The 115,343-nt window shown below is 41.2% G+C and carries 96 protein-coding genes and 1 pseudogene (2 of these 97 running past the window's edge); 38 read left to right on the forward strand and 59 right to left on the reverse strand.

Features of this window, described 5'->3' with window-relative positions; all coding sequences use genetic code 11:
* Both AACW45_RS37500 and AACW45_RS37505 read left to right on the forward strand, forming a co-directional pair.
* Window positions 1-420, forward strand: the 3' portion of a protein-coding gene (locus AACW45_RS37500) for an SRPBCC family protein (RefSeq protein ID WP_190630872.1). Its footprint begins 135 nt before the window's first position; only the last 420 of its 555 coding nucleotides appear in the window; its start codon lies beyond the left edge, outside the window; the stop codon is at window positions 418-420.
* Window positions 421-428: 8 nt separating this feature from the next.
* Window positions 429-1,004: a DUF924 family protein gene (locus tag AACW45_RS37505; RefSeq protein WP_190630875.1), complete on the forward strand. Its 576-nt coding sequence runs from the start codon at window positions 429-431 to the stop codon at window positions 1,002-1,004.
* Window positions 1,005-1,158: 154 nt separating this feature from the next.
* Here AACW45_RS37505 and AACW45_RS37510 read toward each other — a convergent pair whose 3' ends face one another.
* The 3 genes and pseudogenes from AACW45_RS37510 to AACW45_RS37520 all read right to left on the reverse strand — a co-directional run bounded on the left by AACW45_RS37510 (window position 1,159) and on the right by AACW45_RS37520 (window position 3,253).
* A complete protein-coding gene (locus AACW45_RS37510; RefSeq protein ID WP_190542412.1) occupies window positions 1,159-1,395 on the reverse strand; it encodes a Nif11-like leader peptide family natural product precursor in 237 nt (78 codons plus the stop codon).
* A 414-nt stretch (window positions 1,396-1,809) separates the two neighbouring features.
* Window positions 1,810-2,001, reverse strand: a pseudogene (locus AACW45_RS37515) (protein kinase domain-containing protein); the annotation flags it as partial.
* A gap of 37 nt (window positions 2,002-2,038) precedes the next feature.
* Window positions 2,039-3,253: an RNA-guided endonuclease InsQ/TnpB family protein gene (locus AACW45_RS37520; protein WP_190630877.1), complete on the reverse strand. Its 1,215-nt coding sequence runs from the start codon at window positions 3,251-3,253 to the stop codon at window positions 2,039-2,041.
* Window positions 3,254-3,339: 86 nt separating this feature from the next.
* On the opposite strand from AACW45_RS37520, the gene tnpA reads away from it, so the two are divergent.
* Complete coding sequence (gene tnpA / locus AACW45_RS37525; protein ID WP_190630879.1) at window positions 3,340-3,741, forward strand: IS200/IS605 family transposase; 402 nt, start codon at window positions 3,340-3,342, stop codon at window positions 3,739-3,741.
* An 81-nt stretch (window positions 3,742-3,822) separates the two neighbouring features.
* Here tnpA and AACW45_RS37530 read toward each other — a convergent pair whose 3' ends face one another.
* From AACW45_RS37530 to AACW45_RS37545, 4 genes are all read right to left on the reverse strand, one after another.
* Window positions 3,823-4,203, reverse strand: coding sequence for a protein kinase domain-containing protein (locus AACW45_RS37530; RefSeq protein ID WP_242045480.1), 381 nt, complete (start codon window positions 4,201-4,203; stop codon window positions 3,823-3,825).
* A 29-nt stretch (window positions 4,204-4,232) separates the two neighbouring features.
* Window positions 4,233-4,877 carry a hypothetical protein gene (locus tag AACW45_RS37535; protein WP_190630882.1) on the reverse strand — a complete coding sequence of 215 codons (645 nt, stop codon included), beginning with the start codon at window positions 4,875-4,877 and terminating at the stop codon, window positions 4,233-4,235.
* Between the two features lie 111 nt (window positions 4,878-4,988).
* Entirely contained in the window at window positions 4,989-7,607 is a 2,619-nt protein-coding gene (gene clpB / locus AACW45_RS37540; protein ID WP_190630884.1) for an ATP-dependent chaperone ClpB, read from the reverse strand.
* A gap of 111 nt (window positions 7,608-7,718) precedes the next feature.
* Complete coding sequence (locus AACW45_RS37545) at window positions 7,719-7,904, reverse strand: hypothetical protein (RefSeq protein ID WP_190630887.1); 186 nt, start codon at window positions 7,902-7,904, stop codon at window positions 7,719-7,721.
* Between the two features lie 400 nt (window positions 7,905-8,304).
* On the opposite strand from AACW45_RS37545, the gene AACW45_RS37550 reads away from it, so the two are divergent.
* Together AACW45_RS37550 and AACW45_RS37555 are read left to right on the forward strand one after the other, a co-directional pair.
* Window positions 8,305-9,243, forward strand: coding sequence for an N-acetylmuramoyl-L-alanine amidase (locus AACW45_RS37550; RefSeq protein ID WP_190630890.1), 939 nt, complete (start codon window positions 8,305-8,307; stop codon window positions 9,241-9,243).
* A gap of 221 nt (window positions 9,244-9,464) precedes the next feature.
* Window positions 9,465-10,544: a peptidoglycan-binding domain-containing protein gene (locus AACW45_RS37555; protein ID WP_190630894.1), complete on the forward strand. Its 1,080-nt coding sequence runs from the start codon at window positions 9,465-9,467 to the stop codon at window positions 10,542-10,544.
* A gap of 260 nt (window positions 10,545-10,804) precedes the next feature.
* On the opposite strand, the gene AACW45_RS37560 is transcribed toward AACW45_RS37555, so the two are convergent.
* On the reverse strand, window positions 10,805-11,389 hold the full coding sequence (locus AACW45_RS37560) for a hypothetical protein (protein ID WP_190630896.1): 585 nt from the start codon (window positions 11,387-11,389) through the stop codon (window positions 10,805-10,807).
* Between the two features lie 364 nt (window positions 11,390-11,753).
* Between AACW45_RS37560 and AACW45_RS37565 the strand changes: the two genes are divergently transcribed.
* Window positions 11,754-12,395, forward strand: coding sequence for a hypothetical protein (locus tag AACW45_RS37565; protein ID WP_190630898.1), 642 nt, complete (start codon window positions 11,754-11,756; stop codon window positions 12,393-12,395).
* A 102-nt stretch (window positions 12,396-12,497) separates the two neighbouring features.
* The gene (locus AACW45_RS37570; RefSeq protein ID WP_190630900.1) at window positions 12,498-12,923 is read left to right on the forward strand and encodes a hypothetical protein; all 426 of its coding nucleotides are present in this window, start codon (window positions 12,498-12,500) and stop codon (window positions 12,921-12,923) included.
* Here AACW45_RS37570 and AACW45_RS37575 read toward each other — a convergent pair whose 3' ends face one another.
* Window positions 12,924-14,852 carry a S9 family peptidase gene (locus AACW45_RS37575; RefSeq protein WP_190630902.1) on the reverse strand — a complete coding sequence of 643 codons (1,929 nt, stop codon included), beginning with the start codon at window positions 14,850-14,852 and terminating at the stop codon, window positions 12,924-12,926.
* 183 nt (window positions 14,853-15,035) lie between these two features.
* On the opposite strand from AACW45_RS37575, the gene AACW45_RS37580 reads away from it, so the two are divergent.
* A complete protein-coding gene (locus tag AACW45_RS37580) occupies window positions 15,036-15,239 on the forward strand; it encodes a hypothetical protein (RefSeq protein WP_190630905.1) in 204 nt (67 codons plus the stop codon).
* A 121-nt stretch (window positions 15,240-15,360) separates the two neighbouring features.
* Here the strand turns inward: AACW45_RS37580 and AACW45_RS37585 are convergent, their stop codons facing one another.
* The 3 genes from AACW45_RS37585 to AACW45_RS37595 all read right to left on the reverse strand — a co-directional run bounded on the left by AACW45_RS37585 (window position 15,361) and on the right by AACW45_RS37595 (window position 17,848).
* Window positions 15,361-16,041: a hypothetical protein gene (locus AACW45_RS37585; protein WP_096642581.1), complete on the reverse strand. Its 681-nt coding sequence runs from the start codon at window positions 16,039-16,041 to the stop codon at window positions 15,361-15,363.
* Window positions 16,022-16,477 (reverse strand): hypothetical protein, encoded by a 456-nt coding sequence (locus AACW45_RS37590; RefSeq protein ID WP_190630907.1) that lies wholly within the window; start codon window positions 16,475-16,477, stop codon window positions 16,022-16,024. The genes AACW45_RS37585 and AACW45_RS37590 overlap by 20 nt, the downstream gene beginning before the upstream one ends.
* Window positions 16,478-17,542: 1,065 nt before the next feature.
* On the reverse strand, window positions 17,543-17,848 hold the full coding sequence (locus AACW45_RS37595; RefSeq protein WP_190630909.1) for a threonine dehydratase: 306 nt from the start codon (window positions 17,846-17,848) through the stop codon (window positions 17,543-17,545).
* A gap of 177 nt (window positions 17,849-18,025) precedes the next feature.
* Between AACW45_RS37595 and AACW45_RS37600 the strand changes: the two genes are divergently transcribed.
* The gene (locus AACW45_RS37600) at window positions 18,026-18,505 is read left to right on the forward strand and encodes a YidH family protein (RefSeq protein ID WP_190630911.1); all 480 of its coding nucleotides are present in this window, start codon (window positions 18,026-18,028) and stop codon (window positions 18,503-18,505) included.
* 4 nt (window positions 18,506-18,509) lie between these two features.
* Here the strand turns inward: AACW45_RS37600 and hpsU are convergent, their stop codons facing one another.
* The 4 genes from hpsU to AACW45_RS37620 all read right to left on the reverse strand — a co-directional run bounded on the left by hpsU (window position 18,510) and on the right by AACW45_RS37620 (window position 22,192).
* A complete protein-coding gene (gene hpsU, locus AACW45_RS37605; protein ID WP_190630913.1) occupies window positions 18,510-19,082 on the reverse strand; it encodes a hormogonium polysaccharide biosynthesis acetyltransferase HpsU in 573 nt (190 codons plus the stop codon).
* A gap of 55 nt (window positions 19,083-19,137) precedes the next feature.
* A complete protein-coding gene (locus AACW45_RS37610; protein WP_190630916.1) occupies window positions 19,138-20,067 on the reverse strand; it encodes a glycosyltransferase family 2 protein in 930 nt (309 codons plus the stop codon).
* Window positions 20,068-20,126: 59 nt separating this feature from the next.
* The gene (locus AACW45_RS37615) at window positions 20,127-21,125 is read right to left on the reverse strand and encodes a glycosyltransferase (protein ID WP_190630918.1); all 999 of its coding nucleotides are present in this window, start codon (window positions 21,123-21,125) and stop codon (window positions 20,127-20,129) included.
* A gap of 251 nt (window positions 21,126-21,376) precedes the next feature.
* On the reverse strand, window positions 21,377-22,192 hold the full coding sequence (locus AACW45_RS37620; protein ID WP_190630920.1) for a hypothetical protein: 816 nt from the start codon (window positions 22,190-22,192) through the stop codon (window positions 21,377-21,379).
* Window positions 22,193-22,404: 212 nt separating this feature from the next.
* Here AACW45_RS37620 and cobU point away from each other — a divergent pair, with 212 nt between their 5' ends.
* The gene (gene cobU / locus AACW45_RS37625) at window positions 22,405-22,953 is read left to right on the forward strand and encodes a bifunctional adenosylcobinamide kinase/adenosylcobinamide-phosphate guanylyltransferase (protein ID WP_190630922.1); all 549 of its coding nucleotides are present in this window, start codon (window positions 22,405-22,407) and stop codon (window positions 22,951-22,953) included.
* 149 nt (window positions 22,954-23,102) lie between these two features.
* Entirely contained in the window at window positions 23,103-23,537 is a 435-nt protein-coding gene (locus tag AACW45_RS37630) for a hypothetical protein (RefSeq protein WP_190630923.1), read from the forward strand.
* Window positions 23,538-23,624: 87 nt separating this feature from the next.
* Here the strand turns inward: AACW45_RS37630 and AACW45_RS37635 are convergent, their stop codons facing one another.
* The gene (locus AACW45_RS37635; protein ID WP_190630925.1) at window positions 23,625-26,054 is read right to left on the reverse strand and encodes an ATP-dependent helicase; all 2,430 of its coding nucleotides are present in this window, start codon (window positions 26,052-26,054) and stop codon (window positions 23,625-23,627) included.
* Window positions 26,055-26,627: 573 nt separating this feature from the next.
* Here AACW45_RS37635 and AACW45_RS37640 point away from each other — a divergent pair.
* Complete coding sequence (locus tag AACW45_RS37640; protein WP_306414979.1) at window positions 26,628-27,587, forward strand: peptidoglycan-binding protein; 960 nt, start codon at window positions 26,628-26,630, stop codon at window positions 27,585-27,587.
* Between the two features lie 80 nt (window positions 27,588-27,667).
* On the opposite strand, the gene AACW45_RS37645 is transcribed toward AACW45_RS37640, so the two are convergent.
* On the reverse strand, window positions 27,668-28,123 hold the full coding sequence (locus AACW45_RS37645; protein ID WP_190630929.1) for a DUF2141 domain-containing protein: 456 nt from the start codon (window positions 28,121-28,123) through the stop codon (window positions 27,668-27,670).
* A 100-nt stretch (window positions 28,124-28,223) separates the two neighbouring features.
* On the opposite strand from AACW45_RS37645, the gene AACW45_RS37650 reads away from it, so the two are divergent.
* Window positions 28,224-29,132, forward strand: a complete 909-nt coding sequence (locus AACW45_RS37650) for a S66 peptidase family protein (RefSeq protein ID WP_190630931.1) — start codon at window positions 28,224-28,226, stop codon at window positions 29,130-29,132.
* Window positions 29,133-29,331: 199 nt separating this feature from the next.
* Here AACW45_RS37650 and AACW45_RS37655 read toward each other — a convergent pair whose 3' ends face one another.
* The 3 genes from AACW45_RS37655 to tyrS all read right to left on the reverse strand — a co-directional run bounded on the left by AACW45_RS37655 (window position 29,332) and on the right by tyrS (window position 31,963).
* Window positions 29,332-29,940 carry a hypothetical protein gene (locus tag AACW45_RS37655; protein WP_242045479.1) on the reverse strand — a complete coding sequence of 203 codons (609 nt, stop codon included), beginning with the start codon at window positions 29,938-29,940 and terminating at the stop codon, window positions 29,332-29,334.
* 96 nt (window positions 29,941-30,036) lie between these two features.
* Window positions 30,037-30,747, reverse strand: coding sequence for an orotidine-5'-phosphate decarboxylase (gene pyrF / locus AACW45_RS37660; RefSeq protein ID WP_190630933.1), 711 nt, complete (start codon window positions 30,745-30,747; stop codon window positions 30,037-30,039).
* Window positions 30,748-30,766: 19 nt separating this feature from the next.
* Entirely contained in the window at window positions 30,767-31,963 is a 1,197-nt protein-coding gene (gene tyrS, locus AACW45_RS37665) for a tyrosine--tRNA ligase (RefSeq protein ID WP_190631042.1), read from the reverse strand.
* 173 nt (window positions 31,964-32,136) lie between these two features.
* On the opposite strand from tyrS, the gene AACW45_RS37670 reads away from it, so the two are divergent.
* Window positions 32,137-34,068, forward strand: a complete 1,932-nt coding sequence (locus tag AACW45_RS37670) for a transglycosylase domain-containing protein (RefSeq protein ID WP_190630935.1) — start codon at window positions 32,137-32,139, stop codon at window positions 34,066-34,068.
* A 111-nt stretch (window positions 34,069-34,179) separates the two neighbouring features.
* On the opposite strand, the gene AACW45_RS37675 is transcribed toward AACW45_RS37670, so the two are convergent.
* Both AACW45_RS37675 and AACW45_RS37680 read right to left on the reverse strand, forming a co-directional pair.
* Window positions 34,180-34,503, reverse strand: a complete 324-nt coding sequence (locus tag AACW45_RS37675; RefSeq protein WP_096599536.1) for a DUF1825 family protein — start codon at window positions 34,501-34,503, stop codon at window positions 34,180-34,182.
* A 137-nt stretch (window positions 34,504-34,640) separates the two neighbouring features.
* On the reverse strand, window positions 34,641-35,027 hold the full coding sequence (locus AACW45_RS37680) for a hypothetical protein (protein ID WP_190692748.1): 387 nt from the start codon (window positions 35,025-35,027) through the stop codon (window positions 34,641-34,643).
* A 752-nt stretch (window positions 35,028-35,779) separates the two neighbouring features.
* Here AACW45_RS37680 and AACW45_RS37685 point away from each other — a divergent pair.
* Window positions 35,780-36,154 carry an NINE protein gene (locus AACW45_RS37685; RefSeq protein WP_190631044.1) on the forward strand — a complete coding sequence of 125 codons (375 nt, stop codon included), beginning with the start codon at window positions 35,780-35,782 and terminating at the stop codon, window positions 36,152-36,154.
* A gap of 14 nt (window positions 36,155-36,168) precedes the next feature.
* Window positions 36,169-36,702 (forward strand): helix-hairpin-helix domain-containing protein, encoded by a 534-nt coding sequence (locus AACW45_RS37690; protein WP_190630940.1) that lies wholly within the window; start codon window positions 36,169-36,171, stop codon window positions 36,700-36,702.
* A 74-nt stretch (window positions 36,703-36,776) separates the two neighbouring features.
* Here AACW45_RS37690 and AACW45_RS37695 read toward each other — a convergent pair whose 3' ends face one another.
* The 4 genes from AACW45_RS37695 to acs form a co-directional block, all read right to left on the reverse strand.
* Window positions 36,777-38,042: a hypothetical protein gene (locus AACW45_RS37695; RefSeq protein ID WP_190630944.1), complete on the reverse strand. Its 1,266-nt coding sequence runs from the start codon at window positions 38,040-38,042 to the stop codon at window positions 36,777-36,779.
* A 273-nt stretch (window positions 38,043-38,315) separates the two neighbouring features.
* Window positions 38,316-38,918, reverse strand: a complete 603-nt coding sequence (locus AACW45_RS37700; RefSeq protein WP_190630946.1) for a nucleotidyltransferase family protein — start codon at window positions 38,916-38,918, stop codon at window positions 38,316-38,318.
* 323 nt (window positions 38,919-39,241) lie between these two features.
* A complete protein-coding gene (locus AACW45_RS37705; RefSeq protein WP_190630947.1) occupies window positions 39,242-39,952 on the reverse strand; it encodes a tetratricopeptide repeat protein in 711 nt (236 codons plus the stop codon).
* Between the two features lie 213 nt (window positions 39,953-40,165).
* Window positions 40,166-42,136 carry an acetate--CoA ligase gene (gene acs / locus AACW45_RS37710; RefSeq protein ID WP_190630948.1) on the reverse strand — a complete coding sequence of 657 codons (1,971 nt, stop codon included), beginning with the start codon at window positions 42,134-42,136 and terminating at the stop codon, window positions 40,166-40,168.
* Window positions 42,137-43,754: 1,618 nt separating this feature from the next.
* Here acs and AACW45_RS37715 point away from each other — a divergent pair.
* Window positions 43,755-45,065, forward strand: a complete 1,311-nt coding sequence (locus AACW45_RS37715) for an AAA family ATPase (protein ID WP_190630949.1) — start codon at window positions 43,755-43,757, stop codon at window positions 45,063-45,065.
* An 88-nt stretch (window positions 45,066-45,153) separates the two neighbouring features.
* Entirely contained in the window at window positions 45,154-50,484 is a 5,331-nt protein-coding gene (locus AACW45_RS37720; protein WP_190630950.1) for an nSTAND1 domain-containing NTPase, read from the forward strand.
* Between the two features lie 846 nt (window positions 50,485-51,330).
* Here the strand turns inward: AACW45_RS37720 and AACW45_RS37725 are convergent.
* Window positions 51,331-51,630 (reverse strand): type II toxin-antitoxin system RelE/ParE family toxin, encoded by a 300-nt coding sequence (locus AACW45_RS37725; protein ID WP_190630951.1) that lies wholly within the window; start codon window positions 51,628-51,630, stop codon window positions 51,331-51,333.
* On the reverse strand, window positions 51,627-51,896 hold the full coding sequence (locus AACW45_RS37730; protein WP_190630952.1) for a type II toxin-antitoxin system ParD family antitoxin: 270 nt from the start codon (window positions 51,894-51,896) through the stop codon (window positions 51,627-51,629). The genes AACW45_RS37725 and AACW45_RS37730 overlap by 4 nt, the downstream gene beginning before the upstream one ends.
* Before the next feature lie 373 nt (window positions 51,897-52,269).
* On the opposite strand from AACW45_RS37730, the gene AACW45_RS37735 reads away from it, so the two are divergent.
* Window positions 52,270-52,995: a TerC family protein gene (locus tag AACW45_RS37735; RefSeq protein WP_190630953.1), complete on the forward strand. Its 726-nt coding sequence runs from the start codon at window positions 52,270-52,272 to the stop codon at window positions 52,993-52,995.
* A gap of 122 nt (window positions 52,996-53,117) precedes the next feature.
* Here AACW45_RS37735 and ndk read toward each other — a convergent pair whose 3' ends face one another.
* Window positions 53,118-53,567 (reverse strand): nucleoside-diphosphate kinase, encoded by a 450-nt coding sequence (gene ndk / locus AACW45_RS37740; RefSeq protein ID WP_190630955.1) that lies wholly within the window; start codon window positions 53,565-53,567, stop codon window positions 53,118-53,120.
* 230 nt (window positions 53,568-53,797) lie between these two features.
* Between ndk and speA the strand changes: the two genes are divergently transcribed.
* Window positions 53,798-55,816, forward strand: coding sequence for a biosynthetic arginine decarboxylase (gene speA, locus AACW45_RS37745; RefSeq protein ID WP_190630957.1), 2,019 nt, complete (start codon window positions 53,798-53,800; stop codon window positions 55,814-55,816).
* Between the two features lie 65 nt (window positions 55,817-55,881).
* Here the strand turns inward: speA and AACW45_RS37750 are convergent, their stop codons facing one another.
* The 3 genes from AACW45_RS37750 to AACW45_RS38550 all read right to left on the reverse strand — a co-directional run bounded on the left by AACW45_RS37750 (window position 55,882) and on the right by AACW45_RS38550 (window position 58,731).
* Window positions 55,882-57,048: a sugar phosphate nucleotidyltransferase gene (locus tag AACW45_RS37750; protein ID WP_190630959.1), complete on the reverse strand. Its 1,167-nt coding sequence runs from the start codon at window positions 57,046-57,048 to the stop codon at window positions 55,882-55,884.
* Window positions 57,049-57,281: 233 nt separating this feature from the next.
* The gene (locus AACW45_RS37755) at window positions 57,282-58,112 is read right to left on the reverse strand and encodes a segregation/condensation protein A (protein WP_190630967.1); all 831 of its coding nucleotides are present in this window, start codon (window positions 58,110-58,112) and stop codon (window positions 57,282-57,284) included.
* 511 nt (window positions 58,113-58,623) lie between these two features.
* Window positions 58,624-58,731, reverse strand: coding sequence for a transposase (locus AACW45_RS38550; RefSeq protein WP_395968768.1), 108 nt, complete (start codon window positions 58,729-58,731; stop codon window positions 58,624-58,626).
* Window positions 58,732-58,827: 96 nt separating this feature from the next.
* On the opposite strand from AACW45_RS38550, the gene AACW45_RS37760 reads away from it, so the two are divergent.
* A complete protein-coding gene (locus AACW45_RS37760; protein WP_190630973.1) occupies window positions 58,828-60,078 on the forward strand; it encodes an RNA-guided endonuclease InsQ/TnpB family protein in 1,251 nt (416 codons plus the stop codon).
* 124 nt (window positions 60,079-60,202) lie between these two features.
* Here AACW45_RS37760 and AACW45_RS37765 read toward each other — a convergent pair whose 3' ends face one another.
* Window positions 60,203-61,303 carry an AI-2E family transporter gene (locus tag AACW45_RS37765; protein ID WP_190631046.1) on the reverse strand — a complete coding sequence of 367 codons (1,101 nt, stop codon included), beginning with the start codon at window positions 61,301-61,303 and terminating at the stop codon, window positions 60,203-60,205.
* 232 nt (window positions 61,304-61,535) lie between these two features.
* Here AACW45_RS37765 and pdxH point away from each other — a divergent pair, with 232 nt between their 5' ends.
* A complete protein-coding gene (gene pdxH / locus AACW45_RS37770) occupies window positions 61,536-62,180 on the forward strand; it encodes a pyridoxamine 5'-phosphate oxidase (RefSeq protein WP_190630975.1) in 645 nt (214 codons plus the stop codon).
* 626 nt (window positions 62,181-62,806) lie between these two features.
* Here pdxH and petH read toward each other — a convergent pair.
* A complete protein-coding gene (gene petH / locus AACW45_RS37775) occupies window positions 62,807-64,084 on the reverse strand; it encodes a ferredoxin--NADP reductase (RefSeq protein ID WP_190630977.1) in 1,278 nt (425 codons plus the stop codon).
* Window positions 64,085-65,424: 1,340 nt separating this feature from the next.
* Window positions 65,425-65,547 (reverse strand): hypothetical protein, encoded by a 123-nt coding sequence (locus AACW45_RS37780; protein WP_277880273.1) that lies wholly within the window; start codon window positions 65,545-65,547, stop codon window positions 65,425-65,427.
* A gap of 24 nt (window positions 65,548-65,571) precedes the next feature.
* On the opposite strand from AACW45_RS37780, the gene AACW45_RS37785 reads away from it, so the two are divergent.
* The 3 genes from AACW45_RS37785 to AACW45_RS37795 all read left to right on the forward strand — a co-directional run bounded on the left by AACW45_RS37785 (window position 65,572) and on the right by AACW45_RS37795 (window position 70,646).
* A complete protein-coding gene (locus AACW45_RS37785; RefSeq protein WP_096643584.1) occupies window positions 65,572-66,576 on the forward strand; it encodes a phosphoribulokinase in 1,005 nt (334 codons plus the stop codon).
* Between the two features lie 401 nt (window positions 66,577-66,977).
* The gene (gene metK, locus AACW45_RS37790; RefSeq protein WP_190630979.1) at window positions 66,978-68,252 is read left to right on the forward strand and encodes a methionine adenosyltransferase; all 1,275 of its coding nucleotides are present in this window, start codon (window positions 66,978-66,980) and stop codon (window positions 68,250-68,252) included.
* A 669-nt stretch (window positions 68,253-68,921) separates the two neighbouring features.
* Window positions 68,922-70,646, forward strand: coding sequence for a sensor histidine kinase (locus AACW45_RS37795; RefSeq protein WP_190630981.1), 1,725 nt, complete (start codon window positions 68,922-68,924; stop codon window positions 70,644-70,646).
* 128 nt (window positions 70,647-70,774) lie between these two features.
* Here AACW45_RS37795 and AACW45_RS37800 read toward each other — a convergent pair whose 3' ends face one another.
* Together AACW45_RS37800 and AACW45_RS37805 are read right to left on the reverse strand one after the other, a co-directional pair.
* Window positions 70,775-71,080 carry a type II toxin-antitoxin system RelE/ParE family toxin gene (locus AACW45_RS37800; protein WP_190630983.1) on the reverse strand — a complete coding sequence of 102 codons (306 nt, stop codon included), beginning with the start codon at window positions 71,078-71,080 and terminating at the stop codon, window positions 70,775-70,777.
* Window positions 71,077-71,343 carry a ribbon-helix-helix domain-containing protein gene (locus tag AACW45_RS37805; RefSeq protein ID WP_190630985.1) on the reverse strand — a complete coding sequence of 89 codons (267 nt, stop codon included), beginning with the start codon at window positions 71,341-71,343 and terminating at the stop codon, window positions 71,077-71,079. Before AACW45_RS37805 ends, AACW45_RS37800 begins: the two co-directional genes overlap by 4 nt.
* A 154-nt stretch (window positions 71,344-71,497) precedes the next feature.
* Between AACW45_RS37805 and AACW45_RS37810 the strand changes: the two genes are divergently transcribed.
* Entirely contained in the window at window positions 71,498-71,584 is an 87-nt protein-coding gene (locus tag AACW45_RS37810; RefSeq protein WP_242045488.1) for a Uma2 family endonuclease, read from the forward strand.
* Window positions 71,585-71,646: 62 nt separating this feature from the next.
* Entirely contained in the window at window positions 71,647-73,959 is a 2,313-nt protein-coding gene (gene pcrA / locus AACW45_RS37815; protein WP_190630987.1) for a DNA helicase PcrA, read from the forward strand.
* Window positions 73,960-74,315: 356 nt separating this feature from the next.
* On the opposite strand, the gene AACW45_RS37820 is transcribed toward pcrA, so the two are convergent.
* From AACW45_RS37820 to AACW45_RS37840, 5 genes are all read right to left on the reverse strand, one after another.
* Window positions 74,316-74,609 (reverse strand): antibiotic biosynthesis monooxygenase family protein, encoded by a 294-nt coding sequence (locus AACW45_RS37820; RefSeq protein ID WP_190630989.1) that lies wholly within the window; start codon window positions 74,607-74,609, stop codon window positions 74,316-74,318.
* A gap of 120 nt (window positions 74,610-74,729) precedes the next feature.
* Complete coding sequence (locus AACW45_RS37825; protein ID WP_190630991.1) at window positions 74,730-75,413, reverse strand: carbonic anhydrase; 684 nt, start codon at window positions 75,411-75,413, stop codon at window positions 74,730-74,732.
* 170 nt (window positions 75,414-75,583) lie between these two features.
* The gene (locus AACW45_RS37830; protein ID WP_190630993.1) at window positions 75,584-75,877 is read right to left on the reverse strand and encodes a P-II family nitrogen regulator; all 294 of its coding nucleotides are present in this window, start codon (window positions 75,875-75,877) and stop codon (window positions 75,584-75,586) included.
* Between the two features lie 4 nt (window positions 75,878-75,881).
* A complete protein-coding gene (locus AACW45_RS37835) occupies window positions 75,882-76,871 on the reverse strand; it encodes a sodium-dependent bicarbonate transport family permease (RefSeq protein ID WP_190630995.1) in 990 nt (329 codons plus the stop codon).
* Between the two features lie 458 nt (window positions 76,872-77,329).
* Window positions 77,330-78,244 carry a metallophosphoesterase family protein gene (locus AACW45_RS37840; RefSeq protein WP_190630997.1) on the reverse strand — a complete coding sequence of 305 codons (915 nt, stop codon included), beginning with the start codon at window positions 78,242-78,244 and terminating at the stop codon, window positions 77,330-77,332.
* Between the two features lie 130 nt (window positions 78,245-78,374).
* Between AACW45_RS37840 and AACW45_RS37845 the strand changes: the two genes are divergently transcribed.
* Both AACW45_RS37845 and AACW45_RS37850 read left to right on the forward strand, forming a co-directional pair.
* Window positions 78,375-79,262 (forward strand): hypothetical protein, encoded by an 888-nt coding sequence (locus AACW45_RS37845; RefSeq protein ID WP_190630999.1) that lies wholly within the window; start codon window positions 78,375-78,377, stop codon window positions 79,260-79,262.
* A gap of 329 nt (window positions 79,263-79,591) precedes the next feature.
* Window positions 79,592-79,993, forward strand: a complete 402-nt coding sequence (locus AACW45_RS37850; RefSeq protein ID WP_190631001.1) for a DUF4278 domain-containing protein — start codon at window positions 79,592-79,594, stop codon at window positions 79,991-79,993.
* 482 nt (window positions 79,994-80,475) lie between these two features.
* On the opposite strand, the gene AACW45_RS37855 is transcribed toward AACW45_RS37850, so the two are convergent.
* The 3 genes from AACW45_RS37855 to gap all read right to left on the reverse strand — a co-directional run bounded on the left by AACW45_RS37855 (window position 80,476) and on the right by gap (window position 84,791).
* Window positions 80,476-81,483 carry a transaldolase gene (locus tag AACW45_RS37855; RefSeq protein ID WP_190542248.1) on the reverse strand — a complete coding sequence of 336 codons (1,008 nt, stop codon included), beginning with the start codon at window positions 81,481-81,483 and terminating at the stop codon, window positions 80,476-80,478.
* Between the two features lie 460 nt (window positions 81,484-81,943).
* Window positions 81,944-83,374 carry a pyruvate kinase gene (gene pyk / locus AACW45_RS37860; protein ID WP_096643572.1) on the reverse strand — a complete coding sequence of 477 codons (1,431 nt, stop codon included), beginning with the start codon at window positions 83,372-83,374 and terminating at the stop codon, window positions 81,944-81,946.
* 382 nt (window positions 83,375-83,756) lie between these two features.
* Entirely contained in the window at window positions 83,757-84,791 is a 1,035-nt protein-coding gene (gap, locus tag AACW45_RS37865; RefSeq protein ID WP_190631008.1) for a type I glyceraldehyde-3-phosphate dehydrogenase, read from the reverse strand.
* 365 nt (window positions 84,792-85,156) lie between these two features.
* Here gap and atpD point away from each other — a divergent pair, with 365 nt between their 5' ends.
* Entirely contained in the window at window positions 85,157-86,605 is a 1,449-nt protein-coding gene (atpD, locus tag AACW45_RS37870) for a F0F1 ATP synthase subunit beta (protein WP_190542242.1), read from the forward strand.
* Window positions 86,606-86,697: 92 nt separating this feature from the next.
* Window positions 86,698-87,111 (forward strand): ATP synthase F1 subunit epsilon, encoded by a 414-nt coding sequence (gene atpC, locus AACW45_RS37875; protein ID WP_096643569.1) that lies wholly within the window; start codon window positions 86,698-86,700, stop codon window positions 87,109-87,111.
* Window positions 87,112-87,296: 185 nt separating this feature from the next.
* Here the strand turns inward: atpC and AACW45_RS37880 are convergent, their stop codons facing one another.
* The 5 genes from AACW45_RS37880 to AACW45_RS37900 all read right to left on the reverse strand — a co-directional run bounded on the left by AACW45_RS37880 (window position 87,297) and on the right by AACW45_RS37900 (window position 92,568).
* Window positions 87,297-87,401: a type II toxin-antitoxin system RelE family toxin gene (locus AACW45_RS37880; RefSeq protein ID WP_373462014.1), complete on the reverse strand. Its 105-nt coding sequence runs from the start codon at window positions 87,399-87,401 to the stop codon at window positions 87,297-87,299.
* Between the two features lie 99 nt (window positions 87,402-87,500).
* Window positions 87,501-87,887 carry a hypothetical protein gene (locus tag AACW45_RS37885; RefSeq protein WP_190631009.1) on the reverse strand — a complete coding sequence of 129 codons (387 nt, stop codon included), beginning with the start codon at window positions 87,885-87,887 and terminating at the stop codon, window positions 87,501-87,503.
* 41 nt (window positions 87,888-87,928) lie between these two features.
* On the reverse strand, window positions 87,929-88,981 hold the full coding sequence (locus AACW45_RS37890; protein WP_190631010.1) for a hypothetical protein: 1,053 nt from the start codon (window positions 88,979-88,981) through the stop codon (window positions 87,929-87,931).
* Between the two features lie 15 nt (window positions 88,982-88,996).
* Window positions 88,997-90,262: a TRAFAC clade GTPase domain-containing protein gene (locus AACW45_RS37895; protein ID WP_190631011.1), complete on the reverse strand. Its 1,266-nt coding sequence runs from the start codon at window positions 90,260-90,262 to the stop codon at window positions 88,997-88,999.
* A 77-nt stretch (window positions 90,263-90,339) separates the two neighbouring features.
* The gene (locus AACW45_RS37900; RefSeq protein ID WP_190631012.1) at window positions 90,340-92,568 is read right to left on the reverse strand and encodes a dynamin family protein; all 2,229 of its coding nucleotides are present in this window, start codon (window positions 92,566-92,568) and stop codon (window positions 90,340-90,342) included.
* A gap of 376 nt (window positions 92,569-92,944) precedes the next feature.
* Here AACW45_RS37900 and AACW45_RS37905 point away from each other — a divergent pair, with 376 nt between their 5' ends.
* Window positions 92,945-95,038: a flotillin family protein gene (locus tag AACW45_RS37905; RefSeq protein ID WP_190631013.1), complete on the forward strand. Its 2,094-nt coding sequence runs from the start codon at window positions 92,945-92,947 to the stop codon at window positions 95,036-95,038.
* Window positions 95,039-95,256: 218 nt separating this feature from the next.
* A complete protein-coding gene (locus tag AACW45_RS37910; protein ID WP_190631014.1) occupies window positions 95,257-95,727 on the forward strand; it encodes a GNAT family N-acetyltransferase in 471 nt (156 codons plus the stop codon).
* Window positions 95,728-95,815: 88 nt separating this feature from the next.
* On the opposite strand, the gene AACW45_RS37915 is transcribed toward AACW45_RS37910, so the two are convergent.
* Together AACW45_RS37915 and AACW45_RS37920 are read right to left on the reverse strand one after the other, a co-directional pair.
* Entirely contained in the window at window positions 95,816-96,064 is a 249-nt protein-coding gene (locus AACW45_RS37915; protein ID WP_242045478.1) for an addiction module protein, read from the reverse strand.
* A gap of 349 nt (window positions 96,065-96,413) precedes the next feature.
* Window positions 96,414-97,562 carry an alanine--glyoxylate aminotransferase family protein gene (locus AACW45_RS37920; protein WP_190631015.1) on the reverse strand — a complete coding sequence of 383 codons (1,149 nt, stop codon included), beginning with the start codon at window positions 97,560-97,562 and terminating at the stop codon, window positions 96,414-96,416.
* Window positions 97,563-97,981: 419 nt separating this feature from the next.
* On the opposite strand from AACW45_RS37920, the gene AACW45_RS37925 reads away from it, so the two are divergent.
* A complete protein-coding gene (locus AACW45_RS37925; RefSeq protein WP_190631017.1) occupies window positions 97,982-98,137 on the forward strand; it encodes a glycosyl transferase in 156 nt (51 codons plus the stop codon).
* Window positions 98,138-98,491: 354 nt separating this feature from the next.
* A complete protein-coding gene (locus AACW45_RS37930; protein WP_190631018.1) occupies window positions 98,492-99,706 on the forward strand; it encodes a response regulator in 1,215 nt (404 codons plus the stop codon).
* Between the two features lie 63 nt (window positions 99,707-99,769).
* Here AACW45_RS37930 and AACW45_RS37935 read toward each other — a convergent pair whose 3' ends face one another.
* From AACW45_RS37935 to sbcC, 4 genes are all read right to left on the reverse strand, one after another.
* Window positions 99,770-100,540, reverse strand: a complete 771-nt coding sequence (locus AACW45_RS37935) for a class II glutamine amidotransferase (protein WP_190631020.1) — start codon at window positions 100,538-100,540, stop codon at window positions 99,770-99,772.
* A gap of 108 nt (window positions 100,541-100,648) precedes the next feature.
* The gene (locus AACW45_RS37940; RefSeq protein ID WP_190631053.1) at window positions 100,649-102,628 is read right to left on the reverse strand and encodes a putative bifunctional diguanylate cyclase/phosphodiesterase; all 1,980 of its coding nucleotides are present in this window, start codon (window positions 102,626-102,628) and stop codon (window positions 100,649-100,651) included.
* Between the two features lie 885 nt (window positions 102,629-103,513).
* Window positions 103,514-103,651, reverse strand: coding sequence for a hypothetical protein (locus AACW45_RS37945; protein WP_190631021.1), 138 nt, complete (start codon window positions 103,649-103,651; stop codon window positions 103,514-103,516).
* Window positions 103,652-103,814: 163 nt separating this feature from the next.
* The gene (sbcC, locus tag AACW45_RS37950) at window positions 103,815-106,841 is read right to left on the reverse strand and encodes an exonuclease subunit SbcC (RefSeq protein ID WP_190631023.1); all 3,027 of its coding nucleotides are present in this window, start codon (window positions 106,839-106,841) and stop codon (window positions 103,815-103,817) included.
* Between the two features lie 203 nt (window positions 106,842-107,044).
* Here sbcC and AACW45_RS37955 point away from each other — a divergent pair, with 203 nt between their 5' ends.
* Together AACW45_RS37955 and AACW45_RS37960 are read left to right on the forward strand one after the other, a co-directional pair.
* Complete coding sequence (locus AACW45_RS37955) at window positions 107,045-107,224, forward strand: hypothetical protein (RefSeq protein ID WP_190631024.1); 180 nt, start codon at window positions 107,045-107,047, stop codon at window positions 107,222-107,224.
* Window positions 107,225-107,760: 536 nt separating this feature from the next.
* On the forward strand, window positions 107,761-110,997 hold the full coding sequence (locus tag AACW45_RS37960; protein WP_242045477.1) for an EAL domain-containing protein: 3,237 nt from the start codon (window positions 107,761-107,763) through the stop codon (window positions 110,995-110,997).
* A gap of 128 nt (window positions 110,998-111,125) precedes the next feature.
* On the opposite strand, the gene AACW45_RS37965 is transcribed toward AACW45_RS37960, so the two are convergent.
* Both AACW45_RS37965 and AACW45_RS37970 read right to left on the reverse strand, forming a co-directional pair.
* Window positions 111,126-112,880 (reverse strand): N-acetylmuramoyl-L-alanine amidase, encoded by a 1,755-nt coding sequence (locus AACW45_RS37965; protein WP_190631026.1) that lies wholly within the window; start codon window positions 112,878-112,880, stop codon window positions 111,126-111,128.
* 107 nt (window positions 112,881-112,987) lie between these two features.
* Complete coding sequence (locus AACW45_RS37970) at window positions 112,988-114,820, reverse strand: N-acetylmuramoyl-L-alanine amidase (protein WP_190631027.1); 1,833 nt, start codon at window positions 114,818-114,820, stop codon at window positions 112,988-112,990.
* A 194-nt stretch (window positions 114,821-115,014) separates the two neighbouring features.
* Here AACW45_RS37970 and AACW45_RS37975 point away from each other — a divergent pair, with 194 nt between their 5' ends.
* Window positions 115,015-115,343, forward strand: the 5' portion of a protein-coding gene (locus AACW45_RS37975; protein WP_190631028.1) for a CTP synthase. The gene runs 1,294 nt beyond the window's last position; 329 of the gene's 1,623 nt are visible here — the first part of the coding sequence; the start codon lies at window positions 115,015-115,017; its stop codon lies off the right edge, out of view.

Consider the following 115,343-nt stretch of genomic DNA (forward strand, 5'->3'; position numbering starts at 1 on the left):
ACAGCTTGGATGTATGTACCGCTAGTGCGATCGCAAGTTTGGCAGCAATTGACAGACTATCCGCGTTGGGTACATTATTTTCCCGATATTACCAAAAGCGAGGTTGTGTCTAAAGGTGAGGTGAAGCGTCTGTATCAAGCAGCGCAAAAAGCCTTTTTCTTTTTCACAGCTCAAGTAGAAATTTACTTAAATGTTGTGGAAGTATTGGGACAGCAAATTCAATTCCGCATGGAAAAAGGGACTTTTGAGGACTTTAAAGCCAATTTAGAACTGCAAGATTGCGGTAATGGTACTTTGATTGCTTATGATGTGCGAGCTACCCCAAATTTGATGATACCCTCTATTTTGATTCAACAAGCAATGAACTTTGAGTTACCCGCAAATATGCGTAAAATGCGACAAGTTCTTTGCAAGGGTTAATCACAGTAATGTCACAGGTAAAAGCGATTTTGGAATTCTGGTTTGGTCATCCCGATGAGCCAGGTTACGGTAAACTCAGAGATTTTTGGTTTAAAGCAACACCAGATTTCGATTGGGAATTGACAAGTCGCTTTCTTGAAGCTTACCAACAGGCAGCAGCAGGATTATTAGACGATTGGGTAAATTCTCCCGAAAGTTGTCTGGCGTTGATTCTGCTGCTAGATCAATTTCCGCGAAATATGTTTCGCGGCACGCCTCAAGCCTTTAGCACTGATTGGGAAGCGCTTTCAGTCGCACAGCAAGCTGTCGCTAAAGGCTACGATCGCGAATTCCTCCCCGTACAACGCTGGTTTATCTATTTACCCTTTGAACATAGCGAAAATCTGGAGGATCAACGACGCTGTATCAAGCTATTTCAGCAAATCAGTCACGATCGAGAAAGTGCGATCGCTATTAAGTCTGCTTTTAAACATCTAGAAATAATTGAGCGTTTTGGGCGCTTCCCTCATCGCAATCTCATTCTCGGACGCCCTTCCACTCCAGAGGAAATAGAATTTTTACAGCAGCCTGATTCGTCATTTTAGCTGCATCGCCATGCCACATTAATGATGATGAATCATTCTTTCTGTCTGGGATGACTCGAAATCATCACGATTAATGTGGCAAACTAACCAAAAATTATAGCGATATAAATTATAAAATCATCTCTAAGTCAGATATCTCTGCAAAATTGGCAGATTAAGCCAGATTTAGAGAATTGTCTGCACTACTGGACTCGGTTTCAAACCAGATTTGATCGAGTTCATTTTCATTGAAGCTATAGCCATGAGTAGCCGCAAATTTGACAATTTTTGTTTTATCCCAATGGTAACTGCCAAAAAATCCTTGATTACAGCATTTTTTCGCATATTGGTCATAAATTGCTGGCTCTGATGTTAAAAGGTCATAAAAAGCTTTCACTTGTTCTAGGGACATAAAACTTTAGCTCCTGCGATTGTCATTTTTACATCTAATAAAACATACATTGGCACTGAAATTAATTCCGGTTGCTATAAACCAGCATTCAGGAATGTTCGGAAACTTCTGAATTAGGAGATGACAGAGGAGTTGGATTTTGATTAACATCTCTTTGATTCAGTATATTTACTATTAAAATGTGATTTATGATATTTTTGGCTACTGATTCGCGTAATAAATATTGATAATTTTGCCTAATTTTGTAAAGTTAGATGACAAAAATCCAAATAATCGCTAATTATTTGCAACTAATCCACGATTTAGCGTTGTTTGCAGCATCAAGAAATTTGTTACATCGAATTTATGCGGATTCAACTATAATATCCAAGGGTACCTACGACTTTTTTTGAAAATACGTCGCCAGACTGTGTCCTGTTCGCTAGGCATATAGCCAGGAGTGCCAATACTCACAGTCATTCGAGTTTCTCCTTGAGCATTGACTACCTGGGTGCCGATTTGTTTCACCGCCCCAAAGTCAATCAGGACGATTTTACCGTCACCTTGGCGACGAATTAAGTTAGGTGGTTTGATATCGCGGTGAATGACGTTATTTTGATGGACAAAAGTTGACACTCCCCCGACTGACTAAGTATCGCTTCGCTCACTTAGTCGTAAAGTCGGGGGATTCTTCATTCACCGTTAGAATTTGCTCTAGCAGGTTTACACCAACTAGCGTAGTGATTCCAACTCCTGAAGAGTTACTTCGGGTATGCCCTACCCTAGCTTTTGCAAGATTTAAAATATTTTTGGCAGCATTAACATCTCTCTGTAAACTACAGCCACATTCACATTTATGGCTACGAGTTGAGAGAGATTTTTTAACAATTGTTCCGCAATCTGAACATTTTTGAGATGTCATTTTAGGATTGACAGCAACAACTGTACTGTTAAATTTAGCTGCAAAATACTCTAACCAACGACGGAACAGTGACCAAGATGCATCATTAATACTCTTGGCTAAACAATGATTTTTTACCATGCCTTTAACGTTTAAATCTTCATAGGCTACTAAAGCGTTAGCTTTGCATACGTTACGCGCTAATACAAGAGCGTGTTCTTTCCGTTGCCTACTTACTTTTAAATGCTTCCGTGCATATCTGTCTCGCGCTTTCCGACGTTGATTTTTACCTTTTTCCTTTTTGTAAATTTGGCGTTGAGCGTGTTTAATTGCCTTTTCAGCTTTCCTTAAAAATCTTGGGTTTTCCTCATGATTGCCGTTTGAGTCTGAGTAGAAAAACTCTAAACCCACATCTAAGCCGATTTCACCATTGCCGATTCTACCCACAGATTCAACATCTACATCTATGCAAAATTGGCAGTAATAACCATCAGCTTTTTGAACCAACCTAACACGCTTAATTTGCTTAACAGGGTACGTCTGTATATCCCATTTACCAAGTAATTTAACTTCACCTATACCCTTTTTATCAGTAAATGTTATGCGTCTTTTAACTCGGTTTAATGACCATCCAGAGGTTTTATATTCAACCGAACGGTTATCTTTTTGAAACCTGGGATATCCTTTTTTACCTGCTACTTTCTTCTTGCAATTCTGGTAGAACCTATCAATGGCTAGCCATGCTCTTTCTGTAGCAGATTGACAAGCCATTGAATTTAATTCCTCAACAAATTTAAACTCTTTACGTAATGCGGTTGAGTAATTATTTAAAGCAATTTTGTTAACCTTAGCTTCTTTTGGCGCATCCATCCAATAGCGTATAGCTTTATTTCTAATGAATTGAGTTGTACGGATAGCTTCATTAATTGCATTGTATTGATGCTTTTTGCCTTTGATTTTGTACTCTAAGACCAGCATTACTTAATCACCTCCTTAGTTAATTTCTTGACTGTACATATAGTAGCGAGTTAATATTTAAATGTCAATGGCTCAGAGCAAACAACATGACAAAATCTTTAGAACATAGACACAGCAATCATTCTGTGGGCAACGCAGTTGTACACCTAGTATGGATACCTAAGCGTAGACGCAAGGTATTAGTAGGAGACGTAGCCAAACGATTAAGACAGATATTTTTTGATTTAGCTAAAGAGAAAGATTGGGATATTTTAGCCTTAGAGGTCGCACCAGACCATGTGCATTTATTTGTTGAATATCAACCAATTTACGCTATTAATCAAATAGTTAAATTCTTTAAAGGTAGGTCATCTTATCTGCTTAGAAGCGAGTTTCCAGATTTAAAAAAGATGCCTAGTATGTGGACAAATAGCTATTTTTATTCAACTGCCGGAAATGTTAGCGCAGCAGTAATCAAGAAATATATTGAAGACCCACACCACAAATAGAGAATGTCACTTAGAATAAATTCTAAGTTGGCGCTACATCCCCGGTCTAAAGACACGGGGTTTTGCGCCTATCGGAAATTGCTATAAAGGTTGGAGGATATTTTGTAAAAGCGCGATCGCATACGCTTCACTTAACTGTTTTCCTGGTGTGAGTTCTTTACTTAAAGGATGTCCCGCAATAAATTGCTGTACAAGATAGAATTCCTGATTTTCTTCAAAATGCGCTAGTAATTGGGGTATTTGGTCGTGGGTGCCTAACTTGTGTAGCAGTTGCGCTTCTGAGTCGAATAATCTTCTAGCTACTTGTAAAGTCATTGGGTCAGTGGCTAATGGCTTGAGTAGTTTGACGACGCATTGAGTATTGTAGAGTTTGATGTCTTCGGCGATGTAGGTTTGACCAAAGCCACCTGCACCTAATTCCTGGATAATTCTGTAACGTCCGTCTAATAACTGACCCAACATAAACGCCCACACCCAATAACTTCTGTATTTTAACCTTCTACGGACGCAGATGAATGTCGAGTATTTAACAATGCAGCCAGCAAAATTCTCAGCACAATTTCCAATTCTTCAGTGATGCGGTAAAGGTTAATCGCTTGTTCAATGGTTTGTGTCTGTCGGTATAAAATTCCAAATTGCCAAATATTACCTGTTGTCACTGCTCCTAAAATTTCTGTTTGAGTCGAATCAGTCCATTTATCGAGAGCAATCATTTCCGTCGCCAGTTGAGTAAATCCCTTATTAATATCTGCTTGCTTGGCTTCAATGACAATTAAATTATTCTGAGAACGCAGATAATAATCTAAATTACCTTGCAGTTTACTATCAACTTTAATACTGTATTCGATTCTTAACTTGGCGCGGGAATAGTGAATCAAATCAGTAATTATCGGTGCAATGAGGATTTCCCGTCTTGTAGCTTCGTTCTCCAAATCTACATAAGGTAAGACTTCTTCTATCCTCTGCTTAAGTTCATTAATTCGGTCTAACCTACCGGAATATTGCGGTAAATCCAAAAATTTCCGCTCGCATGAATAGCCAAATTCAGCGACTAAATCATCAACTGCAAATCCTAATTCAAAGTAATTGCGAAAACTATAAGCGCGATTTGGATCTAGCAACGGCTGACGGCTCATGTAATCTCATCCCAAGAAGTATCCTGTTCATGCAAACAACGCAAAGACGCTCTTGAGTTTGCGCCTACCCTGCGGGAAGCCGCTCCGCGTCTTTGCGTGAGACTATCCCAATTAACTACTAAAAATCTCCACCGGTAAGCGGCTGAAAGATAGGCGTTCATTTTGCACATCTACAAAGATAGAATCACCATCGTGGAATTCGCCACGCAAGATAGCTTTGGCTATTTGAGTTTCTAATTCCCGTTGAATTGCTCGTTTTAATGGCCGCGCACCGAACACTGGATCATATCCGACTTCGGCTAAAAAGTCAAGAGCAGCATCCGAGAGTCGCAGGGACATTTTGCGATCGCTCAATCTTTGGCGCAATCTATCGGCTTGTAGCATGACAATCTGCCGGAGTTCGCGTTTTTGCAAGCTGTGGAAGATAATAAACTCGTCAATTCGGTTGAGGAATTCTGGGCGGAAGCTATTACGCATCGCTTCTAATACCCGATGGCGCATTTCGTCATAGCGCATGTCATCCCCAGCGACATCGAGAATATATTGAGAACCGATGTTACTGGTCATGATAATAATCGCATTCTTGAAGTCTACCGTATGACCTTGAGCATCGGTGACGCGACCATCATCGAGAATTTGCAGGAAGACGTTAAATACGTCGGGATGTGCTTTCTCAATTTCGTCAAAGAGAATCACAGCATAGGGACGACGACGAATAGCTTCGGTGAGTTGTCCGCCTTCTTCGTAACCTACATATCCGGGAGGCGCACCAATTAAGCGAGAAACTGTGTGCTTCTCCATATACTCAGACATATCAATGCGTACCAAAGCTTCTTCGGTGTCGAACATATATGCTGCTAAAGCTTTGGCTAACTCAGTTTTACCCACACCTGTAGGGCCGAGGAAGATAAAACTAGCAATAGGACGATTAGGATCGGCTAACCCAGCGCGCGATCGCTGAATTGCATCGGCTACAGCTGTCACGGCTTCATTTTGTCCAATTACTCGGTGGTGCAGTTCATCTTCTAAATGCAGCAGTTTTTCTTTTTCCGATTCCACCAATTTACTGATGGGAATTCCTGTCCATTTAGAAATAATTTCCGCAATATCAGCTTCGGTAACTTCTTCCCGCAGCAGGGATTTACCCGTACCTTGGGCGTTGGCTAGTTCACTTTCGGCAATTTCAAGTTTGCGATGTAAATCGGTTAAATTGCCGTATTTTAATTCAGCAGCGCGGTTGAGGTCGTAGTCGCGTTCTGCTTGCTGAATCTCTAAGTTAACCCGTTCAATCTCTTTTTTAATGGACTGGATTTTGTTGATAATATCTTTTTCAGACTGCCATTGGGCGCTGAGGGTTCTTTGTTCTTCTTTCAGGTCAGCAATTTCTTTTTCTAGTCTTTCCAACCGTTCGCGAGAAGCTAAATCGCTTTCTTTTTGCAAAGATAGCTTTTCCATTTCCAGTTGCAGAATCTTGCGGTCGATTTCGTCGAGTTCTTCTGGCTTAGAAGTAATTTCCATTTTCAACCTAGCGGCGGCTTCGTCTACTAAGTCAATGGCTTTATCTGGTAAAAAGCGATCGCTAATATAACGACTCGATAATGTAGATGCAGCAACTAAAGCACTATCGGATATCTTCACCCCGTGGTGGTTTTCATAACGTTCTCGCAACCCCCGCAAAATAGATATGGTATCTTCGACACTGGGCTGATCCACATAAACTTGCTGGAAGCGTCTTTCTAAAGCGGCGTCTTTCTCAATATATTTGCGATATTCATCTAAAGTTGTCGCTCCAATACAGCGCAACTCGCCTCTAGCTAGCATGGGTTTTAATAAATTCCCCGCATCCATTGCGCCTTGAGTTGCACCAGCACCAACTACAGTATGAATTTCATCAATAAATAGAACTATATTGCCGCCAGATTCGGTAACTTCTTTTAATACTGCTTTCAGGCGTTCTTCAAATTCACCCCGGAATTTCGCCCCAGCAATCAAAGCACCCATATCTAAAGCGATTAATTTGCGGTCTTTGAGAGATTGAGGAACATCACCAGCGACGATACGCTGGGCGAGTCCTTCCGCGATCGCAGTTTTACCAACACCTGGTTCGCCAATCAACACGGGGTTATTCTTGGTACGGCGCGAAAGAATTTGAATTGTGCGGCGAATTTCATCATCGCGCCCAATCACCGGATCGAGTTGACCTTTACGTGCTGCTTCTGTGAGATCGCGCCCGTATTTTTCCAGGGATTGGTATTTACCTTCTGGATTTTGGTCGGTCACTGTCTGGCTCCCCCGAATTTGTTTAATAATATTTTTTAGCTTGCTTTCATCTAAACCAAATTCTTGCAATAAACCTTTGCCAAAGCGGTCATCCTTGGCATAAGCCAGCAATAAATGCTCAATAGAAATATATTCGTCCTTAAATTCTTTGCGATAAGCGTCCGCCCGATCTAATAAAGTATCCAAGCTGCGTCCTAAGTAAACAGAAGTGCTGCTACCGGATACCTTGGGCTGACGCTGAATAAATTGTTCGGCGCGATCGCGGATTTTTTGCAAATTCACACCCGCTTTGGTTAAAATCCCGCTTGCTAGACCTTCTTGTTCCAGCAGCGCCTTCATCAGGTGTTCGCTTTCAATCTGTTGTTGCTGATATTGTTTCACAATATCCGGGGTATGGGCGATCGCTTCCCAGGCTTTTTCTGTAAATTGGTTTGGATTAGTGGGTTGCATAGGCTTGTGGAGGAACCACCAAAGACACAGGACTATCAAGATAACTCACACTGACTCAACGGTGAATCCGTTCTCGCCAAGTGTTCGTGACTAAGAAAATCAAATTAATTCTTATAAAATCATTGTAAGAAGAGCATGGTAAATGACTGGATCGGTCTTCACGGCTTTCTCAGTAGTATTACCTCCCTTCACTAGGTTTGGTGACGGTTGACGGTTGACGGTTGACGGTTGACTGCGGTCACTGAGCTTGTCGAAGTGTTGACGGTTGACGGTTGACGGTTGTACGGGCGGGTTCACAAATATCCTCACTGATCAACGATAATTCTCAATAAACCCGCCCCTACTGACTTTTGACGGGGAAGAAATTCGATCGACATACTTGTGTATTTTGTTACATTTTATTTACGCGATCAATTTATTTGCCAGATGTGTTAAGCGAACAAAAGTTTTGTTAAAATCCGGGAATTTATTTTCTTTATGTTGTAGTAAAAAAATATTTTGTGCAGTTTGAGCGATGATTATTTATCTTATGACTTTTGTCAGAGTAACTTTCAGCATACTTATGGTATGCATTTTTTCTAGTCATGTTAGCTTTTAATATGGAAAATTTATTTTTCTTTCTGTAAAAGTATAAAAGAGAGTAATCAAAAGGTGTTAAGAATTTAAACTAATATGAAAATAAGCGGAGGAGATAAAAATGAAATTTGGCATTGATATTGGACATAATTGCCCCCCGGATACTGGAGCAAGAGGCATTAGATTTGAAGATAATTTAACCTTAGATGTGGGCAATAGAGTTATATCTAAGTTACAGGCATTAGGACATCAAGTCATACCATGTAGACCACAGAGAGCTAGCAGAGTCGGTGAATCACTTGCTAGAAGATGTGATATAGCAAATGCCAATAAAGTTGATGTGTTCGTCTCAATTCATTTTAATGCTTTTAATGGGCAAGCCAACGGTACAGAAGTATTTGCAGGGAGCGAAACTAGTCGCAGAATTGCGAAACCAGTATTAGATGAAATTGTCAAATTAGGCTATTTTAATCGAGGAGTAAAGAGTGGTTCCCATCTATACGTCTTGAGACATACAAATATGCCTGCAATTTTAGTAGAGGGTTGCTTTATCGATTCGCAGAAAGATATGAATATTTATAATTCAGAAGATCTAGCGAATGCAATTGTTAAAGGCTTGACTGGTAAATTACCAACTACATCTGTAAACCCCGTACCCGATGAAGAACTGAATGTAGATGTCACAGTTTTGCGGCTACAAAAAGCCTTGAACCAACTAAAAATTACCGATAGAAATGGTAAACCTTTAGTAGAAGATGGGGTAGCAGGAAGTGCTACAAGTTCTGCTGTTACCAAATTTCAAAAAATCATTGATATCGCCGAAACAGGAACTGCTAACAAAGCTACCTGGGATGCCATAAATTTAATTTTGGCACGCAGAATTATTCGCCCAAATCATGCTGGCGGCCCGGTAATTCGCTACATCCAATATCGTTTAGGTGTTGAAGTTGATGGTATTTACGGGCCGCAAACAGAAGCGGTAGTTAAAAACTTTCAAAAGCAAAATGGCTTAGTTGCTGATGGAATTATCGGCCCTGCTTCTTGGCAAAAATTACTTTAAATATTGTGGTGCGATTCAAGCTAATTGATGAAGGCTGTCATTAGTCATTAGTCATTTTTCATTTGGCGAATGCATCAAAATTTAGGCAATCATTATTGAGTAATTCATAGACGGCTTGCAAAAGTACCTGAAGTAACAGATCAAATTCAGCAAAATGCTGACTCTCTGACTAAAAATCAAGCTTTTGCAAGAAGTCTATAATTTTTAAGAGGGAGAAAATTATGGCTTTTAATGTCAGTATTCTCAAATTACCACTCATCAGACTTGGCTCAAAAGGAGATATTGTCCAAGCTTGGCAAAGCTTTTTAAAGAATGCTCAATTTCCGATTGATGTGGTTGATGGTGACTTTGGTAAACAAACCGATCAAGCAACTCGTAGCTATCAGCAAAGAAATAACTTAACTGCTGATGGTATAGTCGGAAATATGACTTATTCTGTAGCCCTAAATCAGGGTTTTATTTTGCAGATTCCTAATCTCTCAGCTAGCACATTACTAAGTTACCTTGGTTTTGGGGAAGCAGAAGTTAAAGATTTACAAGCATCCATTAATAAAACTGGACAATTAAATCCACCTTTAACAGCAGATGGAGATTTTGGTAATAGTAGTAATAAAGGTTTAGCCGAAGCATATAAAAAAAGAGATGTACGTTGGCGTAGTGAAATAGAAGAGGCTTTAAGCAATAATACCAAACAAAAACTCGGACAAGATTTAACACCAGCCTTAGATATTTTAAATGGGTTTGCGAAAAATCAAAGATTTCGTTTGAGTGGCGCACATTGGGTTAATAACTTCCCCACCAGTCGATTAATTGCTGATTTAGCATCACCATTTCGTCAAAGAGTCGAAGCATTTCAAAAAGCACTAATTGATGCAGGATGTCAAGTAATTGTTACTGCTACCCATCGTCCGAAAGAACGCGCTTATTTAATGCATTATGCAGCGCGAATCAATAGACAAGAAATTTCAGCTAAATTTGTCCCCAGTATGGCAGGAGTTAATATTGAATGGGAGCATTATACTAATGCAGGCTCAATACAAGCTGCTAAAGAGATGGTAAATGCTTATGGAATTGGTGGTAATCCTGTTTCTTTAAATTCGCGCCATACTCAAAGACAGGCAATAGATTGGAATGTTACCTGGAATGGCACAATTAGCATTAGAGATGGTAATGGGCGATTGGTAACTGTAGGTAACCCAAATAATGCAGCTCTCAATCGTAATTTATGGACTGTTGGTAGCACCTATGGGGTGTATAAGTTGAGTAACGATCCTCCCCATTGGTCTGTGGATGGTTATTAAATCAGAAAAGAAGCAGAGGGAGCAGAGGGAGCAGAGGGAGCAGAGGGAGCAGAGGAGAAAGAATTGAATTATTTCTTTGCTCTCAAAATTGGATAGTTTGAGGAGAATCATTTGGATATCTCCTCTACAATAATCATGAATATGGGTTATACCAATTCACTAAAATCATGAAAAAGATCCAAATCCAGAAACCTTAGCAAAATATAGATTTCTTAATTTTGAATTTTGAATTTTGAATTTTGAATTGGTATTAACTGTAACTAGCCGCGATTGCGTTCTAGGAGCAGCATCATCATTAAACTTAACAAAACTTGCTCTTGTTCGCGATCGCTTAATTGATCGACTTGTTTAATTGTAAATCTTCTAGAGAGAAACGAGGGGATTTTCTCTAAGCGCATCACCACAGTACCATCAGCGCGGCTAACTAGATAAACTGGGTTAAAGACATAACCAGTGAACAATCCCACAACTGGTATCTCTGCAAATAAAGCATCAGCAACTTTTACCCAAGGGTTTTTTTCTTGGATAGTGAGATTGCTAGTTTCACCATCAAATATGTCATATCGGGCGCGCCAGAGCGATCGCAATCCTCGCCGTTTGACAGCACCAATTTCTCTACCTTCGCTGTCGCTAAAGTTATAACGTGCCGAAAAATCGATAATTCGGTCAGTTTTGATGTAATAAAGCGGGCGTGTTTGTTCTGTATCAGCAAAAATCGTAATTGCTTCCTTTAGCTTAAACAACTTCTGCTTGACATAGAAAACCAAATTACCTTGACTGTCAGCAATCGATATTTGTGGCGCTAACGCCCAAAATTTGAAAGTCAATTCTAATGGGTACTGCATAGTTTGGTAAAAACCTCAAGACGATGCACTTATTTATCCCAATTTTTGGTCAATAGTCATTATTCATTGGGCATTGGGCATTGGGCAATTCAATTTTGGATTTTGGATTTGCGATAGCGCAGCGTAAAGCCTCCGGCATAGCTTCGCTTAGAGCGAGTCCGCGAGCGTCTTTTGGATTGGGTTTGAATCTAAAATCTAAAATCTAAAATCTAAAATTCCTTGTCCTCCTTGTCCTCCTTGTCTCCCTTCCCCAGGATTTACAAAAAAATTTCCCCAAGGGGTGCATAAACTTTTCTCGGTCAACCTATGAGTAAGTGAAGGGATGAAAGCCCAAGACAAACACTGAAACTCAAGGACAATGATTATGAAATTCCGTAACCTAACCGGCTCTTTACTTACCGCTACTGCAATTTTAACTGCTACAGTACCAGCTTTTGCGGGGCCATTTGATGTCCAGCCGGTGGGTATCTTTAAACCTGGCGCAGCTGTTGGTAATGGTACTCCTAACACTTCTACACCTAGCACTCCCAGCAATCCCGTAGGTAACAGTGAAATTCAAGGTTTGGGGGATCATCAATCTTGGGTTGACCCAAAAACTCTCGCTAATGATCCTCGTGCATTATGTAGCGATGTGGGTTTAGGTAGCAATACCCGCAACAGTTCCGCTAAAATTGCGATCGCAACTTCTACTAGCACTCGTTCTAGTTCTTCTCAAAGCCACAATGATGGCGGTGGCGGTGGTGTCAGCTTCTTAGGTATTGGCGTTAGCGGTAGCGGTGCTAGCCAAGGTAGCAGAAATAACAGCGATTCTAAAGATACTCGTAATAACCGCAATGAAGAAAATAGCAGCAGTTCCTCTACAGTAGTTCAAGGTAAAAATTGCGATGCTTTCGTTAACTCTGCGGCTGCTAGAGATATGAACTACCAAGATAACCTTACCCGTCGTTATGAAATTAAAACTGGTCGCAGAGGCGCGCAAGTTAATCAATTGCTAGAAGATAAATAAGTTATTACTAATTAACACTAGTATTTGATTTGAAATTTTAACTGAATTCCACGCCGGGGTTAGCGCCCTGGCAATTACTGTTTTTAATTAACAGGAGATACCATGAATAGCCCACCTAAAGCCAGAATTATTAGCTTGAGTACAATTCTCTTGCTATCAATAACTTCTTTAGCCAGCGCCGAAACTCCGAGAAATCGCGACTCTTCAGTACTACCTTATCTTTTAGATAACCCTAATGACAGTTCTTTAGTAAGAGTGCGTTGTCTTCCTAGTAATAGAGTAGAGAGAACTCGACGCATCATGAGAGATAGCCTTTTACGCCCAAACCAGAGCGATAATCAGACTTTGAGAATTGATATTGAAGGAAATTGTCAGAATTTGAGAATTCGCGTCCATGATGACAATCAATTTTCGGATTTTCCTGACTATAATCCCGATTTAGAAGATTCCTGGCTGACTCGTAAAGGTTCTGGATGGTATTGGTTTCTCCGCCATCCGCAAAATCAACCGCAGCAGGAGAGACAATAATCAAAAGTTTTCAATTCGTAAAGGTTCAACAGTATCAGCCAATTCAAAGCCAAAAATCTGCGAGTAAAAGTAAAGTTCCCCTTCTAAAGAACGCTTGATATTCTCTGCTTGTCGGAACCCATGCTGCTCCCCTGGAAAGGGAAGGTAAGCCACGGGAACGCCTTTAACTCGCAATGCTGTTACCATTGCTTCTGTTTGGTTAGGTGGTACTACTTGGTCTTCCAATCCTTGAAAGAAAATTACTGGCGAGGCTAGACGTTCGGTAAAATTAATTGGCGATCGCTCTTGATAAATCTGTTGTTGTTCGGGATACTTACCAATTAAGCGGTCTAAATATCTCGATTCAAATTTATGGGTATCTCGCGCTAAAGCTTCTAAATCACTCACACCGTAGTGACTTGCACCTGCTTTAAAGGTATCGCGGAAAGTTAAAGCACACAGCGTTGTATAACCACCCGCACTCCCACCAGAAATTGCTAGGCGATTACCGTCTACTACTCCTTTTTCTACCAAATAACGCGCCCCATCAACGCAATCATCAACATCGACAATTCCCCATTGTCCATCTAATCTTTGGCGGTATTCTCTGCCATAACCAGTACTACCACCATAATTGACATCTAAAACTGCAATACCGCGACTTGTCCAGTATTGAATGCGAAAATTCAAACTACTCCCAGCCGCAGCTGTCGGCCCCCCGTGGCTTTTGACAATTAGCGGCGGTTTCTCCCCATCTGGGGCTGTGTAATCTTGATTTTGCGGGGGATAAAATAAGGCGTAGGCTGTCTTACCATCGCTTGTAGGGTAGGCAATAGCTTGGGGTAAGGAAAGATAACCAGCCGCAATTTGCACATCACTAGCACGGCGTAGCACTTCCAGCTTTTGACTCGCCAAATCTAACTGCACAATTGATGTTTGCTCAGTTGGCGAACCACCGAGCAGAAATACCTTACCAGGCGCAGTATGTAGTGAAGAAATATCTGTGTATGGATTTGGCAGTGGTTCTAGTTGCTTAGTTTTGGTATCGAGACTTGCTAAATGCCAAATACCTTCTTGAGTATAAGTGCAAATAATGCGATCGCTTGACTCAAAATCATAGGTGCGCATCCCTAACACCCACAGAGGTTTACCAAACTCTGCTGTCATCTCGGTTAACGCTTCCACAGTCTGATTTTGCCAGCGATAAAGATTCCACCAGCCTGTGCAGTCAGAAATAAAATATAATGTACCGTCTGGTGACCACTGAGGTTGAAATATAGACTCTTCTATACCCCCGGCAATTTTTTCGGCTTTGCCTAAAAATCCATCTGCTTGAACTTCTGCTACCCACAATTCCGTACCATCCCAGGGCATATTTGGATGATTCCAACTTAGCCAAGCCAAGCGCGAACCATCAGGACTCAGGCGCGGTGCGGCGTAAAAATCCTTACCTGCGACTAGTTGCTGCGGCGTACTATCTGCTGTCAACCCAATACTTACCACAGTATTGACAGCTTCTTGTCCAGCAACGCTATGATCCTCGCACACACAAATGATTCTCTGGCGTTGATGGTCAAATATAGCGTCTGCATAGCGTTTTGCTACTTCTGGTGTGATGGCTTGCGGTGCGCTATCAGCAGATTGACAATAAAGGCGCTGGTCGGCAAAGTTAACAAAGTACACTGTGCCATTAACTACCAAAAAAGAAGCACCGCCATATTCATGGACACGGGTACGGACGTTATAGCCAGCCGGGGTTACGTCGCTAATCGCACCATTTTTTAACCGAACAATTACGTTCCTTCCTTTTTCCGATGGTCGTAATTCGCTCCAGTATATATCCTCGCCATCGAGCCAAATTTGTCCTAAACCGATGGTTTGGGAAGTAATTAAATTTGTGGTAATCGGCGATCGCCAAGCTCCATAAGCTGCTATCTCTGGTGTAGTCATGCTTTAGCTGTCTCTTTGTCTAAAAAACATTACCACACCAAACACCACAAAAAACCTTTCCTGAGACACAATCTTCCCCGTGCATCAGCTTATTATTCTGTCACACGGAGAAAATAGCTAAGAACAAAGCAAATTGTAAGGATGGATACGATTTCTTAGTAAAAGTCAAGGTAAATTTGGTCAGTGCAATGGAGTGTCAAGGGTGCATTTACCAAAACTAAACATCCACAATTGTCAGAACAGTTAACTTCCGCACCTAAAACGACCACTCTGCATCTTAATTACGAATTAGTAATTATTTTGTCATCATATCGGGGTTCTCAGAAAGAATTAGGTAGATGTCCTGAAGAGAATGACGATAAATACCCCGATTGCAGCAATTTTTAATCTGAAAATTTAAAACGCGATCGTAAATACTGGTAATTTAACTAAAGAATGCACCCCGAAATAGAAAAATCAATGATACACCTGATGATTTTCTAATTCGTGAAGGAGCCAAATTGTTAATTTAAGCTTGTTCCAACACCCCTGGAGGTATGGGTACTAGTTGAGGACTTGCCAAGCTGATTCCCTGTCTGTACCATATACCATCCACCTCAAAAGCCTCAAACTGCGTGGTAAGAATTGCCCAAGCTCTCTCATTCAATCCCGCAGAATAAGTCCAAGTAAATTGCCTATCATTGTGTAATCTGCGTTCTAGTTCGGCTAAATCCTCAGGTAGCCAAAACTGAGTCATGATCCTTTGAGTGGCAATTTCTGGTGGTGTCTGTAGCATTTCTGCCATTGGCTGGTTAACAATTATTTGCTTGCGAGTATCTTGTCTAACGATGCTCACCGGACGCTCATTTTCCGCAGCCGCAACCATACGGTACAACAATTGTGATGGTACGCGCAATTGGCTGCAAAATACTGCACCCTCATTTTGCAGAATTCCTTCGGCTGTTTCCGACGCTGTAGGCGGTTGTTCGCTAGCCATCCACCCAAAAAATTCAATTGGTTGCTTACAGCCTCGCCACTGAATTTTTACTTTGCCATTAAGTTTACATGCGGTTTCGCTAAAAGCCTCACCGTAACTGCGAGCTATATAAGTGGCATCACGCTTAGTTGGGGCAAAAATAGAGACCCCATCGTAAGACATTTTAAAGTTCCACCCTGGTAAGTTGAGGATTCTAAGAATACTCACACTCATCTTCTTTGACACCTCCAGAATTTCTATATACTTTTACACCCGGATAATCTTGATACACGGAAATTTTAAAAGTTTCTTGCCAAATTTTTTGTCTGTCTTCCTCAGAAATATCTAAAGCCGATGTAATAATTGCAAAGTCTCCTGGTGTTGGTAGCACTTCACCTTTGGCTAAGGCTGGCAAATTTTTTAACCCACAGCACTTAAGTTTTGCTATGTTAGCCCTTACTACATCGGCAATTGTCAGTGGAGCAGCTTTTCCAGATTTGAGAAAATGAGAACCTGTCTTTTTGGCTACCCACTCTTGCGCCATTTCTTCCATCGCGTCGCTTTGGGAAATGCCTAAGCGGGCACAAATGCTTTTAAATTCCAGGGCTAAATCCAGGGGGATGTAGCCACTGATTTGCTTGTAGTCATCAGAGCGTCTTCTATCAGTCATATGCTGAAATCCTCAAATATCATGCTTGTCTTATTTTCTCTCATGAAGTCTGAAATGCAAGACATTTTTTTATGTCATTTTTAAATGACAGCTTGACAAAAAAAAATGACAAGCTTAGTATGGGAAATGGAGCAGTAAACGGCTGAAGACAAAGACACGGTAGATTACGCCAGAAGCTAGCTGCTTTTTTTGTAGTTAGCTTCTCCCCTTTATTCAGAACTTTGAAAGTTTTTTAACCCTCTCTTATTCAGTATATCTGCTTGTAAAAATTTTGCAACACCTTGCCCTGATTCCCTCAGATATTAAGCAATGATTAATATTCTGTATTGATTTTTCTAGAATCAGACAGGGAAAACTTAGCCCAAAATAGCAGCTTCCGCCATTGTCCGCATCAACATGATACAACAGGCAAGGGTTGTCATTAGTCATTGGTCATTGGTAAGGGTTTCAAGTGTATTTACCTTTGGTAACATACACTTTAATCACTCTCGGTAGATAAAAATCCATAAAAGTATGGGGTATCACAAAGAACATTGATTTTAAGTAAGTCAGTGTAATATAAGCAAACTATAGGAATCCGGTTTGAATTTTGAATAAAATTAGGTACTTGTAGTGGCGCGACAAGGCTAAAATAGTGCATTAATAAAACTCTTGTGGGATGGGCGTCTCGCCCGTCCTGGGCGGACAAGATGTCCACCCCACAAGAAAATTATATTGCAACATTTTAGTCTAGACACGCCAGTAGGGTGCGTTATGACTTCAGGCTAACGCACCAAACCCCTGAAAAACGGTGCGTTACGCTTCGCGGTAACACAACGCCAGTTGCTATAACGGAGGGAACCTCCGCAACGCACTGGCTCCCCTACGTGTTTTTCAGAAATCAAATATGATTCCTATATGTGAAGTAAAGTAAATAAGGCTCAAACTCTTTTTCCCCCTACCCTAGCCCAACAATAATTATTTACATCGACCTACTTAATTAATAGGTGCAGAGGTGTTTATTCTGGGAATTAACTTGAGAAAATCACCAAACTGATACCATATTTGGCGCGGTTAATCTGCGCCTTAATTTTTTTTAATATCGCGAGCCATGTTGAGGTAATAGTCCATTTTGGCATTAGCGCGGCGCTTGCTGGCAGGGGTTGGAGTTGGGGTATCTTGTTTAGGTTCAGTTAACTGTGGAGTTTCGCTTCGCTTAATGGTTTGTGCTTGATCTGATTCTAAAAAATAACCAGATTCACTAAATCCAAACAGTCTGGCAAAAAAACCAAAGAAGCTTTGAAAAAAATTACCTACACTGCGGAAAATCACAGAAAAAACACCTTCTAGCCGCAGGTAGAAGTTCCGCATAATTTGAGTTAGACGAAACATAGGATCACCCTAATCGATTGCTGATGATTATTTTCGCTTACTAGACTGCTTTAAAGTCTCTGTCAGGAGATATGTTTTTGAGAATTTTCTTTTGATTATGTACCCTTGTGGAGATGAATTTTCCTGTTTTAGCAATTATGTATATTCAGTCGGGGATGCTGGAATAGGAAGAAACGCATGGATAAAATGCCGAAAATAGACCGTCAACGGGAGCATCAAGCAAATGAGCGTACTTTTTTGGCTTGGCTGCGGACTTCGATTGCTTTGATTGGCTTTGGTTTTGCGATCGCCAGATTTGGTCTATTTTTACATCAGCTTAATGCAGCTATATCACAAAAAGAGCCACAAGTCAATCCTGTATTTAATTCGCAGAATTTAGGAATTTTTTTAGTGATTATTGGCATTTTGACCATTGCCTTAGCCGCTTGGCAATACAATCAGGTATTCTGGCAAATTGAACGCGGTAATTATCAACCAAATCGCTTGTCAGTGTGGATAATTACAGGATTAGTGATGATTTTAGGCTTTCTCAGCATTCCTTTACTGCTGCTGCGCAATTCAGTATCACCTCGCCCATCTTCTGTAATCATTCAACCCCAATCGCGGAATTTGCAGCATTATCTTGTTTCTCGCAAGAAAATAGGGGCTAGGCAGTAGGGGACTAATTAGACGATTCTGGTAATCTGGGATAATGAGGACGACAGGGACTACCCATACAAACTTGTCCCGATGGCATTGGACTGAAAACACTACTACGAGCGCCAATCACAGCATTTGCACCAATTTCTACCCCTGGTGCAACAAAACAATCTGCTGCTACCCAGACGCCATTACTGATGGTAATACTAGCTGTTTTTAACCCAAATGCCGGGTCATGAATGTCATGGCTACCAGTACAAAGATAAGATTTATGGGAAATTACGCAGTGTTGACCGATATAAATATAATCCAGGCTATATAAAACTACATCATCACCAATCCAGCTATAGTCGCCGATAGAAACCTTCCAAGGATAGGTGAAACGTGCTGTAGGGCGGATAAATACGCCTTTACCAATCTTTGCCCCAAACAGCCGCAGCAATGCACAACGGAGGTTATTCAACGGTTGGGGAGTCAGAGGAAATGCGATCGCTTGTACAAACCACCATAGCAAAATATACCAACCGGGACGACCGCGATCGAACCATGATTGGTCATACTTGCGTAAATCTACAAAGGGTTTTTCATTTGTCATTTGTCAGAGACGCGATGAATCGCGTCTGTACAATTGTCTTCCTTGTCCCTAGCCCCTAGCCCCTAGCCCCTAGCCCTAAAGATGATGGTAATGGCGGAGATTTTTCGGTATTTAACGTACCGCCACAGTTGCGTAATTCGTAGAGTTTTACGCCTATTTGATATTCATATTGACTTAATAGTCGTCCATAAATATAGCCAGCTTTGCCATCTAAAAAACCAAGCTGAATAATATAGAATAAGATGAATCTTAGTAATGGTTTAAATGGTAAATGTACCCATATTTTTTTTAAAAAGCGTTTGCGTTGTACAGCATCTCCAAATAAATTTGCACCAATAGTTCCACCTTCATCTCTATTAGTTAGCAGATTGTAATATACACGCGCTTCCCAATTAGAATAACGGTTATGTCTTTCTAACCAGTGATAAAGGTCGCGGAAATCTTCATGCAACATATCGTTTTTGAGATAACCGACTTTTCCATCTAATACTACATGTTCGTGAACTTCATTATCGCCAGTGTTGGGAATATCTTCTGTATGGAGATTTTCGTAGCGACCTTGTTTATGCTTAAATAAACGCAGATTCCAATCGGGATATTTACCACCGTGACGAATCCATTTACCTAAGAAAAATACCCGACGATTAATATAATAACCTGTATATTCATCATGATTAATTACTTGGGCAATCTCTTGCCATAATTCTGGCGTAATTCTTTCGTCGCAATCAACAATTAATACCCATTCATTGCGAAATGGTAGATTATCTAAAGACCAATTTTTCTTTTTTGGCCAGCTACCATTAAATTTGAATTGCACAATTTTAGCACCGAAACTCTCTGCAATAGCGATGCTATTATCCTGACTTTGAGAATCTACTAAGAAAATTTCATCAGCCATCTGCAGGCTAGTTAGACAGGCTGGTAAATTTGCTTCTTCGTTTTTGGCGGGAATTAATACAGAAACAGGTATTTTAAATGGCATATAAAATTTTATATAGGCTACTCTTTATTGAGAGTAAGTAGTTTAAATTCAAGAATTAATTAAATATCAGTAATCTTCCTTCTTGCTTCTGCCTCCTGCCTCGTCACTGAGCTTGTCGAAGTGCTGCGTTCTTCAATGAATTTAGCAAAAATTCCCTGAATTGCAGCATTTAAATAACCAATTTGACCGTAAGCATAAACAAGTTTGTCAAAGCGTTCTGCTGGATCGAGGAAATGTTGCAATGCTTTATATAAACCCCTAATAAATCGTTCGCCGCCCCGTTGCAATTGGCTGATACCTGCTTTACCAGTAAGCTGTTCGCGATAACATTCACTAATACCTTGCCACCAACCCCGGTTTAAAAACCAGGAACGATTTAAGCGTTCTGGTGCAACATTATGAGCTACTAGCGCCTCTGGTAGATAAGCAACTTGCCATCCTTTTTGCAGGGCGTATTCGGTCATTTGTAGTTCTTCATTTGATAATAAGTTTTTCCCTACTCTGCCAAGATGGGTATCGAAACCACCAATTTCTATCAAGAAGGAACGACGAATACAATAGTTTAGTCCTCTAGGTGTTAAACCTGGTTGATGAATATAAATGATGTTCTCACCCAAATCGTATGCGCCCAAGTTAGCAGCTAATCCAGGAGATAGCCATTTTGGTTGAGAAACGTTTTGCGGCCAGATAAGGGTTACTTTACCACCCGCGATCGCTAATTTGGGATTATTTTGGTAGGCATGATATAAAACTTGCAACCAGCGATCGCTCGCCACTGCATCATCATCTAGATAGGCGAGAATTTCACTACTAGCGACTTTTGCGCCGGTATTGCGAGCTACAGATAACCCTAAAATTGGTTCAAAGATATATTTAAGACGGGGATTGCTGGCTCTTTTGGCGACAACTTCACAAGTGTGATCGCTCGATCCATTGTCTACTACCACAACTTCAAACTCAGCCGGAAAATCCTGCGCCAATAGACTATCAATCGCTGCACCTAAATAGGTGTCTCGATTGTGAGTGCAAATAATGGCAGAGATTTGAGTATCTGGCATAGGTAGCGGTGGTTGTGATTTTTATTGCCCTTAACTTGTCAATTATCAGCGACGCAATTAATTACGTCTGTACAGTCGTTTTGCAGAAAGTTGAATAACTCTGTCTTGTTAAGGACAGATGAAAACGCCTTTACTACTGACTACTGACTACTGACCACTGACAACATTAAATATTTACCTAGTGCCTGCCAATCTATCCCAAAAATTACAGACTCACCAACCGAGTTTTTTCGGAAATAATATGACGAACTTTACGCTTGTTGTATATGACTGTGCAAAATCACCAAAGTCTCAGCTAATTGACTGAGGCGGGTTTCCAAGTATTGTTTGCGTCCTAATAGTTGACGTAATTTTTGGTAACGCGCGATCGCCATACTCACAGAAGCCACTTGATCGGGGGGACAGGGACGTGTCCAAACTTTACCCGTATCATCTACACCGCACAGACGGTAACCTGTGCGGCCAGATTGCGATAACTTGGCATTGGTAGCACAAATCTCTTCCACATAGTCCATCAGGCGATCGACTTCTGCATGGCGTAAGGTGGCTTTTCCTCCCTGTTCTGTTTCCTGGGGATTGGATTCTAGCCAACCATTGACAATCGGCCCTTCTAAATAAACATCTTGAATTTGCTTGAGAATATTTTTGAGTTCTTTCTCCCAACCTACAACCTGTTGTTCAATCTCCTTCAGCAGATTCATTGCCAATCCTGGATTAGCACCGTGGCGATGATTACTAAAAGTAGGGGTTTTAAATTTAGGTAGGCTAGGTGTTTTACCACCTGTTTCTTGTGTCGAAAAAGCCTGTACTGGGTTATGTTGAGAAAAGCCATTTTCAGCGTCAGAAAAATTACCCTGGGGATCTGCACTTAAATCGATTGTTGCTCCTTGTGTATTTAGCTCCTGGGATGATGAAGTGACATCACCATCTTGAGATTCAGTTGCCCCAACGCTGATTCTAAAAGAGAAAGGCCGCTTTGGCGAAGCCCCTGCTTCAGGGTTGTCTGCGGCAGTTTTCGTCCCTAAATCGTGTAGAGTTGCCTCAATACGTTTCCAGCCTGCTTTCATAAAAATATCCTGAAATTTGCTGTCCCCAGTAGTGTTAAATAATTCAGAATGGGGTTGTTGGGATTTTTGGCTTATGCCAATTTTGCATCAATGATGCTGGTGCTAATTTTATCTCTTAAAAGATATTTAAAACCAACAATCTCATCCCTCAAGGTAAAAATTAAGTTTAGACATTGTAACCCAAATCAATTAAACAGAGTAAGGATAAGGCTTTGGGTAAAGTTATCTTAGTTACAGGGCCAGCTAGATCTGGTAAAAGTGAATGGGCAGAAAATCTGGCGATGCAGTCACAAAAGGTGGTTGTGTACGTAGCCACAGCAGCAGAATATCCTGGCGATGAAGAATGGCAAAAACGCATTCAAGCACACCAAAATCGGCGTCCCCAGGATTGGTTAACCCTGAGTGTACCTATGGAATTATCTGCGACTTTAGCCGCAGCCACGCCAAACACCTGCCTTTTAGTTGATTCTTTGGGCACTTGGGTAGCTAATTTTTTAGAGGAAGACAAAATTAGTTGGGACAACAAGATAGCAGAATTGTTAGAAACTGTACAGCTGGTTGCGGCAGATATGATATTTGTTGCCGAGGAAGTTGGATGGGGTTTAGTTCCGGCTTATCCTAGCGGACGGCTATTCCGCGATCGCCTGGGTTCTTTGGTACGTCAATTAGCTATTCTTTGCGATACCGTATATCTAGTTACTGGGGGTCATGTTTTGAATCTCAGCACTCTTGGCACGCCATTACCACCTCCCAGGGAATAAAGGAAGAGGTGTAGGGAAGAAAAAGGATACAAATGACCAATGACCAATGACTAATGACTAATAACTAATGACCGATGTATTGAGCTTCTTAATAGTTTATTCAAGATTTAATGACCTAAAGTTCCCAGCTTAAATTTAGAATTAAAGGTATGGCAACTGAAAAAGACGTTAAAAGATATTTAGCCTACTGGTTTCAGCTAGGTAAAAAGGTAGTTGTAGGCAATGGTATGGCATCTTTGTTGCCGCAACCAGTGCTGAAAGGTGATAGCTATAGTTCAGAATTTGAAAACTGTTGGCAAGAAATTCGCGATCGCGCGGATGAATCGTATTTAGAAGGAACTAGTGAAACAATTGGCGAACTCCTGACACCTACATGGGAAATGTTACCCTGTAGTCGTTGCAATATGCCAGTAGCAATGCGCAATTTGGGGATGCCGGCTTTAAGTTGTCCCTGTCATAATTTACCAAGTTGGCCGAATACAGAGTTACCATCGCCCCGTAGCCCCGTTAGCACTCAAGAGCAATTGCAATTAATTCGCGATCGCCTTTGGCAAAAGCAATCATCATCAAATGTAAATTCCTAAAACATCCCTGAGTGAAAATTCATCGGCTGAAATAATTCAGCCTCATTAATTCAGCTTTTGAACTATCAATCCAATAATTAATATTTGCTAGCTACCAGATTTAACCGCCGCCCCTAGAGAAATGACAGCGTTGGGAAATTGGCGCTTTAACGCCGGAAATACCGGACAAGGTGCTTGTTCTTGTAAATTCTCTGGTTTACTCCAAGTAAAAGGTGCTTTTTGCGCTGCTGACATCCACAATAAGCGCTTGGCGCGTGTCATCGCTACGTAGAGTAAACGGTACTCTTCAGCCGTTTTCAGGTGTTTGGCAATTTCCCACGCTTGGTTGACTTCTGGTATGCGCGATTCATTGTGTAAAGCAGCACGTACTTGGGCGCGAGCTACTTCTGATAAGGTAAAGTCACCTAAAAACTGGCTTTGAGGTGGAACCCAAAACCTACCAGGTATTAAATTTTCGTGGAGAAAGGGAAGAAAAACATAATCCCAATCTAGCCCTTTGGCTTTGTGCATGGTAATAATTGTCAGTTGATTATTACGGGTGTAACGGGCTTCTAAGTCTTCTGTTTCTACAGCTTCAAATCGTTCAGAACTGACAATTTCACTTAAAGCTGACAGCATCGATCCCATCGAACTATTACCAGCAGTTTGCTGATTTACCCGTTCTGCTAATTTGTCAGCTGTTGCTAGTTCGGCTTGATCGTAATTTAAAGTTAAAGCCAAAAAGGAAATTAATTGGTATATCGGCAATTCTAACCGGGCACGCAGTAAACTTCGGCACAAATGCGAGGCTTTGTGGACGTTTTCCGTTTGCGGTGCTGTTAAGGGGCCGGGGTATAAAAACTCTTCTGGTAAACTAGCAAGGGCGTTGAGGTCTTGGGTGGGAATTAGCTGACGTTCTACGAGTACCTCTAGGGCAGCTTTGAGGTAATCTGGGGAATGGGGGCGATCGCAAAATTGCAATAAAGCTAAAATTTCTTGGGGAATCTGAGAACGGCGATCGCGTTCGCCCACATCATAAAGTGTAATTTTATGCTCTTTACATATCGGTTCTAAAGCCTCAGCTAACCAGCGTCCTTGGCGATTCTCCCGCACTAAAATTGCTGCACTTACCTTTGATGGGTCTTCAGCAAATAATTCAATCACTCGCCCAGACAGTAATTCTACGGTGTGATGAATATCGCGAGGCGTGTAAAGTTCTAAGCCTATTCCTACTGCTGCGGGGTTCGCATCTTTTTGAGGATCGCCAGTATCAACAGGGCGTATTCTTTGGGGACGGAAAGGAAGAGACGCAATCGAGTCATGGGATGATTGCTGCATCTTCACGCCGTAAAAACTATTAATCCATTCCAAGGTAAAATTCGCCGCTTCTAGAATAATTCGCGTACTCCGTCCAGCTTGATCCATTGTCGCCAATCTCTGCAAGCGATCGCACTCTTCGCAAAATTGTCGAAAATAAATCGGATCGGCTGGGGTAAAAGTCGAGTTAATAGCTTGGTTTGGATCGCCAACTCGGACTAAATTAATCAACGATTGCTGATTCCCATTTGCAAAACCATCCCCTATATCCCCCACATCACTCGCCAAAATTTCCAGCAATTTTGTCTGTAAAGGGCTAGAATCTTGAGCTTCGTCTTCAAAAACGGCGAAAACTTGATTTTGCTCAATGCGGCGGGCGCTGTCGTTATCTAATACGCGCAATGCCGCTAAAATCATGTCGTCGTAATCGATAAAATCACGCGATCGCATTAAATTCTCATATTCAGCATACAAACCAGCAGCTACATTTAAAATTGTGTATGGATCTGTGGTTTGTTGACTCCAATTGCGTAAATCATCGGCTGATAAACCAGAACTTTTAGCTTCATGAATGACTGTAGTGGCTAAATCTGGTAAAACTTCTGTTCTTAATACCGATTGACGCCGTAATCTTTCTGTCTCTTCGCCGTCAAATTGGCTACCTTCTAATAAACGTAAATAAGTGCTTTGATTCTTGGCAATCCATTGCTCAACTGCGGTGCGGATGAAGCGATGACTTTGATTAGGTGTAATTAAAGTGACATTTTCTAACTGTAAACCAGATAAATCGGGATGACGGCTGGCGATATTTAAAGCTAGACCGTGTAAAGTATAAACAACAAATCCCGTTTGCGGTAAAGATAAATCATCCCGTAAATATTTGCGGATTTTAGCTTTAATATTAGCAGCAGCAGAGCGGGTAAAAGTCACCACTACCAATTGACGACGGTAAGATTGACGCGCTTGGGCTGCAAGTTCATACTGACGCGCGATCGCGATCGCCGCCGCCGCCGCCATCCCCGTAGATTTACCAGCACCAGGAACAGCAGAAACAGCCAAAGGCCCCGTATACCAATCAGCCATTTGTTGCTGTCCGGGACGTAGACTATTACGAATGCGGGCGATCGCTTCTTGACGCAAAGTAGAAACAGGCGATTGCTCCGATAATTCTGGGTAAACAGATTCTTGTGTCACTGTATCAATAAAATTAGCGTCTGACATTAGAGAATTTTCGGCTGAAGATGCAGACTTAACAAATTAATTTAGGAGTCGTGTAAAAATAAGTTGAACAATTTAATATTTGTAGTGCGAGCAGCGTTCGACTGAGCGCTGCTCGCACTACTTATTTTTACTTGATGCCTTAGTCAACAACTCTATCATGACGGAAAATTAATACAATTGTCCTACATGGCGATATTTGATGACAAATGACTAATGACTAATGACTAATGACTAATGACAGCCCTTACGAGTATTTTCATTACCCCAACCTACTTATCTGCAGCGATCGCAATTTTTGTCACAAGAAAAGTTAAATTTTAGACTAGTTAAAGCTATCGTGGTATCGAACAATTCAAAAATACCCGTTGTCCAAAACTAGTAATTATGAGGCTATGTCACTCATCAATCCCTATCTTGACTTGTTTTCTCTACCTGGGTTTGTACCAAACACCCGCGAATCCAAGAATACTTAATTTACCACAACAAATTTTGATACTGCCTCAAATCAGTACCGCACAACCTGTCTTCGCAACGACTCTCAGACCCGATAGTACAGGATCGGATGTAGAAACTTTGCAAACTCAATTAAAAGAGTTGGGATATTACAACGATGTGGTAGATGGAAAGTACAAAGAAACTACAAAAACTGCTGTAGCTGAATTTCAGAAAGCACAGGGTTTAGAAGCAGACGGTATTTTTGGCAATACGACGAAGAAAAGTCTCCAATCAGCAATTGCTGCCAAAAAATCATTTACCGCCTCACCTGTACCTACTTCTAAACCCAGTGAGCAAAATCCGCCTAAGCATAATGTCATTCGCTGGTCGTTACTCGGCTTGGGAATTCTCGGAAGTATTGGCGCAATTGTTTACTTTGTGAGAAAGTTCACACCATCTAAGCAATTGCTACATTTAGAAACTTCTGATACTCAAACAAGAACTGAAACTAATAACTCAACAATACCACTGTTACCAGAGTCAAAAGCTAGCCCAGAGGAACAGCAGGATGATGCAACTAGTGCTGATTCTCCAGACGCAGCATCGATGACGCCAAAATTGTTACCTCCAGCTAATACTTCTCGTTTAGCCAAAGTCAATATAGTTGATGAATTAATTAACGATTTATATAGTCCCGATCCAGCGAAGCGACACAAAGCAATATGGGATTTGGGACAGCAAGGAGACTCAAGAGCGATTCAACCGTTGCTAGACTTGATGCTAGATGCAGATTCCCAACAACACAGCCTAATTTTGGCAGCTTTAAGCGAAATCAGTATTCGCACACTCAAACCCATGAATCGTGCATTAGCCATCTCCATCCAAAACGAAAGCCCACAAGTACGACAAAATGCCATTCGCGATTTAACCCGCGTTTATGACATGATGTCTCAAGTTAGTCAGATGTTACGCCATGCAGTAGAAGATCCCGATGTAGAAGTACAGTCAACAGCAAGGTATGCGCTAAACCAGATTAATCGCATCCGTGTTGTATGCGATCGCGAAACATTGCCAGAACAAGAGGAAAATGATAATTAGCGTATGGGCAAGGGAGACAATTGACAATTGTAGAGACGCGATTAATCGCGTCTCCGCCCAATGCCTAATGCCCCATGCCCTTATAAATATTTCAAATGCACTTGAATGTTAGTATTTGGCCCTGCTAATAAAATAGCGGCCTCGCTGAATTTGGGCGCGCTGGTGCGAATTTCGGGATTTTTGGAAAATCCAAAACCTTCTGTGGGTATACCTAAGCTATTACGATTGAGTTTTGAATCTTCATTTTTATCATGCATCACAGCAACAGCATAGCTACCGGCTGGTAAATTCTCAAAGGTAAGCTTTACAGAAGTGTCGGTTATCTTGGTACACTGGCTTTGAATTACGCGATCGCGATTATTGGGAAAACCTTGACTCTTGGCAAAGATACTGGCGCAGACTTGCCCTTGTTTATTTTTAAATCCATCAATTTCTACCGTCAGATTGCCTTTAAAATTTGCCTTGGCACTATAGCACCATGTCAAATTTCCTAAAAATGCTAGCAATGCTAGACTCACTTTCATTCCTTGGCGCATAAAATTTCTACTGAAATAAAAAAATAAATTCAGAGCTAAATTCTTACATTACATTGTTAGGACGATAAATGTAGTATTTTTTCCTACTAGTAATTAATTTATGCCAGCAAAAATCTTACCCCCACCTCTCAAACCCGGCGATTTACTACGAGTCATTGCCCCTAGTGGTGCTTTGCGCGAATTTGACAGCTTTTATCAGAGTATAGAAATTTGGCGATCGCGCGGTTATCAAATCGAAGTTCCCCCAGAAATTACAGATAAATGGGGCTATTTAGCCGGAAACGATCAAAACCGTCGCCAGCAGCTTGCAGCAGCCTGGAAAGACCCAAATTGCCGGGGTATTCTCTGCGCTAGAGGTGGTTTCGGTAGTACCCGCATCCTCGAAAATTGGCATTGGCAACCAGAATCATCGACAAGCGAAAATCCCAAATGGTTAATAGGCTTTTCTGATATTACGGCTTTATTGTGGAGTCTTTACAATGTCGGAATTTCCAGCGTTCACGGCCCTGTATTAACCACACTTGCTAATGAGCCAGATTGGTCATGTGAGCGATTATTTAATTTAGTCGAAGGTCGTAACCTGGAGCCACTGCAAGGTAAAGGTTGGGGTAATGGTGTCGCCACAGGAATTTTACTCCCAGGTAATTTAACAGTAGCCACCCATCTTTTAGCCACACCATTTCAACCAGATTTTGCAGGTGTAATTTTAGCCTTTGAGGATGTATCAGAAGCACCCTACAGAATAGACAGAATGCTCACCCAATGGCGTTTAAGCGGTAATTTATCCCAAATTAAGGGAATCGCCTTAGGTGATTTTACGGCATGTGAACCACCAGCAAAAGTGCCTAGTTTTACAGTAGAAGAAGTTTTGCGCGATCGCTTAGGCGACTTAGGTATTCCCGTTGTTGCTGACTTACCCTTTGGTCACGATAAATGCAATGCAGCATTACCAGTAGGTCAGGAAGTAACTTTAGATGGAAATAACGGAACATTAATAATTCGTAATTAACAGGACTTACGCAAAATACCTTTGAAACTCCTATTTCTTCGTGTCCTTCGTGTCTTCGCGGTTCGATTCTTCCGTAGTTTGTGCGTAAGTCCTAATTAAAAAAAATAATACAGATACACCTGTAGGGGTGGGGTCTCCCCACCCTTACCGATTTAATTAATACATGCCCAATGCCCAATGCCCAATGCCCAATGCCCAATTACATCCTCACGCTTCCCGCCTGACAATCCCGCAACCAAATATTAATCGCTTGAGCGATCGCACTACGGCTACTATTTCGTGGCGGCGATAGCGGTTGTTGTCCCCCCGACGATCCAGTTGACGATCCACTTTGGGTAAACATCATCACCAAACGCCAGCCACTTTCAGTTTTCGTCAATAATAGCCAGTGGAATTCCTGTAATTCCACCACTTTTCCCCCTATATACTGCCTTTCTAAAGTAGTAAAAAAAACCTGCTCCACACCTGATGCGGCACTTTTGTCACTATCTACGCCGTTAATCCCCGGATTCAGAGGTAGGGGCGTAAACTCCGGTCTACCTGCCAATAGAAAGTAGCTATAAACTTCATTCTTCCGGCTGAGACGGCGGGCGCGTTGGGTTACGCGATTTGTATAACTAGGTAAATCCCGCAATAAATAGGTAGTTAAACTGTCTATTTTTTGTTCAACACAAGTCAACCCCGCTTTATCCTTTGACACGGGGAGGCTTTGCGAAAATACAGGATTACCAATATTACTAACTACCACAAAGCAGCCACAAACCATCAGCCACAAGTTCCGAGGTAGTCCCAACAAAAAAGTTTTCATCACCATGCATAACAGAGGGCGTAGGAGAGCAGATTAGGCTAGAGGGGACAGGAGAACAATTGTACAGACGCGATTCATCGCGTCTCTATTTCTTCCTTATGCTAACTCCTCACAAATTCTCTTCCAAGCTAACTCAGGTTCCGCCGCACTGGTAATCGGACGACCAATTACGAGGTAATCTGCGCCAGCTTGGATGGCTTGGGAGGGAGTTAGCGATCGCTTTTGATCGCCTTTATCTGCCCAAGTCGGACGCACGCCGGGACAAACAAAGAGAAAATTATCCCCGCAAGTTTGTCGTAGCTGTGCCACTTCTTGAGGCGAACAAACTGCCCCATCTAATCCGGTTTCTTGGGCGAGGAGTGCCATTGACAGGGCGTATTCTGGCAATTCCAAGGGTATTTTCAAATCAAACGCCAACTGTCGGGCAGAAATGCTCGTTAGTAGGGTAATAGCAATTAATTTGGGCGGTTTAACACCTGCTTGTGCTGCCCCGGTTTGAATGGCCTCAGTTGCCGCTTTTAGGGCGTCTTTGCCAGCAGTAGAGTGAATTGTCAATAAATCCACCCCATAACGCGCCGCCGCCTGACAAGCACCAGCTACGGTGTTTGGGATGTCGTGAAATTTTAAATCGAGAAAAATCTGCTTTTGGCGAGATTTGAGAATTTCCAGAATACTAGGCCCGGTGCTGGTAAACAACTCCAAGCCAACTTTCCAGAAAGTAACTTGTGGTAGCCGTTCAACAAGGGTGATCGCGCTGGCGATATCTGGGACATCTAAAGGTACTATAATTCGCTGCTCAGGATTCATCGCTGGTTTCTATCCCAAATTAAGGTACTAAGCGCACAAACTTGTTTTTACCCACTTGCAGCACTTTGTCGGTTAATTCATCAGCTTGGGCAAAACTGGTATCAACATTAGTAATGCGATCGCCATCTATATACACCCCGCCTTCTTGAATTTTCCGCTTACCTTCGCCACTGCTTTTACACAAGCCGCTAGCATTGAGTAAATAAGCCAACTTGACGGGAAACTGCTCTATTCCAGCCACAGAAAATTCCGGGATAGCGCCTTTTTTCCCACCGCTATCAGCAGCTTCCTTCGCCTGATTAGCTGCTTGTTCGCCATGATACTGCCTGACAATTTCCCATGCCAGAAGTATTTGGCGATCGCGGGGATTTTCTGGTAATTTATCCAAAGCGAAATCCGTCAACAGTTCAAAATACTGCTCTAGTAGTTGATCGGGAACGCCCTGCAATTTTTGGTATTTTTCCGATGGGTGTGCCGACAAGCCCACATAATTACCTAGAGACTTCGACATTTTTTGTACCCCATCTGTACCAATTAAAATTGGCAGCAGTAAGCCAAACTGGGGCTTTTGACCAAACCTACGCTGTAAATCTCGCCCCACAGCAATGTTAAATTTTTGGTCAGTTCCCCCTAATTCCACATCCGCCTCTACCGCCACCGAATCATAGCCCTGCATCAACGGATAAAGGAACTCATGGAGGAAAATTGGATTCTCCTTCTTATAACGTTCGGCAAATCCTTCTTTGGCTAGCATCTGCCCCACAGTCATCGTTGAGAGTAACTCTAAAATCTTGCCTAAATCCAGGCGGGAGAGCCATTGGGAGTTGTAGCGTACCTCTAACCTTCCTGGTGTGTCAAAATCCAATATAGGACGTACTTGCTCAAGATAAGTCTGGGCGTTTTGCGCCACATCTGCTTCTGTCAGCTGGCGACGCACTTCAGATTTACCAGTCGGATCGCCAATCCGCGCCGTAAAATCACCAATAATTAGTACTGCGGTATGACCAGCATCTTGAAAAGCTCGCAGTTTTCTTACCGGTATGCTATGACCAAGATGAATATCAGCACCAGTTGGATCGATGCCCAATTTGACCCTTAAAGGTCGATTTGTGCTTACCAAACGCTGTTCTAAACTTTCAATTTCGCTGTCAGCATCAGTTGGTTGTGGGAAAATTTCTACTACACCACGACGCAACCAATTCATATCTTGCGCCATACTAGGAGATTCGCTATTAATTAAATTTTGACCGAGAGAAGTTAAGTTGGTTGTATTCACTGGCAATTTGTCCGTTGTCTTACCTGCCAAACTACTATAATTGCAAAAAATTAACCGCCTTGCTTCGCCAAATCAATTACATTTATATTTACCAGTGAGGAAGTGAAATCGCCGTGTCGTCTAGGACTTTTGAAGACAAGGAAGGCCAAAATAAGGCTTCATCAGGTTTTGAGTTTTTGAAAGGAGTAGGTCAGGTAGCTGGCGGAACTCTATTATCAATCACAATGCTTACAAGCTCAATTGTAGCGGGGGGATTGGTGGGTTTGGCTATTAGTTTTCGTAATTTGCCGGATGTCAGGCAATTGCGTAACTTCTTTCCTTCAGAAACGACTTATATTTACGATATAAAAGGAAAACTCTTAACCAGCGTTCATGGAGAAGCTAACCGAGAAGTTGTCCCTCTAGATAGAATTTCTCCCAATCTCAAACGCGCAGTATTAGCCAGTGAAGATGGACATTTCTACAACCATCACGGTATCAATCCTACAGGTGTAGGTCGGGCGATTATTGTCAACTCAGTAGCTGGTGGTGTCAAAGAAGGTGGTTCCACCATCACCATGCAGCTGGTAAAAAACCTATTTTTGTCTCATAAGCGAGCCTTTACCCGGAAGTTAGCAGAAGGAGTGCTAGCAATTCGCTTAGAACAAATTCTGACTAAAGACCAAATTTTAGAAATGTACCTCAATCAAGTTTATTGGGGTCATAATAACTATGGCGTGCAAACAGCAGCACGGAGTTACTTTAACAAATCATCAGAATATTTAACCTTGGGCGAATCAGCAATGATGGCTGGTTTGATTCAAGCACCAGAAGAATTCAGCCCCTTTGCCAGCATGAAATTGGCAAAGCAGAAACAAAAAGAAGTATTAGGGCGGATGCTGGACTTGAATTGGATTACTCAGCAAGAGTATGATGATGCCCTCAAACAAGAAATTAAACTGGGTAAAATTCGCTCATTCCAAGGTAGTGCCTTACCTTATGTAACTAATACAGTTGCCCAAGAATTAGCGAAAAAATTCGGGCGCGATGCATTGCTCAAAGGTGGTATGCGCGTGCAAACAACAGTTGATGCCGAATTCCAAAAAATGGCAGAGCAAACTGTTGTCAAATGGCATAATACTCTTCGGGGTCAAGGATTATCCAAAAATCAAATCGCTCTGGTAGCGATTGATCCCCGCACACATTTTGTCAAAGCTTTGGTAGGTGGTGTTGATCCCAAAATTAGTGAATTCAACCGCGCCACCCAAGCTCAACGTCAGCCAGGCTCTTCTTTTAAGCCCTTTGTTTATTACGCAGGCTTTGCTTCTGGTAAGTTTGCGCCCGATAGTACAGTCGTAGACGCTCCAGTTAGCTATCGCGATGGTAATGGTTGGTACTATCCGCGAAACTATGATGGTGGTTTTTCTGGTGCGATGTCGATTCGTACTGCTCTAGCACAGTCGCGCAACATCCCTGTAATTAAAGTTGGTAAAACTGTAGGGATGAATAAAGTTATTGAAATTTGCCGGACTTTGGGCATTATGAGTCCAATGGAACCGGTGACTTCTTTACCTTTAGGTGCTATTGGCGTCACACCATTGGAAATGGCTAGTGCTTATGCTACCTTTGCTAATTATGGCTGGCAGTCACCAGCAACGGTAATTGCCCGAATTACAGATAGTAGCGGTAACGTTTTACTGGATAACACGCCAAAACCCCAATTGGTTCTCGATCCTTGGGCATCAGCAGCAATTATTAACGTTATGCAATCCGTAATTACCGAGGGTACTGGTAAAAATGCAGCAATTGGCCGACCTGCGGCTGGTAAGACAGGGACGACATCCTCAGAAAAGGATATTTGGTTTGTCGGTACTGTACCCCAGTTAACAACCGCCGTTTGGGTAGGTAGGGACGATAACAGACAATTAGCCAGTGGTGCTACTGGTGGTGTGATGGTAGCTCCGATTTGGCGCGACTTTATGGAACAGGCGCTGAAAAACGTTCCTGTAGAAAGCTTTAAATCGCCCTCTCAGTTTCCTCGCCCCAAAGCGAATGAGAAGGATTAGGGACTAGGGGCTATGGATTAGAGACTAGAGACTGAGGTGACGAAAATTTTCAAAGCATATGGTTGGTGCATAGATTACTAGCCCCTAACCTCCAGCCTCTGGCTCTTGATCCTAAGCTTGTTTTTCCAAATCGGTTTTCATCCTCTGTAGGGTGAGGTGCATTTGGTCAAACATTTGTTGAGGAGTTACCCCAAACTGGCCTAGCTGAGTTTTCATCTGTTCCATAGTCATTTGCGCCATGAAATCTTCAGAAAGCTCGAAACGCTTCATAAAGATACGGTAACGATCCATCATGGCTTCCATTTGCTCAATAAACAGCTTTTTGCCTTCACGGTCAAATTTACCGTAATTGTTACCAAGCTTGATTAGCGCTTGATAATCATCAAATAGCTGTTTTGCCTCTTGCTGAACTATTTCAGAATCAAAGAATCCCATTTTGTTTAACATTCCACTGAGTGTTAAAACTCAGTAAATTATGGTTTTGCTTATATTTTCATTCTAGTCTAGGGCAATCATCTAAGGAACAAGCTACGGTTGAATTACGGTTAGTTAGGGAAATTTCACCACTTGACTCAAGAACCTTGACGAGATGAAAACCTGCTTAAGACATTGGCGATGTTGAGAGACATGGGTACAGATTTAGGATTCGCGTTTTGAGACGAGCCATTCAGACCCAACTTCTCAGCGTATTTCAAAGCTAAAGAATGTTGAGGATTTAATTTTAATGCTTGGCGAATATAAACTGTTGCCATTCCCTGAAAATTTTGTTGAGCATAAGCCACGCCAAGTAATGCATGATAGTCACTATTTTTCGGTTCTAGCTTGATGGCTTCTCTTAGCTCTTGTACACAGCTAGGCCAGTTTTTTTGGTTGGCGTACTGCATAGCCCGTTGGTAGTGACGGTCAGCGTATTGTTGTATGTTGGCTTGAGAATTATTTTCCTCTAGTCTCTGTTCCACTTGTTTAGCTCTTAGTTTTAGCATTATTTAGTCCCAGTGCGTTTAGCAACAATAGGTAAAGGTAGTGCAACAATTCAGATAACTCAAACCCTAGAAATTGATTTTTTGGCTAAAACTAGCTTGATTGAGAATCTTGACTGAAGTATTGTTGCTATGTGAAGAGTTCTCTCAAATAAGAGTCATGTAATGTATTGTATTACATAGTTCTTCTGAGTGAATACTAGTAAATCAAGGGTACTTGGACGTTTTCTTTGTGTATAAGTTCTTTGAATATAGCCTACTTATTTCCCATTGATAGCCCGCACCAGAAATCAATACAATAGATTCATATTCAGTAGGTTACTAGCCCTATAAATTTTTAAAAAGTTGTTTATCTGGATTAATTCCTAGTTTGGGTTTGAGATGTTGTAGGATACATGAATTTGCCTGGTTGAGAACCTTGATTTTTAGAATATATCTAAAAAGTGAGGAAATTCTGAGGATTGTTGCAATTATTACTGGCATAAACAGACTTAATTTGCTTTTTTGTCGGTGTAGATCATGTAAAGTCTTGTAATTCAGTAATTTCTAGCCAATGTTAGTATTACCACCATATTTAATTACAGTGAATATATGCAACTCATAGGAAATATTTATCATAAGTATCGATAAAAATTACCAAGCGACCAGTATTTAAGCTAATCTCAATGACAATCGATCATTGACTATTGAGAATCGACAACTAACAAATGACAAATGCTCAATTGGGGAATATGTTGACTAAGCGAAAAAGCCGCAGCGTAGCCGCTATTTTAGCTTTTTCTGGCACGCTGACTGTTTCAGGATTACATAAGTTTTATCTAGGACAGCATTTTTGGGGTTTGTTGTATGTGTTGCTGTCTTGGACGCCTATCCCTAAAGTGGCTAGTGCGATTGAGGGGGTTTGGTATTTGGCGCAAGATGAAGAAGCGTTCGATCGCAATTTTAATTTTGGTAAGTCAGCAATTAAGAATTCACAGCAAGTGAGTAATAATGTAGGCGCAATGGCTGAAGCTTTGCGGGAGTTAGATGCTTTGCGTCAAGATGGACTGATTTCTGAGTACGAATTTGAACAAAAGCGTCGCCAGCTGCTTGACCAGATTTCTTAACCCCTGCAACAATTATGAAAAACTGGCTACCTTTAAATCTCCGGTTGCAAAAACTCCGTACTAAGCTGCTCAACGATCCTTACTACAGATTACAATCTGGGGAAGAAGTGCAGCTGGCGATAGAATTGGGTATTCAGATTGATGCTAATCAAGCGACTGTCGATGATTGGTTACGTTTACCTGGTTTATCGATTCACCAGGCGCGATCGCTTGTAGAATTATCGCGTTCTGGGGTTAAATTTTATTGTATTGAAGATATTGCGGCGGCTTTAGCTATTCCTGTGCAGCGTTTGCAACCAATCAAGCTGTTGCTGAATTTTGTTTACTATGACGAAGAATCTCTCGATTGTCTTGTACCTTTAGTTAATCCGAATACAGCCACAGTTGAGAGCCTAACAAAAATACCTTTTATTGATTTATCTCTCGCGCAAGCTGTGGTGCAAAATCGCCTATCTGCTGGGCCATACCGCAATTTGGTTGATTTTCAACGACGGTTGGAGTTACCAGCAGATGCGATCGCGCAGTTAATGTATTATTTAAGATTTTGAATAACAGGGGTTAGGGTTTAGGGAAGAGAGATTTTTATGTTTGGTTGTGGTTTTCCTCTGAGGGATTAGCTGGATTATTTTCTAATGCCATCATTATCAATGGCGCTGTAGCTTTCACTACTCATTAACCCTAGCCACGGGTCAGTATTAGGGGTGAGAAATAATTCGCTGTAAACTTTATCATTCAAGGCTTTGATATTATTTGTGGCGTTTTCTTGCATAAACCACTGATGAATTTGGCTGTGCAAAGTATACTCGTTTCTCACCGTATCTAATGCCATTGCTGCTTGAAAATTGCTGACAACGCGCTGTAAATTATCGCTTTTGCTGTCTTGAAAGCGCTTACTCTGAATTAATGCCACGCTATTATTATCTAATTTGGCATCTGCTGCGTAGCGTTGGGCTATTTTTTCCCATGTAGCTGCGTCAGTAATTTCTCTTAGGGCTTTTTGATTGTTATTGGCTGCGTTGATGTTGCGCAGTATTGGTGATTCTACGAGCATTTTAGTCACAGCTAAGGTACCTGCAACGCTGGCGCTAGGTGCTTCGTTACTATTGGAAGCGAATTCTACTAGACGGGGTGGGTTTTTGATACCAAGATTGGCTAAATCTGCAAGCCATTGACGTTGAATTGATGCTAATTGTTGGCGGTGGTAATCGCGTAAAAAGTTGTAGCGGGCGATACCTTGGGATTTATTATATTCTTTGACTGCTTTTTCTCCAGCTACTAGCTGACGTAAAAAGGCTTGAGGCCCGTATAAACCGGGAATAGCATCTATAGGTACACCGGAACTGTCTAAAATATAGTGAATGCTGTTACCTGTGAGGGTGCGTTCTAGTTTGCGTCCATCGCCAAAATCTACGGTAACTTTGGGTACTGGGCGTACAGATTCCCAGTGTAGTATATAGCGATCGCGCAGGAATTGAGAAATTTCAGCATTGGGATATAAAGCTACGCGGAAAAAGCGACTGTTAGCACAACTTAAATCTTGATCGAGATTTCCTAATAAACGTAATGACAGAATGGGTTTATTACTAGCTTTAGCCGCAGTTTTAGCTTGTTCGATATCGGTGTACCAATAAAGTTGAGAAGCGTAGCAGTCTCGCTGTTGACAAAGTTTATCTAATGCTTGGCGTATTTCTGGGGAAGGGTTTTTGAGTTGCGAAGCATGATTATTTAAAAATTTTTCTAAACCACTAGTCCCCTGTGGGCGGAGTTGTGCTACTTCTTGATTTAATTGTGCTTGTTGGGCGGTTGGAGTTTGAGTATAAGCTATATGGGAAATTCCAATGCTGATCAGAGATAATGCGATCGCAGTTGGAATAGATTTAAGTTTCATATTAATAAGTAGAGCGGTGTAATTAAAGATAGTTGGAAAGGGCTGTCATTAGTCATTAGTCATTCTTACAAAGTTCTGATCGCCGGAAGCCGGCGCTCAGACTTTGCGCTTTGTCATTGGTAAGGGTTTCCAGCCTGCTTACCTTTTCTAACAGAGTTGGGTTTATTTTAATCGACTTACCTATTAACTAGGTAATTGATAAAGCATATCTTTATCTCAGTATGACTTTTGGCATATTGATTAGTTCCATTTGTTAAGTAAAATTATCAAACTTTATTCAGACAACTTGATATTTGCTTGCAAGTTCTGATAATCATTAGGAGTGTCGATATCAATTGCGCCTAAAGGAAAATTCACAGCTAATACTAAATCGCGATATTTCTTAATTAAATATTTAGCACCAGTATCTTCATGGAGAGTGAGTAATTCGGGGAAAAATTGGCGACTAAATAAAGCGGGTACGCCTAAAGTTTCTGCATATTGAGAGGCTATTATTGGTTTTTTGGTGGCAGAGTAGGCAGAGATTAAGTTATTAATAATTTCTGTGGAAATATATGGTTGATCGCAAACAGTAATTACTGCGGCTTCTATATTTTGTGAGTATTTATTGAGTGCAGAAATACCGCTACGAATTGAAGTACTCATTCCTAAATTCCATTGCGGATTTTCAACTATTTGCACTAAATTTTGATTAATTTGGGAACGGATTTGTTGTGCATTAGCGCCTAAAACGACGATTACAGGGTTGCAGAATGAAGCGATCGCACTTTCAACTGTATGCTGAATTAGGCTGCGTCCTTGATAGGGTAACAGTTGTTTTGGCTTACCCATACGGGTTGATGCACCGGCAGCGAGGATTATTAGGGGAATGGTCATTTGTCATTTGTCATTAGGATTTATTTAGGGCTTTTGTTTAATTATACCTAGTTGAAAAAAGAATGCGATAGATGGTAGGGCATGGCATTGCCATCCCATCTAGAATATATTGATGTGTAGTCTACATTATTTAAATTGGTATTAAATCTATTCCACATTTAACTTGCATATATTGGGCGGGCGAGACGCCCACCCCACAAGAAATCCACAATTTCAGATTATGCAAAATAGTTGGATGCGATGAGGGGTTTAGCATTGCTAAACCCCTACAAAGATGTATTTTATTTTAGCTGGCATTCAGATGACGAATTACAAATTTGATATCAAGATAAACCTGGATTATCAGATTGTTTGATTTTTTGCAAAATTTGTTCTATTTGATAAGCTTTTTCGCTTCTATTTTGCGATTTGAAGATATCTAAAGCTTTTGTCAAAGAAGCAATAGCCTCATCTTTTTTATTTGTTTGCCACAGTGCTAGTGCTAAATTAGTCAGTGCATCAGCATAATTAGGGTTAATTTCTAAAGCTTTGCGATATTGAGCCATCGCATCATCCCACTGAGATTGGCTGGCGTGAACAATACCTAAGGAATTGTAAGCTAGTGCATATTTTGGTTTGAGGCGAATGGCTTCTTGGTATGAAGTTATTGCTTCCTCTAGCCTTTTTTGGCGAAATAGGACATTTCCGAGTTGATAATGTCCAAAAGCGTCGTCGGGAAATCGTTTGAGAAATTTACGTAAGCTTTCCTCTGCACCTTTGAAATCGCCTTGATTCAATAAATTATTAGCTTGCTGAATGAACTGCGATCGCTCTCGAAGAATGGTGTCTTCTTGAATCTGTGCTATTTTTAACTCTTGGCTATTAAACTTTGGCTGTGTGGTTAATTTATCAGCCGCGAATTTCGGATTATGTAAAGAATCTTGTGCAGTTACAGCAAATACTGATGGTGAAATAGAAATTGCAGTTATGATGCTCAGTGTTATGTAACTAAGAGGTTGAACAAATACTGATTTAGATTGGTTGTTCAGCTTCATTGCCCTCAATTCCTCAACAGTGTTCTAATTCTCATGATAAATTGAGGTGCGTTCGCTCATCACAAACGCACCTCAATTAAAATTGACTGGGGATCGGGTATTAAATGTTCCAGAGTTGGTCAATGGTCAATAGTCAATGGTCAATGGTCATTAGTTATTAGTAGTTTGACTCTGGACTGTTGACTTTGGACTATTGACTGTTGACTAGATAAATTATGCTCCTTCGCGTAATTTATCTAGGACGCTGCGATCTTCTAGGGTTGAGGTGTCGCCGGATACTTCTTGACCGGCGGCGAGGTTGCGGAGTAAGCGGCGCATGATTTTACCCGATCGCGTTTTGGGTAAGGCGTCTGTAAAGCGGATTTCACCGGGACGCGCGATCGCACCAATTTCTTGGACAACGTGGCGCTTGAGTTCTTTGCTTAAATCTTCACTGGCTTGGTAAGTACCTTCTAAGGTGACGAAAGCTACTACTTCCTCTCCTTTGAGTTCGTCAGGTTTACCTACTACTGCTGCTTCGGCAACGGCGGGGTGAGATACTAAGGCTGATTCTACTTCCATTGTCCCTAAGCGGTGTCCGGATACGTTGAGTACGTCGTCTACTCTTCCCATTACCCAGAAGTAACCGTCTTCATCTCTTCTGGCTCCATCACCAGCAAAATATGTATAGTTACCATCTTTCGGGGGTATGTGTTCCCAGTAGGTACGGCGGAAGCGTTCTGGATCGCCGTATACTGTGCGCATCATTCCCGGCCAAGGATGGCGTATTGCTAAGTAACCCCCTTGGTTGTCGGCGACAGAATTACCATCTAAATCTACGATGTCTGCAAGAATTCCGGGGAAGGGAAGTGTGGCTGAACCGGGTTTTGTGGAAATTGCCCCTGGTAGGGGTGTAATCATAATTCCGCCTGTTTCTGTTTGCCACCATGTATCGACAATTGGGCAACGTTCCCCACCAATAACTTTATGATACCAGATCCAAGCTTCTGGGTTAATTGGTTCGCCTACGGTTCCCAATAACCGCAAGGATGATAAATTGCGGGCGTTGGGATGTTGCTCGCCCATTTTAATAAATGCCCGAATTGCTGTAGGTGCAGTATAAAAAATATTGACGCCATATTTTTCAATTACATCCCAGAAACAGCCAGGATTAGATGCACGGGGCGCACCTTCGTACATTAGGGTTGTAGCACCGTTGGAAAGGGGGCCGTAAACTATATAGCTATGTCCCGTAATCCAACCGACATCTGCGGTACACCAATATACATCTGTGTCTTGTAAATCAAAGATCCATTTTGTGGTCATGTGAGTATATAAGTTATACCCAGCCGTTGTATGCACCACTCCCTTCGGTTTGCCTGTGCTGCCAGAAGTGTAGAGAATAAATAGTAAATCTTCGCTGTCCATTGGTTCGGCGGGACAATCAGCAGATATACCTTTTTGTAAATCGTGCCACCAATGGTCACGCCTAGCTTCCATGTGTGTTTCTTGCTTGGTACGCTGTACTACTAGGACGTTTTTCACATTGGGGACAGCGTTATTTGCTAAAGCTTTGTCTACCTGTTCTTTAAGGGGAACGATCGCATCTTTACGCCAACCACCATCAGCTGTAATTACTAGCTTGGCTTCCGCATCAACTAAGCGATCGCGCAAAGCTTCTGCACTGAAACCACCAAAGACGACACTGTGAGGCGCGCCTATTCTCGCACAGGCTAACATAGCGATCGCGGCTTCGGGTATCATTGGCATATAAATACCGACGCGATCGCCTTTTTGAATTCCCAATTGTTTTAACGCATTGGCAAACTGACAAACTTCCCGATGTAATTGCGCGTAAGTCAGTGTGCGAGAATCTCCCGGTTCACCTTCCCAAATCAGCGCGGCTTTATTTTTGCGCCAGGTGTTGAGGTGTCTATCTAAGCAGTTGTAAGAAATGTTAATCTTACCACCGACAAACCATTTAGCAAAAGGTGGTTGCCAATCTAACACCTTGTCCCATTTTTGGAACCAATGCAACTCAGTTTCCGCTAATTCTGCCCAAAACGCTTGCGGATCTGCTTTAGCTTTATCGTAAAGGCGTTGGTAATCTTCCAGGCTTTTAATCTGCGCGTTTTGCGAGAATTCCGCAGATGGGGGAAATAAACGTGTTTCTTGTAGGATTGATTCTATGGTGGGTTGAGACATGATTTGTATTAAATTACTGCCTGAAAACTATTCTGTACTGCAAATTACTCAGAAATGTTTTGCTTTTCGTTAAGAAATCAGAAGTTGGGTATGGGGCATTGGGCATTGGGCATGGGGCATTGGGCATGGGAGTATCTACATCATGGGTAATTTGTGCTAGTTTGCTATTTTTCTGTATAAATGCTGAAAAAAAGTTGTTAATTTTACGGTCATATTAGCTAGATGTAGGTTGGGTTGAGGCTTTGCGAAACCCAACATTTACAGGGTTTTGTTGGGTTTATATCCGGTAAGCCCAAGCTTGTATAGGAGAAATAACTGATATCTAGTCATCTTTAGATGAATTTGGCTATTAGCAAGGAACTTCGGTTCTTTGCGGGGCAAAATGCGCCAGCTTTATCATTTACATATATTCAGTAGTCATTTGTATATTTTAAGTAAACAAAAAAGGCGATCGCTTTCTCATTTATCGAAATCAAGTACCTATTTTGCTGTTTTAAGTAAGCAAAAAGCCATTTCACCTACTCATTAAGTCTTAACGCCTTCTCATTTTGGTGTTTTCCGCAAGCAAAATACCATTTCACCTACTCATTAAGCCTTAACGCTTTCTCATTTTGGTAAATCGCGCACAGGTTTTAGTGTTTTCCGCAGGTAAAAAGCCATATCACTTACCCATTTTGGTAAATCGCGCACTCATTTTGGTGTTTTCCGCAAGTAAAAAGGTATATTGCTGGCTCAAAAATTGCCATGTTGAACAATAAGCGGCTGTGTAGCTATGCTTTGTTGTTTTTGGCGATGCCGAAGGCGGGCTACGCCTACGCACTTATTCTTAAGGGACATCGAATTTTTTAAATACCCAAAAAATTTGTAGTGCGTTCGCGTAGCGTGTCCGAAGGACAAACATCTTGCTCGCTGGTATTCAAAAGCGAGCAAGATGCTCGCACTACGAAATATGGGTAATTGAATGTAGACACCTAAAAGGTAGTGACACCCAAGTTTTTGCGGATTTGTTTAGGTTCTTAGGGACTTCCAAGAAATAAATTATCCAATCTTGTGTGGTGGGCAGCGTTCGACTGAGCGCTCACGCCGAAGTCTTGCCCGCCTTTGACTATGGGCGGGCGAGACGCCCACCCCACAATAAATAGTTGTATATTTTTTTATTTGGAAGTCCCTTATTTTATTTAAATCAAAACATCGCTGATCCCGAAATCCCGCCGTCACCCTAGAAGGGTGCGGCTAATCGTACAAAGTCCACCTACGTGGACTTAATTCTTTAGCCCACAAAGGTTGGCTTTGTAATGAGAGCCAGTGGCTTCCAGCCTGCGGGCGCTACATCGGGTAAGCGAGAGAATCTTTTTTCAAATTGAAATGACTTAGTGTTACCCATGCCCAATACTTCGACTTCTCCCAAGGGGAGACGCTGCGCGAACGCTCAGTACAAGTGCCCCATGCCCAATTTTGTATAAAATCTGAAAAAATAGCTGATAATTTTACGTAAAAATCAGATTAATCATAAAATCTGATTTAAATACTTAGTTAAGTAAGCCTCATAACCCAATTATGTAACAAAAAGACTTAAAACTCTTTCTCCTTCTGCCCTCTGCCCTCTGCCATCTGCCTTATGAAACTAGATTTACAAAGATTTTTTGACAGTTGCAACCCCAGTAAAACTTTAGTCTTAGAAAATCCTGAGGAACGGCAATATTATATTGATTTTGCCTCGGTGCGGGGTGGAAAGGTGATTGAAGCACTGGGGCGCACGATTACCCGCCTTGCACCTAATAAGCCGACTTGTCAGTTGTTTACCGGACATATTGGTTGCGGGAAGTCTACGGAATTGCGGCGACTAGAAGCGGAGTTAAAGCAGCAAAACTTTCATGTGGTGTATTTTGAGTCTACCCAAGACTTAGATATGGCTGATGTGGATGTGACAGATATTATGCTAGCGATCGCGCGTCAGGTAACTGAAAGTTTAGAAACTGTGAATATCAAAATTCGGCCTGGTTATTTTAATAATCTGCTGAATGAAGTCATCGATTTTTTGCAAACACCGATAGAGTTAAAAGCGGAAGCAGAAATTTCTCTACCGTTGAAAATTGCTAAAATTACAGCGAAAACCAAAGATAGCCCCAAATTACGCAGCCGCTTAAGGCAATACTTAGAACCGCGCACGAATAATATTTTAGAGTCGATTAATCAAGAAGTTCTCGAACGTGCCAAGCAGGAACTTAAAGCTAAGGGTAAAAATGGGCTGGTAGTAATTATTGATAACTTGGATCGGATAGATCCACGGGCGAAAACCAGCGAGCGATCGCAACCAGAATATTTGTTTGTGGATCGCGGCGAACAGTTACGCAAACTCAGTTGTCATGTGGTTTACACGATTCCTTTGGTGTTGATGTTCTCTAATGAAATTGAAGCGCTGAAAAATCGCTTAGGGGGTGGTATGGCTCCCAAAATTTTACCAATGGTACCCGTACAGCTGCGCGATGGGGGAGACTATGAGGAAGGTTTAGCACTGTTGCGCCAGATGGTGTTAGCCAGAGCTTTTCCAGAAGTAAACCCTGATGACAGGTTAGCTTTAATTACGGAAATATTTGATACACCAGAAACTTTAGATAGACTGTGCCGTATTAGTGGCGGTCACGTGCGCAACTTGTTAGGCATTCTCTATAGCTGCCTTCAGGTGGAAGACCCACCTTTATCGCGGGAATGTTTAGAAAACGCTATCCGCGAATACCGCGAGGGGTTAGTATTAGCGATTACTGATGATGAATGGGAAGTACTGCGGTTAGTAGTGCAAAAACAAAGCGTCAGTGGTGAAGGAGACTATCAACTTTTACTGCGCAGTTTGTTTGTTTTTGAATATCAGGATCGACAAGGGCGTTGGTTTGGGATAAATCCGGTATTAGCGGAAGCAAAGCAGTTTTAATGGGGCATGGGGCATGGGGCATGGGGCATTGGGCATTGGGCATGGGGACAATTAATTGTACAGACGCGATTCATCGCGTCTCTGAGATATGACAAACCCAGATGATATTAATGCTCAAAATGAGCGATCGCTCTCTACTTTAATTCGAGCTATTGCCAATGCTCAAGGGCGATTTTCGTTAATTTTATTGCGCTGCAATTACGCAGGGATTCAAGAACAAATATTAGCTCAAGTCCGAGAGCGTTCTCAGTTGGATATATTGGCAATTAATCTGCCAAAGTCTGCCAATAATCTTTATTCTGTGATGACAGCAGAAGTTGGTACGGCACAACCAAACGCTGTCATAGTATTTGGGATTGAGTCAGTACATAAGTTAGATGATTTTCTGGTTTGTATTAATCGGTTGCGCAATGATTTTTTGCATGACTTTCCTTTTCCCTTGGTGTTGTGGATTAATGATTTAGTACTGCAAAAATTGATCAGATTAGCGCCTGATTTTTATACTTATGCTGCTGTACCGATTCGATTAGCGATCGCTACTGAAGAATTATTCAATTTTCTCCATCAAGAAGCAGAGCAAGCATTTACAAAAATCTTAGCAGCTGGAGCGGATCAATTTCTCGATAATTCAGCGCTGCATTTAGAAATGGGAGCAGGAAAACGCTTTGAAATTGAGTCAGCATTAGAGGAATTAAAAAAGCGTGGGTGCGAACAACCAGAAATAGCCGCCAGCCAGCATTTTATTTTAGGGCGTGATGCTTATGGCAAAAATGAGATGGAGCGATCGCGCCAACTTTATAAACAGAGTTTAGCATTTTGGTGGCAGCAATATATTGATGAAGTTCACAACCACGAAGCAGCAGAGTTAATTCAAAGCAATTTAGAAAAGCAAGCCTGTATACTCTTTCATCTTGGGTTGTGGTGGCGTAGATATGCAGTTTTACATCGTGCAGAATATGACAAAGCTTGTCGCTGCGCCCGCAATTATTATCAGCGATGTATTAAAAGGTTGCAAAAAGCCAATCGTCCCGATTTAGCAGCTAATTTTATCAATTCCTTGGGGGAAGTTCTGCAACAATTGGGAGAGTGGGATAGGCTGGAAAAACTGGCTAAAGATGCTATTGTCTTACACAGCAAATATTACCAACCGATTAGATTAGCTAATGCTTATGCTACTTTATCTGAGGTGGCGCTGGCAAAATCGCAATGGAAACAAGCCCAAGAATATGCAGAAATAGCTATTAATAAAATAGCCCAAGCTTCTCAACCAGAGAATAATTGGGCGAGTCAATATTATAGGAGTTGGCATTTATTATTATTAGCTCAAAGTAAACGCCATCTGGGACAAGTGCAAGCAGCACTCGATGATTTAGAACTTGCGAAAAGTCAATGCAAGCCTGAGTATAATCCTAAATTATATATTCGCATATTAGAAGAAGTCAGAAAATTATATTTTGAACAACGTCAATATTTAGCTGCATTTCATCTCAAACAAGAACAAAGTTCTATTGAACAGCAATATGGTTTACGGGCTTTTATTGGTGCGGGTAGATTGCAGTCTCAAAAACAAGTAATTCATCCGGCTTTAGTGAGCGCAGATGAATTAAATAACTCTGTTTTAGGGATAGAGTCTGAAGCTGGAACTATTGCCCAAGAAATAGTTGCTTCTGGACGCAAATATGATGTTGATAAATTAATTGAACGCATTAGCCGCGATGACCAAAAATTGATTGTGATTCATGGACAATCTGGTGTTGGTAAAAGTTCTTTATTGACGGCGGGATTATTACCAGCATTGCATCAAATTACTATATTTGATGGGCGGAATATTTTGCCTGTGGTGGTGCAGGTTTATACGGATTGGGTGGGGGATATCAAGTCAAAAGTCAAAAGTCAAAAGTCAAAAGTGGGACAAGAGGGAGTAGAGGGAATTATTGAGGAATTACGGGGAAATGTTGAACGTAATTTGGTGACTGTTTTAATTTTTGACCAGTTTGAGGAATTTTTCTTTAATTGTCCTAACCCTGTTGAGCGGAAAAAGTTTTGGGATTTTTTACATTCTTGTTTAGATGATTTTCATTTACCTTATGTGAAGGTAATATTATCACTGCGGGAAGATTATTTACATTATTTATTAGAGTGCGATCGCCTGACTAATCTGGAAGTTACCGAACAGGATATTCTGAATAAAAAATTTCGCTATGCTTTTGGTAACTTTACACCCTCAGCAGCTAAAGTATTTATTCAAGATTTAACAGAAATGTCTTTTTATTTAGAGCCAGCACTAATAGATGAATTAGTTAGGGATTTAGCAGGAGAATTGCAGGAAGTCCGCCCAATTGAGTTGCAAGTTGTTGGGGCACAATTGCAAGCAGAAAATATCACAACACTGGATAAATATCTGCAAAATGGCCCGAAAGATAAATTAGTTGAGCGATTTTTAGATGCAATAGTTAAAGATTGTGGTGCAGAGAATGAACGTGCAGCCGAGTTAATTTTGTATTTACTGACAGATGAAAATAATACTCGCCCATTAAAAACTAAAGCTGAGTTAGCCGCAGATTTAGCAGCAGAAGCGGATAAATTAGATTTGGTATTAGAAATTTTAGTAACATCAGGAATTGTATTTTTAATTCCCCAATTTCCGGCTGACCGCTATCAGCTAGTTCATGATTATATTGCAGCTTTTATTCGTCAACAAAAGGGTGCTGAATTACTAGCAGAATTAGAAAGCCTGAAAGAACAACTAAATCAAGTTTTAAAACGGCGATTGCGCGAAGCTTATCTTGCAAGTTTGGGCTTGGCAACATTAACAATTATTGCTGGGATATTTGGGTTGCAATCATTTATTGCTAATATCAATGCCCAAATTAATGTTCTTAGTTCATCTAGTGAAGCACTGTTTGCGTCAGAACAAGATAGAGAAACCTTAATTGAAAGTTTAAAAGCAGCAGAAAAGCTGCAAAAAACACCAAAATTATTCATAAAACCAGATACTAAAACTCAAGTTATAGTGGCATTGCGGCAAGCGGTATATGGGGTAAGAGATATAGAAATCAAAACTTTTAAAGGTCATAGCGCTTGGGTTACTAGTGTCAGTTTCTCAAGAGACAGTAAAACCATTGCTTCTGCTAGTGGTGATAAGGTAATAAAACTCTGGAGTTTAGATGGCAAACTCCTCAAAACCTTTATTGGTCATACTGCTTGGGTTAATAGCGTCAGCTTCTCAAGAGACGGTAAAACCATCGCTTCTGCTAGTGATGATAGGACAATCAAACTCTGGAGTTTAGATGGCAAACTCCTCAAAACCTTGACTGGTCATAGCGATAGAGTTACTAACGTCAGTTTCTCCCCCAACGGTAAAACTATCGCTTCTGCTAGTGATGATGGGACAATCAAACTCTGGAGTTTAGATGGCAAACTCCTCAAAACCTTTACTGGTCATAGTGATAGAGTTACTAACGTCAGTTTCTCCCCCAACGGTAAAACTATCGCTTCTGCTAGTGATGATGGGACAATCAAACTTTGGAGTTTAGATGACAAAGAACCCAAAACTTTTACTGGTCATAGTGCTGAGGTTTCTAGTGTCAGTTTCTCCCCCAACGGTAAAACCATCGTTTCTGCTAGTGATGATAGGACAATCAAACTCTGGAGTTTAGATGGCAAACTCCTCAAAACATTTACTGGTCATAGCGATAAGGTTACTAACGTCAGTTTCTCCCCCAACGGTAAAACTATCGCTTCTGCTAGTCGTGATGGGACAATCAAACTTTGGAGTTTAGATGGCAAAGAACTCAAAACCTTTACTGGTCATAACAGTTGGGTTTCTAGCCTCAGTTTTTCAACAGACGGCAAAACCATTGCTTCTGCTAATGGTGATGAGACAATCAAACTCTGGAGTTTAGATGGCAAAGAACTCAAAACCTTCAAAGGTCATAGCGATTGGGTTTCTAGCGTTAGCTTCTCCCCCGACGGTCAGGCGATCGCTTCTGCTAGTGGTGACAAGACAATCAAACTCTGGAGTTTAGATGGCAAAGAACTCAAAACCTTCAAAGGTCATAGCGCCATAGTTTATAGCGTCAGCTTCTCAAAAGACGGCAAATCCATCGCTTCTGCTAGTCTTGACAAGACAATCAAACTTTGGAGTTTAGATGGCAAAGTCCTCAAAACCTTTACTGGTCATAACGCATCGGTTGATAGCGTCAGTTTCTCAAGAGACGGTAAAACCATTGCTTCTGCTAGTGGTGATGGGACAATCAAACTCTGGAGTTTAGATGGCAAAGAACTCAAAACCTTTACTGGTCATAGTGAAGGGGTTTATGGCGTCAGTTTCTCAAGAGACGGTAAAACCATTGCTTCTGCTAGTGGTGATAAGACAATCAAACTCTGGAGTTTAGATGGCAAAGAACTCAAAACCTTTACTGGTCATAGTGAAGGGGTTTATAGCGTCAGTTTCTCAAGAGACGGTAAAACCATTGCTTCTGCTAGTGGTGATGGGACAACCAAACTCTGGAGTTTAGATGGTAAAGAACTCAAAACCTTCAAAGGTCATAGCGAAGCGGTTACTAGCGTCAGTTTCTCAAGAGACGGTAAAACCATTGCTTCTGCTAGTCTTGATGGAACAATCAAACTCTGGAGTTTAGATGGCAAAGAACTCAAAACCTTTAAAGGTCATAGCGATTGGGTTTATAGCGTCAGTTTCTCCCCTGATGGTAAGGAGATCGCTTCTGCTAGTCTTGATGAGACAGTAATTCTCTGGGATTTGGATTTAGAAAATCTTGTAGTTTTGGGCTGTAATTGGTTGCAAGATTATCTGACTAATAATCCTGAGACTTTAGCTGAATTACAACTATGTCAAAATAAATCTATACTAATGGCCGCAGCCCCTAATTTGCTTACCCAAGGTGAGGAGTTAGCCAGGGTAGGTGAATTTGAGAAAGCAGTTGCTAAGTTTAAACAGGCTAAGGAATGGAACCCACAATTAGATATTAATCCAGAGACAAAAGCAAAAGTTACCTCTCTGCTGTTTCAGGGTAAAGAACTAGCCAGCAAAGGCGATGTTAAAAAAGCTATTGCAGCATACGCTGAAGCTGAAAAACTCGATGCAAAATTAGAAATTTCTGCTAACAATTGGAATAGCCTGTGTAGATATGGTAGCTTGTATGGGTATGCAGGTGATGTGATGTTTGCTTGTGAAAAAGCTGTTTCCCTTGCACCCACAAATGGAAATATCCGCGATAGCCGTGGACTTGCTAGGGCGCTAACTGGCAATACAAAAGGTGCAATTGAGGATTTCCAAGCATTTATAGAATGGACTGATAATTCTGAGGAGAAATCACAGCGCCAAGGTTGGATTAATTCCCTCAGTGCTGGTAAGAATCCGTTTACAAAAGAAGAGTTGGAGAAGCTACGCCAGTAGTAGATGGTTAGGGAATTCTAAAAAAAATATCGCGATTGTTAACTTACCAAGCCCGCCACTCGTAGGATGCTGCTGGTGATTTAGGGGTAAGACTTCTCGCTTATACCGAAATTCCGCCGTCACCCTAGAAGGGTGCGGCTAATTGAGCAAAGCCTGCCTCCACAGGCTCAATTTCTCTAGCCTGCGAAGTCAGGCTTTGTAACGTTAGCCCCAGGCTTATAGCCTGCGGGCGGTGTGTCGGGTAAGCGAGAGAACAGTTTATATCAAGTTTTGAGGGGTTAGACCCACGATTTGCCAGCAATATCCTCATAGATGCAGGGCTACCTTGCGGGGAAAGGCTTCACGTTAAGTTTTTTTGCCCCAAAAGCGTGAGCTTTATCATTTGCACATATTCAGTAGTCATTTTTATATTTTGTGTAAACAAAAAGCCATTTCGCTTTCTCATTTATCGAAATCAAGTACCCATTTTCCTGTTTTAAGTAAGCAAACAGCCATTTCACCTTCTCATTAAGCCTTTTTGCTTTCTCATTATTGTGTTTTCCGCAAGTAAAATACCATTTCACCTACTCATTAAGCCATATCGCTTACTCATTTCGGTAAATCGCGCACAGGTTTTAGTGTTTTCCGCAGTAAAAAGCCATATCACTTACCCATTTCGGTAAATCACGCACTCATTTTGGTGTTTTCCGCAGGTGAAAAAGTATATTGCAGGCGCAAAAATTGCCATGTCTGACAATCAGCTGCTATGTAACTACGCTTTTTCGTTTTTTGCGATCGCCAATCTCGCGAAGCAGAAAGCGTAACAGCAAAGCAGCTTGTCGTTAGACATCGCCTTTATGTAACAGCCTATTCTGAAAACAACGTCTCTAAATCACGGTAGCCACTTACTACCCGCACAACTTCAATTCCTTCTGGAATCTGACGATAAAATATCAAATAATCATCAACAGGAAAACTGCGCAGAGAAGGTAAAAGTTCATCTCTTTTACGCCCCATACTGGGAAAATTAGCTAAATTTTTACACTTATCATTTATTTTTTTGAGAAAGCGCTCTGCTGCATCGAAACCACTGTTATCAGCAATTAAGTCAATAATACTCTCAATATCTCGACTCGCTGGAGCCGTAAACTTGCAAATATTACTCATTCACCTGCTTGTTGACGACGCTGCTGTAACTTTTCGCTAATATGCCTAAAAACTGTTTCTCCATCAACAACCTCTCCACGCTCAGAGGCTTCAATCCCAATCATAATTTCTCTTTGCAGTTCCTCAAACCGACCTTTGTAAATGCGTTCTCGTTCTTCTAAAAGTCTGATACCAGCAAGAATCACTTCCTCAGATGAGGCGTATTTACCACTTGCAACCTGACTTTGAATGAACTGCTCAAGCTCGGTTGTTAAGGAAATATTCATAGACTATTACCATATTTTCGGCTCATTTTCCCATTTTAAAAGCAATCTGTAACGCTAAAGAAAGAATAGCGATCGCTTCCATTACTCAAAATTCTCAAAACCCATCAAAGCCTATTTGTCAAGAGACTTCAGATACATTTAGGTATTTTTATCCTTGATTTATGAGGAGTTTTTTTAAGAAAATGTTAAGGCTGCTAATGTGTCATGCTACACTCAACAGACCCTACCTGACCTGTAATGGCGTCAATGCTAGAGTCTTTTGAATCGACTACAGCCAAGTTAAGCTGAATAAAGGTAGCAAATTATTGCGCTTTTGAAGATAAAATTCGCTGCTGCTGTTAATTTTTAATTTTCCCTGCTTGAGATACTTGGAATGCTAGACAAAATTTTTGATTATCTTCATTTTCACTTTAGCGTTGAAGCTCCCATAGTTTTGCTAATCCTGGTTTTTCTAGAGGCGGTGCTATCTGCTGATAATGCGATCGCCCTCGCTGCGATCGCCCAAGGATTAGAAGATAAAAAGCTTGAGCGTCAAGCCCTAAATTTTGGTTTGGTAGTTGCCTATGTGCTACGGATTACATTAATCCTCACCGCTACTTGGGTACAAGATTTCTGGCAATTTGAACTTCTGGGTGCGGCTTACCTACTGTGGCTAGTATTCCAACATTTCACATCCCAAGAAACAGATGAAGAAAATCACCATCACGGGCCGCGGTTTAATTCCTTGTGGCAAGCAATACCAGTAATTGCCTTTACAGATTTAGCATTTTCTTTAGATAGCGTCACAACTGCGATCGCTGTTTCCCAAGAAAGATGGTTAGTTCTCACCGGCGCAACCATTGGCATCATTACCCTGCGCTTCATGGCCGAGTTATTTATTCGCTGGTTAGATGAATTTGCAAACTTAGAAGACGCAGGCTATATTACAGTCGCCTTTGTCGGTTTGCGTCTCTTATTAAAAGTGGTGAACGATAGCCTAGTCCCACCAGAATGGTTAATGATTACCGCGATCGGTCTTATCTTAGCTTGGGGATTTTCCAAACGTACAGAAATTGAAGCACCCCAAGAACTAACAGAAAAAAGTGAAGTAACGAAATAGGGCATGGGGCATTGGGCATTGGGCATTGGGCATTGGCAATAGTTATTTCTCCTCTGCTCCTCTGCTCCTCTGCCCCTCTGCTCCCGGCCGCCGAGCGGAGCCGAGGCGCTGCCCCTAACTATCTACTCGTGCAACCAGGGAGTTACAGTAGGTTGCCAGTTGACTAATTCTTCATCCTTAAACCACAGAGCAACTTCTGTTTGCGCTGTTTCCGGAGCATCGGAACCGTGGATGATGTTGCGCCCGATATTGATCCCCAAATCGCCGCGAATTGTTCCAGGTTCAGCGTTGAGGGGATTGGTAGCACCAATCAATTTTCTTGCCGAAGCAATGACACCTTCACCTTCCCAAACCATCGCTACAACGGGGCCGGAGGTAATGAAGTCTACTAAGCCTGCAAAGAAAGGTCTTTCGCGGTGAACGTCGTAATGTTGTTCAGCTAGTTCGCGACTGGGTTTGAGTAGCTTCAAACCCACCAGGGTAAAACCTTTTTTCTCAAAGCGACCGATAATTTCGCTTACCAGTCCGCGCTGTACACCATCGGGTTTAATTGCCAAAAATGTGCGTTCCAAAGCTATCTCCGAAAACTTAATAAATTTTTCCAGATCAATTGTCCTCTGTCTGCTCTCCTTTATCCTTAACCTTTTGTTGATACTCTCAATAGTTAATGAATAATGATGAGTCACAGATAACCCTTGACCAATCAGAGTTTATCTCAGAAATTATCACTGGGTGCATATGCGATCGCAAATGAATGCGTTAAATTGAAAATTCGTGGGTGAAACACAGAGGTCAGGAATCAATGGGTCTTGAGTCAACTGCTACATCAGAAGAGATAGTTAAGCTGCCGTCCAATGGACACAAACTAGAAGTGAAACACCAGAAGCCGAAAAAGCTGTTAGCCCCTAGTACTAGTACAGATGATTCGCCGCGCTCTTGGAAAATCGAAGATAGCGAAGCCCTGTATAGAATTGAAGGTTGGGGACAGCCTTATTTTTCCATCAATGCGGCTGGTAATGTCACTGTTTCTCCCAAAGGCGATCGCGGCGGTTCTTTAGATTTGTTTGAATTAGTCAACGCTTTGAAGCAGCGCAATTTAGGGCTGCCAATGTTGATTCGTTTTTCAGACATTTTAGAAGACCGAATTGAGCGGTTAAATGCTTGTTTTGCCAAAGCGATCGCTCGCTATAACTATCCTGGTGTTTACCGAGGTGTATTTCCTGTCAAATGCAACCAGCAACGCCATTTAATTGAGGATTTAGTCAGGTTTGGCAAACCCCATCAATTTGGTTTAGAAGCTGGTTCCAAGCCGGAATTAATGATTGCTTTGGCGATATTGGATACCCCAGGCGCATTGTTAATTTGCAACGGCTACAAAGACCAAGAATACATCGAAACGGCAATGTTGGCTCAAAGACTCGGACAAACACCGATTATTGTCTTAGAGCAAATTGAAGAAGTTGATTTAGTCATTGACGCTAACCGCCAATTGGGTATTAAACCTATCTTAGGAGTACGGGCGAAACTCAGTACCCAAGGTATGGGACGCTGGGGAAGTTCAAGCGGCGATCGCGCTAAATTTGGTCTAACGATGCCTGAAGTAATCGAGGCGGTTGACAAGTTACGCGAAGCAGATTTGCTCGATTCTTTGCAGTTGATGCATTTTCATATCGGTTCGCAAATCTCCGCCATTAATGTCATTAAAGATGCCATCCAAGAAGCCAGCCGGATTTACGTAGAGTTGGCGATGTTGGGTGCTGACATGAAATACCTCGATGTTGGCGGTGGCTTGGGTGTAGACTACGACGGTTCCCAAACCAACTTCTACGCCTCGAAAAATTACAACATGCAAAACTATGCCAACGATATTGTGGCAGAGTTAAAAGATACCTGTAGCGAACGGCAAATTCCCGTACCAACACTGATTAGTGAAAGCGGCAGAGCGATCGCTTCCCATCAATCCGTGCTGATTTTTGATATTCTCAGCACCAGCGATGTCCCCCTAGATACCCCAGAACCGCCCCAAGAAGGCGAATCTCCCATCATTAATTACCTTTGGGAAACTTACCAATCAATTAACAAAGAAAATTATCAAGAGTTTTACCACGACGCCGCCCAATTCAAAGAAGAAGCCATCAGCCGCTTCAACTTAGGCATTTTGCGTCTGAGAGAACGCGCTAAAGCCGAGCGTCTTTACTGGGCTTGTTGCCAAAAAATTCTTAACATTACCAGACAGCAAGAATACGTACCCGATGAACTGGAAGACCTCGAGAAAATCATGGCTTCCATTTACTACGCGAATTTATCAGTGTTTCAATCAGCACCTGATTGTTGGGCAATAGACCAATTATTCCCGATTATGCCCATACACCGTTTAGACGAAGAACCAATTCGTCGGGGAATCTTAGCAGACTTAACCTGCGACAGTGACGGCAAAATCGACCGCTTTATTGATTTACGTGATGTCAAATCTGTTTTAGAACTGCACACCTTTAAACCAGGGGAACCCTATTATTTAGGCATGTTCCTCAGTGGCGCTTACCAAGAAATCATGGGTAACTTACATAACCTATTTGGCGACACTAACGCAGTCCACATTCAATTAACGCCCAAAGGTTACCAAATTGAACATGTCGTCAAAGGCGATACCATGAGTGAAGTGGTGAGTTACGTACAGTACGACTCCGAAGACATGGTAGAAAACATCCGCCAACGTTGCGAAAAAGCCCTAGAGGAAAAGCGCATCACTCTTGCCGAATCGCAAAGACTCCTACAAACCTACGAGCAAAGTCTCAGAAGATACACATATTTGAATAGCTAGTCAAAAAGTCCAAAGTCAATAGTCCAAAGCCAAATGACTATTGACTATTGACTATTGACTATTGACTAACTAGCAGATGTATTCAACAATTCCGCTATAGCTTGTCGTTCCACCGGCGTATGGGATGGTGGAGAATGACGTGCATCGGTAATTAACCAGTCTAAAGCCGCAGCTTGTACGTCAATGGTTGCGCCAGTTTTATCAACGCAGTAACGTCCAAATACCAGCTTATCAACTAAGCGGACTCCCGGCCCCAAACGCGACCATTCAAAGATGACGCTGTTTTCCACAGTCGCACCGCTACAAATCCAGCAATTAGGGCCAATCATCGCCGGGCCGACAATTTTCGCGCCATCCTCAATTCTGGTCATTCCCCCAATGTAAACCGGGCCTGTGATATCAACTTTGTCCCAATTCACAGCCACGTTTAAGCCAGTGTAAATTCCTGGCGCAACTTCATGACCGGGAATTTGCACGTTTTTAATTTCACCTAACAATACTCCCCGAATCGCCCGCCAGTAGTCTGGTACTTTACCAATATCTACCCATTCAAAGTCCATAGGAATAGCGTAGAACGGCGCACCAATTTCCACTAGTTTAGGGAATAATTCACTACCGATGTCATACTCCATTCCTGAGGGAATATACTTAAATACTTCTGGCTCAAAAATATAAATACCTGTGTTGATGTTAGTGCTGAGGGCTTCTTCCACAGAGGGTTTTTCTTGGAAAGCCTTCACTCGTCCTTCTTCATCAGTCACAACTACACCGTAGCTGGAAACTTCTTCCAAAGGAACTGATTTAGAAATAATTGTCGCAATAGAACCTTTTTCTCGATGCCATTTGACTGCTGCTGTCAAATCCAAGTCAATCAAAGCATCACCGCACAATACCACAAAGGTATCGTCGAAAAACGGCGAGAAGTCTTGGATACGGCGCATCCCACCAGCAGAACCAACAGCTTCCCCCATCAGTTCACCGTCAACGATTTGCCCTTCAAAAGAATAGGCAATCTGCACACCAAACCTTTGACCATCACGGAAATAGTTTTCGATTTCTGCTGCCAAATGGCTGACGTTGACCATAATTTGGTCGAAGCCATGTTGGCGTAATAGTTCTAATAAAAATTCCATCACTGGCTTTTGCAGGATAGGAATCATGGGTTTGGGGATTGTATAGGTAATGGGACGTACACGAGTACCCTTACCCGCCGCAAGAATCATCGCCTTCATAAAGATTATTCCTCAACCACAAGCCAGGTTACTGTCAACAAGTTATAATTCATTGTGTTTATGCTATTTTTGCTCATCATCGCCGATCGCACAAATTCAGCGAGTTGTTGCTAAAAGCAACTAGGGGTAATAGCAAAATCATAAGCGATCGCTTATCTTTTCAATTTACCCAGATTTTGAGAGTCGCTGAACCAACAGTCGATAATTTATATCTAGCGATGGATCTCAGTTACTCAGTTCATTGATTGCTCCATAGGTTGATAGGTGTTAGCTGAATTTATCAGTAAGCGGATTTTTACCTCTTTGTAAAACTCCTCTTGCCATAGTTCTACCTTGGATTGCGCTGATAGCAGTAGTAGTGCCCAAAATACACTAACTAAATGGCTATGTGCCGAACCGTGGTGAGAACTATTTGCCTGTGGCTGTTTACTCTGAGTCCATAAATCCACTAATTCCTCTAAATTCAACCAATTTTGCTCTAAATCGAGCTTTGCAGCCGAAACATGCAAAACTTGTTCTAGTTCCCCAGCTACTTCCGTCAGGTTTTCTTGGTGAGCCAATTCTAACGCTGCTCGCATCGCTTGGACGGTAGGCTGACGCCGAGGACGCACAGGTTTGCTTGTCTTCTGTACCAGTTTGAGCTGGTTCGCCATAATCTGCAATTGTTCGATTAACTCTTGCAGAGTCACGCGCCGCTTCGGTGGTGGCATAGCCGCCGGACGCCGCCGCAAATGATGCTCTAACGGCAGGCGAGGGGTTAAATGTAATACATTATTATCAGTTTCTAGCAGTTCTTCATCTAAGTTTTCTGCTTGCTCATCTGCTGCTGATTGTAATTGCATTAAGGTATTAGCCTTATATAACACCAGCATTGATGCTGATAAAAAAGCCTGTCCAGATTGGGATAAGTCAGCTTCATAACCCCTAACTGTAGACTCCGGTGCCATTAGTTCTAAGTAACGGTCAATAACTTCAATTACCTGCACATCCCAAGGATCAATTTCTCCTCTCTGGGCTTGCTGAATCAGGAGTGTAATTGTTTCTAATAGCTCGGAAGCATCCATTAATGATTTTTTGTGATTAAGTTAAAACTAGGTCGATTAAACATTTAGGCTTGTGAAGTAAATCAGAATGTTTGACTTATCAAAGCTTGATTACCGACTGTTGAGCTAAAAATTAGCACAAACCTCACCTGTTTCATGGATAACTAAATTTTATGTATTAAATACTACAAATTATTAATAATGATTTTTGATTCACTACTATTGTGAATCTTGATTTGAGATTGTGCAAGTTTTATTTGTATATAATTCCAGATATTCATTATTTTTACCCTGAGCGCATAAGTGTATCATTATCGTCATACAGACCAAAGTATAACATGATATTTTTATACTAGAAATTTATTAGAAATTAGTAATTTATAATACTCTACTTTTGGAAAAATTTAAGTATATTTATTTACTTAGAGCTATTTAGCCTCTCAAGAGTCAACGCTTAACAGTTAACCTTCCTTGCGGGAAGTCCCCAGGTGTGGAGTGCAACGGATACCTGGGGATGATTGCGGCGATCTAGTTAGCCAGGCGGAGTATCTTGCTGCTTGATGTACTTATTCAAAACATCAAGTGATACCCCACCACTAGAATTTACAAAGTACGAACTCGACCAAAAAACATAAATAATTCGTAATTGCTAATTCGTAATTCGTAATTATTGTTCTTAATTACGAATTACGAATTACGAATTAATAATTATTTTGTGAATGATATGATGACTCTCATGAGAGTAACACGTAGGACAACTTTTCGCTTATATCCAACTAAGTCTCAAGAAGTTAAACTGCATTATTGGCGGCGACTTCATAAAGACTTATTTAATGCCTGTCTTTACCACAGAAAGACACAATATCAGCGTTTTGGTAATTCTATTAGTTACTATGACCAGCAAAATATTCTGCCAGAATTCAAAGAATGTTGGCATGAATATAAAGAATTAGGCTCACAAGCTTTACAAGCAACGGTGAAGCGTGTTGACTATGCCTTCCAACGATTTTTTAGTGGGTTAGGTGGTTATCCAAAGTTTAAGTCTGCACGACATTATCGTGGATGGACTTATCCTGCTACTAGCGGATGGAAAGCACACACAACAGGCGATAACGGTTATCTGGAATTGTCTAATTTAGGGCAAATTCAGATGAGAGGTAAAGCTAGAACTTGGGGCAATCCAACAACCTGCACCGTTATCTGGAAGCAAGGTAAATGGTACGCCTCAATCACAGTAAATTGTGAGCCAAAAAGAGAGACTAGCACTGGTGCTATAGGTTTAGATTTTGGTACTTACCACACTATTGCCTGTTCGGATGGAACAATAATTGATCATCCGAAATTTTTAGCCAGCACCAAACAAAAAATAGAGCAATCATCTAAGAAATTACGGCGCAAACGTGCGCCTAACTTCAAAAAGAAAATTAAAGCATCTAAACGTTGGAGAAAAGCTAGGAAACAAATTAGTAAACTTCAAAGTAAAGTTACTTGCTCTAGACAAGATTGGCAACATAAAGCGGCTACACAGATAGTAAAGAGTAATTCACTGGTAGCTACTGAGAAGTTAAACATCAAAGGGATGACTCGCAAAGCAAAGAAAGGTAGCAAGAGAAAGCATCAAAAAACTGGACTCAATAGGTCTTTGTTAGATGTCGGGATTGGTAATTTAATTTCACTAATCAAATACAAACTTAGTGAATGTAGTGGTGTATTTGTTGATGTACCCCTCAAGATTGCTCCATCCCAAACTTGCCCTCAATGTGGTCACAAAAAGAAAAAAGAGTTATCCGAGCGTGTGCATAATTGTGGAAATTGCAACTTCACTGCGGATCGTGATGTTGCTGCTTCAATGGTAATGCTCAATTACGCTCTGGGGTTAGGAACTAGCCTCACAAACGCCGATGCTGAACCTCTTTCTAAAACTACACACAATTGTGGAAGTTTTAGGAAAGTTCAGCAGTTGAAGCGTCAGAAACCTCGCACGTAGCGCAAGCGGAGTGCGTAGGTAGTTCATGAATCCATGCTCATGAGTGACTCGACATGGGAATCTGAATTTGGGACTTTGAACTATTGACCGAGAATTTTTAACTCTAAAATTTTTGATGATTAGTTCAAGTTTTATGGTCTTCATCACAATCAGATTCATAAGTAATAGTAAAAGGTGAGACAAATTCGCCAGATTGACCAGTCTTCAGAGCATCAAAAGTGCCTTTGATAGTACCGGCAATTGGTACAGCAACCAATGTTCCTAGCAAGCCAGCAATTTCAAATCCCATCAAAATAGCTACAAAAATCCAGATGGGGTTAAGTCCAATAAAATCACCGAGTAATTTTGGTGCTAAGAGATTATCTTTTACCTGTTGTAAGAGAATGGCCGTGACAGCAACTTGAACTGCTAACCACCAATTTTGCAGCAGTACCAATATAGTCACTAAACCAATAGCTAGAGTTGCACCGACAAAGGGGATGAGTTCGCCTATGCCGATGACTATGGCAAATAATAGGGCAAATGGCACTCTCAGGACTAAAAAGATGGGAGTCAGGGTAACTACCATGAATAACCCTAACAATAACTGACTGAGGAAAAAATTCTGAAAATTTAAGCGTAAGGATGTAGTTAAAGGCTTTCTGATATTCGCTGGTAATAAACTGACTAAACCCAACCAAACGCGATCGCCATACAATAGCATATAAAACGCCAGCACTACTACCAACACCAAATTTAGCAATCCCGACAATAGCGTACCCGCCACGCCTACCGCACCAGAAGCGAGTTGTTGCACTAAATTTTGGATGTTGGCATTAATTTGCGTACTTACCACTCTTAAATCTAGAGGTAAACGCCGTTGTCTTGCCAAAGCTTCCACTTGTTCTAAGTTTCTTTGGCTACTAGTTAACCAATCAGGAATCTTATTTAACAGTTGAATTGTTTGGTCAATTAGCATTGGCACTAATGTGACACCCAGAACTACCAATAATGTTAAAGTAACAAGTAAAACAACTATCACAGCTTGAGCTTGAGTGATGCGTGCCCGTTGAAAAAACTTCACTGGATAATTGAGTAAAAAGGCGAGAATTGCCGCAACACTTAAAATAGTAATGGGATGCTGAAAATAATTAAATACTACAGAGAGTAGCCAAACATTAAGAGCGATAATCGGGCCGCTCAGACCATAAATTAATAAACTTTGCAGGGAGGCTGAACGGCGCATCATACCAATTTGAGATTTTTAGATGAGGAATTAGGGATGACAAATCTTAAATATCAGGCTGCTCAATTACTCTCAAACAATAATAATTATCCGAATTTGGTAACAGATGCAATCTTTTTTCTCGACTGCGGGAAAAAATTGCCTTAACTGCTAGCTTTGGTATCCATCACATGGGAGATTTTTGCATAAAGATATATATACGCATATCTGAATCGCAAGGAAGTAAATGACCATGCATCCTACCATTGCCGACCTTCGCAAAGACTACACATTAGAAGATTTAACTGAAACTGAGGTTGACCCTAATCCTTTTATACAATTTAAACAATGGTTCGAGCAGGCATTATCTGCCCAGCTTCCTGAACCCAATGCCATGACTATAGCAACCGCCACCCCAGACGGTAAACCCTCAGCCAGAATGGTATTACTGAAAGATTTTGATGAGCGGGGCTTTGTTTTCTTCACCAACTATAACAGTCGCAAAGGACAAGAACTAGCAGAGAATCCCCAAGCTGCACTAGTTTTTTGGTGGGCGGAATTAGAACGCCAAGTCAGAATTATCGGACATGTAGAACAAGTTTCTGAAGCCGAGTCTGATAAATATTTTTACAGCCGTCCTGAAAACAGTCGCCTGGGTGCATGGGCTTCTCGTCAAAGTGAAGCGATAACTAGTCGAGAAGTCTTAGAGCAAAACTTGCAGCAATTGCAGCATCAGTATGAAAATCAGGAAATTCCTCGCCCCTCTCACTGGGGAGGTTTGCGAGTCATTCCCACAGAAATTGAGTTTTGGCAAGGAAGACCCAGCCGCTTGCACGATCGCTTGCTATATACTCGTTTAGATACTCAAACTTGGAAAATCCAACGCCTATCGCCTTAGGGACTTCCAATTGCAAAAATAACTCAATCATTATCTGACCAAACCCACAACTCGTAAGGGCGGGGAAACCCCAGCCTTACCAAAATCTTAATTACGTATCAAAACGCGGATTCGGATAACAATTAAATCTTGTACAGACAAGGGTTCATCGCGTCTATGTTTTTGATCGCTAACCAATAAAAAAATTGTAGGCTGGACAATGCCCAGCCTACTTGACACTCACCGCACTTTTAGGGCGGTGATTCTTGGGCTGAATCTTGCCTCCACCAACAATGTTGATTTTGGGCTGACAGTTTCATGTTTAGTCCGACTACACTTTTTACAGCAAGCACTCTTATGGACTACTCCCCAAGCGTAAATTCGGGTATGCCCTACCCTATTTGATTTTTATTTTCTCCCACCTATGCCATATTTTTAGAGGGCAGTGAGGTATTGGGGCAACCCGTGAGGGCTGGTGACACTAGCCTTTATCCAACGGTCAGTTTGCGTGCCACGACTACACATCTGATTTTCCGGTTGTACTCATTTTACCAGAAAGGCGTCCTAGAAGGACGGGGTTTTAGACCCATTCTCCTGATAATTAATCAAAATTCAAAACTCAAAATTCAAAACACAGTAGTTAGTACTTAGTAGGTTTCTACGTGCCAACGACCAGCTTTTTTGATTTCTTTTTGGTAAGTACTCCAGGTGACACCTTCTTTCGCAGCCGCAGCAGTTAAAGCAGCATCAATACCATCTTCCATACCGCGCAAACCACAGATGTAGGTGTGGGTTTTTTCTTCTTTAATCAATTGCCACAATTCATCTGCGTATTCTGCAACTCGGTCTTGGATGTACATTCTGCCACCTTGGGGATTCTTTTGTTCCCGGCTGATGGCGTAGGTGAGGCGGAAGTTATCAGGATACTTAGCCTGCATTTCTTCCAACTCTTCCTTGTAAAGGATGTTAGGAGTTGTGGGTACACCAAAGATTAACCAAGCAAATCCTTTGAATTGGTAATCTGGGTTAGCAGCTCTTTCTGCATCCTTGAACATCCGCCACAGATAAGCACGCATGGGCGCAATACCTGTACCGGTTGCCATCATAATGACTTTGGCATCGGGGTCGCTGGGTAATAACATTTCTTTACCCACGGGCCCGGTAATTTTCACATCTGCGCCTGGTTCTAAGAAACACAGGTGAGTTGAGCATACACCGTAAACTGTTTCGCCTGTTTCTGGGTGCTTATACTCTAACTGACGCACGCACAGGGATACTGTTTTGTCATCTACATCATCACCATGACGAGTTGAGGCGATGGAATAAAGTCTGAGTTTTTCAGGCTTGCCGTTTTTGTCTACCCCTGGTGGGATAATACCAATACTTTGACCTTCTATATACTTCAAATTACTACCAGAAAGGTCAAATTTGATGTGCTGAACAATACCAATGCCACCTTCTTTAACTAGAGGCTCATTGGAGATACACTTCCCAATAAAAGGTGCATTGGGACGATAAGTGTTTACCGGAACATCAGCATGGGCGTCTTTTTTGCCTTTCGCTTGAGTCATGGTGTTGCCTTTTTGATCCTTATTCTTGAGCTGTTCTTCAGCTGGTGCATTCACAGGTGTGGCTTGACCATTCCCCCCAATGTTAGCAGTCCCGAATGAGCTTGTGCCGTTGAATTGCTGTAGAGCACTTGCGGGTTGAATACTAACAATTTTGCCGCCAAGGCGAGTGATACGTCGCATTTCTTGATTCATGCGGTTGTAAGGCACTCTGATGAACACACTGCCACTGCTACGAATTTTATAATTCGTTTGATCAGTTTCTTCGTTCTGACGCAGACCCACCACTTCGTAAACGAAGACGCGGCTACCTGATTCTGTGTTGGCAGCACTTTCAAAAGCACCTTGTTTGTTCATTCGTTCTACCACTCCGATGTTGACTTAACCGTTTTTCAAAAAAAAACTTTTCCTATCACAAGCCAGCTGTAGTTTACCGGATTTTTGCTGCACAAAACTGGCATTCTAGGAAAATGGCATCACTTTATAATGCCTTGCTAAGTACACTCACCAAAGACATGCAGGCGGCGCAAAAACACACCTGTTCACCTTCTAAGTTAGAGGATAAGTCTGATGGAGAATGTTAATAATGAGTCAATTTAATGTTTTTTTCGGTTACTAACTTACGATACCTTCTTGCTAATGTTTCCTAACAAACGCATAAATTGAGTTTTATGTCAAATCAGAGAGATTGGCTAATGCATAGACAACAAGTTCTCAGCATTTGAGTTATTGGTAGATTTAGCGATCGCACTTTATAGCCACTTGATAACCAAGTAGTTTTTAATATAGTTGCGACCTCTTTTTTCGTTTATTGACGCTTATCCCATACACTTAAAAAGTGTTTGTGAATTATTGGTTAGAAATGCCCTAACTCATCACTAACTCTTTCCCTGCACCTGACAGCAGAATTGTTTTTGCCAGACATCCAAAATATTTTTAGATGCAGCTATTACCTAATCACGATTAATCTCATGAATAGGTTCAGTGAATCTGTATAACCGCATGATACAGGAATAGGGGATATAAGCAATTATAATCAGTTTCACTTGATGCGATCCATCTGTCAACCTCTATCCAAAACCTGTTAAACATACTGAGCTTCAATGGACTATGTGACCAACTTTTAGCTGCTCTGTGGTTAAATCCGGCTGTTTGTGGTTAGCCCTGCATCTTTTCTTATAATGCAGACCAAAAGCGGTGATGAGAGTTTGTCACTTAGTCTCAAGGTTGTAAACAATACCAGGAAGTTTATCTTTTGTGCTTTGTCAACATTAATCTCTCATGGCAAATCACAAGCCGCTACCTTGGACATCACAACTACTAAGCAAAATTTTTTTGCTCTTTACTTACTCGCTCATTCTTGAGATAGATATTTACACATGAATTTATGGAATATTACCGAATCGCAAATTAAAATGCCAAACTTGCAAAAAATTTGTGGCCAGAGAAAACTATACAATATAAACTTGATTAAGAGGGTCACAATCATCAGGCAGTCGTTACCTGACTGTTTGGGGTAGTGAAGATAGATGTTTTCAAATCAACAAGTAAATCATCAACAGGATCGATGAACCACTAGATTCTTATTGACAGTAAACTTGTATAGAATAACCCCTTCTGTTAAAATCAAATATACCACTAGGATTAAATACTTACCAGCAACAAACTCAGGCTAGGCAGGCGAGTAACAACATATTTTATTGTTGGCTACCCGTCTGAACTTCTTTATGGCGCTGTGGGTAACAAGAACGCCGGAAAAACCGATGGGGTAAACTCCTGGCTTCAGAATCTGCTGTGTGAAAAATTTTTGATTGACACATGTTTTTAGTATCTAGAGGAGATTTATGACGAGTAAGCCGGAACGCGTGGTACTAATTGGAGTAGCTGGAGACTCTGGGTGCGGTAAATCTACATTTTTGCGTCGTTTAATCGATTTGTTTGGTGAAGATTTAATGACAGTTATCTGTTTAGATGACTATCATTCTTTAGATCGCAAACAACGCAAAGAAACAGGGATTACTGCTCTCGATCCTAGGGCGAACAACTTTGACCTAATGTATGAGCAAATTAGCGCTCTCAAAAATGGTCAAGCAATTGATAAGCCGATTTACAACCACGAAACCGGCCTGATCGATCCACCAGAGCGGATTGAGCCGAACCACATTATAGTTGTGGAAGGGCTGCATCCTTTATATGATGAGCGGGTGCGATCGCTAATTGATTTCAGTGTTTACTTTGATATCAGCGACGAAGTTAAAATTGCTTGGAAGATTCAGCGCGACATGGCCGAAAGGGGTCACCGCTATGAAGATGTCTTAGCACAAATCAATTCCCGTAAACCTGACTTTGAAAAGTTTATTGAACCACAAAGAGAATTTGCTGATATAGTTCTCCAAGTATTACCAACTAATTTAATTAAAAACGACACAGAACGCAAAGTCCTAAGGGTACGGATGCTCCAAAGAGAAGGTAAAGACGGCTTTGAGCCAACCTACCTCTTTGATGAAGGCTCAACAATTAATTGGACACCTTGCGGACGCAAGCTGACTTGCTCCTACCCTGGTATGCAACTGCACTATGGTTCAGATGTTTACTACGGTCGTTACGTTTCAGTATTGGAAGTAGATGGTCAATTCGACAATTTAGAAGAAGTGATTTACATCGAAACCCATCTGAGCAAAACATCCACCAAATACCAAGGTGAGATGACCCACTTGTTACTCCAACACCGCGAATATCCAGGTTCCAACAATGGAACCGGTTTGTTCCAAGTGCTTACCGGCTTGAAAATGCGCGAAGCTTACGAGCGTTTAACAGCAAAGGAAGCCAAACTAGCAGTTCAAGTTTAAAGCAGCAGTATTTGTGTCAAAGCTTAGGGAGATGCTTGAGGGTATCTCCCTTTTTTTTGTGTTGCTAAAAACATTTTTGCCCAAAAATATATATTTTTTCCAAAAAATTATTCAATATCAGTAATAACTTTGAGGAAAGTTAAGAACAGACTAACTATTTAATGTGTAAATATTGTTATGATTTCAGAAATTAGAGTAACTGAACTCAATAATTACTCAGCAGGGTGAGGTATCAACCCTTGTCTTTGAGATGAGGGAAGAAAATCAAACCCAGTTCATCAGTAGTCAGTTTTGATTTGTGAGTAGCAAAAACAACATATACTCAATTCTTGAGGAATTGATTTGATGATGAGTGTAATTATCTAGTCAGTGAAACACTCTTAAATAAAGGAGGAATACCTTTGTCTCGTCGATATCTTTTTACCTCCGAGTCAGTTACCGAAGGTCATCCAGATAAAATCTGCGATCAGATTTCTGATACGATTCTGGATGCTTTACTGACACAAGACCCCACTAGTCGAGTTGCGGCTGAGGTAGTGGTTAATACTGGGTTAGTGTTAATTACAGGTGAAATTACCACTAACGCCAATGTCAATTTTGTGAATCTGGCCCGGAAGAAAATTGCTGAAATTGGCTATACCAATGCTGATAACGGCTTTTCTGCTAACAGTACCAGCGTGTTAGTAGCCTTAGATGAGCAATCACCTGATATTGCTCAAGGTGTGAACACAGCGCAAGAAACCCGCGAAGCAGATAGTGATGAACTATTTGATTCGATTGGTGCGGGTGATCAAGGGATTATGTTTGGTTTTGCTAGCAACGAAACCCCAGAATTAATTCCCTTACCCATTAGCTTGGCTCACCGCATTGCGCGCAGATTAGCAGCAGTACGCAAAACAGGCGATTTGTCTTACTTGCGTCCCGACGGTAAAACCCAAGTTACCGTAATTTATGAAGATGGACGACCAGTAGGAATTGATACAATCCTGATTTCTACCCAACATACTGCTACTATTGGGGAAATTACCGATGAAGCGGCAGTCCAAGCGAAAATCAAAGAAGATTTGTGGACGGCTGTAGTTGAGCCTGTATTTGGCGATATTGCCATCAAGCCTGACGCACATACACGCTTTTTGGTCAACCCCACCGGCAAATTTGTCATTGGCGGCCCTCAAGGCGACTCTGGTTTAACTGGGAGGAAAATTATTGTTGATACCTACGGTGGTTATTCCCGACATGGTGGCGGCGCTTTTTCCGGTAAAGATCCCACAAAAGTAGACCGTTCGGCGGCTTATGCGGCTCGTTATGTAGCGAAAAATATTGTCGCGGCTGGGTTAGCAGAAAAATGTGAAGTACAGCTCAGTTACGCTATTGGCGTGGCGCGTCCTGTGAGCATTTTTCTCGATACCTTTGGCACTGGCAAAGTCGATGATGAAATTCTGTTGGAATTAGTCAAAAAACATTTTGAATTGCGTCCAGCAGGAATTATTCATGCTTTCAATTTACGCAACCTACCAAATGAACGAGGCGGACGTTTTTATCAGGACGTCGCGGCTTACGGTCATTTTGGACGGAATGATTTAGATTTGCCGTGGGAACGTACCGATAAGGCTGATTTGCTCAAACAAGCCGTTAGCGAGTCAGTTTCAGCGCCGATCGCTTCCGCACTCAAGTAATATGATCATTACTGACAGCGATCGCTAAATCTGAGGGTATGAGTAAGTACTGAATTATACTCTATCCTAGATAACATTAATCTCGAACAACTATATCCTCTGGAATTATAGTAGTAAAACTACTGATAACCAGAGGATTTTTTATAGCTCTATTTCCCCTAATCAGAAACACCACTCTCGATGGGAATTTTTGATTATTGGTGAATCAAAGGGATTGGTGATAAAATTATGAAACAGTTATTTTGTCAATATACAGCAGTGATTTTGAGATTCTTTGCTGTAGTCAACTGAACAAATCTGCTATTTACGGTTTGATAGTAGCTGCTGCAAAGCTAAAAGAGGTTAGATTGGCTGCTTACCCATTAACTTAATATAGCTGCAAGCAACTGTATATGGAAGTAAATTGACGAAAAAGATATACTGGTAGGGGTGCATTTGGTTTAGGGAACGGCTTTTTTACAAAAAGCAATTTATCTTGACAGTTATAAAGGAAATTAAAAATTATAACTAATTAATTTAAATATAAAAAAGCTCATTGCAATTGTCTCGTGATATATAATTTACTCTTGTCACAAAAAAAGATAATTTAGATAATAATCGCTAGATAAATTGTTTACCCCAGCCAAACTTCAGTGATGACTTTTATGGGAGGCTAAGGAGATCTGAGGGATGCAAACTCAAAAGCTAATCCCTGTTGACAGCAGTTCAGAAAGCAAAAAAGTGCCAGAGGAAGAGCCATCGACAGACGAACTCCCGACTATTGAATTTCCTTCACGGGGGAAACTCAAAGCAAGTTCATGGCGCATACATCAAAAAATTGGCTATGGATATTTTGTCGCCATTGGTATTGGTTTCTTTGGTTCCCTAACTGGGTTGGTAATTGCTAACTATTACCGAGCCAGGGAAATTAACCAACTCAATCATGCGCACGAGCAAGGACAACTGTTAACTAACTATAAAAATGCCGTAGTAGGAGCGCAATTATATAGTTCTAATTTAGTTGCAGTATTAGCAGATCCCATACAGCGACAAAATAAGAAAAGTGAATTTCTCAAAAATGTTGAGCAAGCGAAACAATTAGAAGCAGAAATTACAACTTTTATCGCCAGAAATCCCAAAAGATTAGCAGCAACAAGTGCGACTTTAGAAACTTTATTGCTCGATTATGCTAACAATTTAGAGATTTATGTTGAGCAGGTAGAATCGGTTTTAGAGAAAATAGAATCTCCGTCAATTGAAGCGCCACAAATTGATGCACAACGAGAGCGATTACTGCAAATTATGCGTGGCGATACAGCGCTGCGGTTAGAGCAGCTATCGCAGACGCTGACGAATATCTTACAAACTGCTGAGGTTCAAGAGCAAGAGCGAACTAGAGATGTAGAGCAGGCTAAAGGCGTTGAAAGATTAATTGTGATTATGAGTATGCTGGTATCAGTAGCGATCGCGGCCATTGTAGCTTGGCGGACGAGTCGCGCGATCGCCGAACCAGTAATCACGGTAACTCAAGTTGCAGAACAAGTAGCGAGAAAATCTAATTTTGATTTACGCGCACCCATAACTACAGAAGATGAAATAGGCTTATTAGCTAAGTCTTTAAATCGGTTAATTGAGCGCGTCTCTGAGCGCACCAAAGAACTACAACAAGCCAAAGAATTAGCAGAAGCTGCTAGCAAAGCCAAAAGTGTATTTTTAGCTAATGTCAGCCACGAATTACGCACCCCATTAAATGCGGTAATTGGCTTGAGTCAACTCCTACAAGATGATGCTACAGATTTAGGCTTGACGGGAGATTTTATTACTGATTTAGAAACAATTAATTCAGCCGGGAGACATTTGCTGGAATTAATTAATGATATCCTTGATTTGTCAAAAATTGAAGCCGGGAAAATGACTCTGTACCCAGAGACATTTGAGATTGGGACATTAATTAGTAATGTTGTGTTGACAGTGCGATCGGCTGTAGAGAAAAACGGTAATATTTTAGAAATCGATTGTGATGAAAATTTGGGAACAATGTATGCCGATCAGACAAGAATGCGGCAAGTATTGTTAAATTTATTAAGTAATGCTGCTAAATTCACCACAAATGGCAAAGTTAGCCTCACAGTTAAAATTAGTAAAGATGAATTAGTCGGAACAGTAGCCGATGGTATCGTGACTTTTACTGTGAGTGACACAGGTATTGGGATGTCACAAAGTCAACAAAAGCAGTTATTTCAACCTTTTATCCAAGGGGATACATCAACAACAAAAAAATATGGTGGTACTGGCTTAGGGTTAGCAATTAGTCGCCATTTTTGTCAAATGATGGGTGGCGAAATTGTGGTGAAAAGCCAACTGGGTGTAGGTTCTACTTTTATCGTCCGCTTACCTTTGATTGTGGAAGAATGATTTGAATTGAGATGCGATCGCGCAAGATGGGAACGGGTTCTGTTTTGCACTACAGTAAAGAGAAGCCACCCTTTGATTGTCTAAGATTCTGAGGAATAGTTAATAAGTTGACAGTAGAAGCGATCGCCTCACTCATCATCAGATTCCGAAAACATCGATTTCAGGTTGCGATATCCGCTTACTACACGCACAATCTCTACTCCATCTGCGATCGCGCGGTACAGAATAATGTAACCATCCAGGGGAATACCTCGTAACGATGTTTCTATGTCGGCATAACTGCGTCCCATATTGGGATACTTAACTAAATTTTGACACTTTTCTGCAAAAGAATTGACAAAGCGATCGCCTGCATCTAAATTGCGACTAGCAAAATATTCAGAAATCTCATCTAAATCCTGAATAGCTTCTGGAGAAATTATATAGATACTCATGCTTGATTTTCACGAGCTTTACGGAGTTTTTCTCGCAAGTTGGCAATAGCAATTTCTCCATTAATTCCTTCTCCACGATCAAGCTGTGCAATGCCAATTGCTACTTTTTTCCTAGTTTCTTCAACCCATTGTTCATAATGCTTGTCTCGTTCTTCTAGCAGTTGTAACGCTTCCACAATTACTTGATATGGAGTTGCATATTTACCAGTTTCCAACTTAGCTTGAATAATTTTCTCTTCTTCAGGTTTTAGGTTGATATTCATAGTGAAAAATTTTAGTAATAACCTAAAAATATCTACTTTCTCTGTTATTATATCTGCTTTACTGTGACACTATAGATGTAAACTGTGTTCAGATTTTATTTTTGTGGTAGAGTTGCGATCGCCTTCTCACAACATCGACAAGCTACAGGCAAAGATGGGAGAATATGGGGAAAATGGCACAAAATTGGGGTGGTTGATTGACCAAAAACACAAAAAGCTGGAATTGAGATATTTTAATTAACCTAGAATAATATGCGTTGAGTGCGATACTCTCAAAATAAGCAATTCTCTGCCCAGTCATCCATGACCACAACTATTGACTTTCTCAGCCATCTTAACCCCAGCCAACGTCAAGCCGTAGAACATTACTGCGGGCCGCTGCTAGTTGTGGCTGGAGCAGGTTCCGGTAAAACACGCGCACTGACTTATCGGATTGCTAACCTGATTCTCAAACATCGCGTCAATCCGGAGAATATTTTGGCGGTGACTTTTACGAATAAAGCCGCCAGGGAAATGAAAGAACGGATTCAAAAGCTGTTTGCCGAAGCAGAAGCGATCAAACAATATGACACCAAGTTTGATTTGTTGACCGAATATCAACAATCTCAACTGCGATCGCAAGTTTACCGCGAAACCATCAAAGATTTATGGTGCGGTACGTTTCACAGTTTATTTTCCCGTATCTTACGGTTTGATATTGAGAAGTACCAAGACGAAAATGGTCGGCGGTGGAGTAAAAATTTCTCGATTTTTGATGAATCGGATGCACAAAGTTTGGTTAAGGAAATTGTCACCAAACAGCTAAATTTAGATGATAAAAAATTCGATCATCGTTCGGTGCGCTATGCCATTAGTAATGCTAAAAACCAAGGTTTCTCACCCAAAGACTTTGAAAGAGAACAACCAAATTATCGCGGACGGGTAATTGCTCAAGTTTATAGCGCCTATCAAGATAGACTGGCACAAAATAACGCCCTAGATTTTGATGATTTAATTCTCATTCCTACAAGATTATTTCAGCAAAACGAACAGGTATTAGGTTATTGGCATCGCAAATTTCATCATATTTTAGTTGATGAATATCAGGATACAAACCGAACCCAGTATGACTTAATTCGCCTATTAGTCACTAATGGCGAAGATAGAAAGAGTGAATGGAATTGGCAAAATCGCTCTGTGTTTGTTGTCGGTGATGCAGACCAATCAATTTACTCTTTTAGAATGGCTGATTTCACCATCTTGCTAGAGTTTCAGGAAGATTTTGGCGATGGTTTACCTGATGAAGATACCAGAACAATGGTGAAGTTAGAAGAAAACTATCGCTCTTGTGAAAATATTCTGCAAGCGGCTAATGAATTAATTGAAAATAATACCCAACGAATTGATAAAGTTCTTAGACCAACCAGGGGAGCAGGGGAACAAATTTATTGTCATAAAGCAGATAATGAATTAGATGAAGCTGAGTTTATCATCAATCAAATTCGCTCTTTAGAATATCAAAATCCTGAGTTAACTTGGGGAAGTTTTGCTATACTTTATCGGACAAATGCCCAATCTCGCCCATTTGAAGAACTGTTGGTAAAATATCAAATTCCTTATACAGTTGTTGGAGGAATGAGATTTTACGATCGCAAAGAAATTAAAGATGTTATAGCTTATTTAAGAGCGATCGCAAATCCTGCGGATACTGTCAGCTTATTACGAGTCATCAACACTCCCCGGCGCGGTATCGGGAAAACCACCATTGATGCTTTGATTAACGCTTCCCAGCAATTAGGAACCACCCTTTGGGAAATTTTATCTGATGATACATCGGTAAATACCTTGGCGGGAAGGGGTGCAAAATCGGTGAAAGGCTTTGCAGAAATGATTAACCGTTGGCAAGGCGAAATCGGCAATCGGCCAGCAGCAGAAATAGTTCAAGGTATACTAGATGACTCTGGCTATATTCAAGACTTGCTCAGTCAAGGTACAGACGAATCCCAAGACAGAATTCAAAACGTTCAAGAACTTTATAACGCTGTACTGCAATTCCAAGAAGAAAACGAAGATGCAACTCTGCAAGGTTTCTTACAAAGTACCGCCCTTAGTTCCGATTTAGATAATTTAAAAGAAGGAAAAACAGCAGTTTCTTTGATGACTTTGCACGCTTCTAAAGGGTTAGAATTTCCTGTAGTCTTTTTAGTTGGGTTAGAACAGGGATTATTCCCCGGTTACCGTTCTTTAAGCGATCCCGCAGCTTTAGAAGAAGAACGCCGCCTGTGTTATGTGGGAATTACCCGCGCTCAAGAAAGGTTATATTTATCACATGCTCGCGAACGTCGCCTTTATGGTTCAAGAGAACCGGCAGTGCGATCGCAATTTCTCGATGAAGTACCAGAAGAATTGTTAACTAATGGGCGTAAGGTACGTCAAACCTATACCAAAACTGCTGCACCTACCAATGGTAAGCAGAATTGGCACGTAGGTGATAGAGTATTACATAAATCTTTTGGTCTTGGTGAAATTACTCATGTATTTGGAGAAGGAAGTAAGCTGTCTGTAGCGATTAAATTTGCCAATTTAGGACAAAAAATTATCGATCCCAGAGTAGCGCAGTTGCAAAAAGTAGATTGATAATTCGTAATTCGTAATTCGTAATTCGTAATTATTCCATGTAGTGGCGCGACAAGGCTAAAATGGTGCATGAATAAAACTCTTGTGGGATGGGCGTCTCGCCCGTCCTGGGCGGACAAGATGTCCACCCCACAAGAAAATTATATTGCAACATTTTAAGCTTGCCACGCCAGTAGGGTGTGTTGTCGCGCAGCGCAACGCACCTGAAAATTTTATCTATTATTAAAAATGCCTGAATATTTATGAATATATGTTACCAATTCAAATAATTTTGGCGACACATTAATATATTCTAGAGGGCAAGGCATTGCCTTGCCCCTACAATCTGTGGCATTCTTTTTTCAAATTGCTAGGAGTTAAATTTCCACTTCTGTAAAATGCTCAACTGTGGGAAATGGTTCATAAAAATGATGGAGTAATTGTTTCCATTGTTGATATTCAGCAGAACCGCGAAATCCTACCGTATGAGATTCTAAAGTTTCCCATCTCACCAGTAAGAGATATTTACCATTAACTTCAATGCAGCGATGGAGTTCATGAGATAAATATCCATTCATTGATGCAATAATTTTGGAAGCTTGTTTGAAAGCGAATTCAAATTCTGATTCCATCCCAGGTTTGACATGAAGCATCACTGCCTCAAGAATCATAAACTATGTCCTGAAAACTGCAGAGGATGGTATTTAGTATAGTGCGATCGCGCAAACTTTACTACTACTCTAAAAATACAGGGTTGGATGTTCTTCAACCCAACCCTGTAAATTAATCAATTAAACTGCATTTTTTGAATATGCGCCAAGCAGAGGATTTGGTACAGGAAAAGGTCGGTTACCTAAAATTTTAAATTGACCGATATTGGCATCATAAGCAAAAACTTCGCCAGTTTCTATTTCATAAATCCAAGCGTGAAGAGTTAATTTACCACTATGTAATTTTGAGCGAACAGATGGATAAGTTTCTAAATTTTCTATTTGAGTTAAAACGTTTTGTTCAATAGTAATTTTTAGTAGTTTATCGGCTGGATAATCTTTATAATTATCAAGAACTATACGACGAGTTGGTTCAGCATATTGCTTTAGCCAATCATAAACTAAAGGCATTTGTTGAGATAAATTTCCTATCTGTAACAGTCCTCTCATGGCTCCACAATGGGAATGACCACAAATAACAATATCTCTAATCTCTAAAGCTTCAACAGCATATTCTATTCCAGCCGCTTCCCCACTCTTGGGTGTACCATAGGCGGGAATAATATTACCAACATTACGAATAACAAATAATTCTCCAGGTAAACTTTGAGTAATTAAACAAGGGTCAATCCGCGAATCTGAACAAGTTATGAATAAGACTTCGGGATTTTGACCGTGAGACAACTGTTCAAATAATTCCCTATGGGTGATGAAGTAGTTGTCATGAAACTCATTTAAACCTGCGATTATGCGTTTTATTGGCACAATTGAATTCCTCTCACCAAAAATATGTTCAGTCTTTTATAGCTTCACAATCAGTAACCAAGTTTCCGCAATGAAGATGAAATCTAGAGACACTAATCAGACTGTGATGATTTTTTTGTTTTGAACCCTGATGCTTTAATTTTTACACGAGTGTCTCTAGTTCAGTTTAGTTAATGTGCAATCCACTTGGCATCAGAAACAATACAGACACCTCCAAATTTTTTTAAAATAGGTGTAATCGCTGTTACTACTTCTGATTCTTGTTCTTCTGTACAAACGCTTAATACATATCCGTTTGTCAATGCTGGCGTTTCTAAATCATCAATTATTTTGCCTCTATCGCCTTTACCCGTGACATCTTTGATAATTGTGTAACCAGAAACACCTATATTGTCTAAAATTTTGATCACTTGAGACATTTCTAGGGAATTGGTAATAATTTCTAACCTTTTAACCCTTTCCACTTTGTTAGACTCCCATAGTTTTAATGATGTTCATGTATAACGGAATTCCCACAATAATGTTGAAAGGAAAAGTTAGTGCTAAAGCCATAGAAACATACAAACTGGGGTTTGCTTCGGGGACTGTCATTCTCATTGCTGCTGGTACTGCAATATAAGAAGCACTAGCACATAAAACGGCAAATAACAGTGTATTGCCTTCGGAAATGCCAATACATTTAGCAATGATAATTCCGATAATTGCATTGGCTACAGGCATAAATACAGAAAATGCTATTAAAAAAGACCCGGTTTTACCCAAGTCTTTAATTCTTCTGGCAGCTACCATTCCCATATCAAGTAAGAAGAATGCTAGAACTCCATAGAAAATCTGTTGTGTGAATGGTTGCAGTTTCTCCCAGCCTTTTTCTCCTGTAAGAATGCCGATAATTACACTACCAACTAAGAGAAATACAGAACCATTAAGGAAAGCTTCTCGTAATACTTCACTCCAAGAAGTTTCTTCTTTTTCTTCCCCTTCTTCTCTTTTTGCTGGTTGTGCAAACATTCTCACTAGTACAATTCCCACAATAATTGCAGGAGATTCCATCAGCGCTAAAGCTGCTACCATGTAGCCATCAGAGGGAATATTCAGAACTTTGAGAAAAGATTGAGCAGTAATGAAAGTAACTGCACTAATTGAGCCATAAGTTGCAGCAATAGCGGCTGCATTATATGCATTTAATTTGATTTTGAGGATGAAAAAAGAATATACAGGTACTGCACAAGCCATTAAAATAGCTGCAATCAGTGTTATTGCTATTTGCGGACTAATTCCACTCTCTTCAAGTTCATATCCTCCCTTAAATCCAATCGCCAGTAATAGGTATAAAGAAAACAATTTAGGTAAAGGTTGGGGAACTTCTAAATCTGATTTACATAAAATAGCTAGCATTCCCAAAAAGAAAAACAATACTGGTGGATTCAGTATGTTAGATAATATGAGGCTAGAATTCATTGGCAATAACCCTGTCCTGAGGAACTATGACTTGTGTTTACAATTGACGGGAGTAATAAAGTTAATTATTGTTGCCGATTGTTAAGTCTTTCCTGGACTATATTTCAAGTTTGTGAAGATCGAATGTTAATTACTTGTCAACCTTGTGACAAGTTACTAAAGTAGTATTACTGTATTCAATGTAACAAAATATTAGGCAGATTAATGCTTTCAATGATAATCTGCCTAGAGAGGAGCGGAGAATTGTAAGTATATTAACTAACAAAGTGTGTATGATTGTAATACTTGCTATGAGTAATAGAGTAAATGCGATCGCTCTTTTGAAAATAGGAGCTAGAGGCTAGCAAAGAAAGAGTTTAATATTTGGTTAGGAAATTTTTTCGTAAATAGCTGTTATGAAAATATAAATAATGTGGTGGGTTAATTCCCACCCAATATTTAATCAGAAGGTAGATAAATTAAGCAGACTTTAACGGAATAGTACCCCGATCAAAAACGCGGTTCTTAGTGTCGATGCCGCGTAATTCTATTCTGTCTTGATAGACATCATAGGCGGCGAAACTTAAATCGCTAGTAGAATATTCTGTCCACTCATTTTTACCTACAGGACGATTACCTGCACCTGCGCCACATATTAGGTAAGTTGTACCATTAATTGCACGAGTACGTTCATAATGGTGTTCGTGACCGTTGATATAAAGTTGTACGCCGTATTTTTGAAATATAGGTGTGAAAATTTTAATAAAATCAGGATTACTACCGTAAACTCCTGATGCATAAATTGGATGATGTCCAAAAACTATTTTCCAAGATGCTTTGCTCAAGCTTAATTGTTTTTCTAACCAAGTTAGCTGATTTTTCCAGTCAGCATTACCGTTAGTATCTAAGGCGAAAAATTGTACATCACCTCGGCTAAATGTATAGTAGCGTCCCTGCATATTAAAGCCGCGATATTTAACTTGTGGATCGCCGTTATCAGTGCGAATATCATGATTACCTAAACATGCATGAAATTTCACACCTTGCTTGAGCAAATCTTTGTAGGGACGTTCAAAAACAGCATTAATTTTTTCAATTTCTCCGTTGTTATAAATGTTATCTCCAGCTAAAACTGCTAAATTGTAAGGATTTGTTTGGTGATAACTAGTCATTGCCTTAGCTACAGCATACTGTCCTTTAGCACCTGTGCCTGTATCAGCAACGGATACAAACCGCAGTAGCAAGCCTTTGTTAGCAGGATTAGCGGCGATCGCGGTTTGTGATTGAGCTAAATCTATGCTTTGACTGTTTTGCTTAGTGAATAACCAGGTTAATCCTGTACCAAGGAAACCAAGGCTAGTTAAAAATAAAAATCGACGGCGTTTTAGGTTCATAAATGATTAAATTCAACAACTAGTCAGTTTAGCCTGAGCATTGAGCAATGAAGTGATACATTACAAAGCAGCTACATTGCTAACAATGTATTTGATTTTTCTTTGATTTGTTGCTCTTGGTAAAAGTTCCATGTCGCAAGACAATCAGAATCCACAACGTCGCCGCAATCCCTCCCAGAGGAACCAGCCAATTTGGAAGTCTAGTATTATCCAGGTTCTTAGGGGAACTATTAGCCTGTTAGAAACGGCTGTAGTGAAACTGGAAACAGCACCGCCACCGGGAACTGAGGATACTCCTGGTTTTTGGGGTGGATTGCTGGCTAAAATCCGCAATGTTTTACCAGCGAATTTGTCTGCAAAGTTATCTGATACGGCTTTAACAGGGATAATTGCGGGTATTACCGTGGTTTTAGTGTGGACAACTACGACATTTTTCACCAATAAACCGCCTGAAATAGCGATCGCACCTCCAGTTGAAGAAGTTCCCGCCCCAACGCCTACACCCACGCCAACGATCGCTATTTCGCCTCAGCCAGAGTTAGCAACGCCAGAACCCACAGCACCAGAAGAAGTTACGCCAACACCAGCAGCAGAAGTTCCACCTGTGGAACCGGAAATAGAACCGACACCGGAACCAACACCAACGCCTGAACCAACACCAACGCCTGAACCTACGCCAGCAGTGCAATTAACTCCAGAACAAGTGTTAATTGCGGCTATTGAAAATCAAGTAGCAGAAATTAGCGATCGCGTTGCTTCTGGACTTATAAAATCAATTCAAGCCAATTTTCGTACTAGTAACCTAACTGTGAAAATTAGCGACGATTGGTATACCCTCACTGCATCCCAACAAGATCAACTCGCAGCCGATATTTTACAGCGATCGCAAGAACTTGATTTCACGCATTTAGAAGTGGTTGATTTTCAAGATAGGCTGGTAGCGCGTAATCCTGTGGTAGGGAATGAAATGATTATATTTAAACGGCGAATCATCCCTTTTATCAGCAAAAATCAGTAAATTGTCAGTAAATTGACGGAAAAATTTTCTCGGCTTTAAGGCTAGGGGTAGAGGTTAAAGTGCATCTGCTCAAGGACTTGTTGTGTCTAATTTAAATTTTTAGCGTCAAAGCGCTTTATATTAGCTTTAAATAAATATGGAAATTAATACCGATGTCTAATAAAAGACTAAGTGTAAAAATAAAAGCTATCAACGAAAGCAAGTTTTAGGTAAAAAACATACTAATCTTATCAGTAATATTCTGGTAACAATATTTCTGCCAGATGTCTTATCTGTAAAGGATTGAGTCATGAAATTACCTTTGCAAATCAGTAAGCAACTACTATAAAATGAAACTCTACTATCGCGGTCTTACTTACGAATACAATTCCTCTGAAGCAGCTAAAAAAAGCACAAAACCCTTTGAGCCAGTTAAGCATCAAAGTTCTGCCTATAACTTGACTTATCGTGGAACAACCTACCGTGTTGACCCTAATATTGAGCCTACGCCAGTTCAAACACCAAACGTAGCTTATCAATTAATGTATCGAGGAATCGTTTATTCTGTGCAGAGAACGCATACAGGAGAAGTTTCTACAACATCCTCTCAACCTGGAAATTGCGTCTCAGCACTGAAACCAAAGTCTAGCCTAATAACCGAATCCTATAATCACAATCAAATCCCCAACTTCTTCAATTCCAATTTGTCACTATCGCGCTTCATTCAAGCAATAAGTGGATTATTCCTCTAGAAATCATCAAACGTTTTATTGTGCTGACTTGTCTGATTTTCTTTATTGTTTGTGTCTGTGCATAAGGCAAAAAAATATATAGCATTCCTATTTGATTTGTAAAAATCGATAGTATAAAATCCCCGACTTTTTCAAAAAGTTGGGGATATTTTAACGCATTAAGAATTAGCGACGCCAGAAGCAACACCAACGCTAGCAGTACAATTGACTCCAGAATAAGCGAAATGAATTAATTGAACCGCCTTCTCTGCGAGAGGCTTCCGCCAACGCGCAGCGTCTCCCAGAGAAGACGCCAAGTACGCCAAGAGTTCTTATACCAATTGGAAAACAGAATGCGACAGATTGTAGGGGCACTGGCACTGCCATGCCCTCTAGAATATTTTGATGTGTCGCAAAGATTATATAAAAAACCCGATTAATAAATAATCGGGTTTGAGAGTCAACGATTAAGTTTTGAAGTGCTAACTAAATGGAGAAAAATTCTAAGCTACAGGAGTTGCAGATTTAGCTTCTAGAGTAGCCAATCTGTTAGCTAATAGTTTTTCTAATTCTTCCAAAGCTTTGGTGAAACCTTGAATACCTTCTGCTAGTTTGTCAGTCGCCATGCGATCGCTAGCGTGCATTTTGTCAAAGGTGGCTTTGTCGATGGAGATTTTTTCAATTTCCACGCTAGCGGCTTTAGCGGGATCGAGTTTGCGGGGTAATTCGCCAACGGTTGCTTGCAACTCCGCCAAGAGTGAAGGCGAAATTGTCAGCAAATCGCTACCAGCCAACTCAGTAATTTCGCCAATGTTACGGAAGCTAGCTCCCATAACTTCGGTTTTGTAGCCGAATTTCTTGTAGTAGTTGTAAATCGTGGTAACAGATAATACGCCTGGATCTTCTGCTGAGGGGTAGCTGTCGCGTCCGGTATCTTTCTTGTACCAGTCGAGAATCCGACCGACGAAGGGAGAAATTAGGGTAACGCCAGCTTCCGCACAGGCGATCGCTTGGTGCAAGCCAAACAGTAGTGTTAAGTTACAATGAATACCTTCTTTTTCCAGAATTTCCGCAGCCCGGATACCTTCCCAAGTGGTGGCAATTTTAATTAAAACGCGATCGCGACCAACTCCGGCGGCGGCGTATTGGGCAATTAATTCTCTAGCTTTGGTGACAGTAGCTTCGGTATCGAAAGACAACCGCGCATCAACTTCTGTAGATACCCGACCAGGAATGATTTGTAAAATTTTCAATCCAAATGCTACCGCCAAACGGTCAAAAGCGATGGTAACAATTTGTGCTTGGCTAGCACCTGCACCTGCATCTTTTTTCGCTTGCAGTAAAGTCTGATCGACAATTTCCTGATATTCAGGCATTTGTGCCGCCGCCGTAATCAGCGAGGGGTTGGTAGTCGCGTCTTGGGGTTTAAACTTTTCAATAGCTTGAATATCCCCTGTATCCGCAACTACTACAGTCATTGTCCGCAATTGCTCTAGTAGGTTCTTAGACATAAATTGCTCCGTGTTGTGTGCTTGTTTAGGATTTACATTAGGAAAGGCAGAGGGCAGTCTTGATGAAACAATTTTCATCGCCATGTATGAAAGGACAAGGGGGACAAGGGGGACAAGGGAGACAAGGAGGACAAGGGAGACAAGGGAGAAATAACTCTTTCAAGTTACAAGGGATGATTTTTGACTCAAGGCTAAAGGCTAGGTGTTGGTTGTCGGATTTCTCGTGAAGCTACCTGAAAAAATGCCTTGAAAACTACGATTGCTGATTCAAAAAACTAGCCCCTAGCCCCTAGCCCCTAGCCCCTAGCCCCTAGTCCTTAGCCCCTTCTGCCTCCTTTACCAATTACCCTCTTATTTCCACTCTTTGCTGTACCTACAATTCTGATTTTGGCAACTTTTCTTAATTCTTGCCTAAGCAAGTATTTTCAAAGTCTTGCGCCTCGCCCCTATTCTAGAAGGCTTATGCCAAAATCGGTTGTCCAATAGAATGCACTTTAATTAAACTAGTTGTTCCTGATTGACCAATTGGTACGCCAGAGGTAATAACTACTTGGTCGCCTTCTTTGGCTAAACCTATGTCTACGACTGTGTTCACCACATTCATAAACATTTCTTCGGCGTTGTGGACTGGCGGAATTAATAAGGGAATCACGCCCCAAGAAAGTGCTAGCTGACGGTAAGCCATTTCATCTGGGGTGAGGGCAATAATTGGTGTAGATGGGCGGTATTTAGATACGAGTTGGGCTGTACTTCCCGAAGAAGTATTACAAAGAATTGCTTTAGCGCCGATTTCGTAAGCAATTCGACATACTGCTTCTGCTACCGACTCGGTAACGCTCAAACTACCCGCTTCATGACACCAGGCGTGGCTACTACCTTCCTGTAACGATTGTTCTGTGCGCACGGCGATATTATGCATGATTTGGACGGCACCGATAGGATATTCGCCTACAGCCGTTTCTCCAGAAAGCATCACCGCATCCGTACCATCCCAGATCGAGTTAGCCACATCTGTAGCTTCGGCACGGGTGGGATCGGGGGCGCTAATCATCGATTCCAGCATTTGGGTGGCAGTAATCACAGGTTTTCCTGCCCGATTACAACGGTGAATAATATCTTTTTGAATGTGGGGAACTTCGTGAATTGGCATTTCCACGCCTAAATCACCACGGGCAATCATAATGCCATCGGCGGCTGCCAAAATGCGGTCGAAGTTTTTGACCGCTTCTGGGCGTTCGATTTTAGCGATTACCCGAATTTTTGCTCCCGCAGCTTCAATCATTCTTTGGGCTGGTTCTAAGTCTCGCGGTGATTGTACAAAGGAGACTGCGACCCAATCCACACCCAACTGAATCCCAAATCGCAAATCCTGCAAGTCTTTTTCGGTGATGGAACTGACGGGTAAACGAGTTTCTGGGAGGTTTACCCCTTTGTGGGTGGAAATTAAACCGCCAATTTTCACATGGGCGCGAATGCGATCGGCATCGCGATCGCTCACAACTAATTTCACCCGACCATCATTAATGGAAATCGGTTCCCCTGGGCGCACCATTGCAAACAAAGTCGGCAATGGTAAAGGTAGTTCGTCAACACTTTCGCCCTTTTCTTGTAAGACAAAAGTTACCTCGCTACCAGCTTCCACCATCAGCCCTTCCGGCGGTAATTTACCCAAGCGAATTTTCGGCCCGCATAAGTCTTGCATAATTGCGATCGGCTTGCGCTGTCGCGAACTAATCTGCCGCAGATAGCCAGCCGTTTGCGCGTGGAATTCATAGGCCCCGTGAGAAAAATTGAGCCGCGCCACATTCATCCCAGCTTCTACCAATGCTTCTAGCCGCTCAGGTGCGCATGTAGCAGGGCCAACAGTACAAATAATTTTGGTTCGACGCATAGGAATTGAGGGTTTAGGAATAGCCTGGGGTTTTCCCCAAAACCTGCGACCTGGATATCTAATACCAATTCAAAATTCAAAATTCAAAATTCAAAATTAAGAAATTCAGACTGTATCTGGGTTTCCGGTTTTGAATGTGTTGTTCTCTTTTAAAGAATCGGTATAAAGCATCCAAATTCACAAGTGCTTCATATCACTTAGCTGCCCAGTAAAATTACTCTTGTATCTAGTTTTGCTATCAAAAGTTATGCGTCGTTTTACCAAGAGACCAGAGTCAACAGTCAACAGTCAACAGTCAACAGTCAACAGTCCAGATTGCTTCACCAATGACCATTGACCATTGACAAATGACCATTGACCATTGACCATTGACTCATCCCAATTAACTCACAGTAGCCAATTGCTCTTTCTGTGCCATAGACAACATTAAGTCAACTACACGATTGGAGTAGCCCCATTCGTTGTCGTACCAAGCAACCACCTTAAAAAAGTTGGAGTTGAGTTCAATGCCAGCACCGGCATCAAAGATGCTGGAGTGAGTGTCACCCTGAAAATCTGTCGATACTACTTCTTCGTCACTGTAGCCGAGTACCCCTTTTAACTCAGCTTCAGACGCAGCTTTCATAGCAGCGCAAATTTCTTTGTAACTAGTGGCTTTATCTGTCTTAAAGGTTAAATCCACTACAGAAACATCGGGAGTAGGAACTCGGAAAGCCATACCCGTCAATTTACCCTTCAATTCTGGTAACACCAATGCCACAGCCTTAGCTGCGCCTGTGGAAGAAGGGATAATATTTTGGGCTGCACCCCGACCGCCACGCCAATCTTTTCTACTCGGGCCGTCTACAGTGGGCTGAGTCGCTGTCATAGCGTGAACTGTGGTCATCAAACCCTCGCTCAAGCCGAAATTATCATTGATTACCTTAGCCACTGGAGCCAGACAGTTGGTGGTACAGCTGGCATTGGAAACAATGGTATGTTTACTGGGGTCGAATAGGTGATGATTAACACCCATGAGTAAAGTAGGAACCAAGTCTGGGTCTTTAGTGGGAGCAGAAATGACTACCCGTTTAGCACCAGCCTTGAGGTGATTTGTAGCTCCCTCTTGACCAGTAAACAGCCCTGTAGATTCCACAACATAATCTACACCCAATTGTCCCCAAGGTAACTCGGCTGGATTACGAATCGATACGCAAGGAATAAAATGCCCATCAATGACGATGCCATCTTCCCTTGCTTCCACCTTACCTTTAAATTTACCGTGGGTTGAATCGTATTTAAATAGATAAGCAAGATTATCTGGCGGTACTAGGTCATTAATCCCCACAAATTCAACATTGGGGTTATTAATGCCAGCGCGAAGCACAAGCCGCCCGATCCGGCCGAATCCATTGATACCAACTTTCAACTTCGTCACAATTAATCTCCTGTTCTGATAACCCAAAAGGGCTATTACCCTATCTTCAACGCTGCATTCATCTAGATAGTTTTGGTCTGACTTAGCTGATCGTTACAGTCACTAGAAGAGAAACCCTGATTTTATTGGCATCTTTTAAGGTTTTGGTCAGAAAAAAATTTGGCAGATCGAATCTTCCATGCTGCGATCCCCGTCATGCCTGATATCTACTGACTCAAGACCAGAAATTATCAACAACCCAGTCTTAAGAATGAATATTATGGCAGAGAATGGGTTCGTTCAGTGTTAATCTGAAAAGTGACATTACTTCATATTATGTCGTCTACGACCCTATCTGAAATATAGCTTCAATCATTAGGCTCAGCATGGTCACCACCGCAGAAAAAACAAACATCGGTTACATTACCCAAATCATCGGTCCTGTTGTAGACGTTAAATTTCCCGGCGGGAAATTGCCGCAAATCTACAACGCTTTGACCATCAAAGGCTCCAACGAAGCTGGACAGGAAATCAACCTGACCGTCGAAGTACAGCAACTGCTGGGCGACAACCAGGTGCGGGCTGTTGCAATGAGCTCCACCGATGGCTTAGTGCGTGGTCTGGAAGTAGTAGATACTGGTGCGCCAATTAACGTACCAGTAGGTAAAGCTACTTTGGGTCGGATTTTCAACGTCCTGGGCGAACCTGTAGACAATCAAGGGCCTGTAAATCCTGAGGCTACATTGCCTATCCACCGCGAGGCTCCCAAATTCACCGATCTGGAAACCAAACCTTCAGTGTTTGAAACCGGAATTAAAGTTGTAGATTTGCTGACTCCTTATCGCCGTGGCGGTAAGATTGGTCTGTTCGGCGGTGCAGGTGTTGGTAAGACCGTGATCATGATGGAGTTGATCAACAACATCGCGACTCAGCACGGTGGAGTATCTGTATTTGCTGGCGTGGGCGAGCGCACCCGCGAAGGTAATGACCTCTACAATGAAATGATTGAATCTGGGGTAATCAACAAAGATAACCTCAATGAATCAAAAATTGCTCTAGTTTACGGTCAGATGAACGAACCACCTGGAGCAAGAATGCGGGTAGGTCTGTCTGGCTTGACAATGGCCGAATATTTCCGCGATGTTAACAAACAAGACGTATTGCTGTTTGTTGACAACATCTTCCGGTTCGTACAAGCAGGTTCTGAAGTATCTGCGCTGTTGGGACGGATGCCTTCTGCGGTAGGATATCAGCCTACTCTGGGTACTGACGTAGGTGCATTACAAGAGCGGATTACCTCAACTACAGAAGGTTCTATTACCTCTATTCAAGCTGTATACGTACCTGCGGACGACTTAACTGACCCCGCACCTGCAACCACCTTCGCTCACTTGGACGGAACCACAGTACTGTCTCGTGGTTTGGCTTCTAAGGGCATTTATCCAGCAGTAGACCCCTTAGGCTCTACTTCTACCATGCTTCAGCCAGAAATCGTTGGTGATGAACATTACAGCACTGCCCGTGCCGTACAAGCAACATTGCAGCGCTATAAAGAACTGCAAGACATCATCGCTATTCTCGGTTTAGATGAATTGTCTGAAGAAGACCGTCTAACAGTAGCACGCGCCCGGAAGGTTGAGCGCTTCTTATCTCAGCCATTCTTCGTAGCAGAAGTATTTACCGGTTCTCCTGGTAAATATGTGAAGTTGGAAGACACCATCAAAGGGTTCCAAAAAATTCTGTCTGGTGAATTGGACGATCTGCCAGAACAGGCTTTCTACTTGGTGGGCGATATTAACGAAGCGATCGCCAAAGGCCAAAAGCTCAAAGGCTAGAAATTTTGTCAATAGTCCAGAGTCAATAGTCCAAAGTAATTTGACTATTGACCATTGACTGTTGACCGTTGACTATTGACAATTCACAAGTTATGACATTAACCGTTCGTGTAATTTCCCCAGATAAAACTGTGTGGGATGCTGCGGCTGAAGAAGTAATTCTCCCCAGCACCACTGGTCAGCTAGGTATCCTGAGCGGACACGCACCCCTATTAACCGCCCTAGATACAGGTGTAATGCGGGTACGTGCCGACAAGAATCAAGAATGGCAAGCGATCGCTCTTTTGGGCGGCTTTGCTGAAGTTGAAGAAGATGAAGTCACCATTCTTGTAAATGGTGCTGAACGTGGTAGCGCTATTAACCTCGATGAAGCCCGTGCTGCATATAATGAAGCACAAACCAAGCTGAATCAGGTTCCAGCAGGCGATCGCCAAGCTCAGATTCAGGCAAATCAAGCCTTCAAACGCGCCCGCGCTCGGTTTCAAGCTGCTGGCGGTTTGCTCTAAAATCTTACTTGATATTTCAACTTTTAAGGGTGGGCGATATGTCCACCCTTAATTTTTTAGGAAGTAGGGACTAGGGAGATGTCTTATACCAATTCAAATAATCTTTGCGAAACATCAAAATATTCTAGCGGGCATGGCAGTGCCAGTGCCCCTACAATCTGTCCCATTTTTTTTTCCAATTAGTATTATTCATCCCGATAAACTTCTCTACGATGCCCTATTTTCACAACCGTAACTATTAATAAATCATCTATAATTTCATCCAATATACGGTAATCACCAACACGAATAGGGACTTACAAAAAATAAATTACCCAAATTCCGTAGTGCGAGCAGCGTTCGACTGAGCGCTCACGCCGAAGTCTTGCTCGCTTTTGAACACCTAAGAATTAGGGGGAACTTCGGAATTTCTTAATTTCTTCCCAATAAGAATGCAAAACCTCTCTTATATAGTCAAACTCCTGTTCTGTTGATAACTCCCCTTGTAAAAAGTACCCCAGTGCTAGCAGTTCTTTCTTTTGGTCTGGTTTAAGATCATTTATCTCTGTATGAATATCAAATCCATGTTGCAACCACTTATAAATTGTTTGCAACCATTCGCCAGGTTCTTCTGGTGAAGATTCTAAATCATCTGTGTTGAATTTTGTCCAGCATCGGTTAAGATACTTCTCTACCTCGTTCAGTATTTTAGTCGTTTTAGTTGATCCCCAATTTTTGTTAATCCGTTTTAAAGCTTCAATTAAAAGATAAAGTTTATAAGCATCTTTTTCAGGCAAAGGGCTGATGGCGTTATGCACATCAATCCCATCATATCCAGTTAAGCGTCTTTTGATGGAGTCGGGGAGGATTGGGGCTGATTGTCTGGTAATACTGGACTTGTGGATGGCTGAAGGGAACTCTGAGGGCTGGTTTTGTTGGTGGGTGGCTTCTTTTTGGGTATTGTGGTTGGAGTTGGGCTGGGGATTGGTGTGATGATTGGGGTTAATGCTTTTTGCGGTTGAGCTAGTACCAAAATAGCTATCAGTATCAGGATCAGAATAATCCTGACGATCGCTATCAGACTGGTGAGAGATGATGGGGATGGTGGGGATGGTAGGAGTTCTGGCGGTGTTGGTAGCGCTGGTACTGGATCTGGCGGTGGTACTGGTGTTTTTTTTTCTTTCCAGACGTTACCTTTGTAAATAATTCGTGGGCGATCGCTTTCTTGCTTAAACTCAGCGACAACAACTACAGGTTGCTGTGTGTCTGGTAATGAGGTTTGACTAATTTGGGTTACCAACTCGTACAATTGGCTGTCAATATCAATTGTTTTTGGAGTTAACCAAATTGATTCAGAAGTATTAATAATATTTGGAGTTACTTCTGATAGGAGGCGATTTAAATTTGTGCCAGCGTCATTATATAACTGCTCAATTTGTTGGGCATTAACTTTAAAACTATTCAGTCCATCAAAGTCAATTGCACTGCGAATTGTGGTGAGAAAAGTTGCATCTTTGTGCCAAAAACTCAGCAATGCACAAGCAGCTAGTTTTTTCAGTTGAATCTCTACTTCTGGCGTTTCATCGCCAACCCACAAAACGATTTCAGAAATTCTCCGTCCCATTTTTTTGGAGCGAGTTTCTGCTGCATCCAATCCTGTAATTTCTAGAAGGACTTTATTTTGATATCGAGCCAAAATTAGAGACGGCTTAGTATCATTAATCAAAGCATTAATTGTTACTTGTTTATCATCATCTCTAGCAATTACTCGTTCTTTTAAGACAAATGGCTCTTCATTTGGCTGTTGGGGTTTGCTAATATTGCGCCAATGAATACCAACTTCCCCTAAAGGAGAACTTCTAACGTAAATTTCTACCTGATTATTACTCATAGAAGCCTCACAAAATCATTTAGGAACTGGTAACCATTTGGCTCTACCTTGCAAAATAGCAAAGCCACGTTCTTGTTTACAATCAATTGCAAATTTGGAAATAGCTGTGTTAAAAGCCTGGATTTGAGCTTCTGTAGCATCTACCTGGCTTTGAACCACAATTTTTTGATATTCTGTATCTTTTAAATCAGATTCTTTTGCTGTATAACTATTATTTGCTTCACTATAAGTTGTATGCACATCATCAAAAAAGTTAGCAATCAGCCTGATAGGTAGCCAAAGTTGATTACGCTGATTTAGGCGTTGCTCTACTAGATTAAGTCTGCGGCGGGCACTATTGAGCCGATCTACTTTAACACCTACTTCTTTTTCCAGTGTATCAATATTTTTTTTAGCTGTTTCTAACTCTAACTTGCGGCTTTCATTATAAACATTCAACAAAAACCGCAATACATAGCGCAGTGGTTGATCGCCATCTTTAGGAGCATAAGGTGCATCTAGTGGTACTTTATTGTAAAAAAACCGAGTGTATCCATCAATAGTTTCGGCGTAAGAGAAAGCAATATGTCCAATGGTTTGTACAGGTGTGACAACTACTGCAACTTTGTGATAAAGTTCGTCTTCTTTGAAAAAATCTAGTAATTCCCGGTAGCCAATTTTGATGTGATCCAGTAAGTCATTGGCATCTTTATCTGTTTTCATGTAGCTTTCGCACTTTAATGGTGCTAAGACAACAAGTCTGGGTTTAGTTAAACTTTCATAGGCATCTTTTAATAGTTTAGTAATCCGCGCTGGATCGTTTTTTGATTCATGCCAAGGGCCAATTTCTGTACTCTTGGTTCTGCCGATTTTCTTTTCCATTAACGCTGTTGCATCAATGGGAATAATCACCGCATCACATTGATTTAATTGTTGCTTGACATACTCTTTTTGGTCGGGAGTTGCAGTGGGTTTAAAATACTCACCAGAAGGATCGGTAAAGCGAATTCTCATGAATTTCTTGCTCCCACTTCCCACTTCAAACACAAATCCTTCATCTTCCCAAGGATCGAGTTGGGGTGGAGTTGGTTCAACTAGTTTTTGGATGCGGTAATCCATATTGCGTAACAGACGTTTACATTCTGCGATCGCATCTAATGTTCTACTATCGCTTGTCCATGTTGTTAACCCCGCACTCTCAAAGGTTTTGTCAAATTCTTCGTGGATGGCGGCTAACAAACTGGTTTTGCCTACTCCTCTAGGCGCAACCATAATAATATTTAATTCTTGCAGGCTATTCATGAAATAAATCCCGGCTGAAAAATCAATTTTAGTCGATGCTCAAGAAGTTTCTAGTAATCTATTATTATGTCAAAAATTTAAGTCAGAAATTGCATGGTTTCTACCCGGTTCACCTCTTCTAATCCCTTGACAATATTCAACCAGTCTTGTTGAATTTTTTGTTCTTGCTCAAGCTTACCAATTTCTTCAGCCCAGACTTTAGCTCTCACTCGCCGGAGAAACTTTTTCCAGTCTTTTTGAGCTTCTTTATGGTATATGATGTTGTCAATAAACTTCTCAATTCTTGCATAAGCAGCAATGCTTGGCTGATAAATTAGCTCTTCTAAAGCTGACTTAATTCTGGCAACTGTACGATCGTAGTCAATTTGTAAGGCGTTCAAAATTAAATCAGCATTTGTATCTGGCCCGACTTTTAAAGTTGTCTCTTGAGATTCTTCATTAGGCAGTTGAATATTGCTAAATGAAACCAAATGTTGATAAATTTGTGGCTCAATTAAGCCACTGTAGGAAAGTTCAAAACTATCAATAATTTGCAATCCTTGCTGGAGTCTTTTCAAATCTGGATGTTCTTGTTCTAGCAATTCTCGAAAAGCTTTGATAAATTCAGCACCTGCCAAAGGCTGAGAAAATATATTTAATCTTCCCAATGTAATTAAAATATCTGCTATGCGTGCTTTTACTTCTTCCGTAGATTCCTTTAATCCCTCATCTAAATTACTAAAGCGATCGGAAAGTAGAGTCCGCAATAAATCTCGGTAATCACCATAAGCTTTCATGGGATTACTGGCTTGAATCTGCTTGTTAATTTCATTTTCTGGATGATTAGCTGTTAAAATTCCCGCATTTTCTTTACAATCTTTGGATACTTTCTCAATACTGGATTCTAGACTATGAGATGGTAATTGACAGCGTTGAGCAAATTCCAATCTCAAATCTTGAAAAGCAATGGTAATTTCTCGCCACCATCCATCTCTATCAGTCCCGAATAAATCGTCATAGGTGTCATCAATTACTCTAGATAAATCGCTGTCAGTACCGCTCAAAACTTTTCGTGCAGACTGGATAATTAAATCAATATCTTGCTGAAGTTTCAGCAACCGTTCTTGACTTTGTCGAGCATATTCTTCATCAATTTCTAAAATATGCTCTGCTAAATAATTTAGGATACGATTAAAAACTTGATTAGCATCATCAGGATTGGAGCAATCAGCAATTTCACAACTGACTACTTGCATTTGTAAAGTGTCTTGCAGAGCTTTACAAGCATTGAAATTTTGCGTTCTTTGACTATGGTTAATCACCATAAATGCTCTACCTGCAAGATTATTTAACTCTTGCGCCGCGATATCGTAAAGATCTGTGTCAACTTTACGCCATTGGTAACGCTGGGGGTCTGGGCGAGTTATAAACAGAACAACATCCACTGCTGTACCCAGAGTTTCCAACATTACTGTTTCATCGCCGAGTTTAGAGTCTCCCAAACCGGGAATATCAACGAGAGCAATTTTACCAACATCAGGATTTTGGAAAGGGCAAAATATATTAACTTCACGCACAGCCAAGTGTTTAAAGGTAATTAATTCTCCTTGGGTATTGCGTTCTTGTCTAACATATTCAGCTACTTCTTCTACAGGTACAATTTTTGGCTGAGGTTCTCTTCCCGGAACAATCAAATGCCGATATTTTTCTAAGTTCTGGAAATAGTCAAATCGCAAATGTTGATAAACTGCTTCATTAGTTGCACCAGCTGGCATTTGTGCAGGTAAAGATGAGCGTGCAAATTCATCTAAGGTACGTGGTTCAGGCTGGAGTTTTAGGGATTTGTAGTAAGGAAGAATCACTTCTTCTAAAAAAGTTTTTTCTGAATGAAGAACAACTTGAACTGCAATAGCACCTTCCTGATTGCAAACCACGCTACGAACAGCCGTACAAGCTGCTCCTTCATATGCAGGAATTTCGCGATCGCTCAGTCCACTTAAACTCTTAAGTAAGGTACTCTTACCTTGTCCCATCAACCCCATCACGCCAATATTCAAGCTATTTCGGGAAAAGCGAGTCCTGAGTTTAGATAATACTAGTAGTTCAGAGTTAATGCGCTGTTGAATATCAGCAAAATTTATTGCCTTTATCGGCTCCCAATTTTGGAGATTGATATTGTTTTGAAGTAACGCTTCTCGATGATTTTCCAGATTATATAAAGCAGATGCTCTTGCCTGAAGCTCTTTTTCAACCGTGGCAATTTTTTTGGGAAGATAAGCCGATCTTCGCTCAATAATCTTAGCAACTCTGTCTGCTCTAGAACTCATATTAATTTAATTATGTAAAGCTTTGTCATGCTAAATAAGTAGCCTTTTTAACTTAGATAAAAAAAACCGAAAATTGGTTTTCTGTTACATGATTTAATAAAAATTTCCCCTCCTAGAGGCTAAAACAGCTAAAAACAGAGTTTTTCGCCTATTACTGAGAAAAGTTTCTTACAAGATAACATGAGCTTTGATGTCAAAACCACACTCAAGTTATGCGCTTTGAGCATTTTAGGCCAAGGAGGTAGGGAAGGGCGATCGCCTCTCTAACAATTGACCATTTACTTCTTTTAAAAAAATTACACCAAGTTTAAGAAATCAAGCATCGCCCAATTGAAGTGATACTTTAGATAATTAGTTGCCCAAAAGGGCACATATTATGAATAAGTTTAAATCTTCCTTTGCTAAGATTGCCGGATCTTTAGTTGCATCATTAGCAGTAGCTGGCAGTGTTAATTATACCAGCTTTGCTAATGCATCAACAGTAGAAACATTTAGAGCAAACAATATCGCCTCAGTTTCAGTCAAACCGACACAGCCACAACCAGTTATTGCCCAGTTACAAACCAGCAATACTCAATACCAGGCAATGCAATTATCGCCTGGGGTGCTAGTCCCAATTATTGTTTTGGGTGGTTTTGTTGTCTTTGTTCCCCTGTTCTTTGGTGGCTTGGTGGTGATTGGCGAACGGGAAGTTGGTATTGTTGTCCGAAAATTCACCTTATCTGGACGCGGACTTCCTGCAGGACGATTAATTGCACTCAACGGTGAGGCGGGTTTGCAAGCAGATACCCTAGCACCCGGTTGGCATTGGGGATATTGGCCTTGGCAATATTCTGTGCGGAAAGAATCGGTGGTAGTTGTACCTCAAGGTGAAATCGCCTTAATTGTCGCCGCAGATGGTGCATCTAACCCACCAGAACGCATCCTCGGTAAAATTGTCGATTGCGATAACTTCCAAGATGCGCGGAAATTCCTCACCCACGGTGGCGAAAAAGGTCGGCAAATGGGCTTTTTGACGGCTGGTACTTATCGTATCAATACCGCCTTATTTAAAGTCATCATGGCGTCAAATGCCTCTGCTCATGGCATGAATCCCGAACAGTTGCGGGTACACACTGTGGCCTCTGATAAAGTTGGCATCGTCACTACCTTAGATGGTTTACCAATTCCTGGTGGAGAAATCGCCGGGCCGACAATTGAGGGACACAACAACTTTCAAAACGGACAGAAATTCATTGATGCAGGTGGACGCCGAGGTTTACAAGAGCAGATTCTCCTTTCTGGTTCTTGGAACTTGAATCCTTGGTTTGTTCAGGTTGAGCAAGTACCAATGACGGAAATTCCGATTGGTTATGTAGGTGTGGTAATTTCTTTCGTAGGTCAAGCTCAAGAAGATGTGAGTGGTGCAGCCTTCACCCACGGTAATTTGGTGAACCAGGGACATAAGGGCGTGTGGATTGAACCACTTTATCCAGGTAAGCACCCGCTAAATTCCCGCATCATGAAGATTGAATTGGTACCCACGACCAATATTGTTTTAAACTGGTCAGGTCGTACCGAACGCCACAGTTATGATGCAAAACTTGCTTCTTTAACAGTGCGATCGCGTGATGGGTTTGCTTTCGATTTAGAAGTAGCGCAAATTATCCACGTTGGTGCTTTGGATGCGCCAAAGGTAATTTCTCGCGTTGGTTCTATGCAAAACCTTGTAGACCATGTTTTGGAACCAACAATTGGTAACTATTTCCGTAACTCAGCCCAAAACTGCACTGTGCTTGACTTTCTCACCGCTCGGAGCGAGCGTCAAGCGGAAGCTGCTGAGTATATTAAAGTAGCAATCCGGGCTTATGATGTGCAAGCAATAGACACCTTAATTGGTGATATTCAACCGCCAGCCACCCTAATGCAAACCCAAACTGACCGGAAAATAGCCGAGGAACAGCGCAAGACTTACGAAGTACAGCAAGCAGCGCAAACCCAACGCCAACAATTGGTAAGGGAAACAGCATTGGCTGATATTCAGCAAGAAATGGTGAAATCAGAGCAAAGCGTCCATATTGCTGACTTGAAAGCACAAGCGCAAATTAAGCAAGCTAATGGGGAAGCTGAGGGTACAAAACTCCGCGCAATGGCTGAAGCTGAAGGTATCCGCGCCACAGGTAACGCTAAAGCCGAAACCTACCGCACTGGTGTGGAAGCCTTGGGGCCACAAGGTTATACCGCGATGCAGTTGATGCAAATTATTGGCGATCGCAATGTCCGCCTGATTCCCGATATCCTAGTTGGTGGTAGTAACGGCAACACCAACGGTTTAGTTGATGGTTTACTCTCACTAATTTTGTGGAATCAAACTGCTAAACCCGGTGAGACATTACCCACACCATTACATCCCCAACCAATAGTTAAAACCCAACCCAACGGACAAAGTACAATTCCGCCAATAGTTGTTGATTTTACTGGGGATAAATAACGTTGAACTCATACACCCTTGTTTTGATTTAACCAAACAGGGGTGATATTCTCAACAAATAATTAATCAATATTGTTTGTGGCACATGTAGCAATTCTAAATCATTTGTGAAATTCACAAATTCTCAGTTTTTTCTCTTATCCTTGGCGTACTTGGCGTCTTGGCGGTTCGATAAATTAAGCTTTTTGGCAATTTTTGGGTAAGTCCTGATTCATTTTATGCAAATAAGATTATTTAAGCCGCAAGATGCAGAGCAAATAGCGCAATTATTTCACGCAACAGTACGTGCAGTTAATATTCGTGACTACTCAAGCAGTCAAGTTGCAGCATGGGCACCAGATGATATTAACTTTCGGGATTGGGCAAAAATTTGTTCAGAAAGATTTACTTATGTTGCTGAAGATGAAGGTGTAATTGCAGGTTTTGGCGAGTTAGAACTCAACGGACATATAGACTGCTTTTATTGCCATAAAAACTATCAACGGATGGGTGTTGGTAGTAAGATTTATGCCGCAATTGAAGCAAAAGCTTATGAGTTAGGAATTAAGCGCTTATACGTTGAAGCAAGTATTACCGCCAAGGGATTTTTCTTAAATAAGGGTTTCTCCATCATTACTGAGCAACAGGTAGAACGTAGAGGAGCAACTTTTATTAATTATGCAATGGAAAAGTTTTTAATGGCTAATTAATATTACTTACTGCATTCATCTATTAGATATATAGCTTTTTGATTAACTTTATTATTAACTTTCAATATTTCTTTATTTACAATAAACTTCACGAATACTTTTCTCTCAACTCAGAAAAAACTTGCGACGCGGATTCACCAATAGCAGGATTACGATTAATTGCATCCAAGCGTTGGCTTAATTCCTCGTCCCAAATTACTTCTAGATTATCATCTATACCCTCATCCAGAGAATGAATTAAAAAGTAGGCAATTTCAGCACGTTCTTTTGCAGATAGCTGAGAAAGTTCGAGTTTAAGTTTTTCTGCTGTTTCGCTCATACTTTGAGGTCTTGCCAATAATTATGACCTAATACCAATGTTCTATGAACATGCATATAATTAGCCTGCCTTTGCAGGCTTTGTTTGTTTAGCCCCACCCTTCTAGGGTGAGGGCGTTAATGTGCAGCCTCACATAGAATTTGGTATAACAATTATAAGTTTAACAGCCACATCGCAATTGTGACTTACAGGTAAACTACGCTCGCGCAGCGACTTTCCAAAGGATAGCATTTTTAAGAGAAAATATTTTTGGTGCGATCGCACTTACGCCACTTGATTACAGATATATACATATCAACAAGATTGAATCATCCCCCGCTATACTTTTGAGGTTAGCGGAGGAAAGATTTTCCAAAACACCAAAACACTATTTAGCTAAAACTTGGCGTAATGCTTCTAAAAGTTGATCGACACTTTCTTTGCGACTATTAAAGCCCATTAGTCCAACGCGCCAAACTTTACCAGCTAGTTCGCCCAAACCACCACCAATTTCAATGTTATGTTCGTTAAGTAATTGTCTCGCAATTACTTTACCATCCAACCCTTCGGGAATGCAGACAGTTGTGAGAGTTGGTAAGCGGAACTCTCGCTCAACATGCAAACTCAGTCCTAAATCTTCCAAGCCATCCCACAGATACTCTACGTTCTTTTGATGCCGTTGCCAACAGTTAGCTAATCCTTCTTCTGCAACTAAACGCAGTGCTTCCCGCAGTGCATAGTACAAATTAATCGGCGCTGTGTGATGATATACACGTTCGCTACCCCAATATTTACCTAACAAGTTCATATCTAAATACCAGTTAGCCACCTTGGTGCGGCGCTGTTGCAATTTTTCTATAGCGCGAGGACTCATGGTAAAAGGGGAAGCACCAGGAGGACAACCCAAGCCTTTTTGACTACAGCTATAGGCTAGGTCAACTCCCCAATTATCTAAAAATATGGGCACGCCTCCTAAACTGGTAACTGTATCTACTAATAACAGCGTGCCAAATTCACGACATAAATCACCAACACCTTCTAAGGGTTGACGCGCACCAGTAGAAGTTTCTGCATGAACTAAAGCCAGGATTGCCGGACGATGAGTTTCTAAAGCATGACGCAGTTCTTCTAAGTTAAAAACTTGTCCCCAAGGTTTAGTAATAGTGCGGACATCTGCGTCGTATCTTCCCGCCATATCAACGAGGCGATTACCAAAGTAGCCTGCGACACCTATTAATACCACATCACCAGGTTCGGTAACGTTGGCAATAGTGGCTTCCATTGCGGCAGTACCGGTACCGCTAACTGCTATTGTTAAGGGGTTTTCTGTTTGCCACACATAGCGCAGTAAGGATTGAATTTCATCCATGAGGGCGAGAAAAGCGGGATCTAAATGCCCTACAGGTGAAGTATTCATGGCTTGTAATACCGCCGGATGAGCATTAGAGGGCCCTGGCCCCAAAAGTAAGCGAGATGGGACTTCTAAAGGTGAAATTTGCAACCTTTGACTATCGTTGATTGAGACTGTTGATGTCATGATTGGTTCTAAGCTAGATCGTACATATCCGCATCATAGAGCGATCGCATCACCGTTGTTTGATTTTGTTTACCGTCGGTAACTACAGGAATCCTCTAATCTAGGAAAATCAAGCTTCTGCACCAGCATCACCAATAATCAGTTGGGAAAAATATCGATTTTTGCTGTTGACTGTCAACAGTTAACCGTCTAAAACCTTTTATGTCAGATTTCATCAATCCAAGAGCGAATTGCTATATAAATCTGCAATTCATAGATATACAGATGCTTAGGTTGGGTTAAACGGAGTGAAACCCAACAATTACAGGACTTTGGGGTGTTGGGTTTCGTTCCTCAACCCAACCTACATCCACATCATATTTTTTGTGAAATGGTATGAGGTACAGATTATCGTCTATTGTAGGGGCACTGGCACTGCCATGCCCCGAAGCGCGTACCTCATTTACCTGAAATACGCTGTAAGTCTGTCAACAGTCAACCGTCAACCGTCAACCGTCAACCGTCAACCGTCAACAGTCAACAGTCAACAGTCAACAGTCAACAGTCAACCGTCAACAGTCAACAGCCATAAATAGAGAATGGATTGCAAAATTACTTATTTTTGACTGAATTAAACTTGTTTTTATCTTCAGATTTTCCTCATTTTCTCTAAATATTATTAGGCGCAAAGGGTGAATAATCACCACGGTAAATTCTTTCGTTATATCTACTTAATCCACTCTTTGCAAATGCGTATTTTCTATAGGGATCAAACATTAGTCACTGTATCTTTAGCCAGTTTAAATATCAGAATTATCACTGATATTCTTTACATAGAGCAACATTAATTCATTTTTTAGAATTATGTTATTATAATATTTCATAATTCCCCAACATTAATTCCTCGGCATTTCTACCACAATTGGCTAGTTAGTTTCAGGTGATGCAGTATGAACAGTATAGAAATCACAGAATTGAGTAAATTACTCAATGGATTAAATAGGTTTACGCTAATTCAATATAACGGTAGATTAAATTTTCAAGATTCTTCAGGCATCAAATGGTCTTTGTATTATCGTTTGGGGCAAATAGTTTGGGCTACAGGTGGAAGTCATCCCCATCAACGTCTGCGCAGATATCTCACCCAAAAATGTCCCCAAATTGATATTAATACCATCGTACTTAATCATGAGAATTTATCAAAAGAACATTGGGATTATTGCCTTTTAGAAGGGTTATCTAATAAACATCAAATTAAAACCTCACAATTTAATGCCATTGCCGAAAGTATCATAACAGAAGTTTTATTTGACATGGCGCAAAGAGTCAATAGCGAGGCTTTAAGTTGTGATTTCGATCAAGATGTCATCTTAGATGCACCGATGAATTCCACAAGCGGCCAGATGTATTTAAAACACATGGTAGATGCTTGGAATAATTGGAAAAACGTTGGTTTAGACAAAATTTCTCCTAATTTATCACCTGTATTGCGCAGACCAAAAGAACTCCAAGAGCAAGTTAGTTCCTTTGCCTACAACTACTTTGTGAATGTCCTCAACGGCAAATATACCTTTTGGGATTTAGCTGGAAAAATGCATCAGAACGTTTTACCAGTGACTCGTTCTTTGCTGCCTTATATTAATCAAGGAATTATCGAACCGGTAGAAATAAAAGATATTCAATTTCCAGTTACTCAGCCAAAAAATAATACTGCTTCTGCACCAACAAGTACAGCAAATGCGCCACTGGTAATTTGTATAGATGATAGCGCTCAAATCTGCGCTATGTTGCAGCAAATACTCACCGCTCAAGGCTTGAGATTTATTGGAATTCAAGAGCCAGTGAAAGCTTTACCAATTCTGATTCAGAAAAAACCAGACTTGATTTTTCTAGATTTAATTATGCCAACTGTGAGTGGATATGAAATCTATGCTCAACTGCGCCGGAGTTCTTTTTTGAGCAAAATCCCTGTGGTGATTTTAACAGGTAGCGATCGCCTATTGGAACCAGTTCTCTCTAAAGGATTTGGTGCAACGGAATTTATGACTAAACCAGTCATCCCAGCTCAAGTCAAAGAGATAGTGAATAAGTTGATTGGTAGCAAAATCGCAGCAACTGTGAATCAAGGGCATCAATCGTCTAATTTAGCTGTTTGTTCTTTATAAATAGTTTGTAGTCAGGACTAAAGTCCCAACTACAAACTTCTTGGATGGAGTTGAATTCACAGGCTATACTTCTAGAGGTAAACCATCCTGAAAAACTAGCAGTTCTCCTAGTGGGATTGTTGTCCATACCTCATTGTCAGTCAGGGGAGTAGTAGCGATAATAGCAACGCGATCGCTTAGGGAAGTTAATTCCCGAAAATCTACAGTCATATCACTATCGATTAAATGCGCCGCAGCAAATGGCGCTTGGCGCACGATGTAGCTGAGTTTGGTTGAACAGTGAGCAAAGAAATGTTCGCCATCAGATAATAAGTAATTAAATACACCTGCTGATGCGAGTTTAGCAGTAATTGTCCGCAGAACAGGATACAGTTTTTCTAAAGGTGGCTTACCTTGGGGAAAGCTTTGTCTCAGAGTCTCTAAAATCACACAGAATGCTTTTTCACTGTCTGTTTCACCCACAGCTTGATAAAAGCCCATATTCTCCGGCTGAAAATCTGGTAAATTGCCATTATGGGCAAATACCCAATACCTGCCCCACAGTTCCCTTTGGAAAGGATGACAGTTTTGTAGCCTCACTTCACCTTGGGTAGCTTTGCGGATATGGGCGATGACATGGTTAGAGTGAATGGGATAACGCCGCACTAAATCAGCTACAGGAGAAACGATGGAAGGTTTATCATCGATAAAAATCCGACATCCTTTTTCTTCAAAGAAGGCTATACCCCAACCATCACAGTGATCGTCAGTTTTTCCTCCCCTAGCAGAAAACCCTTCAAAAGAAAAGCAAATATCTGTTGGGGTATTACAATTCATTCCCAGCAGTTGACACATTTTTAAAACCTGAGGATATTATCTGGGATTACAATACTTCAGATTGCTGCTCAAGTTCTGGTGCGATCGCATCAATTTTAAGATTTCATTACAACTGGGCTATTTGTACTAAGCAACTAAGAAGGATGTACTAATGCGGCGGGATTTAGACTTTCGCAGCAATTTTGTTACATCCTCCGCCGGTAAGGGGCGACTAAATAGGTAACCTTGCATTAACTGACAATCTAAAAGTTGTAATAAATTCCGTTGTGCTTCAGTTTCTACGCCTTCAGCAACAACTGCTAACTTCAATCCATGTGCTAAACGAACGATCGCAGTTGTAATTGCAGCATCATGATTATCATGGGATAAATCGCGGACAAAAGATTTGTCTATTTTTAAACAATGAATCGGAAAATTTTTCAGATAGCTTAGAGAACAATATCCCGTACCAAAATCATCTATGGATATGGAAACACCTAAATTATATAATTCACTCAAAATTTTTCGCGTGAATTCTACATTTTGCATGGCTACGCTTTCAGTGATTTCCAACTCTAAGCATTGGTGCTTTAATTTAGTTTCTTTTAATGTCTGCGATATTATATTGACTAAATTACGCTGCTGAAATTGTCTGGCGGAAAGATTAACCGCAACTGAGAGTGATGGTAAATCGAGATTTTCTTGCCAAAATTTAGTTTGGGCGCAGGCTGTTTTTAAAACCCATTCACCAATCGATAAAATTAATCCAGTTTCTTCAGCAATGGGAATGAATTCATCTGGAGATATCAGACCTAATTCTTGGTGTCGCCAACGTAATAAAGCTTCGATTTTGGTAATTTTACCTGTAGTCGTGTTTACTTGTGGTTGGTAGTAAATTTCAAATTCTTGGCGCTCTAAAGCATAATGCAAGCTATTTTCTAAAATTAATAATTTAGAAGAATCAGCATTAATTTCTGAGTTATAAAATTGATAATTATTGCGCCCTTGAGACTTAACAATATATAGTGCAGCATCAGCATTTTTGATTAAGGTTTCTGCATCTTTTCCATGCATGGGATAGACAGCGATACCAATACTAGGGCTGATATGCAACTGATAATTTTCTATATCAAATACTGGTTTGAAAGCGGCTAATATCCTATCTTGGATTGCAGCAACTTCTTTCGTATCTTTGATATTGGGTAAAATTAAGGTAAATTCATCGCCACCCCAGCGTGCAAGGGTATCAGTCTCTCCTAGACATTCTATTAAACGTTGGGCAACAATCTGCAATAATCGATCGCCTATACCATGACTGAGTGTATCATTGATGGTTTTAAATCGGTCTAGATCTAAAAAACATACAGCTAATTTATTACCACTTTTTTTGGCTTGGGCTAATGCTTGAGACAATCTTTCATTGAATAATACTCGATTCGGTAGATTGGTTAAAATATCGTGCAAAGCTTGATGGCGAATTTTCGCTTCTGCTAATTTGTGAGCTGTCACATCACGAAAACTCCAGACTCTACCGACTATTTCACCATTGATACATTGCGGTTGAGAATAACGCTCGAATACTCTGCCATCTTTAAAGGCGATCGCATCATAAATCTGGATATCTGGATTTAAGTTTAATTCTCTAATAGTAGCAATATACTGTCTTGGCGCTTCTAGCTGTTTAATTGCCAATCTTAGCGCTTTTGGATGATTTCCAGAGGATATGACTGACTCAGGAATGCGCCACATCTGGAGAAACTTTTGATTAAAGCCTGCTATTTTACCTTGGCTATCTACTACTAAAATCCCATCAGCAGTAGATTCTAAAGTTGCATATTGCAAGGAAAGAGATTTTTCCAGTTCGGTTTGTATTCGCTTGCGTTCGGCAATTTCTTTGTGTAATTCTGAGGTACGTTCAAAAAATACATGTTCTAACTGAGAAGCACAATTTTGAATTTTTGACATTACTGTCTGTATTTCATCATCTGTTAATTGCGGTTCACAGAAGAATTTTTTTGGCTCAGAATTTGAATTATTTCTGACTTTAGGTAATAATAAATTTGCTAAATACTCAGCAAATAATTTAACTCCTAAGCAGGTCAATAAACCAACCATTAAGATAATCATGGTAGTTTCTGCTATGGTGAATAAGTTATGTTTTATTTGTAAGAATACTCTTGTGATTTCCATAATCAATCACCTGATTTAATATATAGCCAATATGGCTTTTTCAGTATGTACTTATTTTAAAGATTTTTTATACTTATATTTCATTTCTTTAGTATTTCATTTCTTTTAGATTTTTCGAGGTGATTGTAGTTTCCTAGCTACCAATATTGTTAGTATTTGTTGCTTTGTAACTTTGAGTGCAATTGATATACATGATGTAGTCATGGCTTTCTTGCCAAAAGCATAGTCTCTAGTCTCATGTAGAAAATCAGCAATTACATTAGAGAAAAATCGATTTTCTGATGATTTTGGCAATTTTAAGAACTTTTTAATCGGCTGATTTATCGTTAGCTCTACAAGATTCTTTGTACTAATTGTGAGTTTGCACATAATAAAATATTATATGATTCCCCAGTAATTTCTTAACTGTAAAAGAAATTAACTTATAAATAAAAGTCACTTACATTAAATAAAGTTTTGCGATTAAATCGCTACTGATTTAACATAATGACCTTAATTTTAGACAAACTTTACAAAAGTTAATAATTCTTTTGCTGAACTCGAATCACATATCTATTTGCCTAAGGGCGAAGATGTAAGACTAATTTTATATTCCCCATAAGAGATTAATCATATTCAGAAAAGCAGGAAAATAAAACAAGGTATACAGATTTTTTGGCAAAAATCAAATATGAGTGTACTCTCATTTGCTAATACTATACGATCGCCAGGATTTATATTTTTCAAATACCACACTTGTTGAAATATTTTTGTGGTAAATCATGATTAGGAAATGCTAAATTACACCGTAAATTGCAACGAAGCAGAAACAACAGGCAAATCTCAAATGTAGAGGTTAACAGAGGAATACCGTTGAATTGCAGCGATTTTTAGGTGAATTAACCACATTTGCGTTGGCGAAGCTTCTCCCACAAAAGCCTCTGGCAGAGAAAATACAAAGATTACTTGGGGTAATACCATTTTGGATTTTAGATTTTAGATTTTGGATTGTGAAACATCTATTGGATAAGCGTTTCAGATTTCCATCTGTCGCCATCATTTTTCAAATTGGTATAATTATTAAAAAACCCACAACGAAAGTGGGTTTTTGTCAATCAAGTTTATTTGAGAGAAAACGTAGGTTTTAGATTAACAAACGTACTTGTGAACCTTGTTGATTTTTATTGACTTCGATTCGCGCTTGAAAAGCTTCTTTGAGGTGGGGCATGTGGGTGACGGTGAGAATACAAGCGAAATCAGAAGCGATCGCATTAATCGCGGCAATCAAGCGATCGCATCCTTCCGCATCTTGAGTACCAAAACCTTCATCGACAATCAACAATTGCAACGCCGCACCCGCCCTCTGTGCCAACAATTTGGCTAAGGCGAGGCGAATGGCAAAGTTAATTCTAAAGGCTTCTCCCCCAGAATAGGTTTCGTAAGCCCTCGTACCTCTGGCATCGGCAATTAAAATGTCTAGAGTATCTATTAACTTGGCATTCTTCTTGGTAGATTTACTACTCTTGCCAGCTTTTTGCGTAATAAATTGTACGTGTAGCTGATTGGCACTAAGGCGCGAAAGTAGTTGATTTGTCTCAGCTTCCAACTGCGGCAACACGTTTTCTATCATCAGTGCTTGGATACCATTTTTACCAAAAGCCTGGGCTAATTCCTGATACACCCGTTGTTGCTGCTTGGTGGCTTGTAATTGCTGTTGCTGTTGTTCATACTGATTTTGCATGGTTTCCAATTGCGCTGCCAACTGTTCTAACCGCCCTAATTTGGCGATTTGCTCGTCTAATTGGCGTCTGCGTGCTTGTAATTGCTGCTCTAAAGCTTGAATTTGCACCGTGGGGTTAGCAGTTTCTTCTAATTGTTGTTGAATACTGTCGATTTGGCTGGCTAAGGTTTGCCTTTCCGCCAATCTGGCAGTTTTGGCGGCGGTTAATTCTTGCGATCGCATTTGCAGTTGGGGATACTGCTGCTGGGCTGACAACATTTGTTGATGGCGAAATTGCCAAGGTTGATTTTGCTTTACAGCCTGACGTAATTGATTGTGCTGCTCGGAACTGTAACCGAGTTCTGTAATATAGCGATCGAGGGCGGCGATTTCTCTGGCGCAGTCAGAATCAGTTTGTTCTTGCTGAATTCTCAGTTCTAATTGGGCAATTGTGCCTGCTAACTCTGGCTTTCTTGCCGCTAACTGAGTCTGACGCTTGGTTGCGTCTTTAATCTGTTGGAGTTTAATTTCTGCCCAGCGCCAGCGCTCAACTTCACTCCGCGCTAGGGCATGATCTTGCTCATTGTAATTGAGTTGTTGCAGATATTGGTCTAATTGCCGCAGTTCCGCTTGTTTATCTGGTGCATAATCGCCTAATTGTAGCGATCGCTCTAAATGTTGTCTTTCCGCAGCAATTTGTTGCAGTTGTTGTTGTACATCGCTAGTCGCTTCGAGTTGAGCTGCTAACTGTCCTCTCTGTTCCCGCAAAGTATCATAGGTTGCTAGCTGTTGCGAGATATCACGGTATTCTTGCCGCAGTACTTGAATCTCTCTGTCCGACACAGCCATCTGTTCTCGGACTACCCAAAATTGTCCCTGTGTATCTTTTAATTCTGATTCTGTCTTTTCAATTACGCGGTTCCAGTGATGCTCATCTAAAGGACGTTCGCATAAGGGACAAAGTGCATTGGGATTTTGCAGCATTTGCAGCTTTTGCTCTAATTCTCCCAGGAGTTTTTCATAATCTCGCTGATGGGCTTGCAATCTCTCTATAAAATGTCGCCTTTCTTGTCCTTTTTCTTGAACTCGCTGTAAATAAACCCGCTTTTTCTCCAATTCTTCAATTTGAATCGCCACATCCATTACAGCTTGTTGCAGTTGGGGTTGGCGATGTTGCTGGCGTTGGAGTTGATTTTCTGTGGTTGTTAACTGTTCTAGACGCGCTACCAAACCAGCGTGAAATCTATCGATTTGACTTTGTAAAGTGGCGCGTTGTTGGATTAAAGGAGCCACTTGCATTTGCAATTGATCGAGATGGGCTACCCGTTGACGCGCGGCGGTGAGTTGAGCTAATCCTGCATCCACATCGCCCGATTTTGTCAGAGTTTGCTGAATTTCTCGCTCTTGTTGCTGCACAGCCTCTAATTGAGCTGCTGCTTGTTGCAGTTGGCGTTCAATTTCTTGAATTTGTTTATTGAGCTGCTGTTGCTTTTGTTGGCGGGTTTGTTGAGCACGGGTATATGCGTCAAATTTCGTCGCAAAAACTTCTTCTTGGGATTGCAGATGTTGATAATGAAGATATCCCGCTTGAATCTCGGCTTCTTGGCTTAAAATCTTTTCTAAATCGGCAATTTGACCTTTAACGGCTAACTGCTGTTGTTGCAGGCGATCGCAATCTTCGCTGAGATTTTGGTATTGTTGTCTTACAAAACTCAGCTGTTCAACTTTAGTTTGGCGTTGGTGCTGTACCACCTGCAAACTTTGTAATTGAATCGTTTCAAAAGCTTGTAACTGTTGCAGTTGATTCAGTTCTGCTGCTAACTCTGTTCTTTGCGCCTCAATAGTTTCACGCTGTTGGAGTTGAATCTTCATCGATTCTAAAGAACGTTCCAATTCCTCCGCCCTAGCTTTAAACTGGCGAGATGATTCTTTAGCGCGTTCCTCTAAATCATCGTACTGATTAAGTTTTAATAACTCGGCTAAAATTTCCTTGCGTTCTGTGGGACGCTTGAGCATGAATTCATCCGCCCGACCTTGACGCAGGTAAGCAGAATTAATAAAAGTATCGTAATCAAGCTTAATATGTTCTAAAATCAAATCCTGGGTTGCCCTTACACCTTTACCAGTCAAGGGACGAAAACCCGAAGGCGTTTCGATTTGAAATTCTAAAACGCTACTCCCATTCCGTACACGAGTGCGGATGACTCGGTATTTTTGCTGATTACTCAAGAAAGTAAAATCAACCCGGACTTCTTTAGAGCCTGTATGAATCACATCATCTTCAGCAGCAGCGCGGCTTTCACCCCAAATTGCCCAAGTGATTGCTTCTAAAAGGGAAGATTTACCCGCACCATTGGAACCACAAATACAAGCTGTATGCAAGCCGCGAAAATCTAAAGTTGCTTCGCGGTAACTGAGGAAATTTTTCAGAATTAGTTGTATTGGGATCATTGAGGCTATTAGGCCACATTAACTTTTAATGATTAGCAGTAAAGATGTACTTCTTGTTAGTTTAGCTATCTACATATCAGTATTCTAGTCTTGAAGACTTTGATTTTACAAAAATTAACAATACAATTAACTCATTTTTCTTGTGGATGAAAAAATTTTTGTCAATCCCAAAGAAAAATAGCTAGTCGGGAAGGGTGAAATTTTTGCTTGTTAATTTCTGCATTGAGGTAACAAGTAGAGTAGTAACTGAGAATTTTCTCGCCTTAACTCATCCAAGAAGACAGGCGAAAGCTTTGCCAAGCAAGCTAGATAAATCCCATAAACTCAGGCTAGAACCAACCAGCCAAAGTAAACAATCAGAAGATAACCATGAATTCGGTTGAGATTAGCTCCAGGCTAGTAACTTGACTAAAGTATTTTACTTTTACCATAGAAAAATCGAAATTATCCAGATTTGACTCAAAAAATTGTCAATTTGTCAACTAAATTCATGGCAAATATCGAGCAAATTCCATCCCAAGATTGGTTGGAAGAGTCAATAGTCAATAGTCAATAGTCAACAGTCATTTGTCCCCCATGCCCAATGCCCAATGCCCGGGAGCATCCCAATTTTGACGCAATACCCTAGAAGGGTATTGCTATACCAACAAAGCCTGCCTTCGCAGGCTAAAAGTTTGATAGCCTGCGAAGGCAGGCTTCGTATTTCTAGCCCCACCCTTATAGGGTGAGGGCGTTTTTGCACATTTGGGATGCTCCCCCATGCCCAATGCCCAATGCCCAATGCCCATCCTTCATACTCTCTGCATGAAAAATGTGGCAAATCTACTGTTGGAATTACGGTACTGATAAGGGCACGATCGCAGTAACAGTTTAAGAAATTCTTAACTATCTTCCCAGAATGATCCTATCTTCCACTGCTTTGACGGCAGCTGATCTGGAGTCAGCAATTGTACGTAACCCACTGATCGTTTCGCCAGATACACCTGTGAGCGTAGCGATCGCGCAGATGAGTGGGATTCGGGCGGTGTGTTCTTCTACCAGAGCCGCAGACACAGAAATTGCTGTCTTACATCAAGAGGCACGATCTAGCTGTGTTCTAGTAGTAGAAGATGCCAAATTATTAGGGATTTTTACGGAAAGAGATGTAGTACGCCTGAGTTGCCAAAAGCGATCGCTAGAACAGCTATCAATTCGGGAGGTAATGACACATCCAGTAATTACCTGGCAAGCATCTGCTTTTACTAATTTGTTTGTTGCAGTTAACTTGCTCCAGCAATATCATATCCGTCACCTACCATTGTTAAACGAGCAGCAGCAAATTGTCGGACTTTTAACTCATGAAAGCTTGCGTCAATTATCACGCCCTATAGACTTGCTACAATTACGGCTGGTAAGAGATGTGATGTCTTCACAAGTCATCTGTGCGCCTCCTGATGTTTCGATGTTAACAATTACCCGGTTGATGGCGGAAAATCAGGTAAGTTCGGTGGTAATTGTCGCTGAAGCATCTCTATCTTTACCAATTGGGATTGTCACAGAGCGGGATATTGTGCAATTTCAAGCCTTAGAACTAGATTTTGAACTGCTGCAAGCTCAAGATGTCATGAGTACCCCAGTGTTCTCAGTCAACCAAGAAGACTCTCTTTTAATTGTGCAGCAGATTATGCAGCAATATTTAGTTAAAAGAGTCGTAGTAGTTGGTAAGCAAGGAGAATTATTAGGAATTGTCACTCAGACAAGCATTCTCAAAGTTCTCAATCCTTTAGAGCTAAATAATTTAGTTGAAGTATTAGAAAATCGGGTATTGCGATTAGAAGCCGAGAAATTAGAATTACTGCAAAATCGTAACGCCGAACTAGAAAAGCAAGTTCAAGAGCGTACAGCTATACTCAAAGCCAAAGCCGAACGAGAAAAGTTAATTGCTACCATTGCAACCCAAATCCACTCTTCCCTCAACTTACAGGATATTCTGCAAACCACAGTCAATGAAGTGCGATCGCTCTTAAAATGCGATCGCGCCGCTATTTGGCAATTCCAAGCCGATTGGAAACTCGTAGTAGTAGCCGAATCCGTCGCCAATGGTTGTGATTCTCTGATGGGAAGGGAAATTTACGATGCTTGTTACACGCCAACTTGGATAACTAGCGATCGCAAAGAACGGGTGCGAGTTGTGGAAGATATCTACACCACGCCGATGAGTGATTGTCATCGCCAGTTACTTAAATCATTGTACACGCGGGCGAAAATTTTAGTCCCCATTATCGAAGGTGACAATTTATGGGGATTGCTGAATGTGGTGGAAGGTGAAAAGCCGCGCCAGTGGGAAGCCGAAGAAATTAAACTGATGCAACAACTTTCAACCCAAGTTGCGATCGCAATTCAACAAGCTACCGCTTACCAAAACCTGCAAACAGAATTAGCCGAACGACAACGCACAGAAAACCATCTCCGCCAAAGCGAACAACGCTATATTTCTTTAGCTGCTGCTGTACCCGTCGGCATTTTCCGCACCGATACCCAAGGCAATTATCATTATGTTAACGAACGTTGGTGTCAAATTACCGGACTCACACCCCAAGAAACCGCCGCTACTGGATGGATAAAAGGATTGCACCCCGAAGATAGGCAAAAAGTGACGACAGAGTGGAATGCGGCTGTGCAAGAAAATCGTTCTTTTCAGCTAGAGTATCGCTTTCAACATCCTGATGGTAAAGTAACTTGGGTATTTGGACAAGCCGTTGCCGAATCAGAAAAACCCGGAGAAATCACCGGATATATTGGCACCATCACCGATATTAGCGATCGCAAACATGCAGAAGAGCAATTAATCTACAATGCTTTGCATGACGCCCTCACAGACTTACCCAACCGTAACATGCTCATGGAACGGTTAGAATTAGCTATTAACCGTGCCCAGCGAGTAGAAGATTATCATTTTGCGGTTTTGTTTCTCGACATGGATCGGTTTAAAATCATTAATGATAGCTTGGGGCATTTAGCGGGAGATCAGCTACTGCGAATCATCTCCCAAAAGCTTAAATCCAAAATTCGGGCAATGGATTTAGCTGCTCGCTTAGGTGGTGATGAATTCGTCATTTTACTCGAAAATCTCGAAGGAATTGAAGAAGCAATTGTAGTTGCTGAGAGAATCTTGACAGAATTTCAGTCCCCATTAATCCTCAATGGCTATGAATTTTTAATTACTACCAGCATCGGTATTGTTTTAGGCACAGCTCGTTACCATCAAGCTTCCGATTTATTGCGCGATTCAGATATTGCCATGTATCAAGCCAAAGCCCAAGGCAAAAGCTGCTATAAAATATTTGACGCGCAAATGCACACCAAAGCATTAATCAGACTCAATTTAGAGCATGAATTTTGCAAAGCTTTAGAACGCAAAGACTTTATACTTTACTATCAACCTATTTTTGACATCAATAGCGATCGCTTAATTGGCTTTGAAACCTTAGTTCGCTGGCAACATCCTATTTGGGGTTTTGTTCCTCCCGCCGAATTTATTCCCATAGCTGAAGAAACAGGTTTAATTGTGCTTTTAGATAACTGGGTAGTTTACACCGCCTGTCAACAGCTAGCAACCTGGCAAAATCAGCACCCCAATTTACCGCCTTTAAAAATGAGTGTGAATTTGTCCGTTCCCGATTTGCGCAAAGCTTCTTTAGTTCAAGATATAGAAACAATTTTAGCAGAAACTGGTGTAAATGGTAATTGTTTAACTTTAGAAATTACCGAAAGTATGCTAATTAATAATATCAATGATACGCTGATTGTCTTAGAACAATTAAAGACATTAGGTATTCAAATTAGCATTGATGATTTTGGCACTGGATATTCATCGCTAAATTATCTCCATCGCTTACCCGCAGATGCTTTGAAAATCGACCGTTCCTTTATCAATCAAATGCAAGCAGGCAACCGCAATTATCAACTTATTAAAACTATTATTACAATTAGTAATCAGCTTGGTTTAGCAGTTATAGCCGAAGGCATTGAAACCCAACAACAACTGCAATGGTTACAGGAACTCGGCTGTGAATTTGGTCAAGGTTACTTGTTTTCACCGCCTCTATCTGCTCCTAAAATTGAAGCATTATTTATGAATAAAGGTTGTAGTCATATTTCTTGTCAATTGCAATAATTAGTTGGCGTAATTAAATATAACCAGCAAGGGCTGTCATTAGTCATTTGTCATTTGTCCTCCTTCTCCTCCTTCCCTTGTCTCCCTTGTCATCATTCCCATGCCCAATGCCCCATGCCCCATGCCCATCACCTAAACTTAAACCATTCAACAATCCCATCTGCTAACGCTTTCGCTTTCTTTTTCTGTGCTTCTTGGTTGACTATCTGCTCAAATTCATCGGGGTTACTCATAAAACCTAACTCCAGCAACACCGATGGCGCAATATGGGGACGTGTCAGCGCCAAGTTATTCCAAAATACGCCAAAAGAAGGTCTACCTAAATTTTTTACTAGCCGATTTTGCAGCAACACCGCCAAACTTTGTGCTTGGGGATGATACCAATAGCTACTTACACCTTTGGTATTTTCGGCATCGCCATCATCAGGTAAAAAGCGATAATGAAAAGTAAGAGCGATCGCAGGTTCTTCTTGCTCAATCATTTTCTGGCGTTCTCCCAGCGATAACTCCCGATCATCTTGTCTTGTCATGACTACCGTTGCGCCTCGCTTGATTAACTCATCCCGCAATAATTTTGTCACCTGCAAATTTAAGTCTTTAGCTAACACACCATTCGGCCCCGCAGCACCCGATTCTTGTCCCCCTTGTCCTGGATTGAGTAAAATCTTGATGCCTGATAATGGCTGTTGTTGCTTTTTGGCAATCTTTGGTGGATGACGCAAACTTAAAACTAAGCTTGTATTTCTGTATGCCAGCTTATATCCCCATTGCTGCTGATTTTTGAGGTGAAAGGTATATTGCACTGTTTTTGGGGCGATTTGCTGCCAATCTAGGCGAGAAATCACAGAGTTATCATCTAGGCGAATAATGTCTGTTTGGGCATGAGTGTTATGCAGAGTGAGGGTAAAAGTTCCATCACCTTGGGTAATGCTGACAGGTACAGGTACTTGCAGGGGAAAAATTATCTCCGTTGCTGTGGATAATTGCCGTGATGTGACGCTGCGAATAACTGAACTAGTGGCAACTGTACCCGCAAGCAGCCGCGTTTCTTGGCTATTAATCCAGCCGCCGTAGTCAAGGCGTAACCAATCACCTTCTTTCGCCGTCACTGCTGCCACAACACCTTTTGGTATTGGTGTCAGCCGCGAATAATCTGTACTAGGCCCAGTGCGGGCTACAGCAGTTTCGGCTGTAACTTCCACCACAGGTAATTTATCTGGTGTTAAGGTTTGCACCTTGCCAGAACTAGGCTGAGTTAGGGTTTTACCATTGAATGTGAGTTGAAATTCTGGTTGTTGCCAATCACCGCCTGTCTGCAATTTTCTACATCCCCGATACTTACCGGGAGTCAATTCTGGGATAGGCTGATTTTTGTTGATGAAGATAGCCGAATTGCTGGGTAGAGAAATCTGTTGTAGTTGCGGTAATAAATCAACAGTTTGCTTGCCAATATTCACCGCTACCTTAGCATTTACAGGAGCGATGGCATTAAAACAAATTTCTTCTGTGGGTAGACGGGAGATATCAACAGCAGGAGTGAGAGAATTGGAGGCAAAGGCTAATCCTTGTGGTATTTCTGCTTGATTTGCCAACCTTGTCACCCGCAGCTGCAATTCTTGGTTTTGGTAACGCACAGTAAACAAATTCTCTCCCAACTGTAAAGGAAAACTGGGCGCAAAATGACCAGCTTGACTGCGCTTAATGGGTTGATCGTTAATTAACACTTGTCCGGTTGCTGGTGCGCTACCCAGTAAGAAAATTTTATCTGTCTTCGTTTGGTGATTGGTTGGCGGATACACCAGCTTGATTGTATTCTCTTGTCCCCAAGCTACCCTGGCAGTGATGAGAGAAGCAAAGGCGATTAATTTGATGAATGATTGCATGAGAGTTGTACCAATTCAAAATTCAAAATTCAAAATTAAGAATTCTATTTGCCCCATGCCCCATGCCCCCTCGCCCTGAGCGAAGCCGAAGGGATGCCCAATGCCCACTACCTAGACTTAAACCACTCAACAATCCCATTAGCTAAAGCTTTCGCCATCTTTTTCTGTTCTTGGGGGTTGACTATTTCCTCAAATTCTTCGGGATTACTCATAAAACCCAATTCCAACAACACCGCAGGCGCAGCCGTGGGGCGTGTTAGGGCGAGGTTATTCCAAAAAACACCATAGGAAGGTTTTTTCAAATTTTTTACTATGTAATTGTGCAAAAATAATGCTAGACTGTGTGATTGGGTGTTATACCAAAACGTCCCAAATCCCTTGGTTTTCTCCGCATCACCGTTATCGGGTAGGGAATTGTAGTGAATCGAAAGGGCGATCGCAGGTTCTTCTTTACTAATAATTTGTTGCCGTTCCACTAAAGACACATCGCGATCGTCTTCCCTGGTTAACACCACCGTTGCGCCTAGCTTCACCAACTCATCGCGCAACAACTTGGAGACTACCAAGTTGACATCTTTTTCTAAATAGCCAGTTGGGCCACTGGCACCTGATTCTTTGCCCCCATGACCGGGATCGAGTAAAATCTTGATACCGGATAAAGGTTTGCGTGTTTTTTCTCTAAATGCAGGTGGATGACGCAAAGTTAAAACTAAGCTCGTACCTTCATATCTCAACTTGTATCCCCACTGTTGAGAGTTTTTGAGATTAAAGGTGTATTGTACTTGTCCGGGCGCTACCTGTTGCCAATCTAGGCGAGAAATTAGGGGACTATCATCCGTGCGAACAATATCTGTTTGGGCGGTTGTATTGTAAAGAGTGAGGGTGAAATTGCGATCGCCTTGTTTTACACTCACAGGTACGGGAACTTCTAGGGGAAAGACAACCTCTGTCGCACTAGAAAGTTTTCGATAACCGACACTGCGCATGATGGTGTGTGGTGAACTTGCACCTGGTAAAACTTGGGTTTCTTTACTATTAATCCAAGCACCATAATCCAGGCGTAACCATTCGCCTTCTTTAGCAGTGACGTTGCTTCTTGTGCCTTTGGGGAGTGGTGTGAGTCTTGAATAGTCAGTACTAGGGCCAGTCCGCGCTACGCCTGAGTCGGCTGTAATTTCCACAACAGGTAATTGTGAGGGTGAGAGAATTTGAATTTTTCCAGTACCCGACTGCGTTACAGTCTGACCATTCATTGTCAGTCTAAATTCTGGTGTACCCAAATCGATATTTTTACCGGAATCTGGAATTACAGCACCGGAAATAATATTATTACCGTCAACTGTCGTGCGGCTGGAAATTGGGTAATCAAGCTGTTGGGCTACAGTGCAACCCTCATACCTTCCTGCGATAGACTGGTTAGCAGGTTGATTTTTCCCCGTTAAGGCTGCCAAATTATTTGGTAGTTGCGCCTTAGTGGGTTGGGGTGCAAGAACAACAGTTTGATTGGCTAGAGTGACAGATACGCTGGCGTTAGGCGGTGCAATAGCGCTAAAACAAATTAATTCCCCCGGTAGTCTGGCGATGTCGGCTACTGGCGTTAACGAATCTTTGGCAAAGGCTAAACCCTGTGGTAGCTGAGGCTGAGTGGTAAGTCTAGTCACCTTAATCTGAAGTTCGCGATTTTGGTGACGGACAGTAAACAAATTATCTCCCACCTGCAAGGGAAAGCTTGGAGCAAAATGACCAGCTTTGCTCCGAGTAACTGGCTTACCATTAAATAAAACTTGGCCATTTGCTGGTGCAGTACCAAGAAAAAAGATTTTTTCCGCAGTTGTTTGGTGGTTTGTTTGGGGAAAGACAACTACAAAAGATGAATCTGCCAATGCTATTGGGGAGGTGACAACAAGGCTTAATAATACTAGTCCTACAAGTTTTTTCACAGCAAGATCACAGAAGATTTCACAATAGTTACTGTGGCACAATGACCACAAAAGGATGAAGGCTGGAGACCTAAGGATGAAGGTTAAAGCATGTTGGTGGAAATTTCATACTTTACACTTCACACTTCATACTTCATACTTCATACTTCAGATGACGGATGTATTTTTAGAAGTGGCCGGAAATTCAAATTAGTATGACTAAGTTTATTTTTGTAACTGGGGGCGTAGTTTCCAGTATCGGCAAAGGAATTGTAGCAGCAAGTCTGGGGCGATTGCTCAAATCGCGCAATTATTCTGTGTCGATTCTCAAACTTGACCCTTATCTGAACGTCGATCCTGGTACCATGAGTCCCTTTCAACATGGGGAAGTTTTTGTTACCCAAGACGGCGCAGAAACAGATTTGGATTTGGGGCATTATGAACGCTTCACCGATACCTCAATGTCACGCCTCAATAGCGTTACCACTGGCTCAATTTACCAAGCTGTAATCAACAGAGAACGACGCGGTGATTATAATGGCGG

Origin of the sequence: Calothrix sp. FACHB-168 (assembly GCF_963889195.1) — a bacterium.
GTDB classification, from domain to species: domain Bacteria; phylum Cyanobacteriota; class Cyanobacteriia; order Cyanobacteriales; family Nostocaceae; genus Aulosira; species Aulosira anomala_A.

Coding starts and splice junctions, on each gene's coding strand:
- AACW45_RS37700 (WP_190630946.1), bottom strand. CDS start 38,918: ATGACCATTCCCCTAATAATCCTCGCTGCCGGTGCATCAACCCGTATG.
- AACW45_RS37520 (WP_190630877.1), bottom strand. CDS start 3,253: ATGCTGGTCTTAGAGTACAAAATCAAAGGCAAAAAGCATCAATACAAT.
- AACW45_RS37920 (WP_190631015.1), bottom strand. CDS start 97,562: ATGACATCAACAGTCTCAATCAACGATAGTCAAAGGTTGCAAATTTCA.
- AACW45_RS37840 (WP_190630997.1), bottom strand. CDS start 78,244: ATGAACCTAAAACGCCGTCGATTTTTATTTTTAACTAGCCTTGGTTTC.
- hpsU (WP_190630913.1), bottom strand. CDS start 19,082: ATGACAAATGAAAAACCCTTTGTAGATTTACGCAAGTATGACCAATCA.
- AACW45_RS37800 (WP_190630983.1), bottom strand. CDS start 71,080: ATGAGTATCTATATAATTTCTCCAGAAGCTATTCAGGATTTAGATGAG.
- AACW45_RS37760 (WP_190630973.1), top strand. CDS start 58,828: ATGAGAGTAACACGTAGGACAACTTTTCGCTTATATCCAACTAAGTCT.
- pdxH (WP_190630975.1), top strand. CDS start 61,536: ATGCATCCTACCATTGCCGACCTTCGCAAAGACTACACATTAGAAGAT.
- tnpA (WP_190630879.1), top strand. CDS start 3,340: ATGACAAAATCTTTAGAACATAGACACAGCAATCATTCTGTGGGCAAC.
- AACW45_RS37635 (WP_190630925.1), bottom strand. CDS start 26,054: ATGTCAGACGCTAATTTTATTGATACAGTGACACAAGAATCTGTTTAC.
- AACW45_RS37735 (WP_190630953.1), top strand. CDS start 52,270: ATGCTAGACAAAATTTTTGATTATCTTCATTTTCACTTTAGCGTTGAA.
- AACW45_RS37595 (WP_190630909.1), bottom strand. CDS start 17,848: ATGTTTCGTCTAACTCAAATTATGCGGAACTTCTACCTGCGGCTAGAA.
- pcrA (WP_190630987.1), top strand. CDS start 71,647: ATGACCACAACTATTGACTTTCTCAGCCATCTTAACCCCAGCCAACGT.
- AACW45_RS37935 (WP_190631020.1), bottom strand. CDS start 100,540: ATGTGTCAACTGCTGGGAATGAATTGTAATACCCCAACAGATATTTGC.
- AACW45_RS37750 (WP_190630959.1), bottom strand. CDS start 57,048: ATGAAGGCGATGATTCTTGCGGCGGGTAAGGGTACTCGTGTACGTCCC.
- acs (WP_190630948.1), bottom strand. CDS start 42,136: ATGTCTCAACCCACCATAGAATCAATCCTACAAGAAACACGTTTATTT.
- clpB (WP_190630884.1), bottom strand. CDS start 7,607: ATGCAACCCACTAATCCAAACCAATTTACAGAAAAAGCCTGGGAAGCG.
- AACW45_RS37795 (WP_190630981.1), top strand. CDS start 68,922: ATGCAAACTCAAAAGCTAATCCCTGTTGACAGCAGTTCAGAAAGCAAA.
- AACW45_RS37675 (WP_096599536.1), bottom strand. CDS start 34,503: ATGGGATTCTTTGATTCTGAAATAGTTCAGCAAGAGGCAAAACAGCTA.
- AACW45_RS37720 (WP_190630950.1), top strand. CDS start 45,154: ATGACAAACCCAGATGATATTAATGCTCAAAATGAGCGATCGCTCTCT.
- sbcC (WP_190631023.1), bottom strand. CDS start 106,841: ATGATCCCAATACAACTAATTCTGAAAAATTTCCTCAGTTACCGCGAA.
- AACW45_RS37610 (WP_190630916.1), bottom strand. CDS start 20,067: ATGCCATTTAAAATACCTGTTTCTGTATTAATTCCCGCCAAAAACGAA.
- AACW45_RS37910 (WP_190631014.1), top strand. CDS start 95,257: ATGCAAATAAGATTATTTAAGCCGCAAGATGCAGAGCAAATAGCGCAA.
- AACW45_RS37890 (WP_190631010.1), bottom strand. CDS start 88,981: ATGAGTAATAATCAGGTAGAAATTTACGTTAGAAGTTCTCCTTTAGGG.
- AACW45_RS37835 (WP_190630995.1), bottom strand. CDS start 76,871: ATGAATTCTAGCCTCATATTATCTAACATACTGAATCCACCAGTATTG.
- AACW45_RS37575 (WP_190630902.1), bottom strand. CDS start 14,852: ATGACTACACCAGAGATAGCAGCTTATGGAGCTTGGCGATCGCCGATT.
- AACW45_RS37925 (WP_190631017.1), top strand. CDS start 97,982: ATGCCCCGAAGCGCGTACCTCATTTACCTGAAATACGCTGTAAGTCTG.
- AACW45_RS37895 (WP_190631011.1), bottom strand. CDS start 90,262: ATGAATAGCCTGCAAGAATTAAATATTATTATGGTTGCGCCTAGAGGA.
- AACW45_RS37555 (WP_190630894.1), top strand. CDS start 9,465: ATGGCTTTTAATGTCAGTATTCTCAAATTACCACTCATCAGACTTGGC.
- AACW45_RS37900 (WP_190631012.1), bottom strand. CDS start 92,568: ATGAGTTCTAGAGCAGACAGAGTTGCTAAGATTATTGAGCGAAGATCG.
- AACW45_RS37690 (WP_190630940.1), top strand. CDS start 36,169: ATGAAAAACTGGCTACCTTTAAATCTCCGGTTGCAAAAACTCCGTACT.
- tyrS (WP_190631042.1), bottom strand. CDS start 31,963: ATGGCGCAAGATATGAATTGGTTGCGTCGTGGTGTAGTAGAAATTTTC.
- atpD (WP_190542242.1), top strand. CDS start 85,157: ATGGTCACCACCGCAGAAAAAACAAACATCGGTTACATTACCCAAATC.
- AACW45_RS37600 (WP_190630911.1), top strand. CDS start 18,026: ATGGATAAAATGCCGAAAATAGACCGTCAACGGGAGCATCAAGCAAAT.
- AACW45_RS37705 (WP_190630947.1), bottom strand. CDS start 39,952: ATGAAGCTGAACAACCAATCTAAATCAGTATTTGTTCAACCTCTTAGT.
- AACW45_RS37785 (WP_096643584.1), top strand. CDS start 65,572: ATGACGAGTAAGCCGGAACGCGTGGTACTAATTGGAGTAGCTGGAGAC.
- AACW45_RS37645 (WP_190630929.1), bottom strand. CDS start 28,123: ATGCGCCAAGGAATGAAAGTGAGTCTAGCATTGCTAGCATTTTTAGGA.
- AACW45_RS37535 (WP_190630882.1), bottom strand. CDS start 4,877: ATGAGCCGTCAGCCGTTGCTAGATCCAAATCGCGCTTATAGTTTTCGC.
- AACW45_RS37730 (WP_190630952.1), bottom strand. CDS start 51,896: ATGAATATTTCCTTAACAACCGAGCTTGAGCAGTTCATTCAAAGTCAG.
- pyk (WP_096643572.1), bottom strand. CDS start 83,374: ATGCGTCGAACCAAAATTATTTGTACTGTTGGCCCTGCTACATGCGCA.
- AACW45_RS37550 (WP_190630890.1), top strand. CDS start 8,305: ATGAAATTTGGCATTGATATTGGACATAATTGCCCCCCGGATACTGGA.
- AACW45_RS37855 (WP_190542248.1), bottom strand. CDS start 81,483: ATGTCTAAGAACCTACTAGAGCAATTGCGGACAATGACTGTAGTAGTT.
- AACW45_RS37805 (WP_190630985.1), bottom strand. CDS start 71,343: ATGAATATCAACCTAAAACCTGAAGAAGAGAAAATTATTCAAGCTAAG.
- AACW45_RS37725 (WP_190630951.1), bottom strand. CDS start 51,630: ATGAGTAATATTTGCAAGTTTACGGCTCCAGCGAGTCGAGATATTGAG.
- atpC (WP_096643569.1), top strand. CDS start 86,698: ATGACATTAACCGTTCGTGTAATTTCCCCAGATAAAACTGTGTGGGAT.
- AACW45_RS37905 (WP_190631013.1), top strand. CDS start 92,945: ATGAATAAGTTTAAATCTTCCTTTGCTAAGATTGCCGGATCTTTAGTT.
- AACW45_RS37615 (WP_190630918.1), bottom strand. CDS start 21,125: ATGCCAGATACTCAAATCTCTGCCATTATTTGCACTCACAATCGAGAC.
- AACW45_RS37505 (WP_190630875.1), top strand. CDS start 429: ATGTCACAGGTAAAAGCGATTTTGGAATTCTGGTTTGGTCATCCCGAT.
- pyrF (WP_190630933.1), bottom strand. CDS start 30,747: ATGAATCCTGAGCAGCGAATTATAGTACCTTTAGATGTCCCAGATATC.
- AACW45_RS37685 (WP_190631044.1), top strand. CDS start 35,780: ATGTTGACTAAGCGAAAAAGCCGCAGCGTAGCCGCTATTTTAGCTTTT.
- speA (WP_190630957.1), top strand. CDS start 53,798: ATGGGTCTTGAGTCAACTGCTACATCAGAAGAGATAGTTAAGCTGCCG.
- AACW45_RS37510 (WP_190542412.1), bottom strand. CDS start 1,395: ATGTCCCTAGAACAAGTGAAAGCTTTTTATGACCTTTTAACATCAGAG.
- AACW45_RS37945 (WP_190631021.1), bottom strand. CDS start 103,651: ATGGTATTACCCCAAGTAATCTTTGTATTTTCTCTGCCAGAGGCTTTT.
- AACW45_RS37650 (WP_190630931.1), top strand. CDS start 28,224: ATGCCAGCAAAAATCTTACCCCCACCTCTCAAACCCGGCGATTTACTA.
- AACW45_RS37850 (WP_190631001.1), top strand. CDS start 79,592: ATGAAACTCTACTATCGCGGTCTTACTTACGAATACAATTCCTCTGAA.
- AACW45_RS37590 (WP_190630907.1), bottom strand. CDS start 16,477: ATGACTGATAGAAGACGCTCTGATGACTACAAGCAAATCAGTGGCTAC.
- AACW45_RS37845 (WP_190630999.1), top strand. CDS start 78,375: ATGTCGCAAGACAATCAGAATCCACAACGTCGCCGCAATCCCTCCCAG.
- AACW45_RS37570 (WP_190630900.1), top strand. CDS start 12,498: ATGAATAGCCCACCTAAAGCCAGAATTATTAGCTTGAGTACAATTCTC.
- AACW45_RS37755 (WP_190630967.1), bottom strand. CDS start 58,112: ATGGATGCTTCCGAGCTATTAGAAACAATTACACTCCTGATTCAGCAA.
- AACW45_RS37820 (WP_190630989.1), bottom strand. CDS start 74,609: ATGATTCTTGAGGCAGTGATGCTTCATGTCAAACCTGGGATGGAATCA.
- AACW45_RS37530 (WP_242045480.1), bottom strand. CDS start 4,203: ATGTTGGGTCAGTTATTAGACGGACGTTACAGAATTATCCAGGAATTA.
- AACW45_RS37585 (WP_096642581.1), bottom strand. CDS start 16,041: ATGAGTGTGAGTATTCTTAGAATCCTCAACTTACCAGGGTGGAACTTT.
- AACW45_RS37560 (WP_190630896.1), bottom strand. CDS start 11,389: ATGCAGTACCCATTAGAATTGACTTTCAAATTTTGGGCGTTAGCGCCA.
- AACW45_RS37620 (WP_190630920.1), bottom strand. CDS start 22,192: ATGAAAGCAGGCTGGAAACGTATTGAGGCAACTCTACACGATTTAGGG.
- AACW45_RS37940 (WP_190631053.1), bottom strand. CDS start 102,628: ATGATTATCTTAATGGTTGGTTTATTGACCTGCTTAGGAGTTAAATTA.
- AACW45_RS37655 (WP_242045479.1), bottom strand. CDS start 29,940: ATGAAAACTTTTTTGTTGGGACTACCTCGGAACTTGTGGCTGATGGTT.
- AACW45_RS37565 (WP_190630898.1), top strand. CDS start 11,754: ATGAAATTCCGTAACCTAACCGGCTCTTTACTTACCGCTACTGCAATT.
- AACW45_RS37630 (WP_190630923.1), top strand. CDS start 23,103: ATGGCAACTGAAAAAGACGTTAAAAGATATTTAGCCTACTGGTTTCAG.
- AACW45_RS37965 (WP_190631026.1), bottom strand. CDS start 112,880: ATGCAATCATTCATCAAATTAATCGCCTTTGCTTCTCTCATCACTGCC.
- AACW45_RS37765 (WP_190631046.1), bottom strand. CDS start 61,303: ATGCGCCGTTCAGCCTCCCTGCAAAGTTTATTAATTTATGGTCTGAGC.
- AACW45_RS37930 (WP_190631018.1), top strand. CDS start 98,492: ATGAACAGTATAGAAATCACAGAATTGAGTAAATTACTCAATGGATTA.
- petH (WP_190630977.1), bottom strand. CDS start 64,084: ATGAACAAACAAGGTGCTTTTGAAAGTGCTGCCAACACAGAATCAGGT.
- AACW45_RS37810 (WP_242045488.1), top strand. CDS start 71,498: ATGGGAGAATATGGGGAAAATGGCACAAAATTGGGGTGGTTGATTGAC.
- AACW45_RS37715 (WP_190630949.1), top strand. CDS start 43,755: ATGAAACTAGATTTACAAAGATTTTTTGACAGTTGCAACCCCAGTAAA.
- AACW45_RS37780 (WP_277880273.1), bottom strand. CDS start 65,547: ATGTGTCAATCAAAAATTTTTCACACAGCAGATTCTGAAGCCAGGAGT.
- AACW45_RS37695 (WP_190630944.1), bottom strand. CDS start 38,042: ATGAAACTTAAATCTATTCCAACTGCGATCGCATTATCTCTGATCAGC.